This window comes from Cypionkella sp. (genome assembly GCF_034376685.1).
Lineage (GTDB): Bacteria > Pseudomonadota > Alphaproteobacteria > Rhodobacterales > Rhodobacteraceae > Cypionkella.
Genome location: NZ_JAXMJJ010000072.1, coordinates 1 through 112,823, shown reverse-complemented (window position 1 = coordinate 112,823; position 112,823 = coordinate 1). Strand labels below are relative to the sequence as shown.

The following is a 112,823-nucleotide window of genomic DNA, read 5'->3' as shown; positions in this document are numbered from 1 at the left end:
GGGCGAGGGCGACTTCGCCGATCATCGAAAAGCTGGCTGGGTCGGCTCCGGTCAGGAAGGCAATGAAATAGTTGAACAATCCGATTTGAGGTTGATACAGGAAGGTCCAGAAATTGCCGACCACGGCTGGGGACAGCATCATCGGCAGCACGATCAGCGTTGTCCACAGATCATTGCTGCGGAACTTTTTATTGATCAGATAAGCGAGGGTGAAGCCGATCAACACTTGCAGCGTGATGGTCCAGACGAGGAAATGGGCGGTGGCTTGCAAGGACGCCCAGGTGTCGGGGTTGGTGAGGATCTTGCGGTAATTCTCGATCCCGACCCATTCCACCGCGTTGTTCGGGCGGTTGGTGCGGAAGTTGGTGAGGGACAGGCGAATGGTCCAGATCAACGGGAAGATGTTGACGGCGAGCAGGAGGAAAATGGTGGGGGCGACGAACAGCCAGGCGATGGTGCGGTCTGACAAGCCGCGAATTTGGTGTGCAAGTTTCTGCGGCGTGGCGGCTGCGACGCGCTGGAAGGGATCGGGCATGGGATTGGCTTTCCTGAGGACCGCTTTAAGCATCATGCGCGAGGCTCTGTTGGCCCTCAAGAGCCTCGCGCGGACCCGCCTTTCGGCAGGTTTGGCTTAGTATTTGCCTTCTTCCTCGAAGGTCGCGTGCCAATCGGCAACCAGACCGTCAAGCGCCTCTTTCGCGGTGCCATTGCCTGCCACCACATAGTCGTGGAACCACTTCTGAGACGATTGCATCAGGGTGGCGTAACTGGGTTCGGCCCAGAAATCCTTCACGATTGCCATGCTATCCAGGAAGGTCTGCGCATAGGGTTGGCTAGTGGCGAAACCGGGATCTTCGACCACAGCGCGCAGGGCAGAATAGCCGCCGAGTTTCCACCATTTCGCCTGAACCTCGGGCTGGGCGAACCATTTGATATAGGTGAGGGCAGCGTCCTGCTTGTCGGAAGCGGCGACCACAGAGATGCCCTGACCACCAAGTTGGGCGAATTTATCGCCGTTCGGGCCTGCCGGATTGGCGAAATATCCGGTCTTGTCGCCGCCTACGTTGGCATCAGTGTTAAAGCCGGGCCATGTGAAGGCAAAGTTCATCTGCAACGCGACTTGGCCGGACTTATAGGCATCGACACCCTCGCCCATATAGCCGTTGGACGAGCCGGGCGGGACGCAGCAATCGTAGAGGGATTTGTAGAACTCCAGCCCTTTGACGGCGTTTTCCGAGTTCACAAAGCCTTCCATATCATAGGGTTTTTCCGGGTTGTCGTATTTGAAGCCGAAGGAATACAGCACATCCATCACGCCCATGGTGATGCCTTCCGAGCCGCGCTCGGTGTAGATCGAGGCACCGTAAACGGTCTTGCCGTCAATCTCGCGGTTCTGGAAGAATTCGGCGATTTGTTTCAACTCGTCAAAAGTCGCGGGCGGGGCGAGGTCGTGGCCATATTTCTCTTTGAATTCGGCTTGCAGTTCAGGACGCGCGAACCAATCCTTGCGGTAGGTCCAGCCGACCACGTCACCGAAAGCGGGCAGGGCCCAGTAGTTTTGCGTGCCTTTCGGCCATTCGGCATAGCCTGTGACGGTGGCGGGGATGAAATCATTCATCTTGATGCCGTTGGCATCGAAGAAATCGTTCAGCTTGATATATTGGCCGTTTTCGGCAGCGCCACCGATCCACTGGCTGTCGCCGATCATCAGATCGCAGAGTTTGCCGCCGGAATTCAGCTCATTCAGCATGCGGTCGGCAAAGCTGGTCCACGGCACGAATTCAAAGTGCATGGTGTTGCCGGATTGCGCCTCATATTCCTTGGAGAGCTCGATCAGGGCGTTGGCGGGGTCCCATGCGGCCCAGCACAGGGTCAGATCTTCGGCTTTGGCGGCACTCATCGCCATTACGGCGACGGACGCCGTGGAAAGCAGCAGCTTCGCGTTCATTTTATTCCTCCCGGTTGCAGGCCACGGCCTCCTCGCCACGACTCTTTGCTGAGGAAAGGCTAAATGAGGTGCGTGCCTCATGGCAAGCGATTTTTGAGGTGCGTGCCTCAAAAAGCTTGCAAGCTGCGGAGATTTCAGAGAAAACAGCTGTAAGGCAGGGTGGAACATCAGATGCGACCGACGACCAAGGATCTGGCGATTGCGGCGGGGGTAAGCCTTGCCACGGTGGATCGTGTGCTGAATGACCGCTCTGGCGTGCGGGAAGCCACCGTGAAGAAGGTCAATCAAGCCATTGAAAAGCTGGGGTTTATCCGCAACATGGTTGCGGCGAACCTTGCGCGCGGCAAGGATTATCGGTTTTTGTTTCTGCTGCCGCGCGGCGGCGATCAGTTTCTGGCCGGGGTTCTGGCGCGAATCGAAGAGGCCAATCTGGCCTTTGCCGCCGAGATGATGCGGGCCGAGGTGCGCCACATCCATGACAGCGATCCGCATCAGATTGCCAACCTGCTGGGCGGGCTGGATGCTGACCAAGTCGATGGCGTGGCGATCATGGCCCCCGAGTTTCCACAGGTGCGCGATGCGATGGCGCGGTTGGCCGAGCGCGGAATTGCCACGGTCAGTTTCATCTCGGGCCAGATCAGCTCTGCGCCGGAAGATTTCGTCGGCATCGACAACCGGGCTGCGGGGGCGACGGCGGGGCGGTTGATGGGGCGGTTTACGCCGCTATCCCCCGGCAAGGTTCTGGTGGTGGCCGAAACCATGCACGCCCGCGATAGTCTGGAACGGCGTTTGGGTTTTGATGAGGTGATCCACGCCGATTATCCACATCTGACGGTGCTGCCCTCGCTGGAAACCTATGGCGACCCCGAGCGGTCTGCGCGGATCATTCGCGCCAGTTTTGCCAGCCATGCCGGGATTGCCGGGGTTTATGTGCTGGGGCCGGAAGCGCGGGTGCCGTTGGAGATTGTCACCGCCCAGCCCGACCGCGCCACCATCATCGCGCATGAACGGACGCCGTTCACCGAGGCTGCGCTGATGTCGGGGCGGATTGATGCGTTGATCACTCAGGATCCGGGGCATCTGGTGCGATCGGCCATGCGGATATTGCGGGCAAGGTGTGACCGGCGCGAGATTTTGGCCTCGCAGGAAAAGATCAGGATCGAGATTTTTATTAAGGAGAATTTATAGGGGCTTGGGTGGTCCCAACTCGGGACCATTTTTTATTGATATTTATCAGTGTATTGATTTGTTCATTTTAAGGATTTGTTAAACATTTGACCGGTCGTGCGCTTGGTCTTAGCGCCAGATCATGCCGAGCCATTCGGTGAGCGCCTGCGCGCTGATGGCTTTTGTGGTGTCAACATCCATGCGCGGGGCGAGGCCGGTGGGTTTGGCGTTCTGCGCCAGCGTGATCAGTTCGGGGACATATTCCGCGCCGGGATGGCCTGCGGGGCGCTGGCCCAGGCGGGCGGCGTAGCGCGCGCCGACGGTTTCGGGCGGGGCGTGGCACCAGATTTCGGCAATATCGGTCAGGCCGGCAAGGCGAGCGCGGTGGATATGGTCTTCCAGCGTTTCAATCGGTTGGAAGCCGAACCATGCGTCGATGATCACGGTGGTATTGTCGGGGGCATCGGCGATCAGATCGAAGATCGCGGCGTATGAGGCGCGGCCAAGGGTGCGGTTGAACAGCCGATCACCGGGCGGCAGGATGGTCAGGAACGGGTTCTTGATGGTGTCGAGTGCCAGGATCGGCCAGCCTGTCGCGTCTGACAGCGCGCGGGCGACGCCGGATTTGCCCGAGGCCGGGACGCCGTTGACGAAGACCGCGCGTTTGGTTGGTTGGTTTTTCAGGGCTGTCGTTGCGGCACCGATGACGCCTGCATCGTCGCCTAAACTTGCGGCGAGGACGGGGGCTTTGAACCATGATGGGGCTGCCGGGAATTGGGCGAGGGCGGCGTGAGCGGCGGCTCCGGCACCGCCACCGATCAGCACGTAATCGGGGTTGAGGGTGGCGATGAGGCTGTCGATGGCGGCGCGCAGGGGTGCGGCCCAAGCGTGGATCACGGCGCGGGCGTTGGGGTCGGAGCGTTTGAGCAAGTCTTCGGCGCGTGTGTCGGGCGGCAAGCCCGCCTCGGCCAGATGCACGCCAAAGGCGGTGCCGGAGGAGGTGGTTTCCACACAGCCGATCTTGCCGCAGACGCAGGGGCGGCCTTGGGGGTCGATGCCGATATGGCCGAGTTGGCCAGCAGCACCCCGTCCGCGCAGGATTTGGCCTTGGTCGAGAATCGCACCGCCAATGCCGGTGCCGATGGTCAGCATGACGACGTTGTGCTTGCCTTTCGCGGCTCCGTAAGCTGCCTCACCCAGCAGGGCCATAGTGGCGTCGTTTTCCAGCGTGACGGGCAGGGCGGTGGCGGCTTCGATGGCGGCGGCGAAGTCGAAACCTGAAAGGTCGACATAGCCGCCGGACAGCACTTGCCGTGTGGTGGTGTGGACTTGGCCGGGGACGCCGATGCCGATGGCGGTGACGGCTGCGGTGCGGACTTTGGCGACGAGGTCCAACACGCGGGCGGTGACTGTGGCGGGGTTGCGGGCGCTTTCGGCGCTGGCGCGGGCTTCAATCACGCCGCCCGTGATGCGCGCGGCGCGCAGGCGGGTGCCGCCAATGTCGATGCCAATGGCGGTGCCCATAGTCATGCTTAGCCTTTGAAATGCTTGGAGATCACCGCCTGAATTTCGCGCAGGCGGGGGACGGCGATGGTTTCCAACCGGGTCTTGGTGACGGCGCGGTCCAGCGAGATGCAGTCTTTCCACAAAGAGCGGCCCGCGATGACGCCAGAGGCTCCGTTCGCCATTGAGATTTCCACTTGGCCGAGGAAGGTGGCGTGATCGACGCCTGCTGACAGCACCGCCCACGGCACGCTGCCGCACATCTTGGTGATGTTGGCGCAGGCCTCAGGCGTGCCCGGATAGGGGATTTTCAGCACTTTCGAGCCCGCATCAAGGCAAAGCTTTGATCCGCCTTCGATCAGTTCGGGGATCTTGGCGGCGTAAGCCTCGGGCTGCTCGCCGGGCAGGGCATAGGTCAGGAATTCGACCACCAGCAGCAGGTCTTCGGCGGCGAAATCGGCGATGGAGGCGCGCAGGGTTTCCATGTTGGCGGTGTTCGCCGCAGGGGTATCCGAGCGCAGGTAGATCATGATCTTGGCACCGGTGCCGCCAAATTCGCGCACCCGGCGGGCGTTGATGCCTTCGACCATGTTGGAAATCCGGTAGCCTTCAGGCGTCAGATCAAAGCCCGAAGCATCAAGGCCGATCAGCAAGCCGGTGGAGCGGTGGATCGCGCCATCGTCAACCATCGCAGGCACAGCACAGAGCGGATCGACCAGCACGCAGCCGGCCTGGCGGGCGAGGTAGGCGGTGATGTCCATCTTGGTTTCGCCCAAGGTGGCGTTGGAAATCGCCGCCTGTTCCTCGGCGGTTTTTGCCAGCAGGGTACGCATGCCGCCGCGTTGATCGCAGGCGATCACCATCATCGCGCCATCGTCGCCACAGATTTGTTGGTAGCCGCGGCGTTCGGCGGTTGTCATGCTAGACATCGGGGCAGCCATCGGAAATCTCCAGATATGTGGCGCGGGCGGGCTGCGGCGAAGATGCCAGTTGCCTGAACGCGGATATTGCGGGATAAGCTTGATCTGCGAAACGTGTAACACCTTGCAGAAAGGAATTGCAACCTGTCAATTTCCAGCGGAGCCGTCATCGGTGAAAACCGAGCCATGCTGCACACCGTCGCCAAGCTGCATTATGAGGGGGATCTGAGCCAAGTGCAGATCGCCAAACAGTTGGGGCTGTCGACGGCCACGATCTCGCGCCTGTTGCAACGGGCACGGGCCGAGGGAATCGTGCGCATCGAGGTGCGGGATATTTTCGCGCCGGATGCGTTGGGCGGGCTGCTTTCGGAACGCTTGGGGTTGAAGCAGGTTGTGGCGGTGGATGCGCCGGTGGCGGCGGGTGTGCAGGCACTGGCGGCACCGTTGTCGCGGATGGTGGGCGCGCAGGGGCTGGGGCAGGGATCTGTGCTGATGGTCGGCTGGGGGCGCACGGTGTCGGCAATTATTGACGGTGGTTTGCCGTCTTTGCCGGGGGTTTCGGTGGTGCCCTCAACCGGCGGGATGAGCCAGCACGCGCAGCATTTCCAGAGCAATGAGTTCTCGCGCCGCGCGGCCGAGGTCACCGGGGGTGTGCCGCATTTCATCCATGCGCCCTATCTGCCCGCCCCCGAAGCGTTAGATTTTTTCCTCGCCGAACCTGCGGTGCAGGCCTCGGTGGCGCTGTGGGACCGCATTGACGTGGCGGTGGTGGGGGTTGGTCTGCCTTACGGCTTGGATCGACCGACGCAAGGTGCCACCGATGTGGGCGACCCGGATCTGGCCGAGGCGGCGGGTGATGTGGTGCGGCATTATTTTGATGCTGACGGCAAGGTCATTCAGTGGCGTGGCGAGGGCGCGATGATCGCGGTGTCTTGTGCGCAGTTGCGCCGCGCGCCTTTGGTGATTGGGGTGGCGGTGGGCGAGGCGAAAGTGCCGTCGATCATTGGGGCGGCGCGGGCGGGGCTGATCTCGGGCCTGCTGACCGATACGCGGACGGCTGAGGCGGTTCTGGATGCTTTGGCGCGGTAGGGTCGGGGCTGCGATTCGTGGCCAAGCGGCCTGCTTCAAGTCGAAGAAAATACTTGCAGCAAAAAATTTCTCTTGACGAAGCCTGCGCGGCAACGTGTTATTGCCGCACTGGACGCACCCAAAACGGGTGACACAGCCATCCGCCTTGCGGCTTGAGGAGGCAGCAAGGACGGGTCTTCAGGGAGGAATAAAATGAAACGTCGTAGTTTTCTGGGCGCGGCTTCGGCACTGGCGCTGACATTTTCGATGGCCACCTCGGCCGTCGCACAAGAGAAGAAATATACCATCGCGCTGGTGCCCGGTCTGACCACCGATGCGTTCTACATCACGATGCAAAAGGGCGCGCAGGCGGCGGCGGATGCTTTGGGCGTGGAGCTGGTGTTTCAGGGCGCGCCTGATTTCAACCCGGTGACGCAGGTTCCGGTGCTGGACGCGGTGATTGCGCGTGGCCCCGATGCGATTCTGATCGCGCCGACCGACACCACCCAGTTGATCGAGCCGTTGCGCAAGGCGCATGACGCGGGCATCGCGGTGATCACCGTGGATACCTTCATCGGCACCGGGATTTACCAGACTGGCGCAGGCGACGCGGATTTCCCGCTGGCCTATATCGCGTCGGACAACGTGTTGGGCGGCCGGATGGCAGCACGCGCACTGGCCGCAGCGATTGGCGGCGAGGGCAAGGTGTTCGTGTCGAACGTCAAGCCGGGCATTTCCACCACCGACCAGCGCGAAGCGGGCTTCAAGGCTGAAATGGCTGAGAATTTCCCGAACGTCACCGTGCTGGAAACCCAGTTCAACGACAACGATGCCAACAAGGCCGCCTCGCAGTTGCAAGGCGTGTTCGCCCGCGATGCCGATCTGAAGGGCGTGTTCGGGGCCAACCTGTTCTCGGCTTTGGGCGCTGGCACCGGGGTGCAACAAGCGGGCCAGACCGGCAATATCAAGGTTGTGGCGTTTGACGCACCGGGGTCCATCGTGGACAACATCAGCACCGGTTTGGTGGACGTGGCGATTGCGCAGCATCCGGCAGAGATCGGCTATTACGGCGTGGTTTCGGCCTATGCCCATCTGACCGGAAACTCGATCCCGGTTTCGATCGGCACTGGCTTTACCATCATGGACAAGTCGAACATCGCGGACCCGGAAATCGCGAAATACATCTACGCTGAGTGAGCGATTTTGGGGGAGGGCGCTGTCCTCCCCCATCTTACATGCTTCAACTAAACCATGACGGCCGCAAGCTTGGCTGCTGGTTGTTGCGCAGGCTGCATATGCTTGCCCAAGTTTAGGAATTTCACATGACATCGCCCCCCGCTGCCCCCGCCCATGTGGCCCCGCAAGCCGACCATGCCGACAAGGCGCGCACGACGTTGCAGCGCGTGGCCGATCTGCGGGCCTGGCTGTTTCTGGCCTTTCTGATCCTTGGGTTCGAGATCTGGTCGCGGATCAGCTTTGGCGGCACCTTCCTGTTCAATCCGTTCAACATCCAGTCGATTGCGGTGTTTGCGGTGGCACCGTTGCTATTGGCGACCGGGCAGACATTCGTGATCATCTCGGGCGGAATTGATCTGTCGATGGGCTTCATCATGGGGCTGGCGGCGGTGGTCGCGGCCCATGTGATCAACTGGCTGACGCCGGGGTTGGGGTTTCTGCCTGCGGTGCTGCTGGGGTCTGTGGTGGCGGTGGCTGTCTCGGCAATTCCCGGGTTTATCAATGGCTTGCTGGTGGCGCTGCTGAAAGTGCCGCCGTTTATCGGCACCTTGGGGATGTTCGGTGTGGCGCGCGGCGTGGCGTTCTTGCTGGCGGGCGGCACCACGGTTCCGGTGAAAAATGAGGTGTTTGCCGCGCTGGGCAATGGCAAGATTTACGGCGTGCCGTATATCATCATCGTCACGGCGATCTTCGTTCTGATCATGCATTACCTGCTGGGTCAGACCAAATTCGGCCAGCACAATTATGCGATTGGTGCCAATGCCCAAGCCGCGCGGCGGGCGGGGATCAATATCAAATGGCATTTGCTGCGGCTGTATATCCTGTCGGGGATGTGCGCAGGGCTGGCCGGGGTGCTTTATGCTGCGCGGTTCAGCGCCGGGGCGGCGCAGGCCGGAGAGCCTTTGCTGCTGGACTCAGTGGCAGCTGTCGTGATCGGCGGGGCGAGCCTGTTTGGCGGATCGGGCACCATTCTGGGCACCGTGGCCGGGGCCTTTGTGATCGCGGTGATCCAATATGGGCTGGTGTTCATCAATGTAGCGCCCTTCTGGCAGTTTATTTCGGTGGGCGTGGTGATCATCATTTCGGTGCTGATTGACCAAGCGCAACGGCGGTTCTCGGGAGGGCGGCAAAGTGAGTGAGATGACCCCAATCGGCCAAACCAAAATTGGCGAGCCGCTCTTGGAAGTGCGCAACCTGTCGAAGAATTTCGGCCCGGTGCAGGCGCTGAATGACCTGACGATGATGGTGCGGGCGGGCGAAGTTGTGGCGCTTGCGGGCGACAATGGCGCGGGCAAAACTACGCTGATCAAGGCGATTTCGGGGGTGTATCAGCCCTCTTCTGGGGAGATTTTGCTGAAGGGCCAGAAGGTAAGCTTCAACTCGCCACAAGAGGCGCGCGACATCGGGATCGAGACGATTTATCAGGATCTGGCACTGGCCGATAACCTGACGATCGGTGCGAATATCTTTCTGGGCCGCGAGCCGATGCGTAAAGCCTTTGGCTTCTTGCCGGTGCTGGACCGCGCGAAAATGGCGGAAGCCGCGAAATCTACCATGGCTTTGCTGGATTTCCATGTCAGCCGTCTGGATGCGCCGGTGTCGAATTTCTCGGGCGGGCAACGGCAGGCGGTGGCGATTGGGCGGGCGGTCTATTGGAACGCGCAAATCCTGATCATGGATGAGCCGACGGCGGCTTTGGGCGTGCCCGAGCAGCGCAAGGTGATCCAGTTGATCCACCAGTTGAAGGCGCAGGGGCGCGGGGTGATTTTCATCTCGCACAACTTGCAGGACATCTTCGCGGTGGCGGATCGGATCGTGGTGTTGCGGCGCGGGGTGCAGGCCGGGGAGCGGAAGATTTCCGAGACCACGCATGATGAGGTGGTCAAGCTGATGGTTGGCGGCTGAGCTATGGCCGCCGTGCGACGGCCCGTGGTGATCGGGTCCATCGGCGAGTTGCTGGTGGAGTTTGTGTGTACGCAGAAGGACGGTCGCAACCTTGTGGCCGCGCCTTATGTTGGGCCATTTCCCTCTGGCGCGCCGGGAATTTTCATTGATCAGGCGGCGCGGGTGGCGGCGGCTTTCGGTGGGCGGGCGGTGTTTGCAGGGGCCGTGGGCGATGATGCGTTTGGCCGGGTGGTGTTGGATCGGCTGGTTGCAGATGGCGTTGATCCGGGCTTGATCCGGGTGGTGCCGGGGGTGCCGACGGGGTCTGCCTTTGTCAGCTATAACTCCGACGGCAGCCGGGATTTCGTGTTCAATATCGCGCATTCGGCGGCGTCACGGCTGCCCGCTCTGGAGGAAATTGAGGCAGGCTTTCTGGCGGCGGGGATCTCGGTGCTGCATATCTCGGGCTCCATGCTGGGTGATCCGGCGATGCGGACGGTGGGGCTGGCTTTGTGCGAAAGGCTTTGTTCTGAGGGGGTTGCGATCTCGATTGATCCGAATATCCGGGCGGAGTTGATTTCGGATGCGGGGTACATCGAGGCTTTGCAGCGGATCATGGCGATGGCAACCTATGTGCTGCCCTCGGATGCCGATGCAGAGGTTTTGTATCCGGGGCAGGCGTTTGCCGATTGGTCGGGGCGGTTGCTTTCGGGGGCCGCGCGCGTTGTGGTGTTGAAGCGCGGCGATCAGGGCTGCGTCGGGCGGGATGCGGGTGGAACGGTGGCGCTGCCCGCGCACCTTGTGACGGTGGTGGATCCGACGGGGGCGGGCGATTGTTTTTGCGCAACCTTGGTGACCTTGTTGGCCGCTGGAGAACCTTTGCCGGATGCCTTGGAGCGCGCCAATGCGGCGGGAGCGCTGGCGGTGCAAAAGCTGGGGCCGATGGAGGGGAATGCTTCTTTGGCCGAAATTGATGGCGTGAAAGGATAGGCGATGCCCGCGAAAGACAACAGATTGCTGCGGGTGGGCGTGCTGGGCTGTGGTCCGATTGCCCAAGCTGCGCACTTTGAAAGTTGCACCAAGGCGCGCAATGCCGAGCTTTATGCGATCTGCGATGTAGCGGATGATCTGCGCGACCGGATGGCCGCGACCCATGCGCCGCAGCGCAGTTATAATGACTACGCGAAGATGCTGGCCGATCCGGTGCTAGAGGCGGTGGTGATTGCCACTTCGGACGCCTTCCATGTGCCGGCGGCCATGATGGCGCTGCAGGCGGGCAAGCATGTGTTGTGCGAGAAACCTTTGGCGGTGAGTATCCAGGAGGCCGAGAGTTTGCGGTCTGCGGTGGCGGCTTCGGGGCTTACGCTGCAAGTTGGGCATATGAAGCGCTATGATGCCGGATTGCAGGCGGCGAAGGGCTTTATTGACGGTGAAATGGGGCAGATGGTGGCGCTGAAGGCGTGGTATTGCGACAACACGCACCGCTACGCGATGACCGATGCGGTGCAGCCGTTGATGGTGACCTCGAAGAATGCGAAGAAGCCCGCCGAGAACCCAAAGGCCGATCTGGACCGGTATTATATGCTGGCACATGGCAGCCATCTGGTTGATACGGCTCGGTATTTCGCTGGGGATATCGTCGCGGTGGACGCGCGATTGCTGAACCGGGCGGGCATCCGGTGCTGGTTTATCGATGTGGAATTTGCCAATGGCGTGCTGGGGCATCTGGATCTGACGGTAGCGGTGCGGATGGATTGGCACGAAGGGTTTCAGATTTACGGCGAACAAGGCTCGGTTTTGGGCAAGACCTATAACCCGTGGTATTACAAGTCGTCCGAGGTGGATATTTTCAAGGAATCCGATGGTGCGACGCACCGGGTACTGGGCGCGGATGGGCATTTCTATCGCCGCCAGCTGGAGGGGTTTGCGGATACGATCCTGAACGGGGTGCCGCAATCGGGGGCGGATATTGAGGATGGTATCGCCTCGGTCCGCGCGATGGTGGCGATTGCAGAGTCGGCGCGATCGCGGCGTCCGGTGAAGCTGGCGGATGTGTCGGGGGCGCTGTGATGCGGTTGGGGATTTTCGCCAAGACCTTTGCGGGCAGTGATCCGGGCACGGTTCTGGCGGCGTCGAAGGCGGCGGGGTTTGCCTGCGTGCAGTATAACATGGCCTGCTCGGGGATGGCGGCGATGCCGGATGCTTTGAGCGTGCAGGATGTGGCGGCGGTTTCTGCGGCGAGTAGGGCCTCGGGCGTGGCGATTGCTGCGGTGTCAGGCACTTATAACATGATCCATCCAGACCCTGCGGTGCGCGCTAAGGGTTTGGTGCGGCTGGAGGTTTTGCTGCGGAACGCGGCGGCGATGGGGACGGGGATGGTGACGCTGTGCACCGGCACAAGGGATGCAGACGATCAGTGGCGGCATCACCCGGACAATGGCTCGGCTGAGGCTTGGGCTGATTTGCTGGATGAGATGGGCAAGGCTTGTGCGCTGGCCGAGCCTTTGGGGATCAAATTGGGGATCGAGCCGGAACTGGCGAATGTCGTCGATACGGCGGCACGGGCGCGCGCTTTGATCGACACGCTGCAAAGTCCCGCGCTGGCGATTGTGCTGGACCCGGCGAATTTGTTTGAGGTGGCAACGCTCACGGATCAGCGCGATTTGCTGACACGTTCGGTGAATTTGTTGGCCGATCGGATTGCGATGGCGCATGCCAAGGACCGCGATGCGGCGGGCGGGTTTGCGACGACGGGCAAGGGCGTGGTGGATTTCCCGCATTTCCTTGGCGCGCTGAAGGCTGCGGGGTTTGACGGCGATCTGGTGACGCATGGCTTGGCGGCGGAGGAAGCGGCGGGCGTGGCGAATTACCTTGGCCGTGTGTTGGCGGATCTGTGATGCAGAGCTCGGCACTACTGCGCGATGGCCTGGAACTGGCGGTGTATCGGGATGGGGAGACTGGCCCCGCGCTGGTGTTTCAGCATGGCCTGTGCGGTGGGTCAGGGCAAATTGCCGAGGCGATGCAAGGGCTTGGCACGCAGCGCTGGCAGGGGTTGGAGTGTCGCGGGCATGGCATGTCGCCGCTAGGGGATGCGGTTTCCATCGCCTGTTTCGCAGATGATGTGGCGGCGATGATTGAGACCATACCCGGCCCGGTGGTGCTGGGCGGTATCTCGATGGGGGCGGCGATTGCCACGCGGTTGGCGGTGACGCGTCCCGATCTGGTGCGCGCGCTGATACTGGTGCGGCCTGCGTGGGTGGTAGAGGCGGCACCCGAAAATATGGCGCCGAATGCGGAAGTTGGCATGTTGCTGGAGATGTTGCCGCTGGATCAGGCGCGGGCGTTTTTCGCCGAGGGTGAGACGGCGCGGCGGCTGGCGGTGGAGGCACCGGATAACCTCGCCTCATTGAAAGGCTTTTTCAATCGTAGACCGCAGGCGGAAACCGCGCCGCTGTTGACCACGATTTCCGCCGATGGGCCGGGGATTACGGCGGAGGATTTGCGCAGCTTACGCATCCCGGCGCTGATTTGCGGCTGCGGCGAGGATGCCATTCACCCGATGGCCCATGCGCAGGCTTTGGCCGATATGATCCCGCAGGCGCGGCTGGTGGAACTGCCCGCGAAGGCGCGCGATAAGCTGGCCCATCTGGCGGCGCTTGCCGATGCGATGACAAAATTTCTGAAGGAGATAGACGATGCCCCGCCCACAACCTGACTGGATTTCGGCGCTGCCCCGCAGCCGATTGCTTGCTGAATATTCGATGTGGTCGGCCAATCTGGTGCGGCTGGCGGACGATCTGGAGCGGATCACGCCACATGCGGATATTCTGCATGTCGATGTGGCGGACGGCCATTTTGCCCCGGCTTTGCTGTTTTTCCCCGATCTGGTGGCGGGCTTGCGCGCGCTGACGGCGATCCCGATTCATGTGCATCTGATGGTGGATGATGCGGTGCTGCTGGCGCAGATTGATCAGTTTGCCGAAGCCGGGGCCGATCTGATTTCGGTGCATGTCGAGAACGCCAATGCGGGCGACGGTTTGCAGCGGATTGGCGCGCATGGGTTGAAGGCGGGGATGGTATTGCGGGTGGAAACTCCGGTGGGACGGGCGGCGGAGTGGGTCAGCCGCTTGGATATGCTGACGCTTTTGGGCACGGCGATCGGGGTGAAGGGGCAGGGGCTTGATCCAACGGCGGGCGCGCGGTTGGGCGAGGCGGCTGCATTGATCGCAGATGCCGGGCGGCGGGTGGTTTTGGCGGCGGATGGTGGGATCCGGGATACCACGGTGCCGCTGTTGCGCAATGCCGGGGCCGAGACGGTGGTGATGGGGTCGCTGGCGTTTGGCGCGCCCGATCTGGCGGAACGGATGCGCTGGCTGCACGGGTTGTAGGCGCTTTAGCTGAGGTGGAAATCACTCGGTTGCAGTGGCTTGGGCGCAGGCTCGCCCAAATGCGGGGCGAGGCTGATTTCGGCGGTGCGGCAGATCGCGTCCAACGGCAGGGCGTTCAATGTGGTGCCGAACGGGTGGCTGAGTTCCTCGGTCACCTCGGCCAGCCCGAGGAAAACGTAAGCCACGATGCCGACGAACAGGGGCGTCAGCCAGCCAGAGGTGCCGACCAGCGCCATCGGCAGCAGCAGGCAGAACAGGTAAGTCGTGCGGTAAATCAGCAGGGAATAGACGAAGGGCAACGGGGTTCCGGCGATGCGCTCGCATCCGGCTTGTTGCAACGCGATGCTGCCAAGCCGAGCGGTCAGGGTGCGTGCGCCGAAGCCGTCGATTTGCTTTGCCGCATAGGCTGCCGCGAGATCGGCGTTGATCAGATTCAGCGCCGAGCAAGGCGGATGCGGATCGGCCAGCAGTTCGGGCGAGCGGGATTGGGTTTCGGCGTCATGCGTCAGGCGGCGCAGTTGGCGACGGTGCAGGTGCAGAAAAGCCAAGGATTGCCGCAGGATACGGTGGCGCAGCGTTTGGTCGGGCAGGAAAACCTCCAACTCACGCGCGAGGCTGCGCAGATCGGCCAGCAGCCCCCCCCACAGCTTGCGGGCCTCCCACCAGCGATCATAAGCGGCGTTGTTGCGAAAGCTGAGGAACAGCGACAAAGCGATGCCGAAGACGGTGAAGGGAATGCCCTCAATATGCGGCAGGACGCCGAATTGGTGGTCGATCCAGACCATCAGCGCCGACAGCGCGACCACGCCCAGCAGCGGCAAGGCGATATGCGGCAGCACAGAGCCGCGCATCGCAAAAGCCAATTCCCAAGCGCGGGGTTTGTCGCGGATGATCATGCTGCGCCTTCCTGCCGGGTGCCGATATCTGTTTGGGCCGCGGCGACGGATTTCACAATCGCAAAGATTGCTTGACCGGGGGTAAGGCCAAGGGCGGTTGCCGAGCGGTGGGTGATACGGGCCAGCAGATGATCGGGGCCGATGGCGATCTGGATCAGCGCGCCATCGGGGCTGAGACGGATTTCGCTGACAGTGCCGTGCAGGATGTTGAGGGCGGAGAGACCCTCGGGGCGACTGCGCGACAGGATCACGTCTTGGGCGGCGATGCGGATTCTGAGGGCGGTTCCGGGGGCGGCGGTGATCTTGGGCAGCCAGAGCGGGCCACCGTGGGTGTGCAGTTGCGTCAGGCCATCAGGGTCTTGCGCGGTGACGGTCGCGGTCAGGATCGCGCCCGCATCGCGCAGGCCGAGGCTGGGGGCAAGGTCGGGGTCGGCCAGCAGATCGGCAGCGGGGCCAGCGCGCAGAATTTTGCCATGATCCAGCACGACGATGGTGGTGGCGAGGCGGGCGACTTCGGCAAGGGCGTGGCTGACGTAGAGGATGGGGATTTTGGTGTGGTCGCGCAGGGTTTCGATATAGGGCAGCAGCTCGGCTTTGCGGGCTTCATCCAAGGCGGCGAAGGGTTCGTCCATCAACAGCAGCGCGGGGTTGGAGAGCAGGGCGCGACCGATCGCCACGCGGGATTTCTCGCCGCCAGACAGGGCTCCGGGGCGGCGGTTGAGCAGGGCGTCCAGACCCAAGAGGGTGATGATATCGTCGAAAGCGGGGCCGTTGGTTCTCGGTGCAAACCAGCGGCCATAGGTCAGATTCTGCCGCACGCTCAGATGCGGGAACAGGCGGGCGTCTTGAAAGACATAGCCGAGGTGGCGGCGGTGGGTCGGCAGGTCGATGCTTTGGGCGGTGTCGAGCAGGGTGGTGCCCTCTGCGGTGATGCGACCTTGATGGGGATGCAGGATGCCCGCCACCGCGTTGATCACGCTGGTTTTTCCAGACCCTGACTTGCCGAACAGCGCGGTCAGGCCGGGAGGGGCCTCGAACGCCACATCCAGCGTGAAGCCGGGGAACTGGTGGGTGAGGGCGACGGAGAGGGTCATGATCCGGCAATCCGACGGGCTATGGCGCGGCTGAGGAACTCGGACAGGATCAGGGCGAGCATGGCGACGGCGATGGAGATGAGGACGAGGCGGAAGGCTTGGCTGTCGCCACCCGGCACTTGCAGGAAGGTGTAGATCGCCGAGGGCAGGGTTTGGGTCTGGCCTGGGATGTTCGACACAAAGGTGATGGTGGCGCCGAATTCGCCCATCGCTTTGGCGAAGGCGAGCACGGCTCCGGCGATGATGCCGGGCAGGATCAGCGGCAGGGTGACGGTAAGGAACACCCAGAGCGGCGATGCGCCCAATGTGCCTGCGGCTTGTTCCAGCTTGGGGTCGACGGCTTCAAACGCCAGACGGATGGCGCGCACCATCAGCGGGAAGGCCATGACGGCGGCGGCAAGCACAGCGCCTGTCCATTTGAAGGCGAGGGTGACGCCGAACCATTGGTCAAGGTATTGGCCGATAAAGCCTTTTCGCCCGAAGGCCAGCAGCAAGAGATATCCGGTGACGACGGGGGGCAGGATAAGGGGAAGATGCACAAGGCCGTTCAGCAGCTGTTTGCCCCAGAACTGACGCCGCGCCAGCAGGTGAGCGATGTAGATGCCCAAGGGCAGGCTGAGCGCCGTTGCCCACAGCGAGACACGCAGCGACAAGGCCACGGCGCGCCATTCATCGGGAGAAAGCCAGTCGGCGGGATTCTCGGGCATCGGGCCTTATTTCAGAACGGTGAAGCCTTGGGCTACGAATACGGCGGCAGAGCTATCAGAAGACAAAGCGTCGAGAAAGGCCTGTGCGGCGGGCTTGGTGCTAGAGGCGATAATGGCGGCAGGATAGACGATTGGGCTGTGGCTGTCGGCGGGGAAGGTGCCGAGGACTGTCACCTTATCACCGCTTTCGCCGTCGGCGATGGCATCCGAGGCGTAGACGATGCCGTAGGGGGCCTCACCTGCCGCGACCAAAGCGAGGGCGGCACGGACGTTATCGGATTGCGCGACATTGGCCTCGATGCTGGTCCAGAGGCCGAGATTTTCCAACGCTTCCTTGCCGTATTGGCCTGCGGGGACGGAGTCCACCGTGGCCATCGACAGCTTTCCGTCACCGAGAAGTGCTTTCAGATCAAGGTCTTTACTGATCTCAACTGGGGCGGCTTTGCCAGCGGCGATCAACACGAGGCTGTTGCCGAGGATGTCTTTGCGGCTGTCTTTCTGGATCAGGTTTTCATCAAATAGCGTATCCATCCACTTCTTTGAGGCGGAAATGAACAGATCGGCGGGCGCGCTTTGCTCGATTTGCTTCGCCAGCTTGGCGGTGCTTTCGTAGGAAATCACCACGCTATTGCCGGTTTCTTTCTGCCAATCGGCGGCGATGGTATCGAGGGCATTTTTCAAGCTGGCGGCGGCGAAGACGGTGATCTCTTCGGCCGATGCGCTGACGGGCAGGGCAAGGCTGACAAGCAGGGCGGCGATCAAACTGTGGCGACGGGTCAGCATGGGGTCTCCGGTGATATGTTTTTGTGAACATATCGGTGGCGCGGCGAGGCGCAAGCGTTATTTCCGCTCGGGAATATCGCGCAGGTAGGTTTGCAGCGTTTCGATATGGGGGCCGGTGGCCTGCGCGCTTGCCATTTCAGCCGCGCGATAGGCGGCGATGACGGCAAGGCCAATTGCGGTAACAGTGGCACCTCCGCCATTCGCGCCGCCGCGCGCGCTTTCCACCACGGGATCGATGAAGGCCGCGTTCATTTCCTCGACCAGCATCCAGGCGCGCTTGTAGCTCATCTGCATCGCGCGGCCTGCGGCGGAAATCGAGCCGGTGTCGCGGATATGCTCCAGCAGTTGCACCTTGCCGGGGCCGAGCTTCATCTCGCCGAAGTAGAAGCGCAGCAGAATGTGGGATTGGGGTTTCATGGCGTCAGGGTCTGGCGGTTGGTGTGAGCAAGTTGGGCGGTGAGTTGGGCGATTTCAGTGCTGCGGCGCTCGGGCGGCCAAGTATGCGCGTCGGCGAGGATGTCGGCGATTTGGTCGAGGTCAGCGGCGTTCAGCGCACCGGTGACGGCAAGCGTGGTACGGCGCAGCACGAGATCGGCAAGGTGCTCGACCTGCTCACTGCGGGCGATCCAGTCGATCTCCGCCGCGCTGTAGGCGGTGGCGTGGGGCAGGCGGTCGGCGTCGCTGTAGGGGGATTTATGCGCGACAAGGCTGCTCAGGCTGGTGCCGTAGCGGCTGAAAAGCTGCTGGGCGCGGGCGAGGTTGAGGCCTCCGGTGGCGGCGGCACTGGCGATCAGGCGGGATTTGGCTGCGTCTTCGGTGGGATAGCCTTTGCCGCCGCCAATGCCGAGATCGCGGGTGGAGATGCGGCGGGGGTGGTTTAGGCGCTTCAGGCAACTGTCGGCGACTTCCTCGGCAAAGCCGCGGAATGTGGTCCATTTGCCCCCCACCAGCGAGATGATCGGATACGGGCGCTGGGTAGTAGGCTCCAGCACGGGGGCGGAATGGTCGCGGCTGATCAGGCCGGGAGTGGCGGCGTCTGAAGCAGGCAGCGGGCGGATGCCGGAATAGGCATAGATGATATGCTCATGATCGAAGGGCAGACCGGGCAGCAGGGCGCGCAGACTGGTGAGGAAATAGGCGATTTCATCGTCCTCACAGCGCACGTTTTCAGGGTCGGCGGCTTTGATATCGGTGGAGCCGACGAGGGCTTTGCCGAGGTAGTCATAGACCAGCAGAATGCGGCCATCGTCGGCCTCAAAGTAGATCATCTGGCCGTTGAGCATTTTGAGCAGGTCAGGGTGATCCAGCAGGATATGCGAGCCTTTGGTGCCGCCGATCAGCTTGGTATCCGCGCCCAAAGCGGCGTTGACGCGGTCAATCCACGGGCCAGCGGCATTGATCACCAGTTTGGGTTTGGTGATGAAATTGGTGCCATCTTCGCGGGTGAAGCTGATCTCCGCGCCACTATGGGCGGCGATTTGCGTGTAGTTCAGGGCGAGGGCTTGCGGGTTGGCTTCCATGCCATCGGCGAGAAGTTCCCAGACCAGACGCTCGGGCCCGGCGATTTTGGCGTCATAGTAGAGGCCGGAGGCGACGATGCGCGGTGTCATTTGCGGAAACTCGGCCAGCGTATTGGCGCGGGATTTCATCTTGTGGCGCGGCATGACATTGGCGCGGCTGCCGTAGTAATCGTAGATCGTGAGGCCCACTTTCAGCAGCAAGGCCCCCCGGCTGCGCGCAGCGGTGGTGGAGCCGAAGAGCGTGCGCAAAGCCGCCCAAACCCCCTTGGTCCAAGAGAAAATCGGGATCACAGTGGCCAGCGGGGTGACGGCATGGGGGGCGTTTTTCAGCAGCAGGTTGCGTTCCAGCGTCGATTGCGCCACCAGACCAAACTCGCCGGTTTCCAGATATTTCAAGCCGCCGTGGATCATCCGTGAAGGTGCCGCCGAAGTGCCGCCGCCATAGTCGCCCTTCTCGACGATCAGCACGCGCAGGCCTTGTTCGGCAAGGTCGCGAAACAGGCCCGCGCCGTTGATGCCTGCGCCAAGGATCAGCACATCGATGCCATTGTCGCACAGGTCTTGCAGGCGGGGCTCAAGGTTCATGGGGTGTCCGTTTCGATCAGATGCAGCCGCACACCGGCGGCTTTCAGGGCGCTGGCTTCGGCGGCGGGCAAGGTGGCGCCCGTCAGCACAGCGTCAAAGGCGGTGAGCGGGCTCAGGGCGTGCAGGGCAGAGCGGCCGAATTTCTCGTGGTTCAGCAACAGGATACGCATGTTGGCGGCTGCCATCATCGCTTGCTTGACGCGGGTGACTTGGGCGTCCTGGATATAGGCCGTGCCGTTTTGCGCCGCAGAGGCCGAGCAGATCAGCACATTGGCGCGCAAATTGGGCAAAGCGGTTTCGCAGAGATGGCCGATGAAGGCGTTGTAGGTGGGGTGAAACTGGCCGCCAAGGCAGATCAGGGTGATATCGTCGGCCCCGGTCAGAGACTGGATGGAGGCGAGGCTGTTGGTGATCACGGTCAGCGGTGCGATCTGCGGCAGCAGCGGGGCGAGGGCATGGGTGGTGCTGGAGTCGTCGATCATCACGACTTGACCGGGTTCGATGAAGCGCAGGGCGGCGCGGGCGAGGGCGGATTTCTCAGCGGAGGCCACGGTTTGGCGGTAGCGGAACAGGCTTTCATAAACGCCAGAGGGCAGGGCGCTGACGGCCCCGTGCAGCTTGCGCAGCAGGCCCGCTTGCGCCAGTTGATCAATGTGGCGGTGGATGGTCATGCGTGAGACGCCAAAGCGCTGCACCAGATCATCAATCCGGGCTTCGCCTTGTTGCAGCACATAGGCGGCGATTTCTTCGCGGCGGGACTCGGGGGTCATTCGATCAGGGCTTCGATTTCTGGCCAAAGCGGGGCGACGGCGGCGGTGATTTTCTGATAAAGCTGAAAGCGTTTTTCGTAAGTTGCAGCACGGGCAGGATCCGGGGTGTAGGTTTGCCCCAACAGCGACATATCGCGCGGATCGGCGAGGGGAGAGGCATAAAGGCCCACGGCCGCCCCGGCACACAGCGCGGCCCCCCAGGCGGCGGCTTCCTCGGTTTGGCTGGTGGTGACGGGCATGCCGAGAATATCGGCAAACATCTGCGCGAAGGTGGGGTTGCGGGCGACGCCGCCGGTTAGCCGGGCCTCGCGCACCGGGAAGCCTGCGCGCAGGGCGTCAATATGGCTGCGGTGGTTGAACACGATGCCTTCCAGCACGGCGCGCAACATATCGCCGCGATTGTGCCAGCCACGCAGGCCCAGAAAGCTGGCACTCGCTTGCGGACCATGCGGCGAGCCATAGAGAAAGGGATGGAACATCAAGGTGGTGGGTTTGGCTAGTGCGGCATCAATCTCTAACGCGAGCATGGCGTGAATGGAGGTGCCCGACGTATCGGCTTCGGTCAGTTCAGCCTCGCATAGCGTCTCGATGAACCAATCGTAATTGGCGGCAGAGGCGGGCGACAGCGCCATGTTGTTCCACTGACCGGGCAGGATGGCGTTGCGGCAGAGCCAGCGCGGATCGGTGTTGGGCTGGGCGGAAACCACTTCGTTGATCGAATAGGTGCCCGCGACGATGGCGACGACGCCTTCGGCATGGCCACCAATGCCAAGCGCAGAAGCCGTCACATCATGTAGGCCAGCCGCAACCGGGGTGCCTGCGACAAGACCCGTAAGCGCTGCAGCCTCGGGGGTGATATGGCCGATGATCTCAGCGGAATCGGCGATGTCGGGCAGGGCGTGTGCGACGTTTTCCAGCCCGAAAAGTTGCAGCGCATCAAGGGTATAGTCTTGGGTCTGCACATCGGTGAAGGCGGTGGAAGCTTCGGTGCGGTCAGTGCCAAGGCTGCCTGTCAGACAGAAGCGCAGCCAGTCCTTGCAGGCCAGAAAGCTGCCGATTTGCGCGAAACGCTCGGGTTCATTGTCGCGCACCCATGCCAGCAATGCGGCGGGCGAACAGGCGGGGGGGATCTGGCCCGTCAGCTTCAAAGCAGCATCGGCGCGGTCGCGCCAGCTTTCGCAAATTGCCCCGGCGCGGCCATCCAGCGACAGGATGCCGTTGCCCAAGGGGCGGTTTTCATGGTCGAGCAGATAGAGGCCATCGCCATGCGCCGTAGCTGCGACGGCAACGATATCTGACGCGGGGCGGCCGGAAAGCTGGATCGCTTCGGCAATCGCCTCGGCCGTGGCGCGCCAGAGACCCTCCATATCGCGTTCGACATGATGCGGCTGCGGCAGAAGTTGCGGGATGCGGCGGCGGGCGACGGAAAGCTGGCGGCCGGTTTCGTCAAAAATCACCGCTTTGGTGACGGTAAGGCCGTTGTCGATGCCCAACAGACTGGTCATGTGCTTCCCTTTCGCAGCCCGAATGTAAGGGGCGAATCTGATAAAGCGAACATGACACGGTGGTATTATAACGGCAATATGCGTTACAAATTAGTCGACCTCTGCGTCGATCTCAACGCGTGCGGGCTGGGCGGCGGCGATGACGACGTTGATGCCCTTGGCGCGCATCCGGCTGATATGGCTGGGGTCGGTGGCCTGATCGACGATCACCACGTCAAACTCGGTCAGGTCGGCGAAGGCGTGCAAAGCGCGACGGCCAAACTTGGTGTGATCGGCCAGAAGGATGCGGCGCTGGGCGCTATCAAACATCGCGCGCTTGGTTTCCACCATCTCGGGCGATTGATGGAACACGATGTCGTCGGTGATCGCGGGCATCGACAAGAACAGCGTGTCGGCGCGCAAGCGTTTGATTTCGTTGGTAGTCATCCGGCCCATGAAGGCGTTGCACCAGTTATGCAACTGCCCGCCCAAGCCCAGAAGCGACAGATCGCGGATGCCGTTCAACTCGTTCATCAGGATCAGCGAATTGGTGATCGCGGTCAGCGGCACCTTGGCGGGCAGGTGCGGTGCCATTTGCAACACGGTGGTGGAATCGTCAAAGAAGATCGCCTGACCGGGCTCGACGAACTGCATCGCGGCGCTGGCGATGGCCTTTTTCTCAGCCGATTGGCGGGAAAACCGATAAACATCCGAGGATTCAATCAGGCTGGTCGGCGCAGCCGAGACAATACCGCGCGTCTTGCGCAACAGGCCGCGGGCAACCAGTTCATCCAGATCGCGGTGGGCGGTCATCAAGGAAATGCCAAACCGCTCGGTCAGATCCTCGATCCGCATCGAGCCTTCCGCCATCACCGCCTCGGAGATCAACTGGCGACGGGCGAGTTGGCGAGCGTGGCGGCTGTCAGAGGGCAGTTGGTCGGCCATCAGGCCAGAGGGCGGTTTCATATCGGTCATCTTGATCGCCTCCCCTGTCTGTATAGCGATGCCCGCAGGACTGCCGAAAAGCAAGGGAGCGCCGTTGCCAGCGCCCCCCAAGGTCAGATTATTCCGACAGGGTGAACGGGCCGGTGTATTTGTCCACATTGTCTTTGGTGATCAGCAGGCAATCGAACAGCTGCTTTTCAGTCGCGGCACCCGTGGCACCGGTTTTGATGAAGCTGTCGGCTTGCTTCACAGCCTCTGCCGAGAACACGGCGACCGGCTGCAACACGGTGTATTGCATCTCGCCTGCGGTGATCGCAGCGACCGCATCTGGTGATCCGTCAAAGCCGCCAACTTTCACGCCTTCCAGCTTGCCGGCTTCTTTCAAAGCCGCAATCGCACCCAAAGCCATCTCGTCATTGCCGGCGATCACGCCGATGATGTCGGGGTTGGCTTGCAGGATTGACTGCATCTTGTCGTGGCCCTTGGTGCGATCCCAATCAGCGACTTCCTGCGCGGCTTTCACCAGATCAGGGTATTGGGTCAGCACGGTTTCATAGCCGTTCGATCGGGTGGCGGCGTTGTTGTCGGCCGGGTTGCCGAAGAGTTCGGCATAGTTTCCGGCTTCACCCACCGACGCGACCCATTGCTGCGCGCCCATCGCGGCACCTTGCGCGTTGTTCGACACCAGCTGGGCTTTGGCGAGGCCTTCTTTGTTGATCTCGGCGTTCACCAGGAACACCGGGATACCTGCGTCAACAGCCTTCTGCACCGCCCCGATCGAGCCGTCAGCATTCGCCGGATCCAGAATGATCGCGACGGATTTGTTGGTGATCGCGGTGTCGATCATCGTCGATTCCGCATTGGTGTCGCCTTTGTGCGCCGACACGGCAGCGGTGTAGCCGAGGCTTTCGGCGGTGGCCGCCGCGACATCGCCTTCGGTTTTCCAGTAGGGGTTCGCCGGGTCGTTGACGATGATGGTGATCAGGCCTTCAGCGAAAGCGCTGCCTGCAAGCAGGGCATTGATGGCGACAGCGGCGAGCAACGCGCGCTTGGTCATGGTGAACATAGTCTCTCTCCCTTGGTTGGTGTCAGTCTTGCCACGGATGCGGCGGGTCTTTCCGCGATGAGCAGCCCATCGCGGCGAAGTGCGTGAAACCTCAGGCCGTTGCTTTGGCTTTAGGTTTGTATTGGATCGAGTTCAGCAGCACCGCTAGGACGATCACCGCCCCGGTGAACACGGTCTGCCAGTAGGACGACACGCCGATGATCACGAGGCCATCGGACAGAAAGCCGATCACGAAGGCCCCCAGCATGGTGCCGCGAATGGTGCCTCTGCCGCCGGTCAGCGCTGCCCCGCCAATCACCACAGCGGCAATCGCGGTCAATTCATAGGTGGTGCCTGCGGTGGGGCCTGCCGAAGTCAACTGCGACGACAGCACAAGGCCCGCGATGGCCGCACAGATGCCCGACAGCACATAGACGGTGATCTGCACGCGCTTGACCGGAACGCCGGAAAGTTCCGCCGCCCGCTCATTGCCGCCCGAAGCATAAAGCCAGCGGCCAAAGGCGGTGCGTGACAGCATCAGGCCTGCAAGGATGGCCAAAGTGGCCAGCACCACAACGCCGATTGGCACGCTCCACTCGCGGGTGAAGCCGAGGCGGTTGAAGCCCAGCCAGTTGAAGCCGGTGTTGCCGAGTTCGGGCTTTCCGCCGAGATTGTTGAAGGTCAGCCCGTTGGTCATCAACAGCGCTGCACCGCGGGCGACATACATCACCCCAAGCGAGGCCACGAAGGCAGGCACCTTGAACCACGCGATCAGCGCACCGTTGACAAAGCCGACAAACGCCCCCAGCGCGCAGGTCAGCACCACCACCGCCCAGACAGGCGGATACAGGATCACGCCCGCAGCCTGGATCTGCACACCTTGCATCAGGAACCCCGCAGCGCAACCTGCAAGGCCAAGGGTCGAGCCGACTGAAAGATCAATCCCGCCGTTCAGGATCACCAGCAGCATCCCGATGGCAAGGATACCGTAGATTGCGACATGGCTGGCCATGACCAGAAAGTTCGGCATCGAAAAATAATGCGGGCTCAGCAGCGAGAACACCACGATGATCGCAATCAGCGCGAAGAAGGCACGGCCCTCCAGCAGCAGGGCAATCGGGTCAAACCCTTGTTTCGCAGCAGGTTTTGGGGTCGATGACATCGGGTTCTCCTAGTGGGCCACGGCTTCGCCAGAGGCGGCCATGATCTTTTCTTTGGCTACAGTGTGGTCAAACTCGGCCGAAATCCGGCCACGGTGCATGACGATGATGCGGTGCGCGATGGACAGGCACTCGCCAACTTCCGAGGTGGAGTAAATCACCGCCAGCCCCTGCTTCGCGCCTTCCGACAACAGCCGGAACACCTCGGCTTTCGCGCCAATGTCGATGCCGCGTGACGGTTCATCCAGCACGATGACCTTCGGGTTAGTTGCCAGCATCTTGCCGATCACCACCTTTTGCTGATTGCCGCCCGACAGCGAGCCTATCGGCGCTGTGCCGCTCGCATCGGTTTTCACCGTGACCTTGCGGATGGCATCGCTGACCACCGCAGCCTCGGCTTTCCGAGAAGTGAACAGCCCCTTGGTAAACGCACCAATGCTGGCCAGCGACAGGTTCTGCCCCACCGACATGGTTTGCACCAGACCGTCGCGCTGCCGGTCCTCCGGCACCAGAACCAGCCCTCGTGCGATGCGCTGCGCGATGCTCAGGCCCGACACATCGCGGCCCTGCAGCATCACCCGCCCCCCAGAGGGGGCCAGACGACCGGCCACACATTCCAGCAATTCGGTGCGGCCCGCGCCCATAAGCCCATAGATACAGACGATTTCCCCGGCATTAACCGACAGGGAGAACCGATCCACCACCGAGAAACCCACCCCCGCCGCATCCGGCACCGAGATGTTTTCAATGCTCAAGGCCGTCTCGCCCATGGCATAGCCTGAGGGCGGCGATCCAAGGTCGAAATTCTCACCGACCATGTTGCGCACGATCCATTCCAGATCAATGGCGCTGCGCTCGGCATAGGCGGTCATCGCGCCATCGCGCAGAACCACCGCGTGATTGGTGATCTGCAACGCCTCTTCCAGATGGTGCGAGATATAGACAATCGACACCCCGCGCGCGGTCAGATCGCGGATCACCTTGAACAGCACTTCCACTTCCGTCGCTGACAAGGCGCTCGTTGGTTCATCCATGATCAGGATGCGCGAATTCACCGACAAAGCCCGTGCGATTTCAACGATCTGCTGCTGGCCCAGGCGCAGTTCTTCCACCGGGGTCAGCGGGTCAATGTCTTCCTCAAGCTCTGCCATCAAGGCGCGGGTCTGGCGTTCTTCTTCGGCGAAATCGACGCCAGAGCGGGTCATGATCTCACGGCCCATGAAGATATTGTCGCGCACATTCATGTTGGTGGCGAGGCTAAGCTCTTGGTGGATAATCGAAATCCCGCGATTGCGCGCCTCGGTTGAATTGGCGAAGGTCACCGGCTGACCGTCCAGCACAATCTCACCCGAGCTGGGCTTGACCACGCCCGACAGGATCTTCATCAGCGTCGACTTGCCCGCGCCGTTTTCGCCGAACAGCGTGGTGACCTGACCGGGATGGATGTCAAAATTCACCCCCTTCAAGGCGTGAATATTGCCGTAGGATTTTGCGATATTGCGCGCGGAAAGAACGGGCTGATCGCTCATTTCACCTCCAGCGAGACCGGGGTGATCAGCCAGTTTTTCGGGTTGACCAGCTTGAAGGCCCCGACCACGACAAGGGTTTTCCCGGTCAGAGCCACGTTATCAATCCCGTCCAACACCAGCTTTTTCATCTCTTTGTTCAGCGCAGAGCCCGCGTCCTGATATTCGATCTGGTTGGTGAACTGGCTGAAGGTGATCTCACCGCTGGCATCGCGCAACTCGGTGCCGTTGATCGCGGGGCCAGTCTGAACGCGCAGACGCAACGGCGCGGGAAGTCCTGCCACATCAACGTAATAGATGCCGGACTTACCTTCACCCACCACGCCTTCGAACTTCACCGGATAGACGCCCGCGACACTGTATTTCGCCTCTGCCGCCTTGGCATCCGCCGCAATGGCCGTCGCCAGTTCCACCACATCGACCGCGCGTTCGGTGACATTGGCCTGCACTTTCGGGAAGGCTTCCACGCCGAATGCCTCGGGTGAGAACTTCGCGGCGCGCACATCCTGTTCCGAACCAATGCGCACCACGGTGGTATCCAGCGCGATTGCGCCCAGCACCAGAACGGCAAAGGCTGCGCTCATCAGCAGGGTGCGGCGGGATTGTGGTGCGATGTCAGCGGGTTGGCTCATGGTAGGGTCACCTTGCATGCGATGGTCTCGGGGGCGGGGCCAGCTGCCCGAAGGCTGCCAGACGATGCGACACGCAGGCGGTGCGCCAAGCCGCAATGCGGCTGCCAGTTCAGCATGGCTCCCCCCGTTTCTGCCAAATCAGCACGAACGATTCCCTCCCGTTGTGCTGATATGGCCGTGTTACACCCCTATCCGTGATAGAGTTATGGTATCAACTCGAAAGATACTGTTATAAGTTCCGCGGTCTGTCAATCGAGTCTTTTGCAGGCATACCGCCCGAATTGTCAGCATTCAGGGCTGCCCTATCGCCGCTGAGCCCTGAGTCGGGGGAGGCTTCTGCAGCTGCGCAATGTGCTGCATTGCAGCATTCTTGGGTCGGCTGAAATCAAGATAACTAACTGATAATAAGATATAGTGTTGTCATACTGGATGGATTCATCTGCGTTGCTGCAGCTGGTTTTAAGCGGCAGATCGCGCCGGGCGCTGATCTTGCTGGCTTTGCCTTGGCTTTGGTTGACAGATCGCAGTTTATCTGAAAGAAATTACTATGTCAGAAAAATAATTCATCTTTCGTGTTATGACTATGTGATAATACGACGGGGCCAGCCGGAGGGGGCTGGGGTTTTGATGGCGTAGGCGTTTGAGGGGGGCAGAATGGCAGAGCTTTTGATCGGCATCGATTCGGGCACTTCGGTGGTCAAAGCGGTGGCGTTTACCCTTGCCGGTGCACAGCTTGCCGCCCATGCGGTGCCAAATGCCTATGCGACGGGCCCTGCGGGGGCTGCGACGCAAAATCTGGCGCAGACCTGGGCTGATTGCGCGGCCGCTCTGCGCGGTCTGGCGGAAAAGGTGCCCAATCTCGCCGCGCGCACGGCGGCGGTCTCGGTGACGGCGCAGGGCGATGGCACATGGCTGGCCGGGGCGGGCAACACTCCCGTTGGCGATGCCTGGCTTTGGCTGGATGCCCGCGCGGCCACCACGGTAGAGCGTCTGGCTGCCAGCCCAACCAATCGCGCCCGGTTTGAGGCGACGGGCACCGGGCTGAACACCTGCCAGCAGGGCAGCCAGATGGCGCATATGGATCGGTTTCATCCGGAACTTCTGGATGCAGCCGAAGTGGTATTGCATTGCAAAGACTGGCTTTATCTGAACCTGACCGGGGTGCGGGCCACCGATCCTTCCGAGGCCAGCTTTACCTTCGGCAACTTCCGTACGCGTGCATATGATGCCGAGGTGATCGACGCTTTGGGATTGTCCCATCGTCGCAATCTGCTACCAGAGATCATCGACGGCAGCCAAATCACCCATCCGTTGACGCTTGAAGCGGCGCGGCAGACTGGCCTGCGCGCGGGCACGCCCGTCAGTCTTGGCTTTGTCGATATGGTGATGACGGCGCTGGGGGCAGGGGTGCATACCGGGGCGGCAGGGGCGGCCTGTTCCACCGTAGGCTCGACGGGTGTGCATATGCGCGCCACCCCGGTCGATGGCGTGCACCTGAATGCCGAGGGCACCGGCTATGTGATCTGCCTTCCGGTGCCGGGGATGGTGACGCAGGTGCAGACCAATATGGCGGCCACCTTGAACATCGACTGGGTGCTGCGGATGGCGGCTGACCTGATGTCCGATTTCGGGCGGCCGACCACTCACGCTCATCTCGTGCCGCTGATTGAAAGCTGGCTTGCGGCCAGCAAGCCGGGGGCGTTGCTCTACCACCCCTATATCTCGGAGGCCGGAGAGCGCGGGCCTTTTGTCAATGCCGATGCCCGCGCCGGGTTTGTGGGCCTGAATTTCACCCACCGTTTCGCGGATCTTTTGCGTGCCGTGGTCGAAGGCTTGGGCATGGCGACCCGCGATTGTTATGCCGCAATGGGGGCTATGCCGTTGGAACTGCGACTAACGGGCGGGGCTGCGCGCTCGAAAGGCCTGCGCGGCGTATTGTCTGCTGCGACCGGGGCCCCCGTGCGGGTGTCTGGTCGTGAAGAGGCGGGTGCCGCCGCTGCCGCGATGATGTCGGCGGTGGCGATTGGCGCCTATCCGTCCATGGATGCCTGCATTGCCGAATGGGTCACCCCCTTGCTGGGCGCGGCGGAAGCACCCGATCCCGCCCTGACCGCCACCTACGCCCAAACCTATCCCGCCTATAAATCCGCCCGCGAGGGACTGACCACCGCATGGTCTGGCCTTGCGGACAGTCGCCAAGCCAAAGACAGGACAGCCGAATGAGCCTTAGTAATTCTGAGCCTAACATTTCTAAGCCTAGCGTTTCTGACCCTAGTTTGGTTGATCTGTTCGTCATTGGCGGTGGCATCAATGGTGCTGGCATTGCCCGCGATGCAGCGGGGCGGGGCTTGTCGGTGGTGCTGTGTGAAAAGGATGATCTGGCGCAAGGCACTTCGTCGCGCTCTGGCAAACTGGTGCATGGCGGGCTGCGTTATCTGGAGTATTATGAATTTCGCCTTGTCCGCGAAGCGCTTATCGAACGTGAAGTGCTGCTGAACGCCGCCCCGCATATCATCTGGCCGATGCGCTTTGTGCTGCCGCATTCGCCCACGGACCGGCCCGCGTGGCTGGTGCGGTTGGGGTTGTTTCTTTATGATCACCTTGGCGGGCGCAAAAAGCTTCCCGGCACCCGCACGCTGGATCTGCGGCGCGATCCGCAGGGCGCGCCGATTATGGATCAATACAAGCGCGGCTTTGAATATTCCGATTGCTGGGTGGATGACGCGCGGCTGGTGGTGTTGAACGCGCTGGATGCGGCGGAAAAGGGTGCATTGGTGCTGACCCGCACCGCCTGCACCTCGGCGCGGCGTGAAAACGACGCTTGGACCGTTGAGACCACCGATCAGAACGGTGAAACCCGCAGCTTCCGCGCGCGCTGTATCGTCAATGCGGCGGGGCCTTGGGTGACGGATATCGTGACGCGGGTGGCCGGGTCGAATTCCTCGCGCAACGTCCGGCTGGTCAAAGGCAGCCATATCATCGTGCCGAAATTCTGGGCCGGAGATCACGCGTACCTCGTGCAAAACCACGACAAGCGGGTGATCTTCATCAACCCTTACGAGGGCGACAAGGCGCTGATCGGCACCACCGATGTCGCCTATGAGGGCCGTGCGGAAGAGGTACAGGCGACGGAGGCCGAGATCGAATATCTCATCGCCGCCGTTAACCGGTATTTCAAGGAAAGGCTGCGCCGCAGCGATGTGGTGCATCATTTCTCGGGCGTGCGCCCGCTGTTTGACGATGGCAAAGGCAACCCCTCTGCCGTGACCCGCGACTATGTGTTTGATCTGGACGAGACCGGCGGTGTGCCACTTTTGAATGTGTTCGGCGGCAAGATCACCACGTTCCGCGAACTGGCCGAGCGTGGCTTACACCGCCTGAAAGCGATCTTTCCGCAGATGGGGCCGGATTGGACAGCCCATGCCACCTTGCCGGGTGGTGAGATGCCGAATGCCGATTATGAAAGCTTTGCCAATGACTTGCGTGTGGCCTATCCGTGGATGCCGCGCAGCCTGATTGCGCATTATGGCCGCCATTACGGCGCGCGCACCCGTGATCTGGTGGGCAGTGCGACAGGGTTGGATGGCTTGGGCCAACACTTTGGCCGCGATCTGTACGAGGCTGAAGCACGCTATCTGATCGCGCGTGAATGGGCGCAAACGCCGGAGGATATTCTGACACGCCGCACCAAGCACAACCTGCACCTGACGGCAGAGCAGCAAGCGGCTTTCACCGCTTGGATGGCGAAAGGGGCGTAAGATGTTAACGCTTTCACTGAACACCAACCCGCTGGTGAACCGCTTTGCCGACCCGGATGATCTGATCAATACCGTCGCGCGCGATCTGCGCATCCGCGATTTGCAACTGACGCATGAGTTCATCAACCCGTCTTGGCCCGCCCCGGTGATCCGTCGTCTGACCCGCCAGATGGACGCCGCCCTGCACCGCACCGGCGTGCGCGTCACCTCGGGCATGACCGGGCCTTATGGCCGTCTGAACCACTTCGGGCACCCCGACCGCGACGTGCGCCGCTACTATATTGATTGGTTCAAAACCTTCGCCGACATCACCGCCGATCTGGGCGGCACCAGCGTGGGGACGCAGTTTGCCATCTTCGCCTATCAGGATTTTGACGACCCAATCCGCCGCGAATCTCTGATCCAGACCGCAATCGACGCTTGGGCCGAAGTCGCCGAACACGCCAAATCCGCTGGCCTGACATATGTATTCTGGGAACCGATGAGCGTCGGGCGTGAGTTTGGCGAAACCATCGCCTCGGCCCTTGCCCTGCAAAAACGGCTGACCGCAGCCAATATGGCAGTGCCGATGTGGATGATGGCTGACATTGACCACGGCGATCTGACCAGCCCGAACCCGGATGATGTTGACCCCTACGCCTGGGCGCGTGCGGTGCCGAAAGTCTCCCCGATTATCCATATCAAGCAAAGCCTTATGGACAAAGGTGGCCACCGCCCCTTTACCGCGGCCTTCAACGCCAAGGGCCGGATTCACCCGGATCCCCTGCTGAAAGCCCTCGCCGAAGGCGGCGCAGAGCACAATGAAATCTGTCTGGAACTCTCGTTCAAAGAGCGTGACCCGAATGACCGCGAGGTGATCGCCCAAATCGCTGAAAGCATTGCGTTTTGGGCGCCGCACATTCACAGCGGTGTCGATGATCTGCACATCTGAGGAGGCTGCCATGTCTGCATTCGCATTCCTAACCGCCACGGAAATTCTGTTCGGACGGGGTACGGCGGCGCAGGCGGCAGCGCGCGCAAAGGCGCTTGGTGGCACGGTCTTCCTGCTGCACGGCAGCCCCGCCCGCGCCGATTGGCTGGGCGACGCGCTGGCAGGGCAGGGCTGCAAGGTGACACGCTTTGTCGTGCAGGGCGAGCCGGACATCGCGATGATCGAGGCCGCCACCGAAGCCGCCAAAGGCGCGCAGGTGGTGGTAAGCCTAGGCGGCGGGGCGGTGATTGACGCCGGAAAAGCCGTGGCGGCGATGGTGCCCGCCACGCGCCCCTTGATGGATCATCTTGAGGTCATTGGGAAATCTCTGCCGCTGGATCACGCGCCTTTGCCCTTCATCGCGATCCCAACCACGGCCGGGACCGGCGCGGAAGTCACCCGCAATGCGGTGATCGGCGCGCCTGGGCATCAGCGCAAAGTCTCTCTGCGTGACAAACGCATGCTGCCCGCGCTCGCGATCATCGACCCCGCGCTGACCGATCATACGCCGAAAAACATCACCCTTGCCTCGGGCCTCGACGCCATCACGCAAGTGATCGAGCCCTACATCTGCACCCGCGCCAACCGCCTGACCGACGCGCTTTGCCGTGATGCGATCCCGCAGGGCCTGCGCGCTTTGCGCCGTCTGATGCAGGGCGAAGATGCCGCCGCACGCGATGACATGGCTTGGGTCAGCCTGTGTGGCGGGCTGGCGCTGGCCAATGCCGGGCTGGGGGTGATCCACGGTCTTGCCGGGCCGTTGGGTGGGCTGATCGCCGCGCCGCATGGGGCGATCTGCGGCACGCTGTTGCCGAAAGGGCTAGCGATGAATGCCGAGCGTGCCGCAGACCCCAGCCGTATCAGGCAGGTAATTGGATGGATTGCAGAAGCCTTTGACGTCAAACCGGAAAAGGCGATTTGCACATTGACGCAGTGGTCGCGTCAGAACGGCCTGCCCAGCCTTGCGCAGATGGGCTTCACGCCGCAACATCTGCATCAGGCCGCCGAGGCCGCGGCAACATCCTCTTCGATGCAGGCCAATCCTGTGCGGCTGAGTGCAACCGATCTTGCCATCCTGATGGCCACCGCATGAGCCGTGCCCCGCTGGACCCCGAGCAATCGCTGGCGATCCGCGCGGCCTGGTTGCACTACGTCGGCGGTCTGACGCAAGCCGCCGTTGCCAAGCGGCTGGGCATTGCCTCGGTCAAAGCTCACCGCCTGATCGCCCGCGCGGTGGCCGAGGGGGCGGTCAAAGTTAGCATCGACGGCGATATTGTCGAATGTGTTGAGTTGGAAACCGAACTTGTCGCGCGTTATGGCCTGGATTTCTGCGATGTCGCCCCGGATCTCGATGAGATCGGCCTGCCGATCCGCAGCTTGGGCATGGCGGGGGCAGATTTTCTGCGCCGACAGATCGAGGCGGCGGCGACCCCGGTGATCGGGCTTGGCCATGGCCGCACCTTGGCCGCGATGGTCCAGTATTTGCCGCGTATCGAGGCGCCGGATCTGAAATTTGTCTCGCTGTTGGGCGGGCTTACCCGAAATTACTCGGCCAATCCGCATGACGTGATGCACCGCATTGCCGAGAAAACCGGCGCGCGCGCCTATGTCATGCCGGTGCCGTTTTTCGCCAATACCGCCGAAGACCGTGAGGTGCTGTTGGCGCAGCGCGGCGTGGCCGAAGTGTTCGCGATGGCGAATGCCGCAGGTCTGAAACTGGTTGGCATCGGCACGGTTGAGGTCGATGCGCAGCTGGTGGCCTCGGGCATGATCGAGCCGAAAGAGATCAAGGCGATACAGTCCGCGGGTGGGGTGGGGGAGTTGTTGGGGCATTTCTTTGATGCCGAAGGTCGCATCCTGCAAACCCAGCTGACGGCACGGACGTTGTCGGTCAGTTTTGCCGAAGCGGGCGACCCGATCGTTGCCGTCGCGGGTGGGCCGGACAAGATCGCTGCAATCCGCGCCGTGCTGTCCAGCCGCCGCCTGAAAGGCCTGATCACCGATGAGACCACTGCGCGCGCGCTGGTTTTGGCGAAATGAGGCCGGGCCGACCCACCACGGATAGCCCGGCCATCGCCAAACGGTTTGAGCTACAGGCTCAAACCGTCTTAAAGAATGGTTTGGCCGGTGGCCGCCCAGTCTTTGGCGAATTGCTCAAGCCCTTTATCGGTCAGCACATGATTGGCCAAGCCCTTGATAACACTCGGCGGAATCGTCGCGACATCGGCCCCCGCAAGTGCTGCTTCCTTGACGTGGTTGGCGCTGCGGATCGAGGCCGCAAGGATCTGCGTTTCAAAGCCGTAGTTGTCGTAAATCTCGCGGATGTCGCGGATCAGATCCATGCCGTCAATGTTGATATCGTCCAAACGGCCCAGAAACGGCGAGATATAGGTCGCGCCCGCTTTCGCCGCCAACAACGCCTGATTGGCGGTGAAGCACAACGTCACATTAGTTTTGATACCTTTTTGCGTGAAATAGCGGCAGGCTTTCAGCCCCGGCAGCGTCAGCGGCAGCTTGATCACGACGTTCTTCGCGATCTTCGCCAGATGCTCGCCCTCGGCCACCATGCCGTCATAGTCCATCGAAGCCACCTCAGCCGAGACCGGGCCATCAACCAGCGCGCAGATTTCTGCGATCACCTCTTTGAAATCACGTCCAGATTTCGCGATCAGGCTGGGGTTGGTGGTGACGCCATCCAGCAGGCCATAGTCGTTCAACTCGGCGATTTCACTGACAACGGCGGTGTCGACAAAGAATTTCATCACGTTCTCCTCTGCGGGAATCGATGGGATATGCTTGCGCTAACAGCTACAGGAATCCAACAATTATCACAAGTAAAAATCTCAAAATCACATAAATCACTTTTCATTCGTGATTTTGGATGTTAAAAAAATACCACAAACAGGGGGAATCTGGTGAAGCGCGAAGATCGCAAACAGGCGATTATGGATCTGCTGGTAGAGCAGCACGCGGTCGATCTGGATGATCTGGCCGAACGCTTTGCGGTGTCCAAAATGACCATCCACCGCGATCTGGATGATCTGGAATCCGAAGGTCTGCTGCGCAAAATGCGCGGTGGCGCGACGATTGAATCCGGCACCCAATTCGAATCCGACTTCCGCTTTCGCGCCCGCCAAGAGGGGGCCGCCAAGGCCCGGATGGCCCGCGCAGCACTGGAATTGATCGAGCCCGGCATGACGCTGATGATCAACGATGGCTCTATGGCAGCGGTCTTGGGCGCGATGCTGCCGGCAAAGCGCCCGCTGACGGTGATCACCAACAACGCCGCGATCATCGACGCGTTGCGTGCGGAACATGGCATCACGCTCATCGCTTTGGGCGGAGTTTACTCCTATAAATTCAATGGCTTCTTTGGTGTGGTGACCGAAGAAACCCTCACCCGCCTGCACGCCGATGTAGCCTTCATTTCTGCCCCCGCCGTGCAGGGCACCCGCGCGTTTCACATGGATGACAACGCGGTGCGCGCCAAACGGGCGATGATCGCCAGCGCCGCCAAGACCTGTCTTCTGGTCAACCACCAACGCTTTGGCCGCCAAGCCTTGCATGTGCTGGCCGATCTGTCTGAGTTCGACACCATCATCACCGATGCCCAGCCCGAACCCGAAGCCCGCGTCGCTTTGGACCGGGCAGGCATCGCGCTTCGCATCGCAGGAGACCGCGCATGAGCAAACACGTCTGGGTCGGCACCAGTTGGAAAATGAATAAAACTTTGGCCGAAGCACGCAGCTTTGCCGAGGGCCTACCGCGTGAAGGCGACCCAAACATCCAACGCTTTGTGATCCCACCCTTCACCGCCGTGCGTGAGGTGAAGGCCATGCTGGCCGACACATCGGTAAAGGTCGGCGCGCAGAACATGCATTGGGCAGAGGATGGCGCTTGGACGGGCGAAGTCTCAGCCCCGATGCTGAAGGATTGCGGGCTGGATATCGTCGAGTTGGGCCATTCCGAACGCCGCGAATTCTTTAATGAGACCGACGAAACCGTCGGCCTGAAGGTCGAAGCCGCCGTGCGGCATGGCCTTATCCCGTTGATATGCATTGGCGAAACCCTTGCTGAACGCGAAGCCGGTCGCGCCACTGAAACCCTCGCCGCCCAAGTCGCAGGCGCTTTGGGTAAGTTGTCGGAAAGCCAGAAATCCGAGCAAATCCTGCTCGCCTATGAACCTGTCTGGGCGATCGGCGCCAACGGCATCCCGGCCACATCCGACTATGCCGACGCCCGCCAAGCCGAGATCATCGCCACCGCCGAAACCATCCTGAACCGCCGCATCCCCTGCCTCTACGGCGGATCGGTCAACCCCGGCAACGCCGCCGAACTCATCGCCTGCCCGCATATCGACGGGCTGTTCATTGGCCGCTCGGCCTGGAATGTCGCAGGCTACCTCGACATCCTCGCCCGCGTCGCCGCAACTTTGTGAAGGAGAATCCAATGAAACTTGCAATCGCGGGCGACAGTGCAGGCGAAGGCCTGGCCAAAACCCTCGCTGAACACCTGAAAGCCACGCATGAAGTGTCCGAGATTTCGCGCACCGAGGCTGGCCCCGATGCCTTCTACGCCAATCTTTCGGATCGGGTGGCCAACGAAGTGCTGCAAGGCAAATACGACCGCGCTATTCTGGTCTGCGGCACCGGCATTGGCGTCTGCATTGCCGCCAACAAAGTGCCGGGCATCCGCGCCGCCCTGACGCATGACACCTATTCCGCCGAGCGTGCGGCTTTGTCGAACAACGCGCAAATCATCACCATGGGCGCGCGGGTGATCGGCTCGGAACTTGCCAAGGCGATTGCCGACGCCTTCCTGAAAGAAACCTTCGATCCCCAAGGCCGCTCGGCCAGCAATGTCGATGCGATCAACGCGTTGGACAAGAAATACTCCTAGCCTGTGGCGGCGTTTTAGCCGCAGGCGGGCAAGCCCGGCTTCCTCCTCAGCCGGGCTTGTCTCAATCCCCCAGAGCCGCCATTCTGGCGCAAACCGGAGGCGCAGATGGCACCCACACAAAAGCTGATCAACGATGGCAACCGCGCGGTGGATGAGATGCTGGTGGGGGTTCTGGCCGCCCATCCCAACCATCTGACCCTCGCCGCCCCGCGTGCGATTGTTGCCAAACACGGTCCGCGCCCCGGCAAGGTGGCGCTGGTGATCGGCGGCGGATCAGGGCATGAGCCGACGTTTTTGGGCTTTGTCGGCAAGGGCTTGGCCGATGCCGCAGCAGTGGGAAACGTCTTCGCCTCCCCGCCACCGCAGCCTGCCGTGGATGCGGCCTTGGCGACCCACGGCGGGGCAGGGGTGCTATTCATGTATGGCAACTACGCCGGTGACGTGATGAATTTCGACATGGCCAGCGAGCTGTTGGAGATGGAGGGCATCGAGGCCCGCACTGTGCTGACCACCGACGATATCGCGTCGTCGCCTGACCGAACGAAACGCCGTGGGGTCGCCGGAAATGTCTTCATCTTCAAAGCCGCAGGTGCCGCCGCCGATCAGATGTTGCCTTTGGATGAGGTGGAGCGCATTGCGCGCCACGCCAACGCCCGCACCTATACGATGGGCGTGGCGCTTTCTGCCTGCTCGCTGCCACAAACCCGCCGGCTGAACTTCGACCTTCCAGCGGGGGAGATGGAAATCGGCATGGGCATCCACGGCGAACCCGGTATCCGGCGCGGGTCGCTGAAGCCCGCCAATGACGTGGCCGATGAGATCATGGATGCTATACTCGCCGAAATGGCCGCCCCTGCGGGTGCAAAAGTTGCGGTTCTGGTGAACTCGCTCGGCTCGACCCCGCTGATGGAACTCTACATCCTTTACGCCCGCGTCGCCGAACGCCTTGCCGCCGCTGATCTCACCGTTCACTCCGCCCTCGTCGGCCCCTATTGCACCTCGATGGAAATGGCCGGAGCCTCAATCACCCTGATGCACCTTGACGACGAGTTGACCCAGATGCTCGACCACCCCTGCGACTGCGCCATGTTCCGGGTGGGCTAAGTAATGGATTTCACAACCGAAACCTGCACCCATCTGTTCCAAGCCCTCGCCACCCGTATGACCGCCGAGCGCGACGCCCTCTGTGCGCTGGACGGACTGATTGGAGATGCCGATCACGGCATTGCGATGGAGCAAGGCATGCAAGCCGCCGCAGCAGCCGTCCCCGGCTTACCTACCCTGCAAGACCAATTCAACGCCGCCGCAAAGGCCTTCCTGAACGCCGTCGGGGCCTCGTCTGGCCCGCTCTACGCCACCGCTTTGATGCGCGCCGCCAAGGCCGCAGGCCCGCGCGCCGCCATGCCGCGCAGCGAAACCCCGGCCCTGATCAGTGCGATGGCCGAAGGCATCGCCCATCGCGGCAAAGCCGAACCCGGTCAAAAGACTATGATCGACGCCTGGCATCCCGCTGCCGAAGCCGCAAAATCCGGCGCAACTTGGCCGGAAATCCTGCGAGCCGCCCAGACCGGGGCTGATGCCACCGCCGAGATGCAAGCCAGTTTAGGCCGCGCCGCACGGCTGGGCGAACGCAGCTTGGGCCACAAAGACCCCGGCGCCGTCAGCGCCTGCATGATCATCGAAGAATGCGCCAAGGCCCTCGGCTAGACCGCTAAAACTTGCCTAAAATTTTTCATTCTGGCGAAAATACTCCCGCCGGAGGCATCCGACATCGGCCAAGGAGCCTCCGGCGGGAGTATTTCCAAAAGAGCAATCCCCAAGCCCCGCACGATCTCAGCCGTGATGCCCGATCACATCTGCCGAGCGCGCGATATGCGCCTGCATCGCCGCCACCGCGCCAGCGCCATCCTGTGCCGCGATGCGCTCCAGAATGCGGGCATGTTCCAGCAACGTCACCTCTTCCTTGCCTGACCAGTGCAACAGCGCGGCGTGATAGTGGAACAGCCATTTCAGCATCGCCTCTGACACGGCCAACATGATCGGATTGCCGGTCATCGCCGCAATCCGGGTGTGAAACGCCATATCGGCGGCGATGAATGCGCGGGCATCGCCGCGGCAAGCGCGCTGATGGTCGAGGATCTCGGACAGATCGACGAGATCGGCCTCGACCACCTTTTCGGCGGCAATCCGCACCATGCCGGATTCAAACAATCGCCGCGCTTCTTTCAAATGCGCCAAAGCCCCCGGTTCCGCCGACAACAGCAGTTGCGCCACCGCATCCACCTGGCCCAGGACAGCGCCCGCGTTCAGCGGCTTGACCCGGCTGCGCTCGCCGTGGGCGATGCTGATCAGCCCCATCGTATGCATTTGCTGCAAGGCCTCGCGCACGGCAGGGCGGCCGACGCCAAAGCGCGCCATCAGCGCGCGTTCCGAGGGCACCACCGCGCCCGCTGCCAACTCGCCGGTCAGGATCATCGCCCGCAGCCGATCAAACACCTGATCCGAAAGCTTCCGCCGGGTGATCTTGTCTGAAACCATCACGCCCTCACTTCGCCCGACCCCTGCCTTGGCTTTGGCGCAAGGCTTGGGCTCAGGCAAGCTCTGTCCGCACATAACTCGCCAGATTCGTGGTGATCTTGGCATCTGCAAAGCTTAAACGCGCGAAAACATGCGGCACAACCTCGGCCTCCACTTCTGCGCCTGCCCGTGCGGTCAGTTCGGCCAGAATCCGCGCGATCGGGTAGCTCTGCCCCGTCCAATCCATCACACCGCGCGGCCCGTAAAGCCCTGCCGGAGTCCAGACCTGCACCCCAGATCCCACCAATGCAGCGGCCAGCCCCACGGTGTAGGCCGCGCCAAAATCACCCCGGTGGCGCGGATCGTCATCGGTCATGCACAGCCGCGCGCCCTCCGGGTTCGGAATGGTGCGCGCGCCGTAAGGGTTCTGCCGCATCGCAAGCGTGCTTGGCCCCAGCCGATACCGCCTTTCCCCGATGAACGCGCGCGCCGAGGCGGTGATATGCGGCACAGACTCCAGCGTCTGGATCACCGCATGGTCGCTGGCATCATGCACAATCGGGCAAAGGCCGTGGCTGACGAAATCCAAGCTCGCAACCGGGGGCCGCTTGCGGTTCAGTTCGGGAAAGAAACTGACCATGCCACCGCCCAAACTCACGTCAGGAAAGGCTTTGCGGGCGGCTTTGTACACATCGGTCAAAGGCGGGCAGGGCGGCCATGCCGATCCCGGCGGGGTCGATTGCCGATCCACCGAGGGGCAGACCATGATCGAAGCCACTCGCAGCCCCGATGCGGCCAAGTTCTTGGCATGGCCCGAGAATTCAGCATCCAGATCACCGTCGCAGCGCGCGATCAGTTCCAGATCATAGGCGGCATCATAGACCGCTTGCAGCACCGAGAACGCCCGCAATTCTGCCAACCCATGCCGGGTTGCATCGAAATGACACAGCAGCCGCTGCGGTTTCACCAGCTCCAGATCGCCCGGCCGCTCTACCGCCCGCCGTGCTTCTTCGGCGGTGATCACCAACGCAGTTTGCGGAAAAACCCCCGAGGCAGAGGTGCTGGGCAGGGGGGGCGCAACCGTCTCCGCCACCTGCCAGCTCAGCCGAACCGCTTGATCAAACCGCGCGCGATCCGCGATCTGATACGGCCAGGGCCGCGCCAAGGGCCGCACATAGGTCTTGTAGCTGGCATCGCCCCATTGCCGCTGATCCTCCATCTCAAAGGCGTCGCCCTCCATCCGGCAGGCGATTTGCCAGCCGCCCAGCCAATGCGTCAGCGCACGCAGGTCTTGAAACGGCTGCCAAGGCTCGATCAGCCGTGGAAACTCTGCGGTGCGGCTGCTGCCATCGCAATGTTCCACCGTGACCTTGGCCCCCGCCACCCCGGTGATCGGATGCAACACGGTAAAGCCCGCGCGATTGGTCTCAAACGCGCCCTCCGCCTGCGCCTTTGCGGTGAAACTCAGCCCGTCGGCAAAGTCGATCACCACGGCGACCACCAGCGCAGCGCCTTGGCTTTCAAACCGCGCTTGGTAGGAAATCTGTGTCGGTTCAATGCGTTCGCGGGTGATCTGCGGCACAAGTGTGCCCCAGTCGCGATCCCGCACCAGATAGGCGATGCCCCGGATCACCTCGGTCTCGCCCAAACAGATCTGCCGCAGCGCGCCATCCTCGTAGTCGAAACTCAGCGCGCCATGACTGATCTTCATAGCGCCGCCAGCTCCACCATCCGACCCTCTGCCGCAGAAAGATAGGCGGCCTCGACCAAGGCGAGGGTCTGCAAATTATCCTTGCCCGAGGTTTCCGGTTGGCTTCCCGCCGCAATACACGCCAGAAAATGCCGCTGGATGATCAGCACGCTTTCCTGAATATTGTGCCAAGGTCGGCTGGCCCAAGCCAACACCGGCGGCGACAGATCCTCCACCCGATCCGCCAACACCAGCCCATAGCCCGCATCCAACCGCAAGCTGCCCTTGGTGCCGTCGATTTCAATCAGGCTTTCCGGGAAAGTCTCGGGGCTGCGCTGGGTGGCATAAGAGCAATCGACCACGCTTGTGGCACCCGAGCCATGCGACAGCAGCATCGTCGCCACATCCTCGCCCTTGATCGCAGGATTGATCCGCCGTGTGGTGGCCGCCATCCGCACCACATCACCAAACAAAGCCCGTGCAATATCAAGGGTATGGATGCCCAGATCCTCAATGATAAAGCGCTTGCCCTCGGCCAGATAGGGCTGGCCCGAGAACACATCAAAGCCCGACCGAAAACTGACCCGGCCAAAGAATACCTCACCGAGCTCGCCCGCCCGCACAATCTCGATCACCCGCCGCACCGCCGATTGCCAGCGAAAATTCTCGTGCACCATTAGGGTCTTGCCCGCGGCCTCGACCGCAACCACCATCGCCCGCGCATCCGCCATGTTCGCGGCAAACGGCTTTTGGCAGATCACATGCACCCCCGCCCGCGCCGCCATCTCGACCAAGGGTCGATGTGAGGCGACCGTTGTGGCGATATCGACAAAATCCAAGCGTTCAGCGGCAAACATCGCCTCCGCATCGGCATAGGTCCGCGCAATGTCAAAGCGCGCGGCAGTTTCCGCCAGCCGCACCGCATCGCGGTCGCACAGCGCCACAATCCGCGCACCCGGCAAGTCCGCCCAGGCATGTAGCTGATTTTGCGCGAAAAATCCGCAGCCGATCACGGCACCGATCAGGGGTTGTGGCAAAACAAGGCTCCTTCCAAACTGCGCAAACCTTGCCACGCAGGACGCTTGAATTCAACAGGTATGATGAGTATGCAAGCTATACCTGAAGAGGAGGCCGCCGATGTCCGATGATCTGATCAAAGTCACCTATCGCCTTGAAACTCCGGGCGATATTGCGGCGTTGGCGGCGAAAATCGCTTCGGATCAATCGACCGGAACCTTCACCGATCTGCCGGGGGAAACCGCGGCGGTGAAAGCCCGCTGCGCCGCCCGTGTGCTGTCGATCACCGCTTTGCCCGACACGCAAACGCCGTCTTTCCCCACCGAAGGCCACAGCTTCCACCGCGCCGATGTGGTGATCGGCTACCCACTGGAAGCCGTCGGCACCGACATTGCTGCGCTGATGACGATCACTGTCGGCGGCGTCTATTCGGTGCGTGGCCTGTCGGGTGTGCGGGTGATGGATTTCGACCTGCCGCCTGCGTTTGCGCGCCATCCCGGCCCGCAATTCGGCATCGACGGCTCGCGCAAACTGACCAATGTTTACAACCGCCCGATCATTGGCTCGATCATCAAACCCGCCTTGGGCCTGACGCCTTCTGAAACCGCGCTGATGGTGAAAGAACTCTGCGAAGCAGGCGTTGATTTCATCAAAGACGATGAAAAACTGATGAGCCCCGGCTATTCCCCTTTAGCCGACCGCATCGCTGCCGTGATGCCGGTGATCGACGCCCACGAACAGCGCACCGGAAAGCGGGTGATGTATGCGTGGGGGATTTCCTCAGCCGACCCCGATCAAATGCTGGAAAATCATGATCTTGTGGTCAAAGCCGGTGGCAACGCGGCGGTGATTAACATCAACTCCGTCGGCTACGGTGGCATGACATTCCTGCGCAAACGCTCGCAACTCTGCCTGCACGCCCACCGCAACGGCTGGGATATTCTGACTCGCCATCCCGGTTTGGGCATGGAATTCGCCGCTTGGGCGAAAATTTGGCGCTTGCTGGGGGTAGATCAGTTTCAGATCAACGGCATAGCCGCAAAGTATTGGGAACCTGACGATAGTTTCGTACGTTCGTTCCACGATTGCATGACGCCAATTTTCACCCCCGCAGATCGCCCCTTGCCGGTGGTAGGATCTGGTCAGTGGGGCGGACAAGCCGTTGAAACCTATGCCAGAACCGGGCAAACCACGGATCTGATGTATCTCGGCGGCGGCGGCATCCACGGCCATCCGGGCGGAGCCGCCTCTGGCGTCGCGGCCATCCGCCAAGCGTGGGAGGCAGCCGTGCAGGGCGTGGCCTTGGCCGATTATGCCAAGGATCACAAGGAACTGGCACAGGCGCTGCAGAAATTCGGCCAGAAATGAAAAACGCCCCCAACCTTGCGGAAGGGGGCACTAATTTACATGAGCTACCTCAGGTAATCCGCTGAATAGACGCGGTAATCTCGTCCCATTCAAACACTTTCTTCCAGTCATCGCGCATCAGCATCGGCTTGCCGAACTCGATCGCCTTGTTGCACGCGTCCGAGAACACCCCCGGCTGTTCGTCAAAGATCACCGCCGCAAGGATGTTCATATGCCCCAACAGGAAATCACGCGCCGCGGCCTGCGGCACCCCGCGCGCCACACATTCATCCATCGCCTCGCGCATCACCACCAGAAGCGAGGCCACCACGGTTTCCGACAACCCCGGCTCCAGCATCGCCATCTGTTCCACCGTGACGCGATGCGAGCGCACAACCGGGGCGAAAATCGCCTTGGCCACCGCTTCGCCCACCGCATAATGCGCCTCTGGCCCCTGCATCAGCGCGTTCACCACACCTTGCTTCGCCGCCACCCCGCCAAAGAAATCGCGCTTGGCGTCCGGGTCGGTCTCGTCGTTGAAGATCGGCGGATGGCAGGGGTGGGTGACGAAATAGGTGATGTCCGCGCGCGGTGGCAGATGCCCGGCAAAAGGGGCCGCCGCATCCAGACAGATCACAATCGTCCCCGGTGCCACCAGCGGCACCACCATGCCCGCCACCTTGCCAATCGCGGTATCCGGCACCGCCAGCACCACCACATCGGCACCCTGAACCGCGACAGCCGGGGCCACGCAATCGGCACCAACCGCCTCTTTCAACCGCGCCTGACCCGCCTCCGATACCTCAACATGTGCCACCACATAATCGGTTTTCGCCAGATTGCGCGACAGCCGCACGCCCATCTTTCCGCCCGCCCCAAACAGCGCAATCTTCGTCATAGCTCTCTCCATTCGCCACTTGCTCAACTGGTATGATGAGATAATGTGATAGCGACAAGTCGAAGGAAGCACAATGCAAGAAGCCCTGCCGAACGGCCTGCTGATGACGTGGTATGGCGATGATTTCACCGGATCAGCGGCGGTGATGGAGGCGTTAACCTTCGCAGGCCTGCCTTCTGTGCTGTTCTTCGATACGCCGACCCCCGCGCAACTGGCCCGCTTTCCCGGCATGCGCGGTTTGGGCATCGCCTCCACCGCCCGCAGCCACAGCCCGGCTTGGATGGCCGCAAACATGCCCGCGCCGCTCGCCTTCTTGGCCGCGCTGAACGCGCCCTTTCTGCATTATAAAATCTGCTCCACCCTCGATTCCGCTGCCCATGCCGGCAATATCGGCACCGCCATCGACCTCGCCCTGCAAGCCTGCCCCTCCAAGGGCATCCCAGTTCTGACCGCCGCCCCCCGGATGCGCCGCTATCAGGCCTTTGGCCATTTGTTCGCGGGCTCCCCGCAGGGGGTGTTCAGGCTTGATCGTCATCCGGTGATGGCGCAGCACCCCGTCACGCCGATGGCCGAATCCGATGTGCTGCGCCATCTCGCCACACAAACCCCGCTGCCCTCGGCGCTGTTGGATCTGGAGGCTTTGGCAGATCCACAAACAGCCCAAACCGCCCTGGACAGCGCGCTGCAAACCGCCCGCCTGCTGAGCATTGATACAATGACAGCCGAGACAGATGCCGCCGCAGGTCGCCTGATCTGGCAGAATCGCGATAATCTGCGGCTTCTGATTGGTTCTCAAGGCATTGAATATGCACTTATCGAACATTGGCAGCGCGAAGGCCTGGTCCCTGCCGCATCCCCCACCCCCTCCGCAGGGGAGGTGGCCCAGATCATTGCCGTCTCTGGGTCGGTCTCGCCGACCACCGCCGCGCAGATCGAATGGTCCGCCGCAAACGGTTTCGGCCTTGTCCGCCTGAATGCAGCAACCCTGCTGAGCAACCCCAAAGCCGCCGAAGCCGAGGCCGCTCAAGCCGCCCTCGCCCTGATCGCGCAAGGCCAAAGCCCGCTGATCCTGACCGCCGCGGGCCCCACGGATCCCGCCGTCACCGCCTTCCGCACAACCCTCGCGCAAAGCGAAATTCCGCCCGAAGCGGCCAATCAACGCATCGGCGAAAGCCTTGGCCGCGTGCTTGACGCCACCCTGCGCGCCTCGAAAATCCGCCGCGCGGTGATCTCCGGCGGCGATACCTCTGGCCACGGCGTGCGGCAGTTGGGCCTGTTCGCCCTTAGCGCCTTGGCCCCGACCATCCCCGGCGCCGCGCTGTTCATGGCTCACGGCGACGGCGTGCATGATGGCCTGCAACTGGCACTCAAAGGTGGCCAGATGGGCAGCGCGGACTATTTCGGCTGGATTAGGGCAGGCGGCGGTGCGCGCTGAACTATCGACAGCGCCCGCGAAATCCAGCACTCTTGCAGTATCCAAAAGAAGGTGAAGGCCATGTCGCAAATCACAGACCTCATCCTCCCAACGGGCCTCTGGCTGGGCCGCGTCTGGCGTGCGGGGCTGGGCCCCAGCCTTGTCACCCTGCGCGATACGCGCGTCATCGACATCACCACGCGCGCAGTCCCCACAATGCGCGATGCGCTGGAACACCCTGATATCGCCGGGTTTATCGCTGGTATCCACGGTGAAGACATTGGGGCACTGTCCGAAATCGCCGCTGCCTCCATCGAACCTGATCAAAGCCAAACCCACCTTTTGGCCCCGAACGATCTGCAAGCCGTCAAAGCGTGCGGCGTCACCTTCGCCCGCTCGATGGTCGAACGGGTGATCGAAGAACGCGCCGCCGGAAACCCCGCCCGCGCCGCTGAAATCCGTGCCCGCGTGACGGATGTAATCGGCAACAGCCTGCGCGATCTGATCCCCGGCTCCGCGAAAGCCGCCGAAGTCAAAGCCCTGCTGCAAGCCGAAAATCTGTGGAGCCAATATCTCGAAGTCGGCATTGGCCCCGATGCCGAGGTGTTCACCAAGGCCCAACCGATGTCTGCCGTCGGCTACGGGGCCACGGTCGGCCTGCACCCGATCAGCCAATGGAACAACCCCGAGCCCGAGGTGGTGCTGGCGGTCAATTCCAAAGGCCAGATCGTTGGCGCAACCTTGGGCAATGACGTCAACCTGCGTGATGTCGAAGGCCGCTCGGCCCTGCTGCTTGGCAAGGCGAAAGACAACAACGCCGCCGCCAGCATTGGTCCGTTCATCCGCATCTTCGACGATGCGTTCACTCTGGATAGTGTCCGCACGCTTGAGTTGACCCTGATCGTCACCGGCGAGGATGGCTTTCAGCTTACAGGCGCCTCGTCGATGCGCCAGATCAGCCGCGACCCCGCCGATCTGGTCGCGCAAACCCGGGGCCGCCATCACCAATATCCCGATGGCTTCATGCTTTACTGCGGCACGATGTTCTCGCCGGTGCAAGACCGCGACGGGCCGGGGCAGGGCTTCACCCACCACATCGGCGACGTTGTGACCATTTCCACGCCCGAACTCGGCAGCTTGCGCAACACGGTGCGTCTGTCGACCGAAGCCCCGGAATGGAGCTTCGGCACCAGCGCCCTGATGCGCAATCTGGCAGAACGAGATCTGCTCTAACTCATTAGAATTTAACTAAAATTTTCTTTCATATTGGCTAAAATATTCCACGGGGGCTCCGGGGGTGTGAAACCCCCGGCGATCAATGCGGCAGACAACCCGTTGAAATCAGGCCAGATCTGCCGGAAACAACTCTGCGGGCAGGTTCTGGAACGCCACCGGGCGCAGCCAGCGCCGGATCGACAACGTGCCCACGCTCGTCGCGCCAAAATTGGTCGAGGCCGGATAAGGCCCGCCATGCACCTGCGCATCGACCACTTCCACCCCAGTCGGAAAGCCATTGGCGAGAACCCGACCCGCCTTGCGCTCCAGCACCGGCAAAAGCAGCCGCGCGGCTGGATAATCCGCCGGATCAATCTGCAACGTGCAGGTCAACTGCCCCTGCAACGCCTGTGCCACCGCCTGCATCTCGGCAAAATCGGCAACCCGCACGATCAGCCCCAACGGCCCGAACACTTCCTCGCCCAAAGCATGATTGGCCAGCCAATCCGCGCCAGAAACCTCGAACAGATAGGGCGTCGCCTGCCGCATGTCGCAAACCGAGGTCAGCACCGCCTGCACGCCCGCACTTGCCGCCACCCGGTCGCGGCCCGCGCGATAGGCCGAGGCGATACCATCGGTCAACATTGTCTGCGCGCCAACCTTCGCCAGCCCAGCTTTGGCGGCATCAATGAACGCCTGCGTCTCGGGCCCGTCGATCACCACCGCGATGCCGGGATTGGTGCAAAACTGACCAGCCCCCATCGTCAAAGATCCGGCCCAGCCTGCAGCCAAAGCCTCGCCCCGTGCCGCCACAGCAGCGGGCAGCAGGAACATCGGGTTCACCGAACCCAATTCACCAAAGAACGGGATCGGTTCCGGCCTGCGCGCGCAGAGGTCAAACAACGCCCGCCCGCCGCCCAAAGATCCGGTGAAGCCGACCGCCTTGATCAAGGGATGCTGCACCAAAGTCTCGCCGACATCGCGGTTACCGCCTTGCACCAAGGAAAACACGCCGGGATGCAAACCATGCGCTTTGATTGCCGCATCGATGGCTTGGGCGATAATCTCGCCGGTGCCCGGATGCGCCGAATGGCCTTTGACCACCACCGGGCAGCCTGCCGCCAATGCGCTCGCGGTATCGCCGCCCGCCGTGGAAAACGCCAACGGGAAGTTTGACGCGCCAAACACCGCAACCGGCCCCACGGGCACCTGCATCATGCGAATTTCGGGCCGGGGGGCAGGCGCGCGATCCGGTTGCGCCGCATCAAAGCGGCGATCCAGATATTCCCCCTTGCGGATGTGGTTGGCGAACAGCCGCAGCTGCCCGGTGGTGCGCCCGCGCTCCCCCTCCAGCCGCGCCGCTGGCAGCCCGGTTTCCGAAGTGCCAATCGCGGTGATCTCGGCCCCGCGCGCGTCAATTTCCTCGGCGATCTTGTCGAGGAAAGCCGCCCGCGCCTCACGGCTTAAGCCCGAATACGACGGATAAGCCGCTTCCGCGCCCTGCACCGCCGCATCGACATCCGCAGGCGTGCCGACGGCGAAGGCCAAAGCCTCGCCCGTCGCCGGAGTGGACAGGAAGGTCGTATCGCCCGCAACCCAGTTGCCCGCGATAAGGTGTTTGCCTGTTAGCATGATGGTCTCCTTGATCGAAGGCTGGGGGTTTCACACCCCCAGACCCCCGTGGAATATTTAAGCCAATGTGAAATTAGAAGTCGAAAGCCTCGGTTTCAATGCGGCGGCCCAAAGTCAGCGCGTCGGCGACATGCACCATCGGCGCGAGATCAACCTCGGATGCGCCCTGCGCCACCAATTCCGCCATCCGTTTGTACAGCGCGGGGTATTCGCCCATGATGGTATTCTCGCCGCCCGCGACTTTGCCGCCGATTTCCAGCACATTACCGCCCATCCGCAGGGCCATCGGGCCTTGGTCGGTGTCGACCTCGATATCCCAGGTTTGCGGCCCGGTTTGCCGCCAGTCGAAATCAGCGGTGACATGGCCCGAGAAGGTCAGTTTGGCCCCGATCGGGGTCTGGCGATTGGACGGAAACTCCAGGCTGGCAGCGGTCAGATGCACCGGAGCGGGCAGGATTTCGGTCAGGATCGAAAGCGCATTGATGCCGGGATCAAACACCCCCATGCCACCGGGCTCGAACACCCAATCCTGCCCCGGATGCCATTTCCGCACATCCTCGCGCCAGGTGATATGGGCTTTCAGGATGCGCTTGTCGGCCAACCAAGCCTTCGCCGCAGCCACCGCATGCGCCATCCGGCTGTGCCATGTGGTATAAAGCGTCAGCCCCTTGGAAGCCGCAAGGGCTTGCAACGCATGAACTTCCGCCAAGGTTGCCCCCGGCGGCTTCTCCAGCATCACATGGCGTCCAGCCAGCAGGGCCGCCTCGGCATACTCAAACCGCGGCACCGGCGGCAGGCACAGCGAAACCACCGGCACACCCGGCCGTGCCGCCAAAAACGCCGCGAAATCGTCAAACGCCTCGACGCCTTCAACCGCACCTTTGCGCGAGACCGTCGCGGTCAGTTCCCAATCCGGCGAGGCCGCAATCGCCGGAACATGCTGATCAATGGCGATTTTGCCGATGCCAACCAGTGCGATCTTCATCAATGCGAATCCTTGCCCACCGCATTGCCGCGCGCGCCTTTCAGGAAATCCAAATCGGCCCCGGTATCTGCGCCCTCGACATGGCGCTGATGCAGCCAGCCATAGCCGCTTTCATACAACGGATGGATCGGCACCCAAGCCGCCAACCGCGCCGCGAGTTCCTCATCCGAGATATCCAGATGCAGCCGACGGTTCGGCACGTCCAACTCGATGAAATCGCCGTTCTGCACCACAGCCAACGGCCCACCCGCTGCCGCTTCCGGCGAGGTGTGCAGCACCACGGTGCCATAGGCCGTCCCCGACATCCGCGCATCGGAAATCCGCACCATATCGGTGATGCCGCGGCGCAAGATCTTCGGCGGCAGGCCCATATTGCCGACCTCTGCCATACCCGGATAACCTTTCGGCCCGCAGTTTTTCAACACCATGATGCAGGTCTCGTCAATGTCGAGATCCTCGTCGTTGATCTTGGCTTTGTAGTCGTCGATATCCTCAAACACCACGGCGCGGCCCCGGTGGGTCAGCAAAGCCGCCGTTGCCGCTGAAGGTTTCAGAACAGCCCCCTTCGGCGCAAGATTGCCCTTCACCACCACCACGCCACCCGATTGCGCCAGCGCTTTATCGGCAGGCAGGATCACATCGTCGTTGTGGTTGACCACATCCTTGACCTGCTCCCACGCGGTTTCCCCCGACACCGTCAGCGCATCCTTGTGCAGCAGACCAGCCTCGCCGAGACGTTTGATCACCACGGGCAGACCGCCCGCGTAGAAGAATTCCTCCATCAGATATTTGCCCGACGGCATCAGGTTCACAATCGTCGGCACATCGCGGCCGCAGCGATCCCAATCTTCCAGCGTCAGATCAATGCCGACACGGCCCGCGATCGCCAGCAGGTGGATCACGGCGTTGGTCGATCCCCCAATCGCCGCATTGGTGCGAATGGCGTTCTCAAACGCTTCTTTCTTCAGAATATCCGACGGCTTCAAATCATCCTTCACCATCTGCACAATCCGCCGCCCGGTAATCTGCGCCATCACCCGACGCCGACTGTCCACCGCCGGAATAGCCGCATTGCCCGACAACGCCATGCCCAAGGCTTCCGCCATCGAGGCCATCGTCGACGCCGTCCCCATCGTGTTGCACGACCCCGGAGAGCGGCTCATCGAGGCTTCGGCGTCGACAAATTCCTCTTTGGTCATCGTCCCGGCCTTCACGGCTTCGGAGAACTTCCAAAGGTGAGTCCCCGATCCAACCCGCTCATTCTTGTAATAGCCGTTCAGCATCGGCCCGCCTGTCACCACGATTGACGGAATATCCGTAGACGCCGCCGCCATCAGCAAAGAAGGCGTGGTCTTGTCGCAGCCCACCATCAGCACGCAGCCATCCATCGGCTGGCCGCGCATGGCTTCTTCCACCGCCATCGCGGCGAGGTTGCGGAACATCATCGCGGTGGGGCGGAAGGCAGATTCCGACGCGCTGAAAACCGGAACTTCAACCGGAAAGCCCCCAGCTTCATAAATCCCATGCTTCACCCGCTCTGCCAGATCGCGCAGATGCGCGTTGCAAGGTGTCAATTCCGACCATGTGTTCAGGATGCCAATAACGGGCCGACCATCGAACAAATCCGGCGGGAAGCCTTGGTTCTTCATCCAGCCACGGTGGTAGATATTGTCCTTTGACGTGCCGCCAAACCAGGTTTGCGAGCGCAGTTTGCGGGGCCATGTGGCGGGTTTGAAGGTCATGTTATCCTCAGAGTTGCTTGACGCTCACCGCACCCGACAGGGCAGGGGCCACGGCCAAGGGGTTACGCAACGGCAGACCAAACGCATCGACCTGAATTTCAAACACATCGCCGGGCAGCACGTTCAGCCCTTCGGCAAAGCTCAGCGTGGCGGTGCCAAACATATGTACATGCAGATCGCCGGGCTGGCGGAACAGCGCATATTTGAAATGGTGATGTTCAAGGTTCGCAAAGGTATGCGACATGTTGGCCTCACCCGACAGGAACGGCTTGTCGAAAATCGCGCGGCCATCACGCCAGATCCGGCTTGCGCCGCGCACATCCGCTGGCAGATCACCCACCAGCAATTCCGGCCCGAACGAAGCTTCGCGCAGTTTCGAATGCGCCAGGAACAGATAGTTGATCCGTTCGGTGACATGGTCGGAAAACTCATTCGCCAAGGCCCAGCCGACCCGCGCCGGGGTGCCATCGGCGTCAATCAGATAAATCCCCGCCAGTTCCGGCTCTTCCCCGCCATCCAGCGCAAACCCCGGCGAGGTCAGCGCCGCACCCGGAGCCACCGCCGTATACCCGTTGCCCTTGTAAAACCACTCCGGCTGCACCCCGACTTGCCCCGGCGCAGGCCGCCCATCGGCCAGCCCCATCTGGAACATCTTCATGCTGTCGGTCAGCGTCTCGGCGCCGTCCAACTTGGCGTGCATCGCATCGCGCGTTGCCGCCGACCCCAGATGCGTCAGCCCGGTGCCGGTCAGGTGCATATGCGTCAGATCCGGGTGGGTGATCGGCAAAGCCAGCCGCCCCGCAGCAGCCAAAGCCACCAGATCCACCGCTTCTCCCAAGCCCCGCGCTGCGATCACCGCAGCCAAGGGTTTGCCCTGCGCCAAAGCCTCGGTCGCCAGCGCATAGGTGCTGACCGCGCCGCGCACAATCGCCGCTTCCGAGCCTTCCCGCGCCACCACGCTGATGGATCCGTCGGCGTTCTTAATCTGAGACAACAGCATGATATTTCTGCCTTATTTCGCTTTATTGTAAACGTCGAACACCACGGCTGCCAGCAGCACAAGGCCCTTGATCATCTGCTGATAATCAATGCCGATGCCCATGATCGACATGCCCATGTTCATCACACCCATGATCAGCGCCCCGATCACCACGCCGACGATCTTGCCCGACCCGCCGGTCATCGAAGCCCCACCGATGAACACCGACGCAATCGCATCCAGTTCAAACCCGGTACCGGCTTTAGGGGTGGCCGAGTTCAAGCGCGCCGTCACCATCATGCCCGCCAAAGACGCCAGCACGCCCATGTTGACAAAGCAGGCAAACACCAGACGATCCGAGCGGATACCCGACAGTTTCGCCGCCTTCTCATTGCCGCCCACCGCGTAGATCCGCCGCCCCATCGTGGTGTTTTCGGTGAAAAACGCATAGAGCACGGTCAGCACGATCAGCACCACCAGCACGTTCGGCAGACCTTTGAGATAGGCCAGCTGATAGCCGACAAACCCGGTCGCGGCTGCAATCAGCGCGGTGCGGCCGACGAAAAGCGCCATCGGCTCCGGCTCGATCCCGAATTCGACATCGCGCGCCCGCGCCCTGAACCCCAGCCAGAACTGCGCGCCAATCGCCAGCACCACAAGCAAGACGGTCAGGCCATGCGGCGAGTTGATCCCGGTCAGATCCGGCAGGAAACCGCTTGAAATCGCTTGGAATTCTTTCGGAAACGGCCCGATGTTCTGCCCGCCGAGCATCCACATCGTCGCACCGCGAAACACCATCATCCCCGCCAGCGTCACGATGAACGACGGGATCCGCCAATACGCCACCCAATAGCCCTGCACCGCACCAATACAGCCGCCAACCACCAGCGTGGCGGGAATGACGATGTAGAACGGCAGGCCAAGTTTCACCGTCAGATAGGCTGCAACCGCCCCGGTAAACGCCGCAACCGATCCCACCGACAGGTCAATGTGACCAGAGACGATCACCAGAAGCATCCCCAGCGCCAGAATGATCACATGGCCATTCTGCAAGAAGATGTTGGTGATGTTTTGCGGCTGCAAGAAGGTCTTGCCCTGATAGCCCAGCAAAATCGAGAACAGCGCCACAATGGCGACCAGCGCCAGCAGCATGCCGTTTTCGCGCAGCCGTTCGCCCAAAGCCGAGCTGGATTTGTTGTCTTGTGCCATTATGCAGCCTTCCCTTCGCCCTTCAGGATCATCGCCATGATCTTCTCTTGGCTGGCCTCTTCGCGGCCCAATTCCCCAACAATCCGCCCCTCGTTCATCACATAGATGCGGTCGCACATGCCCAACAGCTCGGGCATTTCCGAGCTGATCATCACGATAGAGCGGCCCTGTTCGGCCAATTCCTTCATGATGGTGTAAATCTCAAACTTCGCGCCGACGTCGATGCCGCGCGTCGGTTCATCCAGGATCAGCACTTCGGGGTTGGTGAACAGCCATTTCGACAGCACCACCTTTTGCTGATTGCCGCCCGACAGGTTCATCACCTTCTGCTGCACCCCCGGCGTGCGGATCGCCAGTTGCTTGCGATAGCCCTCGGCCACGCGGGTCTCACGCCGCTTGTCCAGCACGCCGCGCATCGCCACGCCCGCTAGATTGGCCAAAGTGATATTCTTTACAATGGGTTCTTCCAGGATCAGCCCCAGCCCCTTGCGGTCTTCGGTGACATAGGCAATCCCCGCCTTCACCGCTTTCGGCACGGTCGAGACATCGACGGGCCGCCCGTGCATCCTGATCTCACCCTTATGGCCCTGCCCATAAGACTTGCCGAAAATCGACATCGCCAGTTCGGTGCGCCCGGTGCCCATCAGCCCGGCAATGCCCACAATCTCGCCCTTCTTCACCGTGAAGGATGCGTCCTTGATGATCTGCCGATCCGCCTGCTCGGGGTGCCAGACGTTCCAGCCCTTCACCTCCATCAGCGTCTCACCCGCATTCAGCACCCGCTCAGGATAACGATGCGCCATATCGCGCCCCACCATGTCGCGGATGATGCGGTCTTCGGTGATCTCGTGCTTGTCCATCGTGGACACCGACGCGCCGTCCCGGATCACGGTGATCCGATCCGCCACTCGGGAAATCTCGTTCAACTTGTGGCTGATGATGATCTGCGTCACCCCCTGCGCCTTCAGCTCCAGCATCAGGTCCAGCAGCTTCTGGCTGTCATTTTCCTGTAAAGCCGCGGTCGGCTCATCCAGGATCAACAACCGCACATCCTTGGCCAAAGCCTTGGCGATCTCGATCAACTGTTGCTTGCCGACGCCGAGCTTTTCCACCTTGGTGGTCGGCAATTCCCGCAAGCCCACTTTCTTCAACAGCCCCTCAGTGCGATGATAGGCCTCCGGCCAGTTGATCACGCCATTCTTCGCCACCTCGTTGCCTAAGAATAGGTTCTCGGCAATCGACAACAGCGGCACCAGCGCAAGTTCCTGGTGAATAATGATAATCCCGCGCGCTTCACTGTCGCGGATGTTGCGGCAAGCCAAAGTCTCGCCGTCATAGATGATATCGCCCTCGTAAGAGCCAAACGGATAGACCCCCGACAGCACCTTCATCAGCGTCGATTTGCCCGCACCATTCTCGCCGCAGATCGCATGGATCTCACCCGGCTGAACGCTCAAAGACACATTGTCCAACGCTCGAACACCCGGAAAGACCTTGCTGATCCCCCGCATTTCCAACAGTGCTGTCATGGTTTCCTCCAAAAGCCCGTGCCCGCCCAGATGGACGGGCACGGGAAATAACTTACTTCAGCTCGTCAGCGGTGTAATAGCCCGACGTGACCAGCACAGCTTCGTAGTTGGCGGCAGTCACCGGCTGGCTTTCCAGCAGATACGACGGCACAACCTTGACGCCATTGTCATAGGTTTTCTCGTCGTTGATCTCTGGCGTGCCGCCCGAAAGCACCGCGTCCACCATCTTGACGGTGACTTTCGCCAGCTCGCGGGTGTCCTTGAAGATCGAGGAATACTGCTCGCCCGCGATGATCGACTTCACTGACGGCACTTCGCAATCCTGACCGGTGACGATCGGCATTTTCAGATCGCCCGAGCCATAGCCCACGCCTTTGACCGACGACAGGATACCGATCGACAGACCATCGTAAGGCGACAGCGCGCCATGCAAAGCCTTGTCGCCGTAGTTCGACGACAGCAGGTTATCCATGCGGGCCTGAGCCACAGCGCCATCCCAACGCAGGGTGCCGACAACTTCCATGCCCATCTGACCCGACGGAATCACGATCTCGCCCGAGTCGATCATCGGCTGCAACACCGACATCGCGCCATTGTAGAAGAAGAACGCGTTGTTATCGTCCGGGCTGCCGCCGAACAACTCGACATTCCACGGCTTCACATCGCCAAAGCGCTCTTTCAGGCCCTCAACCAACGTGGTCGCCTGCTGCACGCCAACCTTGAAGTTGTCGAACGTCGCATAATAGTCGACCGAGCCGGAATCACGGATCAGACGGTCATACGCGATGATCTTGATGCCAGCCTTGTTGGCGGCGTCCAATGCGTTCGACAAAGTGGTGCCGTCGATGGCCGCAATCACCAGCGCTTTCACGCCATTGGTGATCATGTTTTCGATCTGTGCCAGCTGGTTCGGAATGTCGTCTTCTGCATATTGCAGATCGGCGGTGTAGCCCGCTGCGGTGAACTGATCCACCATCGACTTGCCGTCCGAAATCCAGCGCGCCGAAGATTGCGTCGGCATGGCGATGCCGATGGTGCCCTTGTCTTGCGCGAAAGCTGGCAGACCGAACACGCCCGTTGCAGCCGCAGCGCCGCCCAGCGCCAAAAGCGCCCTTCTTGAAACTTGCATTCTATATCCTCCCAAGCGGCACGTTGGCCGCGATAACCCGACGGATCGACAGAGCAGGCCCTCCCGAGACCGTGCGGCACTCTTGCAACAGCTAAATATATCGGTCAAATGATGAAATAATATAGAAACATGGCTGAACTGATATGTCAAAACCCCTCAGTGCCGATCTTTTGGCGCAACGCGGCCTGAAACTCAGCCATTTGCGCCTGCTGGCGGCTTTGGCCGATACCGGTCAAATCAGCCTTGCCGCAGACCGTATCGGCACCACCCAGCCCGCCGCCTCACGTTTGCTGGCCGAGGTAGAGCGCATCGTCGGCTCCCCCGTCCACCACCGCACCGGGCGCGGCATGAGCCTGACAGCGGTAGGCCAAGCCCTCGCCGCCCGCGCGCAACGCATCCAGATGGAACTGCGCGACGCCGCCCGCGACATGACCGAAGTGGCCTCCGGCACCACCGGCCATGTGCGGATTGGCAGCGTGACCGGCCCCGCCATCGACCGCGTGCTGCCGACGTTGCGCAATGCCCGGCTGACCGCGCCGCAAGTCACCGTCGAGGTTGTGGTCTCGCCCTCGGACCTGCTGTGCGAACAGCTCCTCGCAGGCCGCCTCGATTTCGTCATCGGCCGCCTGCCTGAAGGCCCCAGCCGCGATCTGTTCACCCTGACCCCGATTGCGGCCGAGCCGGTCTCGCTTGTCGTGCGCAAAGGCCACCCGCTGGCAAACCACCCCACCCCAACGCCGCAACACCTGCTGGCCTATGACTGGGTGATGCCGCCGCCCGACTCGCTGCTGTCGCGCGCTGTGCATGCCAGCCTGCGCGCCCGTGGTATGCCCAGCCCGCCGCAGCGGCTGTCGACTGCGTCCTTCCTGCTGATCTTCGCGCTTTTGCAACAATCCAACGCCATTGCCCCCTTGGCGCGTGCCGTGGTCACCAGCTTTTCCGCCCATCCCGACGCTCCCTACACCGAACTCGCCATCGACCTTGGCATCGAGGTTGAACCCTTCGGCCTTGTGACCCGCGCAGGCAGCATCCTGCCCCCGGTCGCCGCCCGATTGGCGCGCGAGATTCAGAACATGGTGATCGTGTAATCGGCCGTGAAGCTCAGGATTTTCTTGGAGCTGCGCACCAAGCCGCCAACGCCGGGGGTTTCACACCCCCAAGCCAGATTGGCCGTTGGCCAAACTGGCCTGACCCCCGTGGGATATTTATGCCAATGTGAAAGTATCAAGAGGGGAGAACAGGGCGGACCAATGCTTGAGTTCCAACCAAATCTGTAAAATTTAACTCAAATTTGCTTTCACATTGGCCTAAATATCCTCGGGGTCTGGGGGCGAGCCGCCAGCCCCAAGCCCCGCAGCTTGCCGACGATCTCCGCCACCACAGCCGCCAACGGCTGATCAATATCCACCACCACCGCGCGCTCATCCGGCGCGGGCGCTTCCAAGGTCGCAAACTGGCTGTCGAGCAGGGCAGGCGGCATGAAATGCCCGGTCCGCCCGCGCATCCGGCCTTCAATCACCGCCCGCGATCCCGACAGATGCACAAACACCACCCCGCCGCCCGCCTCGCGGTCAATCAACTCCCGATACACCCGCTTCAAAGCCGAGCAGCCCACAATCCCCGGCCCGCGCAAAGCTTGGCCCACCAGTGCCAACCAAGGCCAGCGGTCCGAATCGCTCAAAGCCTCGCCCCGGCTCATCTTGGCGATATTCTCGGACGGATGCAGGTCATCGCCATCGCGGTAGGGCAGGCGCACTGCCTCTCCCAACGCCACCCCGACCGAGGATTTCCCGCACCCTGCCACGCCCATCAAGATGATTTTCATAGCGACGCCGTTATCCCGCCATCGACATACAAACACTGCCCATTCACAAAACTCGATGCCGCCGATGCCAGAAACACGCAAGCCCCGACCAATTCCTCTACCCGCCCCCAGCGCCCCGCAGGCGTGCGCTTTTCCAGCCATTCGCTAAACGCCGGGTCCGCAACCAGCGCCGCATTCAACGGCGTGTCAAAATACCCCGGCGCAATCGCATTGCATTGCAGCCCATGCCGCGCCCAATCCGCAGCCATCCCCTTGGTCAGATTGCCCACCGCCCCCTTGGTCGCGGTATAAGGCGCAATCCCCGGCCGCGCCAAAGCCGTCTGCACCGAGGCAATGTTGATGATCTTCCCCGCTCCACGCCCAATCATATGCCGCGCGCAAGCCTGTCCCACATTGAACACGCTGGCGACATTGCACTGCAACAAGCGCTGAAACGCGTCCTCCGGGAAGTCTTCCAGCGGTCCACGATGCTGCATCCCGGCATTGTTGACCAGAATATCAATCGCCCCGACCTCGGCCTCAAACCCATCCACCGCCGCCCGCACCGCGCCATGATCGGTCACATCAAACGCCAGCCCGCGCGCGCCCGGCACCTGCGCCACCGCCGCTTCCAGCCGCCCCGCATCCCGCCCGTTCAGCACCACCGCCGCGCCAGCCTCCGCCAGCCCCCGTGCCAGCGCCAGCCCAATCCCCTGCGACGCCCCCGTCACCAGCGCCCGCTTGCCGCTCAGATCAAACAGCCCCATCTTGCCCCCCCGAACCCCATGCGTTTATGTTACCGCTCACATACCCTGTCAACCGGAGGCCAGAATGCCCAAACCCCACATCCTCCAGGTCGCCAGCTACCCCGCATGGGACCAAACCGCCCTCGACGCTGCCTACACCACCCACCGGCTTGAGCAGAACCCCGACCTCACCCTGATCGAGGCCATCGCCACCAGCGGCGGGGCAGGGGTCGCCACCGAGGTGATCCAAGCCTGCCCCAACCTCAAACTCATCGCCATCTACGGCGTCGGCTACGATGGCATTGACCTCTCCCTCTGCGCCGGACGCAACATCCAAGTCACCAACACCCCCGACGTCCTCACCGGCGACTGCGCTGACCTCGCCGTCGGCATGATGCTCGCTATCGCCCGCCAGATCCCGCAAGCCGACTACCACGCCCGCTCCGGCGCATGGACCAAAGCCAGCTTCCCGCTACAACGCCGGGTCTGGGGTGCCAAAGCCGGCATCCTCGGCATGGGCCGCATCGGCCAGGACGTCGCCACCCGCCTCGCAGGCTTCGGCATGGACATCGCCTATTCCGCCCGCAGCGAAAAACCCGTGCCCTACACCTACATCCCCGATCCTACCGACCTCGCCGCCCACGCCGATTTCCTCATCGTCACCGCCGCCGCCACGCCCGAAACCCACCACATCATCAACGCCGCCACCCTCAAAGCCCTCGGCCCCGATGGCTTTCTCATCAACATCTCCCGCGCCGCCAATATCGACGAAAACGCCCTGCTGGACGCCCTCGAATCCAACCAGATCGCCGGAGCCGCTCTCGACGTCTTCGACGCCGAACCCCAGATCAACCCCCGCTTCGCCCCGCTCAAGAACGCCCTGCTGCAACCCCACCACGCCTCGGCCACCCTGCAAACCCGCCGCGCGATGGGCCAGTTGATGCGCGACAACCTCACCGCCTATTTCGCGGGCCAGCCCCTCATCACCCCGGTGATCTGAGCCGCGACCGCCCGCTCCGCCCATGCAATCTTAACCACAACACGCTCCAATCCCCCAAACCACTGGAGCACCCCATGACCCCCCACATCCTGATCCCCATCATTGAAATCGACGCCGAAGCCCTGCCGCGCGACCGCACCCAGCTCGACGAAGACGCTATGGCCGAGCTGACCACCTCCATCGCCACCACCGGCCTGCGCATGCCCATTGAGGTCTGGAAACTCTCGCAACCGACCGAGACCCACCGCTACGGCCTGATCTCCGGCCTGCGCCGCCTCACCGCCCACCAGCGCCTCGCAACCCTGCGCCAAAACGGCAGCTTCACCGAAATCGCCGCCTTCCTGCGCACCCCCGAAACCATCCCGGCAGCGATGGCCGACATGGTGGCCGAAAACGAAATCCGCGCGGAAACAAGTGCTTGGGAGAAAGGTGCAACCCTATTAGCCGCCACCCGCGCCGGTATCTTCGACACATTGGACGATGCCACCCAAACCCTGCACGCCAGCGCCTCCCGTCAAAAACGCGCCCGCCTGCGCGCCTTCGCCGAGGTGGTCGAAGACCTGCAAGACGCCATTGTCACCCCCGAACGCCTGACGGGCCGCCAAATGCACCGCCTGTCCGCCGCCCTGCGCGCCGGCCTGTCCGAGCTGATCCACCTCACCCTGCGCGACCACCGCCGCTCCGCCTTGCCCACCCAATGGCAAGCCCTGCTGCCGATCCTGTCCGAGTCGCTGGACCCCACCGAGGAAGCCACCGCCACCACCCCCGGCCGCCCCAGACGCCTGCTGCAGTTGAAGCAGGGGTTAACGATCAGGCGGGAAAAATCCGGCGACGGCTGGATCATGCGCTTCTGCGGCCCCGAAGCCCGCTCCGGCGCGCTGATCGACGATGTGATGGATCATATAGAGCGCTACTTCCAACCCCACTAACCCCTCACGCCGCCTACCTCTTGCCCGATTTGTTCGAAAACAAATCGGGCCGCGCCTGCCTGCCCCCGGCAGGCGCGAATTGCGTCCACCGAGGCAGCCGCGCCCCGATTTATCAAACCCCAGCCCGCTGCTCCACACCCCTTGTCCAACGGCTTTCAGCCTTATGGCCAACAAACCGAAAAACGCTCCGCAGGAGCGTTTTCAGATCGGTTTGGGAACGAAAAATTGTCCGTCGTTCCGGCGGTGTGATGGTTTCCATTAGTTCAAATTTTAGTTGTTTGTCTGACGACTGATCCCTCTTCCACTTGACCTCTAGCCTGCCAATCACTATGTATAACATGTTCCTGATGCTCGAATACGCAGGCTAGTTCTTGCCGTGCCTTATGGCTAGAGTATCGGGAGCATATTCATTTAAAATTCCAGACTGTTAGACGCCTCGCCTCGTTTGTAGTGTCGATGCTGAAGTCCTTGATTGGCGAAGAAGACAATATGTAGTCTCGCAGGTGAACCTTGTTTGGACCCAATTTGCGGTTTTCACGATGTGCTGCAATAGCACCAATAATTACATCTAACATTTGAAGAATGTTGTTGCTGGCGGATGGCTGCGGCTGGATCGCACGCAAACAGTTTGGCCGAGTTTTGTATTTCCGATAAGCTGCCGCACAAATCGCGCCACGAAAATTCACTATTTCAGATGAGTCATTTCCATGATCAGGTGTCATAATGATGCGCATCTGCTGACCATAAAACGCGCATACTCTATGCAACATAAGCTGATAATACAGCTTATTCACACTCTTTTCAGGGCTTCCTAGTCCATCCTTCTTGTGGTCAAAAGCCGTGAAATCACAGATAACACAATGAAAATGTAGTTTGTTCTCATGAAGCAGTTGAAAGAACAAATCTACGGCGGCTTCATAGGCCTGCCGCTTTCTTCCACCTTTGTATTCATTCCACTTGAATTCGCGATTTATCCCAGCGTCGTCTTTCAACGACTGTAGAAGGCCGTTAATTCTTTCAACGTGGTCTGGCCTTATCGCGATTCCGCCAACGACGACGAACTGATGGCCACGATGACTACTACTATCGCTGTAGAAGTGAATAAGGTCAGAACTCACGAAGGGCCACATCTTTCTTGAAACAATCTTTGCGATTGTTGCTAGGCCATTTTTATCTAAACAGGAAGCCTTGAACCTACCAGATTTTAGGCTTGTGAGTGCTCGGTTTCGCCGTAAGTGGGTGCATCTCCTTCGCGATGCTATCCAGACAATGATCAGTAAAACGTTAAAATTCCCTTAACAAGCCCCACCTAACCCCTTGAAATCCCTCACCCCACCCCTCTGTCCACACGTGGACACTACTCCGCAGCCGAGCCGGCCTCCCGGTTGATCAGCGCCCGGGCGGCCCGTTGGAAGGCCCCGAAAACCTGCCCCCTGACCGGCTCGGAAACCCCCACATCCTGCAAAGCCTGCCCCATACAGGTCAGCCAATCCTCGGCATCCTCGGGCCGGATCGGAACGTGGGCGTGCTGGTCCTTCAAACTCAGCGCCCCCACCCGTTCCATATAATCCCGCCGCCCGCCCAGAAAGCCGCACAGAAACTCAAACTGTGCGGCCCTGACGTGGGAAATCCCGTGCCCCCGGAAATGCAGGTGCAGGATCTGCCGCCCCTCGGGGACGGTTTCGATCAGATCATAGAACCGCTCCACCAGCGCCCGAACCGCCGCCTCGCCGCCGATCCGTTCGATCACCGAGGCCACGCCCGCCCCCTACGACTGCGGCCGGGTTTTCTTCGGATCATAGGCCGAGGTTCCCGTCACCACCGCAGGCAGCCGTTTCTGCTGGCCGTCGAGTTTCCCCACCTCCACCGCCGTCCCCGGCCCCGAATGCGCCAGATCCAGCCGGGCGAGGGCGATATTCTTGCCCAGAAGCGGCGACCGAACCGCCGAAGTCACCACCCCCACCTGAGCCCGCCCGACAAAGACCCCATCGCCATGCCCAACCTCGACCGCCGCATCAATCTCAAGGCCCACAAACTTGTCGCGCGGGTTTTCCTTGCGCCGGATCAGCGCGTCGCGCCCGATGAAATCGTCGGTCTTGGATTTGAGCGGCACGGTAAAGCCAATGCCAGCCTCGAACGGGTCGGTCTGATCCGAGAAATCATAGCCCGCAAAGATCAACCCGGCTTCAATCCGCACCATATCCAGCGCCGCAAGCCCCATCGGCCGCAGCCCCTGATCCGCGCCGTTCTCCCAAACCGCATCCCAAACCGCCGTCCCATGCTTTGGATGGCAGAACACCTCAAAGCCCAGCTCGCCGGTATAGCCCGTCCGCGACACCACCACCGGTGCGCCATCCGGCCCACCCAAACGGCCCACCGTGAAGCGGAACCAACCGAGTTCTTCGATCGTCGGCTGGTGCGGCGCGGTCCAGATCATCCGCTTCATAATCTCGCGCGAGTTCGGCCCCTGCACCGCCAAATTGTGCAGTTGATCGGTCGACGAGCGCACCATCACCTTCAGCCCCAGCTTCTCCGCCTGTTCGCGCAGCCAGATGCCAGAGTAATCATCGCCGCCAATCCAGCGGAACTGATCCTTGCCCAAGCGGAACAAGGTACCATCATCAATCATGCCGCCATGCTCGTAGCACATCGCAGAATAGACCACCTGACCCACCGACAGCTTCTTCACATCCCGCGTCAGGCAGTAGTGCAGCAAAGCCTCGGCGTCCGGGCCGGTCACTTCAAATTTGCGCAAAGGCGAGAGATCCAGTACCACGGCTTTCTCGCGGCAGGCCCAGTATTCTTCGATGGCCCCATTCGAGGCATAGGTCTGCGGCAGCCAATAGCCCTTATACTCCACCAGATTGCGGGTTTTTTCCACGATGCGCGAATGGAAGGCGGTTTCCTTGGTCATCACAGGCTCCGATGTGGGGGTGGGGCGGTAGGCGATGGACCGCTGGAAGGGCTCGGCACCGTCATAGGTGCGCACATGAATATCCGACAGATACCAGCCGTTTGCCGGTGAGGTATCATCGGGGCAGGCGGAGTTTACGCAGACCAGATCGGTCAGCGCGCGCAAGAGAACATAGTCACCGGGGCGCGACCACGGCTCGTCCGAGATCAGCACGCCATGGGCGTCAATCGCGGTGTTGAAGAACAGGTTCACCGCCATCCAGCCGGGGCGGGCGGTCACACCATGCGGGGCGAGGGCGGTGTTGAAATTGTCCGAGCAGTTGACATGGCCGGGATAGCCGATGTCGTCATAGTATTTCGCGGCACAGGCCATGGCGAAGGCATCGTGGCGACCGACGGTATCCTGGATGACCTCGACCAGCGGCAGCCAATCCTGATCGTAGTATTTCGCGTGCAGGCCGGGCATCGAATAGGCATGCCCCATCAGCGTGCGCGAGGTGGTCACGTCCAACGGATGCTCCAGCCCCTTGTCCAGCTTGCGGGCGGAAAAGCATTGAAAATCCGTGCATTGCCGACCATCGACGTCGATGATCTGAATGTAGTCGCCCGCCTTGACGAAATAGCTTTCTGCAGTCGCGGATTTGACCCGCAGGTCCAGCACTGGGGTCGCCAGCGGGTCGGGCAGGTCAAATTTCTTGAGGCCAAGCAGGGTAGACCGCTGCACCCGCACCCCGATCGGCGTCAAGGTATCCTGCGCCTCGGGTTGCATTGCGGCCCCCGGTGCCGCGATGATCAGCACACCGTCGCGGCTGGCGGTGAAGCTTTCCTCAGCCTCGGCGGGGGAGGCTTCGCCAAAGCAGGTGATGGCGCGCGCGCTGGCAAGATTGATGCCGCGCCGCTCGATCCCAAGCCGCAATCCTGCCAGACCCGGCGCTTTGCCTTCTGCCAGCAAGGCCATCAGACCCGAAGCATCGGAATTGCCGCTGGCCCCCAGGATTCCCGGATCAACCCGGCCCTGATCATCGGCGGCAATCAGTTCGGCGCGCTGGCCGCCCTCAAGGTTCACCACCGTCACCCGGTCGCCCACGCCCAAGGCGATCAGCCAAGCGCCACCGCCCGGCACTTCAAACTTCTCCAGCCCTGCGCGGGTGCCAAAGGGTTCTGGCGTCAGAATCTGGCTGGGGCGCGGCGGGCCGGGGCGAACAGTCGGGTATGAGTCGAGCATCAGAGCCTCACTTTTTGCATACACGGCAAATTTGTTTCTTTTGAAGAATATCGCGGATAAGGATTTGCGCAAGGGTTTTACACGCCTAGCCTGTAATAGATCGCAAATCGGAGGAAGCTTGTGCAATCGCTGATACTTGGCCTGCTGGCGGCGCTGCTTTGGGGGCTGCATGACTTCACCGTGCGCAAGATTGGGCCGAAAGCTGATGCGGCAGCGCTGTATCTGATCGTCTTGGCGGTGGGGGCGGCTTTGCTGTTGCCGCTGGCGGTTTTCGCGGGGGGATGGGTGACGCTGACCGCCCCGGTCTTGCTGCTGACCTTGGCCTCGGGGTTTGCTGCGGCTTTGGCGGGGTATGGCTTGTATCGCGCCTTTGCGATTGGTCCGGTGCGGCTGGTGGCCCCGATCTGCGGCGCGTTTCCGCTGCTGTCGGTGGCCTTTGCGGTGGCGCGCGGCGCGGAAGCCGGGCCGCTGGTCTGGTTGGGCGTGGCGGCGGTGGTCGGTGGCATTGCCATCGTGGCGCGCGGCGAAAGCGATGACACGGCGGGCAGCAAGCGCGCGGCAGTGGCGTGGTCTTTGCTCGCCTGTGTCAGCTTTGCCGCCACCTTTGGCCTGCTGCAATGGGCGGCAGAGCTGGGGGCGGATTTGCCGGTATCGCTGCTGTCGCGGCTGGCCGCCTGTGCGGCGATGCTGGCATGGGTGGCCGTGCAACGCGTTGATCTGAAACCGGCTTTCGTCTTTCTACCGCAGCTTGCGCTGATGGGCGCGCTGGATGTCACCGCTTTGACTGCCGTCACCATCGCAGGCGGCTTTGCGCGGCCCGAGTTCGCCTCGGTCGCCTCGTCAATCTTCGGCCTTGTCACCATTCTGCTGGCGTGGCGCTTTCTGGGCGAGGCGCTGAAGCCGCTGCAATGGGCTGGCGCGGTGGTGGTGTTTGCCGGCATCGCCGTGTTGGGGCTTGTCTGAAACGAAAGGTTGCTTGTCGGGAATGAAAGCACACCCTGCTGCGGTTCGCGCCATATTCAGGCCAATACGAATATAGGAACACCAGATGCGCTATTCGGGTTTTAGGGTGATTGCCGAGGCTTTGACCGGGCATAAAGGCTGGAAACCAGCGTGGCGCGATCCGGCTCCGCAAGCGTCCTATGACTACATCATCGTCGGCGGCGGCGGGCATGGCCTGGCGACGGCCTATTACCTTGCTAAAGAGTTCAAGCAGGCGCGGATTGCGGTGCTGGAAAAGGGCTGGATTGGCGGCGGCAATGTCGGGCGCAACACCACGATTGTGCGCTCGAACTACCTGCTCGATGGCAACGAGCCGTTCTACGAATTCTCGATGAAGCTGTGGGAGGGGTTGGAGCAAGATTTCAACTACAACGCCATGGTTTCTCAGCGCGGCATCATCAACCTGTTCCACACCGACGCGCAGCGCGATGCCGCCACACGGCGCGGCAATGCGATGATCATGCACGGCGCGGATGCGGAACTTCTGAATAAGGATCAGGTGCGGGCGATGTATCCGTTCCTGAATTTCGAGAACGCACGCTTCCCGATCAAGGGCGCGTTGATGCAGCGGCGTGGCGGCACGGTGCGGCATGATGCGGTGGCTTGGGGCTATGCGCGCGGCGCGGACAGTCGCGGCGTGGATATCATCCAGAACTGCGAGGTTCTGGGGATGAAGATCGAGAATGGCCGCGTGCTGGGGGTGGAAAGCTCACGCGGGTTCATTGGCGCGAAAAAGGTCGGTGTGGCGGTGGCGGGGTCTTCCTCCAAGGTGATGGCCGGGGCAGGGATGCGCCTGCCGATGGAAAGCCATGTGCTGCAAGCCTTTGTTTCCGAAGGGCTGAAGCCGTTGATCGACGGTGTGATGACCTATGGCGCCGGGCATTTCTACGTCAGCCAGTCCGACAAGGGCGGCTTAGTGTTTGGCGGCGATATCGACGGCTATAACTCTTACGCCCAACGCGGCAACCTGCCGGTGGTCGAGGATGTCGCCGAAGGGGGCATGTCGCTGATGCCGATGATCGGTCGCGCCCGCCTGCTGCGGATGTGGGGCGGCATTATGGATATGTCGATGGATGGCTCGCCGATCATCGACAAGACCCATATCGACGGGCTCTATTTCAACGGCGGCTGGTGCTATGGCGGCTTCAAGGCGACGCCCGCCAGCGGCTTTGTTTTCGCGCATCTGCTGGCCAAAGATACCCCGCACAGCACCGCCACCGCCTACCGTTTTGATCGTTTCGCCAAGGGCCTGATGATCGACGAAAAGGGCCAAGGCGCCCAACCGAACCTGCATTAAGAGGCCGATATGATCATCAATCATCCCCTGCTCGGCCCGCGCGATTCACAAGAGTTCGTCTATCTCGGCGATGCCGCCCTGATCCATCGACCCGATGGCATGGCTGAGGGTGCCTTGGATAAGTTCATTGATTACACCTACTTGCGGGACAACCCCGCCGGGACACACCGCGAGCTCTGGTATCACGAACAGGGCGATCGCAGCTGGCTGGTCGTCACCCGCAACACCGTCAGCCATGAAATTACCGCCGTAGAATTGGCCCGCGACGTGGCCCGTACAGAAGGCCGCAGCAAATGAGCCGTATTTCCGGCGGTCAGATCGACCGCAGCAAAACCCTGCGCTTCAGCTTTGATGGTGTGTCCTACAACGGCCATCCCGGCGACACTCTGGCCTCGGCGCTGCTTGCCAACAACGTCCGCCTGATGGGCCGCAGCTTCAAATATCACCGCCCGCGTGGGGTGATTTCGGCAGGCTCGGAAGAACCCAACGCGATTGTCGAACTGCGCACCGGCGCGCGGCAAGAACCCAACACCCGCGCCACGGTGATTGAGCTGTTCGATGGTCTCAGCGCGCAAAGCCAGAACCGCTGGCCAAGCCTGAAATTCGACGCGATGGCGATCAACGACCGCCTGTCGCCGTTCTTTGCTGCTGGTTTTTACTACAAAACCTTCATGTGGCCGGCTGCGTTCTGGGAAAAGATATACGAACCGATCATCCGCCGTGCCGCTGGTCTGGGTAGCTTGTCGAAACTGGACGACCCCGATGACTACGACAAAGGCTTCCTGCATTGCGACCTGCTGATCATCGGCGCGGGCCCCGCAGGCCTTTCCGCCGCCCTGACCGCAGGTCGGGCAGGCGCGCGGGTGATCTTGGCGGACGAAGATTTCCGCATGGGGGGCCGTCTGAACGCCGAAACGCTGGAAATCGCTGGAGCGGCAGGAGCCGACTGGGCAGCGAAAACCGTGCTTGAACTGGCCACCCTGCCTAACGTCCGCCTGATGACCCGCACCACCGTCATGGGCGCGTTCGATCACGGCATCTATGGTGCGGTGGAGCGTGTCTCCGACCACCTCGCAACGCCGCTTCCCGGCAAACCCCGCCAAATCCTGTGGCGCATCTACACCCAGCGCGCGATCCTCGCCGCCGGAGCCACCGAGCGCCCGATTGCCTTCGAGAACAACGACCGCCCCGGCATCATGCTCGCGGGTGCCTTGCGTGCCTATGCCAACCGCTGGGGCGTGGCTGTGGGCGAGAAAGTGGCGGTGTTCACCAACAACGACGACGGGTTGCGCACAGTGGGCGATCTGAAAGCCAAGGGGCTCGATGTCGCCGTGATTGACGCTCGCAAAGGCGATGAAGTCATTGATTCCGCTGGTCGCCTTGGCTTGAAATCTATCACCGTGCGTCGCGCCAATGGCCAAACCGAAACCCTGCAAGTCAGCGCCCTTGGCGTCTCGGGTGGCTGGAACCCGAACCTTAACATCGCCTCAAACCACCGGGGTCGCCCGATTTGGGATGATCAAATCGCGGCCTTCATTCCCGCGCCGGAAAGCATCGCGGGCCTCACCTGTGTGGGTGCTGCGGCCGGTGCGTTCTCGACCCATGCCGCCCTCACCACCGGGGCGACCCATGCGATTGCCGCCCTCGCCGATCTGGGCATCACGGCCACTGCCGATATCCCGCAAGCCGAAGACGCCCCCCTCAATCTGACCCCGGCATGGTATGTCCATTCCGGCAAAGGCCGCGCTTGGGTTGATCAGCAGAATGATGTGACGGTGAAGGATGTGAAGCTGGCGAAGCAAGAGGGCTTCATCTCGGTCGAACACCTGAAACGCTACACGACACTGGGCATGGCGACCGACCAAGGCAAGACCGGCAATGTGCTGGGCTTGGCCGTGATGGCCGAGCTGACCGGAAAAACCATCCCCGAAACCGGCACAACGATCTATCGCCCGCCCTACACGCCCGTGGCGATGGGCGCTTTGGGCGGCCGCGCGCGGGGCCATGATTTCAAACCTACCCGCCAAACCCCTAGCCACAAATGGGCCGCCGAGCAGGGGGCTATTTTCGTCGAAGTCGGCTACTGGCTGCGCACGCAATGGCTGCCGCGCCAAGGCGAGACCACTTGGCGGCAATCGGTCGACCGCGAAGTGCTGCAAACTCGCAAATCCGCCGGGATTTGCGACGTGACCACCTTGGGCAAGATCGACATTCAAGGCACCGATGCGGGCCTGTTCCTCGACCGGGTTTACGCCAACACCTTTGGCACTCTGGCCGTCGGCAAGGTCCGCTACGGGCTGATGCTGCGCGAAGATGGCATGGTGATGGACGATGGCACCACCGCGCGGATGGGGCAGAATGAATATGTGATGACAACCACCACCGCCAATGCGGTGCCAGTGTTCCGCCATCTGGAACACTGCCGCCAAGTGTTGTGGCCGGATCTGGATGTGCAACTGATCTCGACGACCGAGGCTTGGGCGCAGTATTCCGTCGCTGGCCCCAACGCACGGAAACTGCTGGAAAAACTGGTCGATCAGGATATCTCTGACGCCGCCTTCCCCTATATGGCTTGCGGGGCGATCACCGTGCAAGGCACCCGCGCGCGGCTGTTCCGTATCTCTTTCTCGGGCGAACTCGCCTATGAAATCGCGGTGCCGACCCGTTACGGCGACGCGATGATCCGGGCTTTGGTTGAGGCTGGGCGCGAGTTTGACGCAGTGGTCTATGGCACCGAAGCCCTCGGCGTGATGCGGGTGGAAAAGGGCCATGTCGCGGGGAATGAGCTGAACGGCCAATCCTCGGCGCTGAACATGGGCCTCGGCAAGATGGTGTCAAAAAAGAAAGACAGCATCGGCATGGTGCTGTCGCAGCGTGAGGGCATGAACATCCCGACCGGCTACCGTTTGGTCGGCGTAAAGCCCGTGAACCCCAGCGATGCCCTGACCGCAGGCGCGCATTTCCTGGCCAAAGGTGCGGAAGCGGTGGCCGCGAATGACGGCGGCTGGCTGACCTCGGTGGTCTATTCGCCGCATCTGGGCCATTCCATCGGCCTCGGCTACCTGAAATCCGGCGATACCCGCAAGGGCGAGCGGCTGCGCAGCGTCAACCTGCTGGCGAAAACCGATGTCGAGGTTGAGATCGTCAGCCCGCATTTCTTTGATCCTGAGGGAGAGCGTCTCCGTGGCTAATCCGTTGAAATCCCTCACGCCCTTGGGCCATGATGCACCCATCACCGAAACCATCGGCCCGGTGACGATCACCGAGAACACCGGCACGGCGCTGGCCTCGCTGGCGTCCCGCATGGGCTTTGAAGCCGAAGTTGCCTCCGCCGCGGCAGCCGCCAGCATCCCGCTGCCCGGCCCCGGTCGGAGCGACGCTGCCACCACCTATGCCACACTCTGGCTTGGCCCCGAGCAATGGATGATCGAGGCCCCCTTCGCCAGCCACGAGGACATTGTGGCGATCCTGAAACCGATCTTCGGCGAGTCGGCTTCGATCACCGAGCAAACCGACGCCTGGGTGCGCTTTGATCTGACAGCCCCCGATCTGCCCGCGCTGTTTGAACGGCTGTGCAACTACGATCTGCGTAAAGCCGGGGCAGGGGCCACCACCCGCACCATCATCGACCATCTGGGCTGCTACGTTATCCGTCGCGCCGACACCGAAGTCAGTATCCTCGGCCCGCGCTCCTCGGCGCACAGCCTGCACCATGCGCTGACCACAGCCGCCAAAGCCACCTTCTAGGCTTTCACATTGGCATAAATACTCCACGGGGTTTGCCATTGGTTCGAGAGACCAATGGCATAGGGGGTGTGAAACCCCCAACGGCTGGCGACAAGCCTAATCGTTCGGCGGCATTGCCCCTGCCAGCCCGCGCAACCCAACCAACCGCCGCCGCTCATCGTTCGGATTGACCCCAAACGCCTCGGCATAATGCTTGGTCATCGGGGTCGAACTGGCATAGCCCACCGACTGCGCAATCTCGCGGATGCTTTGCGTCGAATACAAAACCCGCTGCCGGGCTTTGCGCAGCCGCATAAGGCGGTAGTATTTCAGCGGGCTTTGCCCGGTCGCCTGCTTGAAACAACGCTCCAGATGCCGCTCTGACATCGCCAAAGCTTCCGCCACGTCAGCGATCTGCAACGGGTCTTCGATATGCTCGGCAAAGATCTGGATCGCCGCGCGCACGGTATCGGGCAGCAGATCATCGGTGCCGCCTTGTTTTTGCACCGGCACCTTCTGCGCCGCATCTTCGGTGCGCACGAACGGATGCTGGAACCAGCAGGCCACCTCGGTCATCGTATCGCGGCCCAAGCGTTCCTCGATCAGCCGCAGCATCAGATCAAACACCGCGCCTGCCCCCGAGGCGGTATAGCGCCGCCGATCCCGCAGGATCACCGCTTGCGACGCAATAGTGTCGGGAAACTCGGTCTTGAACGCCGCCTCATAGCACCAATGCACCGACACCGCATGCCGCTCCATCACCCCAGACCGCACCAACGGGAAAATCCCACCCGAAAACCCGCCCAGCACCACGCCCGATCGATCCAGCCAGCGCACCTGCGCATTGCCACGTTTGGGGTTTTGAAACTGCGAAGTCGGGGCCGACAGAAAGAACAAATAGTCCAACCCCACCGCATCGGCCAGCGTCACATCCGGGTCAAACCGCACCTCTGCGGAGGACCGGATCGGGCTTGCCGCCTCACCAATCAGCTTCCAGGCAAATTCTTTCCGCCCAGTGATCTCATTCGCGGCCCGCAAAGGCTCGATCGCCGAGGTCAGACAGGCCATAGGAAAGCCGGGGAACAGCAAAAACCCCAAAGTCGCGGCGGTATCTCGGTGGATATTCATCGTCGGGGATTTTCTGTTGAGTGGGATTGTGTTTCACGGTAGTAAACAAGGGCAACAGTGACCCCAGACAGAGCCGGTTTCATGGATATCGACACGGACGAACCCAACCTGCCACGCGCCAAACCGGCGTTTGACCAAGACCCGCACCGCGTGCGCGAGCTGTCCGAGCGCAATCTGGAAATGGCCATTGGCCGCTCTGTCCGCGCCTTCCGCCGCGCCCAAGGCATGACGGTGGCCGATTTGGCAGGCGTCACCGGGCTGTCCATCGGCATGCTCTCAAAAATCGAAAACGGCATCACATCGCCCTCGCTGACCACTTTGCAAATCCTGTCACACGCGTTTTCCACCCCGGTCACCTCGTTCTTTCGTGGCTTTGAAGAGCGGCGCGAAGTGCAGCACGTCAAGGCCGGCGATCACATTGAAATCGAGCGGCGCGGCACCCGTGCCGGTCACCAATACCACTTGCTCGGCCATATCGGATCGAACGATTCCGGCGTGCTGGTGGAACCCTACCTGATCACCCTGACCACCGAATCCGACACATTCCCCGCCTTCCAGCACGACGGTATCGAGCTTTTGTATATGCTGGAGGGGGAGGTCGAATACCGTCATGGTGATCAGCTTTTCCATCTGAAACCGGGGGATAGTCTGTTCTTTGACGCCGATGCCCAACACGGGCCAGAGGTTCTGGTGAAACTTCCGGCCCGCTATCTTTCGGTGATTTCCTACAAGCAGGCCTGAAGCGGGGCATGCCTAGTCGGGCTATTCTGCGCCAAACCCCGGTGAGGTCGGTGCCCCATCGTCAAACTGCGCCAGGTAGTCCAGCATCAAGGGCTTGTTGCGGATAAAGCCCTTATAGGTCGCCAACTCGTCCGGGATGTCCCGCACCACCCGATGCAAGCGGCGCGCCCATTTCGGCACCGTCACCAATTCCTCAAACCGGATCAGATAACAGCGGATCGGGAACACGATGGCGTTCGATCTTGGCAAGCGGTGCAAGGTCTGCAACTCCACCCGCAGATGCTGACGGTGGCCGATGGTGTCCGGCGTCATCGTGGTCTTCGACGGCCCCCATTTCGGATAATTCTCGGGCGAGGTGTCCAGCAGCGGATCCACCGTCATCGTCCAGTTGAATCGCCGCACCGGAGCGCCATGTTGCAGCTTCAGCAGAAACTTTAGCGCGCGGTCAAAGATATTCATCTGATGCGCCAAGGGCACCGGGGCGTGCCATTGCTTGAAGCTCATGCCGATATCGAAATCCAGTGACCAATCGGCCTGCGTCGTCACCATGCCCGCCTCAATCCACAGATCATCATCCCGCTGATCTTGCAGGGTAAAATCGCCCTGCGTTTGCCGGGTGATATACTCCATAGGGCCATAGGGCAGGGTAGAGGCATCCATGAAGGTAAAGCGCTGCTCGATCTGCAACGGCTTGTTGATCCAGTGCCACTGGTTGCCATCCTTGTGCAACTCGAACCAGTGCGGATAGTCCTGCGCCTTGCTCTCCATGATCAGTTCCAGCAAATCCCAACCCGCCAGTTCCATATGCGGCAGCGTCTGGCAGCGCAGCGGATCTTCCGCCAGCACCTGCGCACGATCCCGCATCTCGGCCACATAATGCTCGTCGACATCGAACATATGCTCAAACACCGAGCCCACCGGGCCCGGCACATGCGGCTCCATATTCACCGAATACATGTAACTGTCTTCGGGGAACGGAAACGGAAAGCGCTTGATCGCTTTCGCCGAGTTCTTGAACGTATAGTCGCCCCGAAAGGTTTCGTCGTTGAAATCCAGTGACATAGGCTCCCCCCTATCGGTCGAGGATCAGGGCAGCGCCCCGAAACCGCGATACGCATGGCATGATCTTGGTTTGGCTGGCCTTTTGCTCATCGGTGAGCCAGTGATCGTTGTGCTCGATGTGGCCGTCACAGCGCAAAACCTCGGTTTCGCATTGCCCGCAAGCACCACCGCGGCAAAGATAAGGCGCTTCCACCCCCGCCGCCTCAATCGCCTCCAGCAGCGACTGGTTCGGCTGCACGGTGATGCTTTTGCCCGAGGCCGCAAGCTGCACGTCAAAGGCAATGCCAACCGGCGGGGCGAGGAATTCTTCCGAATGCACCGCCAGTGCAGGCCAACCCATCGCCGCCGCCGTGGCCTTGACCCAGGCAATCATGCCCTTCGGTCCGCAAACATAGATATGCGTGCCAAGCGGTTGCGATTTCAGCAGGGTTTTCAGGTCAATCTGCTGTTTATGTTCATCATAATAGACATGCACGCGCGGGCCGTAGTGGTCCTGCAAATGCTCGACATAGGCCCCCAAGGCAGGTGAGCGCACCGAATAATGTAGCTCGAACCGCCCACCCATCGCCTCGACCTGCGCCATCTGTGCGACAAACGGCGTGATGCCAATGCCACCCGCGATCATCAGATGCTTTTTCGCACGGGCATCCAGCGGGAACAGGTTGACGGGCTGGCTCAGCACCATCTCCATCCCCGGCCGCACATGGCTGTGCATGTAAAGCGAACCACCGCGCCCGGCCTCGTCCCGGCGCACCGAGATTTCATAGCCCATCGTGTCGGCAGGATGGCTCATCAGCGAATAGGGGTTCATCCGGCGGGTGCCGTGATCGTCCATTTCCACGACCACATGCGAGCCACCCGAGAACACCGGCATCGCCGCCCCATCGCGGCGCACGAAGCGGAAGCGTTTGATCAGGTCGTTGACCTCAACCACCTCGGCCACAACAACCGGGATTTTCGGCGCGCCGACACTCATTTGAACTTCTCCACCGAAGCCGGAACGTCTCCGGGGTCTTCCGCATCTATATTCACGCCCTGAAACGCCGCGAGCCTGCGCGAGAAGTGGTCGCGCACGAACAGGCTTAACCCGCAATGACTACAGACAAACGGATCGAGCGTCACATTCTCGGTGACACCCTTGCAATGCACGCATTGCACCCGCCGCGCGAGGCTTCCGCGATGCTCTTGCTGCACCGCCTCATAAGGCAGCCCCGCCGCTTGCGCGAGCGCTGCCACCTGCGCCATCAGCCCTTCAGTGCCAGCAGTGTAGATCTGCAAACCCATATGCGCGTCGGCCAGAACCTTGGCCAACCGCGACTGCGCCGCCGCAAAACTTGGGGACCGATGAAACTGCGCCACGCCCAAGGCCTGCAAGGCGGTGGTCTTGTCGCAGCCATTCGCCCCCGGCATGTAGATGATGTGGCTGACGGGTTTCATCGCCGCCGCCTCAGGCTTGGCAAACAGATCGCAGATCGCCTCCGCGCCCTCACCATCGGCGACAAACAAATGCGCCGACCCGATAGCAGGGGTCAGCACGCCATAAACCGGGCGGCTGGTGATGGAAGGCTCGAACATCGTCTGCGTCATAGTTCCGTTATTCCTTGAACGATCTGCTCTGCACGATTTCATCTTGGTCTAAATATCCCCGCCGGAGGCTCCTGTCGCCACTGCGGGAAGCCTCCGGCGGGAATATTTAAGCCAGTCTGAAAGCCTTAGCCCTTCGCCGTCCGCCGCTTTTTATCAACGTCAAAGAACGGCATGGAATGCGTCGTGGCAGCGATCTCGCCATGCGTGCTGCAATTCACCACCAGCTTGGTGCCATTGTTGGCGCAATCGACGGGCAGGCGGGCGATGGCGATGGTCCAGTCGTTCAGCGGCGAATACATTGCCTGCGTCACCACGCCGACCTTGTCCTTGTCCTTGCCCTTGAACACCGGAGCATCATTGCCGGGCACGTTCTTGCCTTCCAGCTTCAGTCCCCAGATTTTGAAACGTTCCTTACCCTTCAGACGGTAATGCTCCTCCGCCCCCCGGAAGCCGACCTTGCCGGGCGAGACGGTGAAATCGAGGCCAAGCTCCCACAGAGTATCGCCGGGGCCTTCGTTCTCGAACGGATACATTTCCGAGTTATCGAACGGGAAGAACAGCAGATAGCTTTCGGTCCGCAGCATATCCAGGGTGGTAAACCGGCAGGGAATGATCCCCATGCTCGCGCCTTCCTCCAGAATGCGGTCCCAGATCATCGGTGCATCCTGCCCGCGGCAGAAAATCTCATAGCCGCGCTCGCCGGTATAGCCCGTGCGCGAGATCATCACCGGCTTGCCGAACAGGCTGGTCTGCATCTGTGAGAAATACGCGAGATCCCGGATCCCCGGCACATGCTGCGCCAGATAATCCACCGCCAGCGGCCCTTGCAGCGACAGATCATGCAGGTTGTCGTCAAACCGCACCGAGACATCGCGCCCCGCTGCCGCCATCGTCAACTGCTCAAAGCCCTGGCCCGATCCATGCACCACCATGAAGGCATTCGGCCCGGTGCGGTAAATCACGCAGTCATCGACGAACTTGCCAGCATCGTTCAGCATCGCGGCATAAACCGAGCGCCCCGGCATCAGCTTTTCCATGTTCCGCGTCGTGGCGCGTTCAATCACATGCGATGCACCGTGTCCGGTGATATGCACCTTCTTCAGCCCCGACACGTCCATCAACCCGGCCTTGGTGCGGATCGCCATATACTCGGCGTCCGGGTCGCCCTTCTCATAAGACCAAGCCGTGCCCATGCCGGACCAGTCTTCCAGATTGGACCCCAATGCGCGGTGACGGTCTGCGAGCGTGGAGAATCGCCAGGAATTTGTCATGTAGCCCCCCTAGAGCGGTTATATTTGCTGGCAACAGTCTGCGATTAGCCCAAGCCAAAATCAACCTTCTTGTGCAAAATTATTTCCTGACAGGGAATTTTTTCGACCTTTTCTTGCGTGCGAGGCCGGAAACACAAACGGGCGGCCCGAAGACCGCCCGTTTGCCTAAAACATCAGCAGTCTTACGCTGGCAGCACGAAGAACCAGTTCGACCACAGCACCACCGCCGCGCCTGCGACCAGCGCCAGATACGGCAGCATTCCGGCGCGTCTTGGCCCCAGATCGCCGTGATCGCTCAGACCCAGATCCTCCATCGCTTCCTTCGGGAAATGGCCCTTGTCCTGCACATAATGCCGGAACCAGAACACCGGCAGAATGAACGAGGCAAACACCAGCCCCGACCACAACGCGTTCTCATAACCCCAGACCTTCGCACCCGCGCCGAGGAACACCGCGTTCACGAACGCCAGCACGGTGTTGACGCCCAGCAGCCAGTTCGGCGCTTTCCAAGGACGGTTCAGATGCGGGCTGTCGATGCGGTGAATCCAGCCTGCGTTCAGGTTCAGGAAGTTGAACAGGATGTAGCCGACGTTGGAAATCGCCAACACATAGAAATAGCCACCGACATCCGAGGCCAGCGCCAGCAGGATCACGTTAAAGCCGAAGTCCGTCCACATCGCCCCAACAGGCGCGCCATGCGCGTTGGTTTTGACCAGATATTTCGGCAACCAGCCATCGCGCGACCCCTGATACAGCGTCCGCGAAGACCCAGCCATCGCCGTCATGATCGCCAGAAACAGTGCGAGGATCATCAAGATCACAAAGATCTGGATGAAGATCGGGTTGGAACCCACCATCGCGCCCAATGCGGCCGCAATCCCGGTGCCATCGACAATCCCGGTTTCCAGCATGCCGCCCAAGCCGTAAACGCCTTGGAACGAGAACGGGATCAAGAAGAAGAACACGATGCAGAGCAGGCCCGAGTAGAAGATCGCCCGGAACGTATCGCGCTTGGGGTCTTTCAACTCAGCCGTATAGCAGACTGCAGTTTCAAAGCCGTAGGTCGACCACGCCGCAATATACATACCGCCGAGAAACAGCGTCCAGCCGCCAACATTCCACTCACCATTGACGCCCGAATAGGCCGCCGTTGGTGGCACAATGCCAGTGACGTTCATCGTGTTGATGTCGCCGTTGATGATCGGGATCAGACCGACCAGCAGCAAAGGCACCAACACCACCACCGCCAGCACCTTTTGGGCGCTTGCCGTGGCCGCAATACCGCGATGCTGGATCGCCAGCATGATCAGCATCAGCACAACCCCGATCACGAAGGTCGAGTTGAAGTGCAAGGTGCCAAGGCCGGGGACGTTCAGCGCGTAAGCCTCCCACACCCGGAACGCCGGGGTCAGGGCTGCAACGCCGTCCGCCGAAGCCACAGCGGTGATCGCATCCGCAGGCGTGGTGCCCGCGTTGGCTGCGATATAGGCCACCACGCTTTCGGTGGTTTCGGTATAGTTGGCAATATTGGCTGCAATCCATTCCACCACTTGCGGCGCTGTTTCCAGCGGGATCGGGAACAGAGCGTTCAGGATATAGCCCGCCGCGATGGCGCAACCCAAGGACAGCACGGGCGACCATGCAAACCAGTTACACCACACCGACAACGGCGCGATCAGCTTGGAGTAGCGCAGCCACGCGGTCGCACCATACACGCTCGTGCCGCCGGATTTGTTGCCGAACATCCCGGCCATTTCGGCATAGGTGAAGCTTTGCGAAAAGCCCATGATCATCGACAGCATCCAGACGACGAAAGCGGCTTGTCCGGCCACCCCCGCGATACCGCCGATGGAAAACAGCACAAGGGGCGGCACCCCTGCGGCGACCCAGAAGGCGCCCTTCCAATTCAGCGTGCGATGCAGATCGCCCGCTTTGCTTTCTGTAGACATGAAGTGTTCCTTTGTCCCTGTTGCTGCCCGGCCTTGCTGTGGCCGGATCGTTTGGTTGTGCGGATCGGTCGCGTTAGATTGCGTCACATTGAAGCGGAGCAGGCCAAGCGCAAAGCGATTTTTCACCTACGAGGAATAATTTTTAACTTTTGATCCGATATGGATTTGATTTTCCGAGTCTCTCCCACAAATTTTGCCACAAAATCGGGCGATCAGCCCAGTTTGCTCAACTTGCCTTGCTATGCCGCCAAACCTCGAATCGGATACGGGCGGTCTTGTAGGCATCCATCATCGCCAGCGCCCAGACGAACAAACCGCCCGCCAGTTTGCCGACCAGTGACACCTCGGGGCTTGCGGTTTTCAGGGTGAACGCGCCCAAAAGCACGATGAAGAACACAAAGGTCAGCCCGCGGATCGGCTGGCGGTTCAGCACTTGGCCAGATCCCGGCAGGATCGTCGCGGCGGCCAGCACCAGATGCGGGTTTAGCGGTTTGCTCATGACAACTCCTTCAGATCATCGCGCAACGCCAGCAGGGCATTCAGCAGCGGTTCCAGCAGGGCAGGGGCCAGCGGTGCTTTGCCCATCTCCGAGTCGCGAAACGCCAGATAGCGGGTGCGGTCGGCTTCCTCGGCCAGCCAGACAAGGCGCAGACCTTTGGGCGAGATCACCAGCTCTTTCAGCAAATCCGCATCCAGCCCCTCCAGATGCTTCAGCACCAGTTCGGCAGGCGGCGCATTACCCGGCGCATCGCTGCGAATGGCGCAATCTTCGGGAAACCCCGCAGGCGTGGCAATCTGCACCGCCAAATCGCGAAAATTGCTGAACGGCTCCACTCCACGCGGGCGCAGCATAATGTCAAGGGTGGCGCGGGCAGGGGTGGGTTCCGCCAGCGTCACCAGCAGCCAAAGCGCGGGCAATTTGCGGTAGGTCAGCGTATCCGGCACCACTTGCAGATCAAACAGCGCGCCTTGATAGCGGCCCGACAGACGTGGAAATCCGGTTGGTGCGGTGGCCAAAATCGGCTCTGCAAACAGCGCTTCCACCTCTGCGAAATACCGCCCGCGCACCGCAAACCGCTTGGCGCTCTGCCCGCGCAACCGCGCAGCAATGCCAAACCCAATCGCAATCACCAAAGCCCAGATCAGAAATTTCATGCGTTGTCCCAAAAATGATCCGGCCCGCCGTTCAAGGCGGGCCGGAGCGTTTCAATATCCGCGCGGACGCGGCCACGGCATGGTGAACTGATCGGCACGTTTGACGAACCGATAGCGCCAGAAGTGGAACCACAGGCTTACCACGATATAAAACCCGATCATCGCAATCAGCTGCGTGCCATAGCCCAAGAACACCGCGAAATACGTCACCGAACACAAAGCCATCAGCGAGATCGCCGGCAGCGGGTGCAACGGATGCTCATAGCCGCGTTTGATCGTATCCAAAGGCCATTTCTTACGGAACATGATCATGTTGATCGGCATGAACGTATAGCCGAGCAGCCCCGACAGGATCGAGAAGGTGATTACCTGATCCAAAGGTGCGCCCAAAGCGAAGATCAGCGCAATCGGCACCAGAAAGATGATCGCGCGGTAGGGCGTCCGGTACACCGGATGCACCGCGCCAAACCATGCGGGCAGATAATGGTCGCGGCCCATCGAGAACCAAGCGCGCGACGCATCATTGATACAGCCATTGGCACTTGCCAAAGTCGCGAACAACGTCCCGATCCCCAGCAGCCAGACCAAAGCCGACGATCCAGAAATTTGCGCCGCCGAGAACAATGGCGCCACTGCCCCATTCACCCCGTCACCCAAGTATTCCCACGGCATCAGCCCCGAACAGACATACCACGTCAACGTCGCCGCAATCAGCAGCGTCATGATCCCCGCCAAGGTGCCAAACGGCAAGGACCGCGCGGGCGAGCGCACTTCCTCTGCCGCCTGCGTCGTCCCTTCGATCCCAAGATAATACCAAAGACCAAAGTGCATCGCCGCCAAGATCCCCAACCAGCCGTAAGGCAGACTTGCCTGACCGCTCATCAGATCCTTGTGCAGCATCTCTCCCGCCCCCAACAAAGGCGAGGTGGCGAGGAAAATCGTGATGATCGCCACAAACGCAATCGCGGTGATCACAAGGTTGAACGTCAGCGTCGCGAGCACGCCGCGGTAGTTCAGCCATGCCAGAAACATGATCGCCAGCACAATGAACGGCCGTTGATCGAGGCCACCCTCATGGCCCGTCATGCCCGCAACCGTATCCACCAGAAACCCAAGGGTGATCGCGTTGCCAGCCTCCAGCATCGTATAGGCGAACACCAGATACAGCCCGACGTTGAACGCCATCAGCGGCCCGATGATATGCTTGGCCTGAGTATACTGGCCCCCAGCCGCCGCCACCGTCGAGGTCACCTCGCTGTCAATCATCGCCACGCAGGAATACAGGATCCCCGCGAACCAGCAGGCGATCAGTGCGGCATAAGCCCCGCCCTTACCCACCGCAAAGTTCCAGCCCATATACTCGCCGACCAGAACGATGCCGACGCCAAGCGCCCAGACATGCGCTGGCCCCAGCACCCGCAAAAGCCCCATCGACTGGCCATGTGCGGTATGGTCCACGTCCATATCAGAATGTGCCATCCTCAGCCCTCCAGCCGATGTTTTTCGGTCATCGCTTCCAGCTCGCCTTCACGCGACGAGGTCAGCATCTCTTCCGAATAGGTGGTGTCGATCTTGATCCAGTCGATCACGATCAGCAGCCCGAATAGCGCCGACAGGCCCCAGGCGCCGTATTCGATGTAATTCCAGGTATCCATCATGCGCCCCTATTTCTCGCCAAATTTCTCAGCGATCACTTCGCGATATTCGATGTCGGAGAACCGGATCATCATCACGAAATAGCCGACGATCACCACGACCATCACCGCCAGCGAAACCCAGCTGAAACTGTAGTCATAGCGCGCGGTGATGATGTCATGCGCCGAGGCCGCATCGGGAAACCCCAGCTTGTTCCACTGTGCCACCATCACCGGGTTCTGCCCCAGACTTTCCCAAGTCGGGTTTTCCACCGGAACCGGCAGCTTGGCTGATCCCGCCAGCCCCAGCCACAACGGCACGAACAGCGCGCCAACCGACAGCACCACCAGCACGATCACGTCGATAATCTGGCCCAATTTGCTTTGAACGGGGGGGATATAGCGTGCCATCTATTTCCCCTTCGCAGCTTTGGCCGCATCCATGAACTGGATGTCCAAGCCATACATAAAGTCGCGGTCCTCGCGGTAATGCCGCAGCATCGCCATGATGGCCGCCGTGTTATAGATCAGCACCAAAGCACCGCCGATCAGCAGCATCACCCGTGCGCCACCCGAGGGCGCCAGATCCCAGGTGCCATAGGCCACAAAGCCAATCGCCAGCCAAAGGCCGATGACAAAGGACCACGCAATCCGCGTGTCACTTCGATGCATCGCCTCGATCCGTGTGTTCAGATCAGACAAGATTACCTCCCAAGGCCCCCTCCACCTGACCGCGCCTAGGGCCATAGCGCGGCAGTCGCAGCGGGTTATTGTCCCGCTTGATTTCCCAGATGATTTCTCTGCGTGAATTTTATTTTCTGACAGGAAACACCCCCTGCGACATTCTGTCAAAGGATTTGATGAGAAATTAGGCGAAATGAAAATCATTACCCACGGTGAAAAAAAGTTTCTTCACAGTTGACGGATTATTTTGCCGTGATAGCGTAACGCCATATCCACACGACAAGGAGTCGTCGCCATGTGCGGAATCGTCGGGCTTTTCCTGAAAGACCCCAAATTACAGCCTCAGTTGGGCGCAATGCTGACTGACATGCTGATCACCATGACCGACCGCGGCCCCGACAGCGCCGGAATCGCCATCTATTCTCAAGGCAAAGTTGGCCACGGCAAGTTGACCGTGCAGTCGGCGACCCCCGAGATTGATTTCAAAAACCTCGACGCCGATCTGAAAGATGCGCTGGGCACCCCGGTGCTGATGCTGGTGAAATCCACCCACGCGGTGCTGGAAGTCCCCGCAGGCCAGTTGGATGCGGCACGTTCGGCCTTGGCAAAAATCCGCCCCGGCATGAAGATCATGTCATCTGGCGAAGGCATTGAAATCTACAAAGAAGTCGGCCTGCCGAAAGACGTCGCTGCCCGTTTTGAGGTTGCCAAAATGCACGGCACCCACGGCATCGGCCACACCCGCATGGCCACCGAATCCGCGGTGACAACGATGGGCGCACACCCGTTTTCGACCGGCCCGGATCAGTGCTTGGTCCACAACGGCTCGCTTTCGAACCATAACGGTGTGCGGCGCGAGCTGAAACGCCTTGGCATGACGTTCGAGACCGAAAACGACACCGAAGTTGGTGCTGCCTTCGTCAGCCACAAGCTGCAACAGGGTGAAACCTTGGGCCAAGCTTTGGAAGCGACCCTCACCGATCTTGACGGTTTCTTCACCTTCGTCGTCGGCACCAAAGACGGCTTCGGCGTGGTGCGCGATCCGATCGCCTGCAAACCCGCCGTGATGGCCGAAACCGACCAATACGTCGCCTTCGGTTCCGAATACCGCGCCCTCGTCAACCTGCCGGGCATCGAATCCGCCCGCGTATGGGAGCCCGAGCCCGCCACCGTTTACTTCTGGGAACGCTGAACATGCAGACTTTCGACCTTGAAGCGCAGGGCCTGCGCGCGCTGAACCAGACCCTTCACAACCTGAAGGGCCAGACCAACGAAACCTCGTGGGAGGTGGTAAACCCGAAAGGCAGCCACGCCATCGCCGTCGGCGTTGATGCCCCGGTAGACATCACCGTGCGCGGCTCGACCGGCTACTACTGCGCCGGGATGAACAAGCAAGCGACGATCCGTGTGAAAGGCTCGGCTGGCCCCGGCGTGGCAGAGAATATGATGAGCGGCACCGTGATCATCGACGGCGACGCCAGCCAATACGCAGGCGCGACAGGTCGCGGTGGCCTGTTGGTGATCAAAGGCAACGCGGCGTCGCGCTGCGGCATCTCGATGAAAGGCATCGACATCGTTGTGCATGGCAACATCGGCCACATGTCGTGCTTCATGGCGCAATCCGGCAACATCCTTGTGCTGGGTGACGCAGGCGACGCGCTGGGCGACTCACTCTACGAGGCGCATCTGTTCGTGCGCGGCACCGTCAAATCCCTCGGCACCGACTGCATCGAGAAGGAAATGCGCCCGGAACACCTCGCGATCATTGCTGATCTCTTGAAGCGCGGCGAAGCCGAACATTTGGCAAAACCCAGCGATTTCAAACGCTACGGCTCCGCCCGCAAACTCTACACATTCAACATCGACAACGCGTCGTCGTACTGAGGCATATATGAGCGATTTTCCCCATACCCCGCCGAAGCAAAGCTGGACCTATTCCAACGACGTGAACGCCGAAATCCGCCGCGCCGCAGCCACCGGCATTTACGACATCCGTGGTGGCGGATCGAAACGCAAACTGCCGCATTTCGATGACCTGCTGTTCCTTGGCGCGTCTATCAGCCGCTACCCGCTCGAAGGCTACCGCGAGAAATGCGCCACCGACGTCTGGCTCGGCACCCGCTATGCCAAGAAACCGATCCACCTCGACATCCCTGTCACCATCGCAGGCATGTCGTTCGGCGCGCTCTCTGGCCCCGCCAAAGAAGCCCTGGGCCGTGGCGCATCCGCCGCTGGCACCTCCACCACCACCGGTGACGGTGGCATGACCGAAGAAGAACGCGGCCACTCCAACACTCTCGTTTACCAATACCTGCCAAGCCGCTACGGCATGAACCCCGACGATCTCCGCCGCGCCGATGCGATCGAAGTCGTCGTCGGCCAGGGCGCCAAACCCGGCGGCGGCGGTATGCTGCTGGGTCAGAAAATCTCGGACCGCGTCGCCATGATGCGCAACCTGCCCAAAGGCATCGACCAGCGCTCTGCCTGCCGCCACCCCGACTGGACCGGCCCCGATGATCTGGAAATCAAGATCATGGAGATCCGCGAGATCACCGATTGGGAAAAACCGATCTACGTCAAGATCGGCGGCGCGCGCCCCTACTATGACACCGCCCTCGCCGTCAAAGCTGGCGCGGATGTGGTGGTCTTGGACGGGATGCAAGGCGGCACCGCAGCCACGCAAGATGTGTTCATCGAAAACGTCGGTATGCCGATCCTCGCCTGTATCCCGCTGGCGGTGAAGGCGCTGCAAGACCTCGGCATGCACCGCAAAGTGCAACTGATCGTCTCGGGTGGCATCCGCACCGGCGCTGACGTCGCTAAAGCGATGGCCTTGGGCGCTGATGCCGTCGCCATCGGCACCGCCGCGCTGATCGCTTTGGGCGACAACGATCCCCGCTTTGAGGCCGAATACAACAAACTCGGCACCACCGCAGGCGCTTATGATGACTGGCACGAGGGTAAAGACCCCGCAGGCATCACCACGCAAGACCCCGAGCTTTTCAACCGTTTCGACCCCATCCTCGGTGGCCGCCGCCTGAAAAACTACCTCAAGGTGATGACGCTGGAAGCCCAGACCATCGCGCGGGCTTGCGGCAAGAACCATCTGCACAACCTGGAACCCGAAGACCTCTGCGCGCTGACCATCGAAGGCGCGGCTATGGCTGGCGTCCCCTTGGCAGGCACCAGCTGGATCCCCGGCAAGAACGGTTTCTAACCTATTGGCGGGTCTGACAAATCAGGCCCGCTTCAAACATAAAGACGACAGGGAGTGACCAGATGGTCCAAGATCTAGCCGCCTACGCCAAGGAAAAAGGCGTTAAATACTTCATGATCAGCTACACCGATCTGTTCGGTGCGCAGCGCGCCAAACTGGTGCCGGCGCAAGCGATCAACGATATGGCCGTCGATGGCGCAGGTTTCGCCGGTTTTGCCACTTGGCTCGATTTGACCGCCGCGCATCCCGATATGATGGCCGTGCCGGATGCCTCTTCCGTCATCCAACTGCCGTGGAAAAAAGAAGTCGCATGGCTCGCCTCGAACTGCGTGATGGAGGGCAAACCCGTCGCCCAAGCCCCGCGCAACGTGCTGCGCAAACTGGTGGACGAGGCCGCGAAAGAAGGCCTGCGCGTCAAAACCGGGGTGGAGCCGGAATTCTTCCTGCTGACCCCGGAAGGCGACAAGATCGCCGATCCCTATGATAATGCAGAGAAACCTTGCTACGACCAGCAAGCCATGATGCGCCAGTATGATGTGATCGCCGAAGTTTGCGATTATATGCTGGAACTCGGCTGGGAGGCCTACCAGAACGACCACGAAGACGCGACTGGCCAGTATGAGATGAACTGGAAGTATGACGACGTCTTGCAAACCGCCGACAAGCACAGCTTCTTCAAATTCATGATGAAATCGGTGGCCGAAAAACACGGCTTGCGTTGCACGTTCATGCCGAAACCGTTCAAGGGCCTGACGGGGTCTGGCTGCCACGCCCATATCTCGGTCTGGGATCTGGCAGGCAAAAAGAACGTGTTCTCCGATGACTCCAAGGAACTTGGCCTGTCGGACCGGGGCCGCAACTTCCTCGGCGGCATCATGAAACATGCCTCTGCCTTGGCTGCGATCTGCAACCCGACCGTCAACAGCTACAAACGCATCAACGCCCCGCGCACCTCGTCCGGTGCGACTTGGGCGCCGAACACGGTGACGTGGACAGGCAACAACCGCACCCACATGGTCCGCGTTCCCGGCCCCGGTCGCTTTGAATTGCGTCTGCCCGATGGCGCAGCGAACCCCTACCTGATGCAAGCCGTGATCCTCGCCGCAGGCCTCGACGGCGTGCGCACCAAAGCCGACCCCGGCCCGCGCTATGACATTGATATGTACACCCAAGGTCAAACGGTGACCGGTGCGCCGAAGCTGCCGCTGAACCTGCTCGATGCCCTGCGCGACTACGACAAAGACACCACGCTGAAGGCTGCAATGGGCGAAGAATTCTCCGCCGCCTATCTGAAACTCAAGGCCAAAGAGTGGGACAGCTACGTCAGCCATTTCTCGAAATGGGAACACGAAAACACGCTGGATATCTAACCAAACCAATGGGAGTGCCGGGCATCCACCCCGCCACTCCCTAAACAATTTCATCTTGGCCCAAATATCCCCGCCGGAGGCTCCCCCTGCGGCCCCTAGCGTCGGATTTCCATGAAAATCCTGATCTTCCAACACCTCGCCTGTGAAACCGCCGGGATCTTCACCGAACTCTGGATCAATGACGGCCACAGCCTCCACGTCATAGCCCTCGACGAAGGCGACCAAATCCCAGCCTTGGACACTTACGATCTACTGGCCGTCATGGGCGGCCCGATGGATGTCTGGCAAGAAGCCGAACACCCGTGGCTGATCCCGGAAAAAGCCGCGATCAAACATTGGGTCCAAACCCTCAACCGGCCCTATTTCGGTATCTGCCTCGGCCACCAACTGCTTGCCGTCGCCTTGGGCGGCGAAGCCTACCCAATGCAAACCCCTGAAGTCGACCTGACCCAGATCACCCAAACCGGGGCAGGGCGCTCTGATCCGATCTTCGCCCAGCTTCCCGCTAAGATGACCACCCTGCAATGGCACGGTGTCGAAGTGACAACCCTACCGCCCGACACCGTCGTGCTGGCCTCCAACCCCGCCTGCGCCGTGCAAGCCATGCGGGTGGGGCGTCATGCTTACGGCGTGCAATACCACTTGGAAATCCTGCCCTCCACCGTCGCCGATTGGCAGGCCATCCCCGCCTACCGCACCGCGCTACATGCAGCGATTGGGGCAGAAGCCGCCGAGGAACTAGAGTCAAAAGTGGCCCCGCACCTGCCCGAATTCCGCAGAATTGCCAAGCAGATCAATGCGGGATTGAAGACGCTGGTGGGCAGCGATGCAAACGCGAAACATGACCCGAAAGAGCGGATGCGTTAATTTTCTCTGAACGCCGCCTCGTAATCCCCTGAATACAAAAACAATTAAAAAGGTCCCGAGTTGGGACCAGCAAAAAAGGCCCCGGAAATTCCGAGGCCTTTTCCAAATTCAGTTACGCAGGTAAGCTTCCAGACTATCCTCCAAAGCATCCTTCCAAGGCGTGTGATGCACCGGAGCCATCGACCCCGTAATCACCGACCGATAAGCATGGTTGCGGAAGGTCATGATCCCTGCTTTCTTGTGGTCCTTCCACTCAAAGAACGCCTCGCAAGCCCCATCCACATCAAAGCTGGGATAATCAGTCTCGGCGATCAGTTCCTTCACATAATCGCCCTGATAGTGGATCGCATCATGCGCGTCCTCGCCCGCATCCTCCCGCGCCACCCGGTCCACCACGTCAGCCTGCAACACCGCCTTATCCGCCGGCACTGCAATCCGGTCCATGATCACATCGCGCACCCACCAAGCCTGCGCGTCAAACATGTTGAAGGTGAACCACTGGTCCTGCATGCCCACATAGAACAGCCTCGGATTGTTGACCCAAACCACCCCTTTATACAGATCCGCCGCTGCCAGCCGGTTGGCCGTTTTCAAGCGCAGATCATCGGGCAGGAACGGGAAGTGATGCTTATAGCCGGTGCACAGAATGATCGCATCGACCCGCTTGCTGGTGCCGTCCTTAAAGTAAGCGGTCGTCTCATCCACCCGCTCCAACGCCGGAACTTCGACGAAATTCTCCGGCCAATCATAGCCCAAAGGCGCATTCCGATAGGCCACGGTGATCGACTTCGCGCCGTATTTCCAGCATTGTGAGCCGATATCTTCCGCCGAATAGCTGGAGCCCAGCAGCAGGATATCCTTGCCGTTGAACTCCATCGCATCGCGGAAATCATGAGCGTGCAGCACCCGACCGCCGAATTTATCGAACCCCGGATATTCCGGAACGTTCGGGGTCGAGAAATGCCCCGACGCCACGATGACGTTGTCGAACTCCTCCTCATACATCCGGTCGGTTTTCATATCATGCGCGGTGACGGTGAAATTGCCCTTGGCTTCGTTGTATTTCACGAACCGCACCGGGGTCGAAAACCGGATCCAATCGCGCACACCCGCCTTCTTCACCCGGCCCTCGATATAGTCGAACAACACCGCGCGCGGGGGGTATGAGGCAATTTGCTTGCCGAAATGTTCTTCGAAGGAATAGTCGGCGAATTCAAGACCTTCCTTCGGACCGTTCGACCACAGATAGCGATACATCGAGCTGTGAACCGGCTCGCCATTCTCATCCAACCCGGTGCGCCACGTATAATTCCAAAGGCCCCCCCAGTTGGATTGCTTTTCAAAGCATACAATCTCGGGGATCTCGGCGCCCTTCATCTTGGCCGATTGAAAAGCCCGCAGTTGCGCCAGACCAGAAGGCCCCGCGCCGATCACTGCCACACGTTTTGCCATGTCTTCCTCCGAGTTGTTCGCGCCCGGTTCGGGCTGCATTCCTGTTGGAAAACAGGCTAGCGACACGGATGCGTCTATGTCAAATTATTTTCCTGCTGGGAAAAAGGTGATTGTAATGAATCTTTTGACTTGCCCGAAAAATCGGCACAGTTGCACCCGACAAAGGCCTTTTCACCGTTGACTGCTTGCGGCTAAGCTGGGGCGGACCCTTTGGAGAATGCTGGCAAATGTCCAAATTCAATCAACCGCTTGGCGGCAATGAGATGGCGCGTTTTGGCGGGCCGGCGACGATGATGCGGCTGCCGACGCAAGAGACGGCGGCCGGGTTGGATGTGGCCTTCATCGGCATCCCGATGGACATTGGCACCTCGAACCGCTCGGGCACACGGCACGGGCCGCGCCAAATCCGCGACGAGTCTCGGATGCTGCGGCCGTTCAATATGGCGACGGGGGCGGCGCCGTTTGATCATCTGCAAGTGGCCGATATTGGCGATGTGCCGATCAACACCTTTGATCTGAAAAAGTCGGTCGATATCATCACTGACTACTACAACGGCGTGCTGGCGCATGGTGCTTTGCCGCTGACTTTGGGCGGCGATCATACGCTGACCTGGCCGATTTTGCGTGCGATCAAAGCCAAACATGGCCCGGTTGCGCTGATCCATGTCGATGCCCATGCCGATGTCAACGACACGATGTTCGGCGAGAAAGTGGCGCATGGCTGCCCGTTCCGCCGCGCTTGGGAGGATGGCTGTTTGCAGAATGATAAGGTTTTTCAGATCGGCCTGCGCGGCACCGGATATAGCCTGGATGACTTCGATTGGGGCCGCAAGAATGGCTGGACCGTGGTGCAGGCCGAGGAATGCTGGCACAAATCGCTGAAGCCGTTGATGGCGGACATTCGGGCCAAGATTGGCGATGCGCCGGTCTATCTGAGTTATGACATCGACAGTCTGGATCCGGCCTTTGCGCCGGGCACAGGAACGGTCGAACCGGGTGGGTTGACGATCTGGCAAGGCCTTGAAATCGTGCGCGGATGTGCGGGACTGAATTTGGTCGGCGGCGATCTGGTAGAGGTCTCGCCGCCCTATGATCCATCGGGTAACACCGCGCTGATCGGGGCGAATTTGCTGTATGAAATGCTGTGTGTTTTGCCGGGGGTGCCGCAGGGGCGGCTGGTGGGCTAAAGCCCTTCAACCATTGTGATCATTACCTCAGCTGCCCCGTCGCGCTGCGCTTTGGCCGCTTGATATTCGGGGGACATGTAGCAGGCCCGCGCGGTTGCAAGGTCGGGGAATTCAATCACGACATGGCGGTCAAACTCTGCGCCTTCCGGGCAGTCGGAAGCGCCACCTCGGGCAAGAAATCTTGCGCCAAATCTGGCAAAAACCTCTGGCGCAAGCGACTGGTAGCCCTTGTAGCGGGCGGGATCGGTGGCGGTGACATGGGCGATCCAATAGGCGGGCATCACTTGGCCTCTTTCAACAGACGGTGGGCAATTTTCGCGGCTTCATCAAGGTGATTACAGACGGCTTGCGCGGCCCCATCGGGATCATTGGCAAGGATAGCCTCGCATATCCGCGCCATTCGCACCGGGCCAGAAACCCGGCGGTCGGTTGTTGCCAAAGTCATCGCGCGCAGACGGCTTATCCGGCCATTCAGCCGCTGCACGACCTCCCATGCGATATGATGACCTGCGGCCGTGAAGATCACTTCGTAGAAACGGGTGGTGGCGGCAATCAGGGCAGCGCTTTGATTGGCAGCGGATGCGGCTTCGATGGCGTGGGTGGCGGCTTGCAGATCGGCTTTCACCGTCGCGCTGGCTGTTTCTGCGCAGGCTGCGGCGGCGCTTTGCTCTAAAAGCTGTCTGATTTCATAGATTTGCTCGGCCTGCGCCCAATCCATCCGGGCCACCATCGGGCCTTTGTTCGGCATGATCTCGACCAAGCCTTCGGCCTCAAGATAGCGGATCGCTTCGCGCACGACGGAACGGCTGACGCCAAGCTGATCGCAAAGCGTGCGTTCGACCAGACGTTCGCCCGAGGCAAAGCGGCCTGACAGGATCGCACTGCGCATCCGCTCCAGCACGATTTCGCGCAGGGTTTGCGGCGGGTGGGTGATTTTCAGGTCATCAAGCTGGGTCATGGGCGGATTATAGCGAAAGGGACGCGTCATCGCAACTGGTTCTTGACATGTGGTCATATGGTATACCAACATACCATTAAAGAAATCCAGCGATTCTGAGGCCCCAATGCCAGCCGTTATCCGCAAGACCCTGTTGCACGTTGAAACCACACTGATCGAAGGTGGCAAGGCGGCCCCCGTGCCGTTGAAGCTGATTGCAGCGGCGGCGGTGGTGAAAAACCCGTGGGCCGGGATGGGGTTTGTCGAGAACCTGAAGCCTGCCATCCACGATGTTGCGCCTGATCTTGGTGCGTTGCTGACGGCGATGATTCTGGAGGCTGCCGGTTCGGGCGAGGTGATTGAGGCTTACGGCAAAGCGGCGATTGTCGGTCTGGATGGTGAGGTCGAACACGCCTCGGCGCTGATCCACACCTTGCGCTTCGGCAATCACTATCGCACCGCGGTCGGGGCGAAATCGTATCTGGCGTTTACCAACATCCGCGGCGGGGCCAATACCCCGGTGATGATCCCGCTGATGGATAAAAACGACGAAGGGCGGCGTTCGCATTACCTGACGATCCACTTTGCGATGCCGGATGCGCCTGCTGCTGATGAGATTGTGGTGGCGCTGGGGGCGTCTATTGGTGGCCGCCCACATCACCGGATTGGCGATCGCTATCAAGACCTTAAGGATCTGGGCCATGACGCTGCAAACCCTGCGGCTGTCTGACGGACAGCAGATCAGCTATCTGGAGGTTGGTCAGGGCGAGCCCTTGATCCTGCTGCACGGCGTTGGCATGTGTGCCGAGGCTTGGGGGCCGCAGATCGCGCATTTTGCCAAAACTAATCGGGTGATTGCGCTGGATATGCCGGGACACGGGCTCTCGGATCTGCTGCCGGGGCAGCCGGAATTAACCGATTATGTCGCTTGGGCAGCGAAAACTTTGCGGCAGTTGGGCTGTAGTTTTGTCAATGTCGCTGGCCATTCGATGGGGGCGCTGATTGCGGCGGGGCTGGCGGTGGATCATCCCGATCTGGTGCTGCGGCTGGCGGTTTTGAACGGAGTTTACCGCCGCACACCCGAGGCAAGGGCGGCGGTGCAGGCGCGGGCGGCCGCTTTGGCCAACGGCGCCAACGACATTGATGTGCCGCTGACGCGCTGGTTTTCCGATAGTGCCGCCGATCAGATCGTGCGGGCGCAAGTGGCGGGCTGGCTGAAAACCGTTAACCTGCAAGGCTATGCGGCGGCCTACCGCGCCTTTGCCAATGGCGACATGGCTTATGCCGAGGCTTGGCCGAAAATCCAGAGCCCTGCGCTGGTTCTGACGGCTTCGGGGGATGCGAACTCCACCCCGGCGATGGCAAAAGCCATGGCGAAGGCCGCGCCGATGGGGCAGGCTGTGGTGATTGAGGGCCACCGCCACATGGTCAATCTGACGGCTCCGGCGCAGGTGAATGCGGCGCTTGCCACATGGTTGGCGGTGCCGCTGCTCGCCGCGAAAAAGGGGATGCGTGCATGACACTGGAAAACCGCCGCCTACTGCGTGACGCTTTTGGCACCTTCATGACGGGTGTCACCGTTGTGACCACGCTGGATGAGGCGGGCGCGCCGATTGGCTTTACCGCGAATTCGTTTTCCTCGGTATCGCTCGACCCACCGTTGTTGCTGGTGTCCATCGCGAAAACTTCCAGCAATTATGCGCGGTTCATGGCCGCAAAAGGCTTTGCCATCAATATTTTGGCGGAAGGGCAAAAGGATGTCTCCAACACCTTCGCCAAGCCGGTCGAGGATCGGTTTTCTGCAGTGCAGTGGCAGGTTGGTCCACATGGCGCGCCCATTCTGCACGGCGTTTCGGCTTGGTTCGATTGCGCCACCTATCAAGTCGTTGATGCGGGCGACCACGCTATTCTGATCGGTCAGGTTGAGGCGTTTGAGGCTTCGGGCCAGTCGGGTTTGGGCTATTATCGTGGATCTTATTTTACCCCGGCGCAAGCGGGGGCGGCGCTGGCCAGCGGGCCTGCAGTGGTAGTCTCGGCCTTGATCGAACAAGAAGGCCGGGTGCTGTTGCAAGACGATGGGCGCGGCGGGCTGAGCCTTCCGACGGCGCGGGTTGGGACGAATGGCGCCACCGCCACCTTGCAGGCGCTGATCGAGGCTGCGGGCGTTCAGGCGGTGCCGGGTTTCATCTATTCAGTCTATGAAGATGTCGCCGCCGGTCAGCAGCACATTGCGTTTCTCTGCCCGAGCACCAGCGGCACGCCTGCGAAAGGCGGCTTTGTTGAGCTTGCGCCAAACGGCTTTGATGATGTGACCGATCCCGCCATGCGGATCATGCTGGAGCGTTTGGCCGATGAGGCCCGTGTCGGCGATTACGGCATTTATTTCGGAAATCAGAATGTGGGCCGGGTCGCTTCGGTCGCAAGTAAAACCTAAGGAAACATGCCATGAAATTCTCGTTGTTCGTGCATATGGAGCGGGTCAGCGCGGATGAACCGCAGCAGCGGCTGTATGAAGAAATGCTGGAACTGTGCCAGATTGCTGACGAAAACGGCATGCATGCGATCTGGACGGGCGAGCATCATGGCATGGATTTCACCATAGCACCGAACCCGTTTCTGAACCTTGTCGATCTGGCACGGCGCACCAAGAATGTGCGACTTGGCACTGGCAACGTGGTTGCCCCGTTCTGGCACCCGATCCGCTTGGCGGGCGAGGCTGCGATGGCGGATATCATCATGGATGGCCGGCTGGATTTGGGCGTCGCGCGCGGGGCCTACACGTTTGAATATGATCGTATGAGCCCCGGATTGGACGCCTGGACTGCGGGCCAGAAGATGCGTGAGCTGATCCCGGCGATCAAAGGCCTTTGGGCGGGCGACTATGAACACAACGGCGAGCACTGGCAGTTTCCGAAAACCACTTCGGCCCCGAAGCCGGTGCAGCAGCCGTTCCCGCCGATCTGGGTGGCGGCGCGTGACCCGAACTCGCATGATTTCGCCGTGGCCAATGGCTGCAATGTGCAGGTGACGCCGCTGCATCTGGGCGATGAAGAAGTGGTGAGCCTGATGGAGCGGTTTAACGCGGCTTGTGCTGCGCACCCGGAGGTGCCGCGTCCGAAGATCATGGTGCTGCGGCATACCTATGTGGCGGATAGTGAGGCGGATGCCGATCAGGGTGCGGAAGAATTGAACCTGTTTTACAACTACTTCGGCGCGTGGTTCCTGAACAAGCGTCCGATCTCGCAGGGCTTGATCCAGACTTTGACGCCCGAGGAAGTGGCTGCGCATCCGTTCTATTCGGCAGCGGCGATGCGGAAAAACAACATTGTTGGCCAGCCCGCCGAGGTGATCGCACGCATCAAAAGCTATCAGGATATGGGCTATGATGAATTCAGCCTGTGGATTGACAGCGGCATGAGTTTTGCGCGTAAAAAGGCGTCGCTGACGCGCTTTGTGCAGGACGTGATGCCGGCTTTCGCCTGATTGGCTTTCGACCGAGGAGATAAGATGCAGCGGTTCCAGCACTATATCGGCGGGGTTTTTGAAGATGGCGCGGTCAGCTTTGAAAGCCTTGATCCGGCGACGGGCCAGCCTTGGGCGGTGATGCCAGAGGCTTCGGCACAGGATGTTGGCCGTGCGGTCGATGCCGCTTGGGATGCGTTTTGCAGTCCTGCTTGGGCGGGGCTGACTGCCTCGGCACGCGGTAAGTTGTTGTATCGCTTGGCCGATCTGGTGCAGGCAGCCGCCCCTCGATTGGCGGCTTTGGAGACGCGGGATACCGGCAAGATCATCCGCGAAACCTCTGCCCAGATCGCCTATGTCGCGGAGTACTATCGCTATTATGCCGGGCTTGCTGACAAGATCGAGGGCGCGCATCTGCCGATCGACAAGCCGGATATGGAGGTCTGGCTGCGGCGCGAACCGATTGGCGTGGTGGCGGCGATTGTGCCGTGGAACAGCCAGTTGTTTCTGTCAGCGGTCAAGCTGGGGCCTGCACTGGCCGCAGGTTGCACGGTGGTTTTGAAGGCGTCCGAGGATGGCCCCGCGCCGATGTTGGAATTCGCGCGGCTGGTGCATGAAGCCGGTTTCCCGCCCGGCGTGGTGAATATTCTGACCGGAGGGCCAGCGGCAGGGGTGGCTTTGACGACGCATCTGAAAGTGGCGCATATCGCCTTTACCGGCGGGCCGGAAACCGCGCGGCATGTGGTGCGCGGTTCGGCCGAAAACCTCGCTTCGACCTCGTTGGAACTGGGCGGCAAGTCACCGTTCATCGTGTTTGAGGATGCCGATCTGGACTCAGCGGTGAATGCGCAGATCTCGGGGATTTTTGCCGCAACCGGGCAAAGCTGCGTGGCAGGTTCGCGGTTGATCATTCAGGCTTCGGTGAAAGAGGCTTTCCTTGCCAAGCTGAAGGCCAAAGCCGAGGCCATCCGCATCGCGGCACCCGACCTGATGACCACCGAAGTCGGCCCACTGTGCACCCAGCGCCAACGTGCGCGGATCGCTGATCTGGTGGCGCAAAGCTTGGGGCAGGGGGCCAAACTGGTGACGGGCGGCGTGGTGCCGGAGGGGCCGGGGTTTTACTACCCGCCGACGATCCTGGATTGCTCTGGCCTGCCAGATGCGGCGGGGTTACGGCAGGAATTCTTCGGCCCAGTATTGTCGGTGATCAGCTTTGAGACCGAGGCTGAAGCTTTGGCGCTGGCCAATGATACGGTTTACGGCCTTGCCTCGGGCGTGTTCACCCGCAGCCTGACGCGGGCGCATCGGATGATCCGGGGTATTCGGGCCGGGGTGGTTTGGGTGAACACCTATCGCGCGGTGTCGCCGATTGCGCCGTTTGGTGGCCACGGCATGTCGGGGCACGGCCGCGAGGGCGGCTTGGCGGCGGCGCTGGATTACACCACGGTCAAGACGGTGTGGCTGCGCACCTCGGATGATCCGATCCCCGATCCGTTTGTGATGCGTTAACGCGGGATCACCTTGGTGGGCCGCCCGGCGACATGCTCGGCGGCGGCGCGGGAAGCCGCAGCGCAGGCCTTTTTGAACGTCGTGCCCGCCACCATGCAGGCAGCGAGTGCGCCGATGAAGGCATCGCCTGCGCCGTGCGCACTAACGGCGGTGATCTTTTCGGCGGGGATGCTGAAATGCTCGTCCTCGGCACTCCAGGCCGCCAAGCCCAAGCTGCCTGCGGTGACGATCACACATTCAAACCGATCTGCGAGGGCTTTGGCCGCCTTCGCGGCGGCTTTCAGGCTGGTGACCGCGGCGGTGCCCATCATCTCGGCTTCCACGGCGTTGACCACCAGCACATCGACCAACCGCGCGAATTCCGCCGACAGCGGGCGGCTGGGGGCGGCGTTCAGCAAGGTGCGGATGCCCTGTGCGCGGGCGGTTTTGGCGGCGGCCAGATTGATCGCCTCTGGCACTTCGTTTTGCAGCACTAACAGGCCAACATCCTGCCAGAGCTCGGGGTTTTGCAGGGTATCTGTGGCGATCTGCAAATTCGCGCCTGACACAATCGTCGCAGCATAATCGCCGTTTGCGTCCACGATCGCCACGCTCATGCCTGATCCAACATCGTCGCAGGTGGCCACAAAGCGGTGATCTACGCCCGAAGTTTCCAGCCGTGCCCGCAGAAAGCGGCCGAAATCATCCGCCCCCACCGCCCCCAACAGCCGCGCAGCCGCTCCATGTGCCTGCGCCGAGACCGCCTGATTGCCACCCTTGCCGCCGAATTTCGGAAACCAGCGGCTGCCCACCGCGGTCTCGTCTTTGCGGGGCAAATGATCCGCCTCGACCATGATGTCATAGTGCAGGCTGCCGACAACAAGGACGGTGTTTCCGGTCAGGCGGGCGGGTTTGCGCATCTTGGCCTCACTGTCTGCGTTTCGATTGCACGGCTTGCATGGTGCGGTTCAGGTTTTGATCAGCGGTGGCGCGGTCTTTCTGGGCCGTGGCCACGAACAACGCATCCAGCAGGTTCAACTGTGCAATCCGCGCCGTGGCATTTTCCCCGAGCAGCGGCGAGTTCTGCGCCGTCGAGCACAGCACCACATCAACCATCCCGGCCAACGGGCTTTCGGCATAGTTGGTCACCGCAATAATCCGCGCGCCATTACGTCGTGCCAGGTCCACCGCATCCAGCACCGACGCCGTGGTGCCGGAATGCGAGAAAGCCACCACCACGTCCTGTGGGCCCAACAAGGCAGCCGACATCATCATCATATGGGCGTCATCGAACACACTCGCCCGGATGCCGATGCGCAGAAATTTATGCGCCACATCCCGCGCAATCTGGGCCGAGCCGCCAAGGCCGTAAAAATCGCGCTGCCCGGCGTGATGCAGGTAGTCAACGGCGCGCTCAAACGCGGCCAGATCGAGGATCGCGAAGGTTTCCTCCAGCGCCTGCATCGCGGTGCGAAAGACCTTTTGCACGATCTCGGAGGCGCTGTCTTGCGCGGAAATCTCAGAGTGCAGCGCGGCAGTGTCGGATTTGTAGTAATCGACAAGGCCCTGACGAAACGCGCGAAAACCCGCAAAACCCAGCTTTTTGGCAACCTTGACCACCATCGCATCTGACACAGCCGATTTCTCGGCCACTTCCCGCAGCGGGGTTGCGGCGTCAATATCCTTGCGTGCCAGAATATCGCCCGCGACCTTGGCTTCCAGCGGTGTCAGGCTGGGCAGTCTCATGCGAATTTGCGCGGCTACGGCTTTTGGGTCGTCCATATCTTCCCTTGCTTTTAACCTCACCCTCTTCACGCGTGGTGGGGAAGAGGGTATTTCGATGGTCGGTATTTTCAGCACAGAAATATACAATTTTGTGAAGTTTAACGCACCAGTGTTTGCCCGGCCAATGCAAGCCGTGCAATTTCCTGCGCGGCAATCGGGTCTTGCAGGCCCTGCGCATCGGTCAAGCGGTTGTCGCCCGCCATCACATCCACCGCTGCCAGCATCCGGCGCACGGTGCGGATGTTTGCGGCACATTCGGCCACCGGATCAAGGCCAGAGGCATCGGGGAAGGTGTCAAAATAGATCGCCCCATCAAAACCGCCACGCTTGACTTCGCGCAGCAGTTCCAGCGTTGCTTGCTCGTGCACCGCAGCCACCATCAGGCCATCGTCCCGCTTGGCGTAACCATCGTTCAGATGCAGGCCGAGCAAGCGGCTGTGGCGTTGGATCAACTGCGCCGCGAAGGCGGGTTGTTCGTCGGCATAAAGCGCATGGGCGAAGTCTATCGTGACACCAAGATTCGCAGCACCCACTTCCTTGATCGCAAGCAGTGTTGTCGCGGCATCAGGTAAAACACTGTAAGCCCTTGGTTCATTGGGCTTATACTCGATTGAAATCAGACAATCCGCATCATGCGCGGCCACTTCTGCAATGCCCGCGATCTCGTCTTGCCACAGCGCGGCATAGTCGCATTGGAAGGTGTAATCAAAGCCATCCTGCCCCAGCCACAGCGTCATCATCGGCGCGCCCATCGCGCGGGCCGCATCTATACCGCGCTTGGTCAGATCAATCGCCTCACGTCGCACCGCCCGGTCCGGGTTGGTGAAAGCGCCGCGCTTGAAGGCCGGGTTGGTGTAATAGCGCATCGCAAGCCCGCTGACCGAAAGGCCGCAATCTGCCACGACTTTGCCGATCTCTGACGGATCTGCCCCGACGTGATCGGGATAGTTCAGGTCAAGCTCGGTCAGGCCTGCAACCGTGGCGGCGCGCTGGATGATCTGCGTGAGCGAAGGCTTTTCCGCCAGATCCGGCCAGTATTCAGCCGCCCCTGATGCAAAGGAATTGATCCGTGTGGCGAAGCGGTTTCCAAGCATCTGATTCCTCCATGCTTTACAAATACTAAAAATATCATGAAGTGGCAAGCCAATCTGCGCGGCGTTGCAGGCTAAGCGAACGCCGTTCCCAGCGGATCCGCACCGCATCAGCGACTGTTGTGTTCAGGCAAGCGCGGGAAACTTGATGCGGATCAGCAGGCCGCGGCCTCCAGCCCCTGTCAGCAGTTGAATCTCGGCATCAAACAAAGCGGCGATTTCGGCGGTGATCGCCAGCCCCAGCCCAAAGCCGGTTTCCTGATCGTCCGACAACGCACGCGCAGGGGTGGGCGCACCCCGTTTGCGCAATATCGCGCGCTCGGTTTGCTCGGGTGACAGTCCGGGGCCATTGTCTTCAACCTCGACCACTACGGCTTGCTGGATGATCAGCACGCGCATCGTCACAACAGCGCCGCCGCCCGCATAGGCAATCGCGTTGGTCAGAAGGTTCTTCAGCAGTTCGGCCAACAGCACAGGCTCGGCCAGCGCTGTCGCTTCGGTCGCGCCTTCATAGCCAAGGTCGATGCGGTGGCTCAGCGCCAGCGGCACCATTTCGGCGGTCAGATCTTTGGCGACCGCGACGATGTTGACCCGTTGCAGCGTCGCGGCCCCGGTTGCGGCATCGACCCGCGCCAGCACCAAAAGCTGTGCCAACACCCGCTCGGCACGCTCCAGTGCGGTTTTCGCCTTGCCGGTCGCCACAGCGGTTTGCGCAGGCGTTGCACTGCGGTCAATCAGCGCCAGTTGCGTGCGCACGACGGCCAGCGGCGTGCGCAACTGATGGCTGGCATTGCCGGTGAAATGGCGCAGCGCTGCCAGCGCCGTATCCAGCCGCGTCATGAACGAGTTGATCGCCAGCACCAGCGCCTCGGCCTCTTGCGGCGTATCGGCTGTCACCGGGCGCAGATCGTCGGGCGAGCGTTCAGCGATGGCGGCGCCCAAGCGATCCAGCGGCCGCAACGCCAGCGTCACCGCGATCCAGACGATGCAGGCCACGCCAAGGATCAGCACCGCCAGCCGCAGGGCCGACCGCAGCAGGATTGCGCGAGCCAGTTCTGCCCGTGCCCGCGTCGATTCCGCCACCGTCACGCTGAACGGGATCGAGCTTGCGCCGGTCGAGACCTCGCGCATCAGCGTGGCGCTGCGGATGCCCACCGCACCATAAGCGCCGTCCGCAAAAGCCACCCCGCCCGGCGCAGCCGGGATCACCGCAAGATCCTCATATCCGGTCAGAAAGCTTCCGACCGGGCCATCAACCCGGTAAAACACCTGGTCCTGCGCGGTCGAGGTCAGCATCTCCAGCGAGGAATAGGGCACGTCGACCTCTAGTCCGCCGGATTCGTCCAGCGTCACCCGTTCGGCAATCGCCAGAGCCGAGCCGACCAGCACCCGGTCTGACACGCTTTGCGCCGTGCGCAGCGCTTCGCGCCAGGTGTCCATCAGCGCCACAAGGCCAAGCAGCGCCGTGGCCAGAAACAGCCAAAGCAGCAGACGGCGGCGCAGCGAATAGGGTTTCATCGGCTGTCCGGGGCTTTCTCGAGCAGATAGCCAATGCCGCGCACTGTCCGCAAACCCAAGCCATACGGCGCAATCCGGCGGCGCAGGCGTGAGATATACTGCTCAATCGCATTGTCCGACAGCATGTCATCCAGCGAAGTCAGCGACTGCACGATGGCTTCCTTTGTCACCACTTTGCCTGCACGGGTCAGCAGCAGTTCCAGCAAGGCACGCTCACGCGGCGGCAGGTCAAGCGGTTGATCTGCCGCTGAAAATTGCCGTGTTGTCAGATCCAGCGTCATGGCACCCAGCGTCACGGTGGCAGAGCGCAGCCCGGCCTGACGCCGCAAAAGCGAGCGCACGCGGGCTTCAAATTCGCGCACATCGAAGGGTTTGGCCATGTAATCATCCGCGCCCAGATCAAGGCCCCGCACCCGATCTTCGGCCGCCCCACGCGCGGTCAGGATCATCACCGCCGCCGCATTGGACCGCGCCCGCATTGCGCGCAGCAGCGACAACCCATCCATCTGCGGCAGGTTCAGATCAAGGATCACCAGATCAAACTGTTCCACCGCCACCAGCGCTTCGGCGGATGCGCCGTCGTGGACGCAATCCACCGCATAGCCCGACGAGGTCAAAAGCGTCACCAGCGCTTCTGCCAAGGGCAGATCATCTTCCACAACCAGCAAGCGCATCCCGAACCTCCTCCGGTGGCTCAAGCTAGGCTGAAACCCTGCAGTTGTGAACGCCAGTTGCATCGGGCAGACTGAAATGATGCGAATACTTCATGGTTTAGCCCTTGCGAGCGCTGTCATGACTGGCCCCGTCTGGGGCGAGGTGGTGGATTATCCGGCCCTGCACGGCGCTGCCGACTCGGAACTGGTGATTTACTCGACACTGGATAACCGGTTGGCGGTCTCGCTGATCGCAGCGTTTCAGGCCGGGCATCCGGGGGTGTCGGTGCGCTATGAAGACCTGCTTGCGGGTGAGATTTCCGCGCGGGTGATCGCCGAGACCCAAGCCGGTCAGCCGACCGCGGATTTTGTGTTCTCGTCTGCGATGGATATGCAGATCAAGCTGGCCAATGATGGCTATGCGCAGCCGGTGGCAGTGCCCGCCGCGGGCAACTGGCCGGATTGGGCGAATTGGCAGGACACCGCCTTTGCGATGACCTTCGAGCCCGGCGTTCTGGTCTATCACAAGCCAAGCTTTCCGAATGGCCCGCCAACGTCGCGGCTGGAGCTGATGCAATGGCTGCGTCACGCCCCACCGGACTTGCAGGGCAAAATCGGCACCTATGATATCGAGCGATCCGCCGTGGGTTATCTGTTTCTGGCCCGCGATGCCGAGCATTTCCCTGATATCTGGTCGCTGCTGCGGGTGATGGCGGCGTCTGGGTTGCAGACTTTCCCGACCAGTCAGGACATCATCGACCGGGTGGCAGATGGCCGTTTGGTGTTGGGCTACAACATCTTAGGCTCTTATGCCGCTGATCAGGCCCGCAATGCCCCCGATCTGGGGCTGGTGCTGTTGCGTGACTTTACCGTGGTGGTGTCCCGCGTGGCGCTCGTGCCGCGCGCGGCGGCCTCGCCAGAGCTGGGGGCAGAGTTTCTGGGTTTCCTGATGAGCAGAGAGGGCCAGACCCTGCTTTCCGAAAAACTGCGGATGCCTGCTGTCAGTCTTGAGGTTTCCGGCGCCAACAGTGGCCGAGCCATGCAGGTGGCTTTGGGCGAGCAACTGCGACCCGTCTCGGTCAGTCCCGGCGTTCTGGTTTATCTCGATCAAGCCAAACGGCAGCGGTTGTTCCGATTGTGGCGTGCGGCTCTGGATATGAAGTAAAATTGTCAGCGAGTTGACAGGTTTGTGTGATGGAGTTCAACTCTGGGATGGCACGAGGAGGTGCCGCCCTAAGAAATCGGCACAAAATCCGTGCCTTGGGAGGAGAATCAGAATGAAACACACGCTTTTGGGCGCGTTCTTTGCAGCTGCTCTGGCCGTTCCGGCAGTGGCGGGCGACTACATGATCATCGCGCCGGCAGCGCCGGGTGGTGGCTGGGACAGCACCGCGCGGTCAATGCAAGAGGTGCTGCAGGCCGAAGGCATTTCCAGCTCGGTTCAGGTTCAGAACGTTCCCGGCGCGGGTGGCACCGTGGGTCTGGCGCAGTTCGCGTCCAGCACGTCGGGCGATCCCAGCCAGTTGATCGTCGGCGGCTATGTGATGGTCGGCGCGATCCTGACCAATGAATCGCCGGTCTCTCTGGCAGATGTGACCCCGATTGCGCGCCTGACCGGCGAAGCCGTTGGCATTGCCGTTTCGGCCTCGTCGCCTATTCAAGACATCAATCAGCTGGTTGAGATGATGAAGGCAGATCCGGGTTCGGTGTCTTGGGCTGGCGGTTCGGCTGGCGGGGTGGATCACATCACCGTCGGTCTGCTGGCCAAAGCCGCAGGCGTCGATCCGACCAAGATCAACTATGTCGCCTTCGCCGGTGGTGGTGAGGCTCTGGCCGCTATTCTTGGCAATCAAGTCACCGTTGGTATTTCGGGTGTGGGCGAGTTCCTGCCGCAGGTTGAAGCTGGCACGATGCGGATGCTGGCGGTGTCGACCGCTGAGAAATGGGCAGGCACCGATGCGCCGACCCTGAAAGAAGCGGGCTACGATGTGAATGTGCAAAACTGGCGCATGGTTGCCGCGGCACCGGGTCTGTCGGATGAGCAAAAGGCAGCTGTTACGGCGGATATCGACAAGATGGTGAATTCGGCTGGCTGGAAAACCATGCTGGAAACCAAGGGCTGGGCTGACACTTACCTGTCGGGCGCTGAGTTCGACGCGCAACTCGCAGCCGACGTCGAGTCAACCACGATTGTCCTGAAGGACATCGGTCTGGTGAAATGACCAAGGTTTATACCACAACCAAACGTCGCCCCGATGGGGCGGCGTTTATCGTGGCCGTAGGGTTGGCGGCCTTGGGTGCGTTGCTGATTTGGCAAGGTGCCATCATCCCGGACAAAGGCGGCTACGCGGGCATTGGCTCTGGCGATACGCCGATGTTCGTTGGCTGGGCTCTCGTCGCCTTGGGGCTGGCCCATCTGGTCAAGGCCGTTCAAGGCCGCGGAACGGCTGTGCCGCGTCAACAGGTCGTGCCGATCGCTTTCATCGTGGGCGGGCTGCTGTTGCAGTTGGTACTTTTGAAGCCACTTGGCTTTTCAATTGCCTCGGGGATTCTCTTTGCCATGACCGCCGCTGCTTTCGGCAAGCGCAATCTCGCCCTGACCCTGCCTGTGGGCATCGTCTTTGCCTTCCTGGTCTATGGCATCTTTGACCGGGTTTTGCAGTTGAACCTTCCGGGCGGTTTCCTGGAACATCTGATCTACGGAGGCTGACATGACCACGCTGGATTTTCTGCTGCACGGTTTGTCGATTGCGATGGATCCGATGATCCTGATGTATGCGCTGATCGGTGTGACGCTTGGCACGGCCGTGGGTGTGTTGCCCGGCATCGGCCCGGCACTGACGGTGGCGCTGTTGCTGCCAGTTACCTATGGCCTTGATCCGGCAGGGTCTTTGATCATGTTCGCGGGTATTTACTATGGCGGCATGTATGGCGGCTCGACCACCTCGATCCTGCTCAACACGCCCGGAGAAAGCGCGTCGATTGTGACGGCGCTTGAGGGTAACAAGATGGCGCGGGCAGGGCGCGGCGGGCCTGCTTTGGCGACAGCCGCCATCGGATCCTTCGTGGCCGGCTTGCTGGCGACCTTGGCACTGGCGTTTCTGGCCCCCCATATCGTCAAGCTGGCACTGATCTTTGGTCCGCGTGAATATTTCGCCTTGATGATGCTGGCCTTTGTCACCGTCTCGGCGGCATTTGGCGACAGTGCGCTGAAAGGACTGACCTCGCTGTTCGTCGGCCTGGCGCTGGCACTTGTTGGCATTGACGGGTTGACCGGGCAGGCGCGCCTTTCTTTCAATGTGCCGCAGTTGCTTGACGGGATTGAGGTGACCACCCTTGCCGTTGCGATGTTTGCCGTGGGCGAGGCGCTGTTCGTCGCGGCTCAGATTGGCGGCGCGGATGACAAGGTGCATGCGATCAAAGGCGCTGTCGCCATGACCCGCGAAGACTGGCGCCGTTCGTGGAAGCCGTGGCTGCGCGGCACGGCGATCGGCTTTCCCATCGGGGCGATGCCTGCGGGTGGCGCCGATATTGCCAGCTTTCTGTCCTATGGCGCGGAAAAGCGGTTCTCGGGCCATGCGGAAGAGTTCGGTAACGGCGCGATTGAAGGCGTGGCTGGGCCAGAAGCCGCAAACAACGCTGCGGCGGCCGGAACGTTGGTGCCTTTGCTAACGCTGGGCCTGCCCACGACAGCCACGGCGGCCATCATGTTGGCAGGCTTTCAGCAATTCGGTCTGCAACCGGGGCCGCTGCTGTTTGCCACCTCGCCCGATCTGGTGTGGGGTCTGATCGCCAGCCTGTTGATTGCCAATGTCATGCTTTTGGTGCTGAACCTGCCCTTGATCAGGCTGTGGGTCAAGCTGCTGACCATCCCGCGCCATTGGCTTTACGCCGGTATCCTGCTGTTCGCCACACTCGGCACCATCGGCATGAACCCGTCTCCGGTCGAGCTGGGTATGCTGCTGATCTTCGGCATCATGGGCTATTTGATGCGGCTGCACGGCTATCCGATTGCGCCAGTGGTGGTGGGCCTGATCCTTGGCCCGATGGCCGAACAGCAACTCCGCCGGGCGCTGGCGATTTCGCAAGGCGATTGGACAACGCTGGTCTCGACCCCGGTTTCCGCCGGTATCCTGCTGGTGACCTTCCTGGCACTTGTGGTTCCGCTGATCATGCGACTGCGCGGCAAGGGCGAGGTGCTGTCGCAAATCGCGGGTGCCGAGGATTAAGACAGGCAAAACGGGGCCGTGCCAACGCGGCCCCGCAAGCAAAGATCACTGCCGACTCTCTATCAATGTAGCAATGTTGCGTATCGACAGTGTGTACTTGCACCTAGTTATTCGGTCCCGGCATCTGGTGGATCGGATCGAGGATGAATCGGTCCGGCTTTGATATCCAGATTTTGCAGATGTATTCGTAGGACGTGAGTCCGTTCAGCGTCTTGAGTCTTCGGGCTAAGTTGCAGGCCGCGAGGAAGTCGGCATGATGCGTGCGCAGTTGGTCGTGGCTGTCGTAGTGGAAGCGCTTAACAGTCGGGTCCTTGATCGTCCGCTTCGGTTGCCCTCTCAGGGTTTGTCCGCAAACCATGAGAGGGATCCGTTCGGTCTGGCCGTTGATCCAGGGATGGTTGGGCTTCGTGAGGCGATGTTCGATCCCATTGGCCGCGCACATCATGGCGAAGCGTATCGGGCGGGGATAGATGGTGTTGCGGTTCCGCGGCTGCTCTGCGAACTGAATCCCATTATCCGTCAGAACCGTGTGGATCTGGCAGGGCACTGCCTCAAGCATGTGCTGGGGGAACTCCTAGGCGGTCTTTCTGTAAGCAGTTGCAACGATCTGAACAACGGCGAACTTGAACGCCCTGTCGATTCCGACGAACAGAAAGAGCTTGCCTTGGGGGGCTGCACTTCGGCGATGTCCCCTCTCTCGGTTTGCGGGCAAACCACGAGAGGGCAACGGATGTGGATGACCCCGATGGGGTAGTGCTCGAACTTCTGGCGCTTGGGCCTGTCGCCCTCGACATCCGGCAGCCGCGAGTTGCCATGTCGTTGAAAACAGCGATGCAGGACTGACAGCGTCAGACGCTGGATAGACGACTGCAGGGCATAAAGGCAATCGTCCAGTGGCAGCAGCGTGTGGCGCCGGAACGTGACGATCATAGCCTCTTCGACCTCGGTCAAAACCGCCGAGTGAGGTTCCGTCGGCTCGGTCTTCATATCCTCGACCGTCGCCCGCATTCGCCACTTTGACACCGTCTTAGGATTGATGCGCAGCTCCTGGCCCAGCTGCACAATGGATCGCTGTATTGCTGCTCTGAAGGCGTGCGTGGCCGTGGCTCTCCTATTGCAAACTTGCCCCATAGTGCTTGCTTCCATTTTGAGAAAGGGTCACACCAGCAAACCATGGGATCAAAACCTCTTGGTGAGGCAAACTATTGGGCAATAAATCGTCGGATCTCTAGCTTTTTAGACAGGTAAATTAAACCAATAGTTGTTTTGATGGCTAATACTGCATGCCTTGCAGCCCGTAAACATCCTGCTGCGCCGAGACTGAGTATTGTCGTTGGCTGCTCTGGCAAGCGTAAACTGTCCCCCAAGTGTGAATTTGGAGGACAGTTCTAGAAGTGTCGCTAAAGCGTCAAGCATGCAAAAAATTCGGATCAGAGCAGAAAGTCAGAAGCACTCAAACTGGGCACACCATTCACCATGATTTCAAAATCTGCAATGGTGTCGCCCGTCACATCTGCTTTCACAATGGTGCTTGATCCGACCACGGTGTACCAAACCGAATTGGCCTGTGCTATTGTCCCGCTGAACAAGAACTGATTGTTCACCCCGGTAGTCGCAGCGTTGGCATCGATTACGCGCAAATCAATATCATCTGCCCCCCTAGTGAAATTGAAGATGACGTCGCGATTGGCCCCGACGGCAGTTTGCGTCCGCGCGGTGAACTCAAACACATCTCCTGCCGCATCTACACCGCCGTACAGCAGGTCACGCCCGGCCCCACCGTTGAGGGTGTCCGCACCCAGACCCGTGCCAATGGTGTCATTGCCCAGTCCACCCGAAAGCTTATTGTCGCCGGAATTTCCGGTGATCCGATTTGACAGGATATTGCCTGTGCCGTTGATGTCGGACGTCCCAGTGAGGACCAATACTTCAATATTTCCTGCCAACACGTTGGAAATCGAGGATTGGACGGTATCGGTGCCCTCACCGGTTAGTTCCACAACTACATCTCCGGCTCCGAAGATATAGACGTCGTTGCCGATCCCGCCGTGAAGATGGTCTGCTCCCAGCCCGCCGACAATGGTGTCATTGCCGGCACCGCCGTACAAATAGTCTACCCCACCGTTGCCGCGCAAACTGTCATCGCCTGCAAACCCAGCAAGCACGTCACCAAAAGCAGAGCCGACAATCGTATCTTTGCCGTCCAGAGCCAGGTCGTAAAGGTCTTCTGCATTACCGCTTTGCACCAAGGCCAAGACTTGGCTTGCATCCAAATCAAGTTCCGAAATTATATTCTGAAGAGTTCCGTTGAAACGCGTTTCAAAACTATCAAGATCCCCGGAAACGCTGCCGAAACCGCCATAAGTGAAATCCCCCCGATAAATCCCGGTATTCAACCCGTCTACAATTGTTATTTCCGTGCTTGTAAAGCCTTGAAGCGACCAGTCCAAGATAGGTGGATTGATCATATCGAAAGCCGTGTAGGCTGTTACCTTTGCCATAAAAATTCCCCCCTATTTCAAGATCGACGATTCGGAAGCACCGACGATACCATCAGTATACCAGAGAACTCGATCAAGGGCATGGAATCCCGCAGCTAAGCTTCCAATTGGTAAAGCTTTACGGGGACCAGATGATTCCGTCTTTCTGATGATACAGCAATTTGCGATCGCTATCGTGCGACTTCGATCTTGCCGTTTGCGTCGCCAGCATATGATCTGCGCAGTGCTCGAAACTTGTTGTTTTCTTTCGGGAAAAATCACCGTTGGCCTTTTTGAAAAAGGCTTTCTCAAATTCGTTTGCAGCCGCAATGGCTTCAACGCGTGACTCCTCCTTCGATGACTTCACAACGTATCGACCCTCCAAGGGATCGCGCAATCGGATGAACCAATATGGGCTTCGCCCAGTCTGAAAAATAGACAGCCCTTGGCGCAAATGTTTGATCGACGTCGTCTTGTTCTTGGATTCGACCGCCATCTTGTCCGCCTAAAAGTGTAGAGCTGTGTACAACATGCCAAACCACACAGCTTCAGACAGCGAGCGACCATTTAATCGCGATAAATCAAGGATTTAAGTGGTGCCCGGAGACGGAATTGAACCGCCGACACGCGGATTTTCAATACGTGTGTCGTTTCGTCTGAAGCGATGAGAAAAATCAACCTGCCAAGTTGAAAAACACGCTATATCGTGAATTATGCGTATAATTTCAATGAACTACAGGTGTTGACTCGACTGCGTCAAGTAGGTCATTTTTCACAATGTTGCAATTTTGGGGATAAGGTCCAGCGACTGTTTGTGTCCCCAGCGTGTCCCCGTTATGTTGCGATGGCAGGCTGCAAGGAAATGAGATGGCCAAGATTGAGCTTACAGATCACTACATCAAACGGCTGTCGGTCGATGTTCGGACGGACATCGCGGATGCGCGCGAGCCAGGCTTGACCCTGCGGATTACTCCAAGCGGGTCGAAAAGCTGGGCGGTTCGGTGCCGATCAGCGGATGGAACTTCGCAGCGCGTCACGCTCGGCCAGTATCCCGACATATCGCTGAAAGATGCCCGCTCCAGAGCTGCTTTGGCGAAGGCCGATATTCGCGCTACTGAAGGTAACTTGAATCAGGTTCGTCGCGAGGCCGCGCTGGCCGGCTCTGCTGATCCAACGTTAGCCAAGTTGATTGAAGAGTATGAGAACGGCCCCGGCATGTTGAGAGTCACTTGGAAAAGGTCGAAGCGGAACATGCACTCTGAGTCTAGAAACCGGATTGGGACGGTCTTTGCCGCTCTGCTTGAGCGACGCGTGTCTGAGATCACAGATGATAATTTTTCCGATACAATGACCAACTATGAGCCCCTGTCAGGCGCTGAGAAAGCCAACGGACAAGTCTCTCGCGCGCGCGCAAACCTGATGGCCGTCCTGGATTGGTCCGCAGGCCGGGGTCGCTTCAGAACGGCAGGGAAACGAAGAAAGCCGACTTTAAAGGTGGCAGATCTTCGCGATACGCACGACCCTGCAGCAGACGACGAAACAATCACGGGTAAGCGTGACAGGGTCTTATCTGTTGATGAACTGCAATTGGTGTTACCACTCCTCAAGTATCCGGCGCCGCCCTCGTTGAGAATGCGTATGAAGTCTGATGAGGACGTGCGCCCGATAGCGCTGCGCTTCATCTTGCTGACCTCCGCGCGACTCAACGAAGTTGTTGTCGCGAAGTGGCGACACGTCGATTTCGACGCGCGAACCTGGCACAAACCAGTCGTCAAGTCGGTGCGTGGTGGGACGCGATCTCAGACTTTGCCGATTCCAGATGCCGCCCTTGAGCTTTTGACGTCGCTCCCTGGATATGCCGCGCGCGCTGATGATCCAGATCGCTTGGTTTTCCCGTCGTCGCACGGAACGGAGCTGGAAAACTGGGAGCGCATCACCGGGGCAATCAAGCGCGAAAGCCAGACCGCAAGTTGGCATCGGCACGATTTGCGCAGAACAAGTGCAACGATTATGCGTGCGATCGGCATCGATCTAAGCACCATTGATCGGATTCTTGGTCATAAAACCGCTTATCGACGCGAAGAAACAAGTCCCGCGCTTGATGCTTATCTGTCAGATATCGCACTCGACGACATCGCAGAAGATCCTCAGCGGTCGGCGCTTGAAAAGCTGGCGGATGTTTATAAGCGGATCGAGCTGAGGCCAGAAACACCTGTTGGCTAGGGTCCATGTGATGTCACAGGCCTTTTCCAATCAATGCAAGCTCAGTTTATCAGCTTTTTCGGGCGTAGTGGTGCGGCTCGTGGAGTTCACTCCGAGCTTGGGCCATTTCTGGATTAACGCCAATAACTTGAATCAAATGCTGATCGCTTACCACTATCGGTGGTGGGGGCGCCAGAACGGTCATCACCTCCGGGTCTCCACAGGGTCCGGCTCTTGGAAACGCAGTCACGCTGGACATGGATGCGATCGGGAGCTTCAAGGCCAGCTCGGTCCGCTGGCCCTCTCGCAGCAACTCGAAGTGTGGCAACCCGTTGCCTTCACCAGATGCCAGTCGTGTGATCTTCGAGAAATGCAACGAAGGCGCTGACCTTCGCGGGGATGAAGCGTCCCGAAGGATATACGGCGTGGACCTCTAAGGGCGCATAGGCGAACGAGGACATCACGCGAACCAGTTGCCCTTTTTTCAGAGCGTCATTTATCAATGGAAGTTGAGCACCGCCAATGCCGATACCCGCCACGAGAGCCTTCGTCAGGGTGAAAGCGTTATTGGCCATGAACGCGGTTCTGACCGGCACTGTGATGGGTCCGGATGGCCCAATCAATGGCATGGCATCGCCTTCTGGCGCTGCGTTGAACCGCACTTGTGAATGGGTGCCCAACGATAACTCATCCTCCGGACTTCCGTGCGCCGCTACATATTTAGGGGATGCGACGACGATGCGGCGCAGGGTGCCCAAACGCCGCGCCACAAGGCTGGATGATGCAAGCTTACCAAACCTGATAGCCACATCAACGGCTTGCGCATTCAAATCGACAAACCGGTCGTCCAGAACGAGATCGATGATAACCTGCGGATGTTGTTGCTGAAACGCGACGACCACATCGGCGATGTAGCTTTGCCCGACGCCAATCGGTGCCTGAATACGCAGCGCACCAGTCAGGGTCGCGCTGTGACCTGCCGCAACTTCGCCCGCCTCTGCAACGGCTTCAATGATCGCCCGCGCCTTGCGATAATAAAGCGACCCGGCCTCTGTCAGCGCCATTTGCCGGGTCGTGCGGCTTATCAGGCGCACGCGCAGATGCTGCTCCAAAGCTGTGATCTGCTGACTGATCGCAGGCTGTGAGACGTTCAGATCGCGTGCTGCTGCCGATAAGCTTCCAGCCTCGACCACACGCACGAACGTCACCATCGCCCGGAATACATCCATCCATAAGTCTTTCTTATATGTGATAGCAGACGGACCCATCTTCTGGCGTCACATCTAATATGTGAAGGATTTCTCCAGATGTTTCAATTCTGTTGGGAAGACATATGACGATTTCTAAAAAAGTGGCCCTTGTGGTCGGTGCAAACGGTGTGATCGGCGGCAACCTCATCAATCACTTGTTGACCATGGATGACTGGCAGATCATCGGCCTCTCACGACGTGGTGGCGTCTCAACTGATCGCGTCCGCCATGTCGCGGTCGATCTGCTGGACGTAGCGGATACGCGGTTGAAGCTGACACCGCTGACAGAGGTCACCCACATCTTCTATGCAGCCTATCAGGACCGGCCGTCGTGGTCCGAACTTGTGGCTCCGAATCTGGCCATGCTGACCAATGTGGTGGATGCCATCGTGCCCGCAGCGCCCGGATTGGCGCATATCAATCTCATGCAAGGTTACAAGGTCTACGGCGCGCATCTTGGTCCGTTCAAGACACCCGCCCGTGAAACCGATGCCAACCACATGCCACCAGAGTTCAACATCGATCAGCAGGACTTTCTCGAGCGTCGTCAGGTTGGCCAGCGTTGGTCATGGTCGGCGCTGCGGCCGTCGGTGGTGGTTGGAGTCGGCTTGGGGAATCCAATGAATCTGGCGATTGCCATCGCAATCTATGCCTCAATGTCAAAAGCGCTTGGACTGCCGCTGCGGTTTCCCGGCAAGCCGGGGGCCTATGACAGGTTGATGGAGATGACCGATGCTGGCCTGCTTGCCCGCGCAATGGTCTGGGCGGCGACGACTCCAGCCTGCGCAAATCAGGCGTTCAATATCACGAACGGTGATCTGTTTCGCTGGTCAGAGATGTGGCCCAAGATTGCGACTTTTTTCAAGCTGGAAGTCGCCCCGCCGCTGCCAATGTCGCTTTCCACAATCATGGCGGACAAGGGCGAGCTATGGGCCAATTTGGTTGCTACGCACGGACTGGACGATAATTCTTACCAAAGCGTGTCATCCTGGCCGTTCGCTGATGCGGTGTTCAGCTGGAACTATGACTTCTTCGCTGACGGCTCCAAGGCGCGGCGCTACGGCTTTCACGAGCATGTAGATACGGAAGAGATGTTCATGGCGGTCTTCGATGAGCTTAGAAGTCGCAAGATAATTCCAGCCCTCGTTTAGCCCACGCGCGCTATGAGGACGGCCAGCTATGGCGATGACAGTTTGACTGTCTGAGCGGCAGTGCTTCATCTTCCAAACCTGATTGACAGAACCTGCTAAGCGGCCACCATGGCTGGGTTCTTGCTACGATGCCAGCCGAGCGGCGGCTTTTGGGAACGCCGCGAAGCAGCATCCTGACTGGGGTGAGCATCTGCAAAGGGCCGAGTTTTTAGACCGTATCAAAGTAGCCCGCAGTTTCACGGTCCGGCAGACAACTGTGCGAGCGATGCCGAGCTTGATACTTGCATTGGTCATTCATTTCACGCGCTCAACCGGGCCTCTCGCATATCTCTACCGGGTGGCGTGCCGAACAAGCGGGCATAGTCGCGGGTGAATTGCGGCACGCTCTCATATCCGACGGCATGGGCGGCATGGCTGATCGCCGCGCCCTGCGCCAGCAT

At 60.8% G+C, this 112,823-nt stretch carries 106 protein-coding genes and 1 pseudogene (1 of these 107 running past the window's edge); 49 read left to right on the top strand and 58 right to left on the bottom strand.

The features are described from left to right. On the bottom strand, positions 1-535 hold the 5' portion of the coding sequence (locus U1A24_RS13980) for a sugar ABC transporter permease (RefSeq protein WP_322322588.1). 410 nt of this gene lie to the left of the window's left edge; 535 of the gene's 945 nt are visible here — the first part of the coding sequence; the start codon lies at positions 533-535; its stop codon lies off the left edge, out of view. 96 nt (positions 536-631) lie between these two features. Next, the gene (locus U1A24_RS13975) at positions 632-1,948 is read right to left on the bottom strand and encodes an ABC transporter substrate-binding protein (protein WP_322322587.1); all 1,317 of its coding nucleotides are present in this window, start codon (positions 1,946-1,948) and stop codon (positions 632-634) included. Between the two features lie 171 nt (positions 1,949-2,119). Here U1A24_RS13975 and U1A24_RS13970 point away from each other — a divergent pair, with 171 nt between their 5' ends. Next, a complete protein-coding gene (locus tag U1A24_RS13970; protein ID WP_322322586.1) occupies positions 2,120-3,136 on the top strand; it encodes a LacI family DNA-binding transcriptional regulator in 1,017 nt (338 codons plus the stop codon). Positions 3,137-3,244: 108 nt separating this feature from the next. Here U1A24_RS13970 and U1A24_RS13965 read toward each other — a convergent pair whose 3' ends face one another. Next, positions 3,245-4,645: an ROK family protein gene (locus U1A24_RS13965; protein WP_322322585.1), complete on the bottom strand. Its 1,401-nt coding sequence runs from the start codon at positions 4,643-4,645 to the stop codon at positions 3,245-3,247. 2 nt (positions 4,646-4,647) lie between these two features. Continuing rightward, complete coding sequence (locus U1A24_RS13960) at positions 4,648-5,538, bottom strand: tagatose-bisphosphate aldolase (RefSeq protein WP_322322584.1); 891 nt, start codon at positions 5,536-5,538, stop codon at positions 4,648-4,650. 186 nt (positions 5,539-5,724) lie between these two features. On the opposite strand from U1A24_RS13960, the gene U1A24_RS13955 reads away from it, so the two are divergent. The 9 genes from U1A24_RS13955 (at position 5,725) to U1A24_RS13915 (ending at position 14,114) form a co-directional block, all read left to right on the top strand. Then, positions 5,725-6,627: a sugar-binding transcriptional regulator gene (locus U1A24_RS13955; protein ID WP_322322583.1), complete on the top strand. Its 903-nt coding sequence runs from the start codon at positions 5,725-5,727 to the stop codon at positions 6,625-6,627. A 192-nt stretch (positions 6,628-6,819) separates the two neighbouring features. Next, the gene (locus tag U1A24_RS13950) at positions 6,820-7,803 is read left to right on the top strand and encodes an ABC transporter substrate-binding protein (RefSeq protein WP_322322582.1); all 984 of its coding nucleotides are present in this window, start codon (positions 6,820-6,822) and stop codon (positions 7,801-7,803) included. Between the two features lie 125 nt (positions 7,804-7,928). Next, positions 7,929-8,981 (top strand): ABC transporter permease subunit, encoded by a 1,053-nt coding sequence (locus U1A24_RS13945; RefSeq protein WP_322322581.1) that lies wholly within the window; start codon positions 7,929-7,931, stop codon positions 8,979-8,981. A 1-nt stretch (position 8,982) separates the two neighbouring features. Next, positions 8,983-9,747, top strand: a complete 765-nt coding sequence (locus U1A24_RS13940; protein ID WP_322322580.1) for an ATP-binding cassette domain-containing protein — start codon at positions 8,983-8,985, stop codon at positions 9,745-9,747. A gap of 3 nt (positions 9,748-9,750) precedes the next feature. Then, a complete protein-coding gene (locus tag U1A24_RS13935; protein ID WP_322322579.1) occupies positions 9,751-10,716 on the top strand; it encodes a sugar kinase in 966 nt (321 codons plus the stop codon). A gap of 3 nt (positions 10,717-10,719) precedes the next feature. After that, the gene (locus tag U1A24_RS13930) at positions 10,720-11,796 is read left to right on the top strand and encodes a Gfo/Idh/MocA family oxidoreductase (RefSeq protein WP_322322578.1); all 1,077 of its coding nucleotides are present in this window, start codon (positions 10,720-10,722) and stop codon (positions 11,794-11,796) included. After that, positions 11,796-12,623, top strand: coding sequence for a sugar phosphate isomerase/epimerase (locus tag U1A24_RS13925; RefSeq protein WP_322322577.1), 828 nt, complete (start codon positions 11,796-11,798; stop codon positions 12,621-12,623). Before U1A24_RS13930 ends, U1A24_RS13925 begins: the two co-directional genes overlap by 1 nt. Next, entirely contained in the window at positions 12,623-13,441 is an 819-nt protein-coding gene (locus U1A24_RS13920; protein ID WP_322322576.1) for an alpha/beta hydrolase, read from the top strand. The genes U1A24_RS13925 and U1A24_RS13920 overlap by 1 nt, the downstream gene beginning before the upstream one ends. Beyond that, a complete protein-coding gene (locus tag U1A24_RS13915) occupies positions 13,422-14,114 on the top strand; it encodes a ribulose-phosphate 3-epimerase (RefSeq protein ID WP_322322575.1) in 693 nt (230 codons plus the stop codon). Before U1A24_RS13920 ends, U1A24_RS13915 begins: the two co-directional genes overlap by 20 nt. 5 nt (positions 14,115-14,119) lie before the next feature. On the opposite strand, the gene U1A24_RS13910 is transcribed toward U1A24_RS13915, so the two are convergent. The 13 genes from U1A24_RS13910 to U1A24_RS13850 all read right to left on the bottom strand — a co-directional run bounded on the left by U1A24_RS13910 (position 14,120) and on the right by U1A24_RS13850 (position 27,261). Continuing rightward, entirely contained in the window at positions 14,120-15,010 is an 891-nt protein-coding gene (locus tag U1A24_RS13910) for a bestrophin family protein (protein ID WP_322322574.1), read from the bottom strand. After that, on the bottom strand, positions 15,007-16,104 hold the full coding sequence (gene modC, locus U1A24_RS13905) for a molybdenum ABC transporter ATP-binding protein (RefSeq protein ID WP_322322573.1): 1,098 nt from the start codon (positions 16,102-16,104) through the stop codon (positions 15,007-15,009). The genes U1A24_RS13910 and modC overlap by 4 nt, the downstream gene beginning before the upstream one ends. Next, a complete protein-coding gene (modB, locus tag U1A24_RS13900) occupies positions 16,101-16,811 on the bottom strand; it encodes a molybdate ABC transporter permease subunit (protein ID WP_322322572.1) in 711 nt (236 codons plus the stop codon). Before modB ends, modC begins: the two co-directional genes overlap by 4 nt. Positions 16,812-16,817: 6 nt before the next feature. After that, entirely contained in the window at positions 16,818-17,594 is a 777-nt protein-coding gene (modA, locus tag U1A24_RS13895; protein ID WP_322322571.1) for a molybdate ABC transporter substrate-binding protein, read from the bottom strand. A 57-nt stretch (positions 17,595-17,651) separates the two neighbouring features. After that, positions 17,652-18,011, bottom strand: coding sequence for a LysR family transcriptional regulator (locus U1A24_RS13890; RefSeq protein WP_322322570.1), 360 nt, complete (start codon positions 18,009-18,011; stop codon positions 17,652-17,654). Continuing rightward, on the bottom strand, positions 18,008-19,699 hold the full coding sequence (locus tag U1A24_RS13885; protein ID WP_322322569.1) for a glycerol-3-phosphate dehydrogenase/oxidase: 1,692 nt from the start codon (positions 19,697-19,699) through the stop codon (positions 18,008-18,010). Before U1A24_RS13885 ends, U1A24_RS13890 begins: the two co-directional genes overlap by 4 nt. After that, the gene (locus tag U1A24_RS13880) at positions 19,696-20,469 is read right to left on the bottom strand and encodes a DeoR/GlpR family DNA-binding transcription regulator (protein WP_322322568.1); all 774 of its coding nucleotides are present in this window, start codon (positions 20,467-20,469) and stop codon (positions 19,696-19,698) included. The genes U1A24_RS13885 and U1A24_RS13880 overlap by 4 nt, the downstream gene beginning before the upstream one ends. Continuing rightward, positions 20,466-21,974, bottom strand: a complete 1,509-nt coding sequence (locus U1A24_RS13875) for an FGGY-family carbohydrate kinase (protein WP_322322567.1) — start codon at positions 21,972-21,974, stop codon at positions 20,466-20,468. Before U1A24_RS13875 ends, U1A24_RS13880 begins: the two co-directional genes overlap by 4 nt. A 90-nt stretch (positions 21,975-22,064) precedes the next feature. Continuing rightward, positions 22,065-22,928: a DeoR/GlpR family DNA-binding transcription regulator gene (locus U1A24_RS13870; protein ID WP_322322566.1), complete on the bottom strand. Its 864-nt coding sequence runs from the start codon at positions 22,926-22,928 to the stop codon at positions 22,065-22,067. An 88-nt stretch (positions 22,929-23,016) separates the two neighbouring features. Next, complete coding sequence (locus tag U1A24_RS13865; protein ID WP_322322565.1) at positions 23,017-23,964, bottom strand: D-ribose ABC transporter substrate-binding protein; 948 nt, start codon at positions 23,962-23,964, stop codon at positions 23,017-23,019. 91 nt (positions 23,965-24,055) lie between these two features. Beyond that, positions 24,056-25,105, bottom strand: a complete 1,050-nt coding sequence (locus U1A24_RS13860) for an ABC transporter permease (protein WP_322322564.1) — start codon at positions 25,103-25,105, stop codon at positions 24,056-24,058. Positions 25,106-25,114: 9 nt separating this feature from the next. Then, positions 25,115-26,632, bottom strand: a complete 1,518-nt coding sequence (locus U1A24_RS13855; protein WP_322322563.1) for a sugar ABC transporter ATP-binding protein — start codon at positions 26,630-26,632, stop codon at positions 25,115-25,117. Then, positions 26,629-27,261 (bottom strand): DUF2291 domain-containing protein, encoded by a 633-nt coding sequence (locus U1A24_RS13850; protein ID WP_322322562.1) that lies wholly within the window; start codon positions 27,259-27,261, stop codon positions 26,629-26,631. The genes U1A24_RS13855 and U1A24_RS13850 overlap by 4 nt, the downstream gene beginning before the upstream one ends. 654 nt (positions 27,262-27,915) lie before the next feature. On the opposite strand from U1A24_RS13850, the gene U1A24_RS13845 reads away from it, so the two are divergent. From U1A24_RS13845 to U1A24_RS13825, 5 genes are read left to right on the top strand one after another with little or no spacing between them, the layout of a single operon-like run. Next, a complete protein-coding gene (locus tag U1A24_RS13845; protein ID WP_322322561.1) occupies positions 27,916-29,484 on the top strand; it encodes an FGGY-family carbohydrate kinase in 1,569 nt (522 codons plus the stop codon). Continuing rightward, entirely contained in the window at positions 29,481-31,019 is a 1,539-nt protein-coding gene (locus U1A24_RS13840) for a glycerol-3-phosphate dehydrogenase (protein WP_322322560.1), read from the top strand. The genes U1A24_RS13845 and U1A24_RS13840 overlap by 4 nt, the downstream gene beginning before the upstream one ends. Before the next feature lies 1 nt (position 31,020). Next, the gene (locus U1A24_RS13835) at positions 31,021-31,950 is read left to right on the top strand and encodes a sugar phosphate isomerase/epimerase family protein (RefSeq protein WP_322322559.1); all 930 of its coding nucleotides are present in this window, start codon (positions 31,021-31,023) and stop codon (positions 31,948-31,950) included. Positions 31,951-31,960: 10 nt separating this feature from the next. After that, the gene (locus U1A24_RS13830; RefSeq protein WP_322322558.1) at positions 31,961-33,082 is read left to right on the top strand and encodes an iron-containing alcohol dehydrogenase; all 1,122 of its coding nucleotides are present in this window, start codon (positions 31,961-31,963) and stop codon (positions 33,080-33,082) included. Then, positions 33,079-34,029 carry a sugar-binding transcriptional regulator gene (locus U1A24_RS13825; RefSeq protein ID WP_322322557.1) on the top strand — a complete coding sequence of 317 codons (951 nt, stop codon included), beginning with the start codon at positions 33,079-33,081 and terminating at the stop codon, positions 34,027-34,029. The genes U1A24_RS13830 and U1A24_RS13825 overlap by 4 nt, the downstream gene beginning before the upstream one ends. Positions 34,030-34,097: 68 nt before the next feature. Here the strand turns inward: U1A24_RS13825 and fsa are convergent, their stop codons facing one another. Beyond that, positions 34,098-34,751 (bottom strand): fructose-6-phosphate aldolase, encoded by a 654-nt coding sequence (fsa, locus tag U1A24_RS13820; RefSeq protein WP_322322556.1) that lies wholly within the window; start codon positions 34,749-34,751, stop codon positions 34,098-34,100. Positions 34,752-34,904: 153 nt separating this feature from the next. On the opposite strand from fsa, the gene U1A24_RS13815 reads away from it, so the two are divergent. From U1A24_RS13815 to dhaL, 5 genes are all read left to right on the top strand, one after another. Beyond that, on the top strand, positions 34,905-35,675 hold the full coding sequence (locus tag U1A24_RS13815) for a DeoR/GlpR family DNA-binding transcription regulator (protein WP_322322555.1): 771 nt from the start codon (positions 34,905-34,907) through the stop codon (positions 35,673-35,675). Beyond that, entirely contained in the window at positions 35,672-36,427 is a 756-nt protein-coding gene (locus U1A24_RS13810) for a triose-phosphate isomerase (RefSeq protein ID WP_322322554.1), read from the top strand. The genes U1A24_RS13815 and U1A24_RS13810 overlap by 4 nt, the downstream gene beginning before the upstream one ends. Before the next feature lie 11 nt (positions 36,428-36,438). Beyond that, positions 36,439-36,888, top strand: coding sequence for an RpiB/LacA/LacB family sugar-phosphate isomerase (locus U1A24_RS13805; protein WP_322322553.1), 450 nt, complete (start codon positions 36,439-36,441; stop codon positions 36,886-36,888). Between the two features lie 105 nt (positions 36,889-36,993). Then, positions 36,994-37,992, top strand: a complete 999-nt coding sequence (locus U1A24_RS13800) for a dihydroxyacetone kinase subunit DhaK (RefSeq protein WP_322322552.1) — start codon at positions 36,994-36,996, stop codon at positions 37,990-37,992. Between the two features lie 3 nt (positions 37,993-37,995). Continuing rightward, a complete protein-coding gene (gene dhaL / locus U1A24_RS13795; RefSeq protein ID WP_322322551.1) occupies positions 37,996-38,595 on the top strand; it encodes a dihydroxyacetone kinase subunit DhaL in 600 nt (199 codons plus the stop codon). A 126-nt stretch (positions 38,596-38,721) separates the two neighbouring features. On the opposite strand, the gene nanR is transcribed toward dhaL, so the two are convergent. The 3 genes from nanR to U1A24_RS13780 are packed head-to-tail and all read right to left on the bottom strand — an operon-like array spanning position 38,722 to position 42,132. Next, complete coding sequence (gene nanR / locus U1A24_RS13790; protein ID WP_322322550.1) at positions 38,722-39,426, bottom strand: transcriptional regulator NanR; 705 nt, start codon at positions 39,424-39,426, stop codon at positions 38,722-38,724. A 52-nt stretch (positions 39,427-39,478) separates the two neighbouring features. Continuing rightward, on the bottom strand, positions 39,479-41,116 hold the full coding sequence (locus U1A24_RS13785) for a hypothetical protein (RefSeq protein WP_322322549.1): 1,638 nt from the start codon (positions 41,114-41,116) through the stop codon (positions 39,479-39,481). Further along, on the bottom strand, positions 41,113-42,132 hold the full coding sequence (locus U1A24_RS13780) for a Gfo/Idh/MocA family oxidoreductase (protein WP_322322548.1): 1,020 nt from the start codon (positions 42,130-42,132) through the stop codon (positions 41,113-41,115). The genes U1A24_RS13785 and U1A24_RS13780 overlap by 4 nt, the downstream gene beginning before the upstream one ends. 100 nt (positions 42,133-42,232) lie before the next feature. Here U1A24_RS13780 and oiaX point away from each other — a divergent pair, with 100 nt between their 5' ends. Then, the gene (gene oiaX / locus U1A24_RS13775) at positions 42,233-43,480 is read left to right on the top strand and encodes a 3-oxo-isoapionate-4-phosphate decarboxylase OiaX (RefSeq protein ID WP_322322547.1); all 1,248 of its coding nucleotides are present in this window, start codon (positions 42,233-42,235) and stop codon (positions 43,478-43,480) included. 49 nt (positions 43,481-43,529) lie between these two features. Here the strand turns inward: oiaX and U1A24_RS13770 are convergent, their stop codons facing one another. After that, a complete protein-coding gene (locus U1A24_RS13770; RefSeq protein ID WP_322322546.1) occupies positions 43,530-44,357 on the bottom strand; it encodes a phosphogluconate dehydrogenase C-terminal domain-containing protein in 828 nt (275 codons plus the stop codon). A gap of 73 nt (positions 44,358-44,430) precedes the next feature. Here U1A24_RS13770 and U1A24_RS13765 point away from each other — a divergent pair, with 73 nt between their 5' ends. Both U1A24_RS13765 and U1A24_RS13760 read left to right on the top strand, forming a co-directional pair. Beyond that, complete coding sequence (locus tag U1A24_RS13765) at positions 44,431-45,792, top strand: four-carbon acid sugar kinase family protein (protein WP_322322545.1); 1,362 nt, start codon at positions 44,431-44,433, stop codon at positions 45,790-45,792. A gap of 60 nt (positions 45,793-45,852) precedes the next feature. Then, the gene (locus U1A24_RS13760) at positions 45,853-47,004 is read left to right on the top strand and encodes a fumarylacetoacetate hydrolase family protein (protein ID WP_322322544.1); all 1,152 of its coding nucleotides are present in this window, start codon (positions 45,853-45,855) and stop codon (positions 47,002-47,004) included. A gap of 108 nt (positions 47,005-47,112) precedes the next feature. On the opposite strand, the gene U1A24_RS13755 is transcribed toward U1A24_RS13760, so the two are convergent. The 7 genes from U1A24_RS13755 to chvE form a co-directional block, all read right to left on the bottom strand. Beyond that, on the bottom strand, positions 47,113-48,618 hold the full coding sequence (locus tag U1A24_RS13755; protein WP_322322543.1) for an aldehyde dehydrogenase (NADP(+)): 1,506 nt from the start codon (positions 48,616-48,618) through the stop codon (positions 47,113-47,115). A gap of 73 nt (positions 48,619-48,691) precedes the next feature. Next, a complete protein-coding gene (locus tag U1A24_RS13750; RefSeq protein ID WP_322322542.1) occupies positions 48,692-49,603 on the bottom strand; it encodes a Gfo/Idh/MocA family oxidoreductase in 912 nt (303 codons plus the stop codon). Next, a complete protein-coding gene (gene araD / locus U1A24_RS13745) occupies positions 49,603-51,345 on the bottom strand; it encodes an L-arabinonate dehydratase (protein WP_322322541.1) in 1,743 nt (580 codons plus the stop codon). Before araD ends, U1A24_RS13750 begins: the two co-directional genes overlap by 1 nt. A gap of 7 nt (positions 51,346-51,352) precedes the next feature. Beyond that, positions 51,353-52,345 carry an AraD1 family protein gene (araD1, locus tag U1A24_RS13740; RefSeq protein ID WP_322322540.1) on the bottom strand — a complete coding sequence of 331 codons (993 nt, stop codon included), beginning with the start codon at positions 52,343-52,345 and terminating at the stop codon, positions 51,353-51,355. A 12-nt stretch (positions 52,346-52,357) separates the two neighbouring features. Further along, positions 52,358-53,533: a multiple monosaccharide ABC transporter permease gene (gene mmsB, locus U1A24_RS13735; protein ID WP_322322539.1), complete on the bottom strand. Its 1,176-nt coding sequence runs from the start codon at positions 53,531-53,533 to the stop codon at positions 52,358-52,360. Then, positions 53,533-55,062: a multiple monosaccharide ABC transporter ATP-binding protein gene (mmsA, locus tag U1A24_RS13730; protein ID WP_322322538.1), complete on the bottom strand. Its 1,530-nt coding sequence runs from the start codon at positions 55,060-55,062 to the stop codon at positions 53,533-53,535. Before mmsA ends, mmsB begins: the two co-directional genes overlap by 1 nt. Positions 55,063-55,114: 52 nt before the next feature. Continuing rightward, positions 55,115-56,191, bottom strand: coding sequence for a multiple monosaccharide ABC transporter substrate-binding protein (gene chvE / locus U1A24_RS13725; RefSeq protein WP_322322537.1), 1,077 nt, complete (start codon positions 56,189-56,191; stop codon positions 55,115-55,117). A gap of 143 nt (positions 56,192-56,334) precedes the next feature. On the opposite strand from chvE, the gene U1A24_RS13720 reads away from it, so the two are divergent. Next, complete coding sequence (locus U1A24_RS13720; RefSeq protein ID WP_322322536.1) at positions 56,335-57,279, top strand: LysR substrate-binding domain-containing protein; 945 nt, start codon at positions 56,335-56,337, stop codon at positions 57,277-57,279. Positions 57,280-57,488: 209 nt separating this feature from the next. Here the strand turns inward: U1A24_RS13720 and U1A24_RS13715 are convergent, their stop codons facing one another. Next, the gene (locus U1A24_RS13715; protein ID WP_322322535.1) at positions 57,489-58,016 is read right to left on the bottom strand and encodes a gluconokinase; all 528 of its coding nucleotides are present in this window, start codon (positions 58,014-58,016) and stop codon (positions 57,489-57,491) included. Continuing rightward, positions 58,013-58,762 (bottom strand): SDR family oxidoreductase, encoded by a 750-nt coding sequence (locus U1A24_RS13710; protein ID WP_322322534.1) that lies wholly within the window; start codon positions 58,760-58,762, stop codon positions 58,013-58,015. The genes U1A24_RS13715 and U1A24_RS13710 overlap by 4 nt, the downstream gene beginning before the upstream one ends. A 64-nt stretch (positions 58,763-58,826) precedes the next feature. Here U1A24_RS13710 and U1A24_RS13705 point away from each other — a divergent pair, with 64 nt between their 5' ends. Beyond that, complete coding sequence (locus U1A24_RS13705; protein ID WP_322322533.1) at positions 58,827-59,741, top strand: 2-hydroxyacid dehydrogenase; 915 nt, start codon at positions 58,827-58,829, stop codon at positions 59,739-59,741. A gap of 74 nt (positions 59,742-59,815) precedes the next feature. Further along, positions 59,816-60,670 (top strand): ParB/RepB/Spo0J family partition protein, encoded by an 855-nt coding sequence (locus U1A24_RS13700; protein WP_322322532.1) that lies wholly within the window; start codon positions 59,816-59,818, stop codon positions 60,668-60,670. Between the two features lie 407 nt (positions 60,671-61,077). On the opposite strand, the gene U1A24_RS13695 is transcribed toward U1A24_RS13700, so the two are convergent. The 3 genes from U1A24_RS13695 to U1A24_RS13685 form a co-directional block, all read right to left on the bottom strand. Next, positions 61,078-61,788, bottom strand: a complete 711-nt coding sequence (locus U1A24_RS13695) for a DUF3800 domain-containing protein (protein WP_322322531.1) — start codon at positions 61,786-61,788, stop codon at positions 61,078-61,080. 239 nt (positions 61,789-62,027) lie between these two features. Continuing rightward, entirely contained in the window at positions 62,028-62,429 is a 402-nt protein-coding gene (locus tag U1A24_RS13690; RefSeq protein WP_322322530.1) for a group II truncated hemoglobin, read from the bottom strand. Between the two features lie 9 nt (positions 62,430-62,438). After that, positions 62,439-64,808 (bottom strand): DUF1989 domain-containing protein, encoded by a 2,370-nt coding sequence (locus U1A24_RS13685; protein ID WP_322322529.1) that lies wholly within the window; start codon positions 64,806-64,808, stop codon positions 62,439-62,441. Between the two features lie 120 nt (positions 64,809-64,928). Between U1A24_RS13685 and U1A24_RS13680 the strand changes: the two genes are divergently transcribed. The 5 genes from U1A24_RS13680 to U1A24_RS13660 all read left to right on the top strand — a co-directional run bounded on the left by U1A24_RS13680 (position 64,929) and on the right by U1A24_RS13660 (position 70,854). Beyond that, positions 64,929-65,771 carry a DMT family transporter gene (locus U1A24_RS13680; RefSeq protein WP_322322528.1) on the top strand — a complete coding sequence of 281 codons (843 nt, stop codon included), beginning with the start codon at positions 64,929-64,931 and terminating at the stop codon, positions 65,769-65,771. Between the two features lie 85 nt (positions 65,772-65,856). Beyond that, positions 65,857-67,107, top strand: a complete 1,251-nt coding sequence (locus tag U1A24_RS13675; RefSeq protein WP_322322527.1) for a sarcosine oxidase subunit beta family protein — start codon at positions 65,857-65,859, stop codon at positions 67,105-67,107. Positions 67,108-67,116: 9 nt separating this feature from the next. Then, entirely contained in the window at positions 67,117-67,404 is a 288-nt protein-coding gene (locus tag U1A24_RS13670; RefSeq protein ID WP_322322526.1) for a sarcosine oxidase subunit delta, read from the top strand. Further along, a complete protein-coding gene (locus tag U1A24_RS13665; protein WP_322322525.1) occupies positions 67,401-70,298 on the top strand; it encodes a sarcosine oxidase subunit alpha family protein in 2,898 nt (965 codons plus the stop codon). Before U1A24_RS13670 ends, U1A24_RS13665 begins: the two co-directional genes overlap by 4 nt. Then, the gene (locus tag U1A24_RS13660; protein WP_322322524.1) at positions 70,291-70,854 is read left to right on the top strand and encodes a sarcosine oxidase subunit gamma; all 564 of its coding nucleotides are present in this window, start codon (positions 70,291-70,293) and stop codon (positions 70,852-70,854) included. Before U1A24_RS13665 ends, U1A24_RS13660 begins: the two co-directional genes overlap by 8 nt. A gap of 96 nt (positions 70,855-70,950) precedes the next feature. On the opposite strand, the gene U1A24_RS13655 is transcribed toward U1A24_RS13660, so the two are convergent. Further along, the gene (locus U1A24_RS13655) at positions 70,951-71,961 is read right to left on the bottom strand and encodes a GlxA family transcriptional regulator (RefSeq protein WP_322322523.1); all 1,011 of its coding nucleotides are present in this window, start codon (positions 71,959-71,961) and stop codon (positions 70,951-70,953) included. Positions 71,962-72,042: 81 nt separating this feature from the next. Here U1A24_RS13655 and U1A24_RS13650 point away from each other — a divergent pair, with 81 nt between their 5' ends. After that, positions 72,043-72,702, top strand: a complete 660-nt coding sequence (locus U1A24_RS13650; RefSeq protein ID WP_322322522.1) for a helix-turn-helix domain-containing protein — start codon at positions 72,043-72,045, stop codon at positions 72,700-72,702. 21 nt (positions 72,703-72,723) lie between these two features. Here the strand turns inward: U1A24_RS13650 and U1A24_RS13645 are convergent, their stop codons facing one another. From U1A24_RS13645 to U1A24_RS13595, 11 genes are all read right to left on the bottom strand, one after another. Next, complete coding sequence (locus tag U1A24_RS13645; RefSeq protein WP_322322521.1) at positions 72,724-73,764, bottom strand: DUF3445 domain-containing protein; 1,041 nt, start codon at positions 73,762-73,764, stop codon at positions 72,724-72,726. Between the two features lie 10 nt (positions 73,765-73,774). Beyond that, positions 73,775-74,740, bottom strand: a complete 966-nt coding sequence (locus tag U1A24_RS13640; protein ID WP_322322520.1) for a PDR/VanB family oxidoreductase — start codon at positions 74,738-74,740, stop codon at positions 73,775-73,777. Further along, a complete protein-coding gene (locus U1A24_RS13635) occupies positions 74,737-75,351 on the bottom strand; it encodes a dimethylamine monooxygenase subunit DmmA family protein (RefSeq protein ID WP_322322519.1) in 615 nt (204 codons plus the stop codon). Before U1A24_RS13635 ends, U1A24_RS13640 begins: the two co-directional genes overlap by 4 nt. A gap of 125 nt (positions 75,352-75,476) precedes the next feature. Then, complete coding sequence (locus tag U1A24_RS13630) at positions 75,477-76,622, bottom strand: aminomethyltransferase family protein (RefSeq protein ID WP_322322518.1); 1,146 nt, start codon at positions 76,620-76,622, stop codon at positions 75,477-75,479. A gap of 182 nt (positions 76,623-76,804) precedes the next feature. After that, entirely contained in the window at positions 76,805-78,571 is a 1,767-nt protein-coding gene (locus U1A24_RS13625) for an APC family permease (RefSeq protein ID WP_322322517.1), read from the bottom strand. Positions 78,572-78,797: 226 nt separating this feature from the next. Beyond that, positions 78,798-79,070, bottom strand: coding sequence for a hypothetical protein (locus tag U1A24_RS13620; RefSeq protein ID WP_322322516.1), 273 nt, complete (start codon positions 79,068-79,070; stop codon positions 78,798-78,800). After that, entirely contained in the window at positions 79,067-79,726 is a 660-nt protein-coding gene (locus tag U1A24_RS13615; RefSeq protein WP_322322515.1) for a hypothetical protein, read from the bottom strand. The genes U1A24_RS13620 and U1A24_RS13615 overlap by 4 nt, the downstream gene beginning before the upstream one ends. Positions 79,727-79,777: 51 nt before the next feature. Beyond that, positions 79,778-81,205, bottom strand: coding sequence for an APC family permease (locus tag U1A24_RS13610; RefSeq protein ID WP_322322514.1), 1,428 nt, complete (start codon positions 81,203-81,205; stop codon positions 79,778-79,780). A gap of 2 nt (positions 81,206-81,207) precedes the next feature. Continuing rightward, positions 81,208-81,384, bottom strand: a complete 177-nt coding sequence (locus tag U1A24_RS13605; RefSeq protein WP_322322513.1) for a hypothetical protein — start codon at positions 81,382-81,384, stop codon at positions 81,208-81,210. Positions 81,385-81,390: 6 nt separating this feature from the next. After that, entirely contained in the window at positions 81,391-81,771 is a 381-nt protein-coding gene (locus U1A24_RS13600) for a hypothetical protein (RefSeq protein WP_322322512.1), read from the bottom strand. Continuing rightward, positions 81,772-82,062, bottom strand: a complete 291-nt coding sequence (locus U1A24_RS13595; protein WP_322322511.1) for a hypothetical protein — start codon at positions 82,060-82,062, stop codon at positions 81,772-81,774. Positions 82,063-82,339: 277 nt separating this feature from the next. Here U1A24_RS13595 and U1A24_RS13590 point away from each other — a divergent pair, with 277 nt between their 5' ends. The 5 genes from U1A24_RS13590 to U1A24_RS13570 all read left to right on the top strand — a co-directional run bounded on the left by U1A24_RS13590 (position 82,340) and on the right by U1A24_RS13570 (position 87,498). Beyond that, positions 82,340-83,236, top strand: coding sequence for a glutamine amidotransferase family protein (locus U1A24_RS13590; protein ID WP_322322510.1), 897 nt, complete (start codon positions 82,340-82,342; stop codon positions 83,234-83,236). A 2-nt stretch (positions 83,237-83,238) separates the two neighbouring features. Continuing rightward, positions 83,239-83,928: a GXGXG domain-containing protein gene (locus U1A24_RS13585; protein ID WP_322322509.1), complete on the top strand. Its 690-nt coding sequence runs from the start codon at positions 83,239-83,241 to the stop codon at positions 83,926-83,928. A gap of 7 nt (positions 83,929-83,935) precedes the next feature. Then, positions 83,936-85,261, top strand: a complete 1,326-nt coding sequence (locus tag U1A24_RS13580) for an FMN-binding glutamate synthase family protein (protein ID WP_322322508.1) — start codon at positions 83,936-83,938, stop codon at positions 85,259-85,261. A gap of 62 nt (positions 85,262-85,323) precedes the next feature. Next, a complete protein-coding gene (gene glnT, locus U1A24_RS13575) occupies positions 85,324-86,631 on the top strand; it encodes a type III glutamate--ammonia ligase (protein ID WP_322322507.1) in 1,308 nt (435 codons plus the stop codon). A 111-nt stretch (positions 86,632-86,742) separates the two neighbouring features. Further along, the gene (locus U1A24_RS13570; protein WP_322322506.1) at positions 86,743-87,498 is read left to right on the top strand and encodes a type 1 glutamine amidotransferase; all 756 of its coding nucleotides are present in this window, start codon (positions 86,743-86,745) and stop codon (positions 87,496-87,498) included. 108 nt (positions 87,499-87,606) lie between these two features. Here U1A24_RS13570 and U1A24_RS13565 read toward each other — a convergent pair whose 3' ends face one another. Further along, positions 87,607-88,950, bottom strand: a complete 1,344-nt coding sequence (locus tag U1A24_RS13565; RefSeq protein ID WP_322322505.1) for an NAD(P)/FAD-dependent oxidoreductase — start codon at positions 88,948-88,950, stop codon at positions 87,607-87,609. Positions 88,951-89,177: 227 nt separating this feature from the next. Here U1A24_RS13565 and speB point away from each other — a divergent pair, with 227 nt between their 5' ends. Further along, on the top strand, positions 89,178-90,137 hold the full coding sequence (speB, locus tag U1A24_RS13560) for an agmatinase (RefSeq protein ID WP_322322504.1): 960 nt from the start codon (positions 89,178-89,180) through the stop codon (positions 90,135-90,137). On the opposite strand, the gene U1A24_RS13555 is transcribed toward speB, so the two are convergent. Beyond that, on the bottom strand, positions 90,134-90,418 hold the full coding sequence (locus U1A24_RS13555; protein ID WP_322322503.1) for a DUF1330 domain-containing protein: 285 nt from the start codon (positions 90,416-90,418) through the stop codon (positions 90,134-90,136). The two genes, speB and U1A24_RS13555, sit on opposite strands and share 4 nt — an antisense overlap. After that, on the bottom strand, positions 90,418-91,095 hold the full coding sequence (locus U1A24_RS13550) for a GntR family transcriptional regulator (RefSeq protein WP_322322502.1): 678 nt from the start codon (positions 91,093-91,095) through the stop codon (positions 90,418-90,420). Before U1A24_RS13550 ends, U1A24_RS13555 begins: the two co-directional genes overlap by 1 nt. 106 nt (positions 91,096-91,201) lie before the next feature. On the opposite strand from U1A24_RS13550, the gene U1A24_RS13545 reads away from it, so the two are divergent. The 5 genes from U1A24_RS13545 to U1A24_RS13525 are packed head-to-tail and all read left to right on the top strand — an operon-like array spanning position 91,202 to position 96,045. Continuing rightward, a complete protein-coding gene (locus U1A24_RS13545) occupies positions 91,202-91,804 on the top strand; it encodes an amino acid synthesis family protein (protein ID WP_322322501.1) in 603 nt (200 codons plus the stop codon). Next, a complete protein-coding gene (locus U1A24_RS13540; protein ID WP_322322500.1) occupies positions 91,776-92,594 on the top strand; it encodes an alpha/beta hydrolase in 819 nt (272 codons plus the stop codon). The genes U1A24_RS13545 and U1A24_RS13540 overlap by 29 nt, the downstream gene beginning before the upstream one ends. Next, a complete protein-coding gene (locus U1A24_RS13535) occupies positions 92,591-93,508 on the top strand; it encodes a flavin reductase family protein (RefSeq protein WP_322322499.1) in 918 nt (305 codons plus the stop codon). The genes U1A24_RS13540 and U1A24_RS13535 overlap by 4 nt, the downstream gene beginning before the upstream one ends. 11 nt (positions 93,509-93,519) lie before the next feature. Next, the gene (locus tag U1A24_RS13530; RefSeq protein WP_322322498.1) at positions 93,520-94,557 is read left to right on the top strand and encodes an LLM class flavin-dependent oxidoreductase; all 1,038 of its coding nucleotides are present in this window, start codon (positions 93,520-93,522) and stop codon (positions 94,555-94,557) included. 24 nt (positions 94,558-94,581) lie between these two features. Next, entirely contained in the window at positions 94,582-96,045 is a 1,464-nt protein-coding gene (locus U1A24_RS13525; RefSeq protein ID WP_322322497.1) for an aldehyde dehydrogenase, read from the top strand. Here the strand turns inward: U1A24_RS13525 and U1A24_RS13520 are convergent. The 5 genes from U1A24_RS13520 to U1A24_RS13500 all read right to left on the bottom strand — a co-directional run bounded on the left by U1A24_RS13520 (position 96,042) and on the right by U1A24_RS13500 (position 101,092). Next, positions 96,042-96,944: a PfkB family carbohydrate kinase gene (locus U1A24_RS13520; protein WP_322322496.1), complete on the bottom strand. Its 903-nt coding sequence runs from the start codon at positions 96,942-96,944 to the stop codon at positions 96,042-96,044. The genes U1A24_RS13525 and U1A24_RS13520 overlap by 4 nt on opposite strands. 7 nt (positions 96,945-96,951) lie before the next feature. After that, positions 96,952-97,806, bottom strand: coding sequence for a MurR/RpiR family transcriptional regulator (locus tag U1A24_RS13515; RefSeq protein ID WP_322322495.1), 855 nt, complete (start codon positions 97,804-97,806; stop codon positions 96,952-96,954). A gap of 101 nt (positions 97,807-97,907) precedes the next feature. Then, a complete protein-coding gene (locus U1A24_RS13510; RefSeq protein ID WP_322322494.1) occupies positions 97,908-98,903 on the bottom strand; it encodes a sugar phosphate isomerase/epimerase family protein in 996 nt (331 codons plus the stop codon). A 123-nt stretch (positions 98,904-99,026) separates the two neighbouring features. Next, entirely contained in the window at positions 99,027-100,418 is a 1,392-nt protein-coding gene (locus U1A24_RS13505; RefSeq protein ID WP_322322493.1) for a sensor histidine kinase, read from the bottom strand. Beyond that, positions 100,415-101,092: a response regulator gene (locus U1A24_RS13500; protein WP_322322492.1), complete on the bottom strand. Its 678-nt coding sequence runs from the start codon at positions 101,090-101,092 to the stop codon at positions 100,415-100,417. Before U1A24_RS13500 ends, U1A24_RS13505 begins: the two co-directional genes overlap by 4 nt. A 118-nt stretch (positions 101,093-101,210) precedes the next feature. On the opposite strand from U1A24_RS13500, the gene U1A24_RS13495 reads away from it, so the two are divergent. The 4 genes from U1A24_RS13495 (at position 101,211) to U1A24_RS13480 (ending at position 105,300) form a co-directional block, all read left to right on the top strand. Beyond that, positions 101,211-102,236 carry an ABC transporter substrate-binding protein gene (locus U1A24_RS13495; protein ID WP_322322491.1) on the top strand — a complete coding sequence of 342 codons (1,026 nt, stop codon included), beginning with the start codon at positions 101,211-101,213 and terminating at the stop codon, positions 102,234-102,236. A 112-nt stretch (positions 102,237-102,348) separates the two neighbouring features. Further along, positions 102,349-103,293 (top strand): Bug family tripartite tricarboxylate transporter substrate binding protein, encoded by a 945-nt coding sequence (locus U1A24_RS13490; RefSeq protein WP_322322490.1) that lies wholly within the window; start codon positions 102,349-102,351, stop codon positions 103,291-103,293. Continuing rightward, positions 103,290-103,781, top strand: a complete 492-nt coding sequence (locus U1A24_RS13485) for a tripartite tricarboxylate transporter TctB family protein (RefSeq protein ID WP_322322489.1) — start codon at positions 103,290-103,292, stop codon at positions 103,779-103,781. Before U1A24_RS13490 ends, U1A24_RS13485 begins: the two co-directional genes overlap by 4 nt. A gap of 1 nt (position 103,782) precedes the next feature. Further along, positions 103,783-105,300, top strand: a complete 1,518-nt coding sequence (locus U1A24_RS13480) for a tripartite tricarboxylate transporter permease (protein WP_322322488.1) — start codon at positions 103,783-103,785, stop codon at positions 105,298-105,300. A gap of 103 nt (positions 105,301-105,403) precedes the next feature. Here U1A24_RS13480 and U1A24_RS13475 read toward each other — a convergent pair. The 3 genes and pseudogenes from U1A24_RS13475 to U1A24_RS13465 form a co-directional block, all read right to left on the bottom strand. Further along, positions 105,404-106,431 (bottom strand): annotated as a pseudogene (locus U1A24_RS13475) (IS481 family transposase). 299 nt (positions 106,432-106,730) lie between these two features. Beyond that, on the bottom strand, positions 106,731-107,801 hold the full coding sequence (locus U1A24_RS13470) for a calcium-binding protein (protein WP_322322487.1): 1,071 nt from the start codon (positions 107,799-107,801) through the stop codon (positions 106,731-106,733). Positions 107,802-107,919: 118 nt separating this feature from the next. Then, a complete protein-coding gene (locus tag U1A24_RS13465) occupies positions 107,920-108,276 on the bottom strand; it encodes a hypothetical protein (RefSeq protein WP_322322486.1) in 357 nt (118 codons plus the stop codon). A gap of 371 nt (positions 108,277-108,647) precedes the next feature. Between U1A24_RS13465 and U1A24_RS13460 the strand changes: the two genes are divergently transcribed. Next, positions 108,648-110,003 (top strand): integrase family protein, encoded by a 1,356-nt coding sequence (locus tag U1A24_RS13460; protein ID WP_322322485.1) that lies wholly within the window; start codon positions 108,648-108,650, stop codon positions 110,001-110,003. A gap of 317 nt (positions 110,004-110,320) precedes the next feature. Here U1A24_RS13460 and U1A24_RS13455 read toward each other — a convergent pair whose 3' ends face one another. Beyond that, positions 110,321-111,211 (bottom strand): LysR family transcriptional regulator, encoded by an 891-nt coding sequence (locus U1A24_RS13455; RefSeq protein ID WP_322322484.1) that lies wholly within the window; start codon positions 111,209-111,211, stop codon positions 110,321-110,323. Between the two features lie 104 nt (positions 111,212-111,315). Between U1A24_RS13455 and U1A24_RS13450 the strand changes: the two genes are divergently transcribed. Beyond that, positions 111,316-112,383: an SDR family oxidoreductase gene (locus U1A24_RS13450; RefSeq protein ID WP_322322483.1), complete on the top strand. Its 1,068-nt coding sequence runs from the start codon at positions 111,316-111,318 to the stop codon at positions 112,381-112,383. Positions 112,384-112,823: the final 440 nt, after the last annotated feature.

Excerpts from the sequence above, each read along its gene's own strand:
- U1A24_RS13525 (WP_322322497.1), top strand. The coding sequence starts at position 94,582 with ATGCAGCGGTTCCAGCACTATATCGGCGGGGTTTTTGAAGATGGCGCG.
- U1A24_RS13925 (WP_322322577.1), top strand. The coding sequence starts at position 11,796 with ATGCGGTTGGGGATTTTCGCCAAGACCTTTGCGGGCAGTGATCCGGGC.
- U1A24_RS13805 (WP_322322553.1), top strand. The coding sequence starts at position 36,439 with ATGAAACTTGCAATCGCGGGCGACAGTGCAGGCGAAGGCCTGGCCAAA.
- U1A24_RS13935 (WP_322322579.1), top strand. The coding sequence starts at position 9,751 with ATGGCCGCCGTGCGACGGCCCGTGGTGATCGGGTCCATCGGCGAGTTG.
- U1A24_RS13645 (WP_322322521.1), bottom strand. The coding sequence starts at position 73,764 with ATGTCACTGGATTTCAACGACGAAACCTTTCGGGGCGACTATACGTTC.
- U1A24_RS13865 (WP_322322565.1), bottom strand. The coding sequence starts at position 23,964 with ATGTTCACCATGACCAAGCGCGCGTTGCTCGCCGCTGTCGCCATCAAT.
- modC (WP_322322573.1), bottom strand. The coding sequence starts at position 16,104 with ATGACCCTCTCCGTCGCCCTCACCCACCAGTTCCCCGGCTTCACGCTG.
- U1A24_RS13550 (WP_322322502.1), bottom strand. The coding sequence starts at position 91,095 with ATGACCCAGCTTGATGACCTGAAAATCACCCACCCGCCGCAAACCCTG.
- U1A24_RS13460 (WP_322322485.1), top strand. The coding sequence starts at position 108,648 with ATGGCCAAGATTGAGCTTACAGATCACTACATCAAACGGCTGTCGGTC.
- U1A24_RS13540 (WP_322322500.1), top strand. The coding sequence starts at position 91,776 with ATGACGCTGCAAACCCTGCGGCTGTCTGACGGACAGCAGATCAGCTAT.
- U1A24_RS13455 (WP_322322484.1), bottom strand. The coding sequence starts at position 111,211 with ATGGATGTATTCCGGGCGATGGTGACGTTCGTGCGTGTGGTCGAGGCT.
- U1A24_RS13710 (WP_322322534.1), bottom strand. The coding sequence starts at position 58,762 with ATGGGGCTGTTTGATCTGAGCGGCAAGCGGGCGCTGGTGACGGGGGCG.
- U1A24_RS13600 (WP_322322512.1), bottom strand. The coding sequence starts at position 81,771 with ATGGCACGCTATATCCCCCCCGTTCAAAGCAAATTGGGCCAGATTATC.
- U1A24_RS13465 (WP_322322486.1), bottom strand. The coding sequence starts at position 108,276 with ATGGCGGTCGAATCCAAGAACAAGACGACGTCGATCAAACATTTGCGC.
- U1A24_RS13810 (WP_322322554.1), top strand. The coding sequence starts at position 35,672 with ATGAGCAAACACGTCTGGGTCGGCACCAGTTGGAAAATGAATAAAACT.
- modB (WP_322322572.1), bottom strand. The coding sequence starts at position 16,811 with ATGCCCGAGAATCCCGCCGACTGGCTTTCTCCCGATGAATGGCGCGCC.
- U1A24_RS13650 (WP_322322522.1), top strand. The coding sequence starts at position 72,043 with ATGGATATCGACACGGACGAACCCAACCTGCCACGCGCCAAACCGGCG.
- U1A24_RS13580 (WP_322322508.1), top strand. The coding sequence starts at position 83,936 with ATGAGCGATTTTCCCCATACCCCGCCGAAGCAAAGCTGGACCTATTCC.
- U1A24_RS13685 (WP_322322529.1), bottom strand. The coding sequence starts at position 64,808 with ATGCTCGACTCATACCCGACTGTTCGCCCCGGCCCGCCGCGCCCCAGC.
- U1A24_RS13840 (WP_322322560.1), top strand. The coding sequence starts at position 29,481 with ATGAGCCTTAGTAATTCTGAGCCTAACATTTCTAAGCCTAGCGTTTCT.
- U1A24_RS13480 (WP_322322488.1), top strand. The coding sequence starts at position 103,783 with ATGACCACGCTGGATTTTCTGCTGCACGGTTTGTCGATTGCGATGGAT.
- U1A24_RS13535 (WP_322322499.1), top strand. The coding sequence starts at position 92,591 with ATGACACTGGAAAACCGCCGCCTACTGCGTGACGCTTTTGGCACCTTC.
- U1A24_RS13665 (WP_322322525.1), top strand. The coding sequence starts at position 67,401 with ATGAGCCGTATTTCCGGCGGTCAGATCGACCGCAGCAAAACCCTGCGC.
- U1A24_RS13490 (WP_322322490.1), top strand. The coding sequence starts at position 102,349 with ATGAAACACACGCTTTTGGGCGCGTTCTTTGCAGCTGCTCTGGCCGTT.
- U1A24_RS13755 (WP_322322543.1), bottom strand. The coding sequence starts at position 48,618 with ATGCTAACAGGCAAACACCTTATCGCGGGCAACTGGGTTGCGGGCGAT.
- U1A24_RS13500 (WP_322322492.1), bottom strand. The coding sequence starts at position 101,092 with ATGCGCTTGCTGGTTGTGGAAGATGATCTGCCCTTGGCAGAAGCGCTG.
- U1A24_RS13970 (WP_322322586.1), top strand. The coding sequence starts at position 2,120 with ATGCGACCGACGACCAAGGATCTGGCGATTGCGGCGGGGGTAAGCCTT.
- U1A24_RS13515 (WP_322322495.1), bottom strand. The coding sequence starts at position 97,806 with ATGGACGACCCAAAAGCCGTAGCCGCGCAAATTCGCATGAGACTGCCC.
- U1A24_RS13705 (WP_322322533.1), top strand. The coding sequence starts at position 58,827 with ATGCCCAAACCCCACATCCTCCAGGTCGCCAGCTACCCCGCATGGGAC.
- U1A24_RS13930 (WP_322322578.1), top strand. The coding sequence starts at position 10,720 with ATGCCCGCGAAAGACAACAGATTGCTGCGGGTGGGCGTGCTGGGCTGT.
- U1A24_RS13505 (WP_322322493.1), bottom strand. The coding sequence starts at position 100,418 with ATGAAACCCTATTCGCTGCGCCGCCGTCTGCTGCTTTGGCTGTTTCTG.
- U1A24_RS13950 (WP_322322582.1), top strand. The coding sequence starts at position 6,820 with ATGAAACGTCGTAGTTTTCTGGGCGCGGCTTCGGCACTGGCGCTGACA.
- U1A24_RS13565 (WP_322322505.1), bottom strand. The coding sequence starts at position 88,950 with ATGGCAAAACGTGTGGCAGTGATCGGCGCGGGGCCTTCTGGTCTGGCG.
- U1A24_RS13875 (WP_322322567.1), bottom strand. The coding sequence starts at position 21,974 with ATGACCAGTCTGTTGGGCATCGACAACGGCCTTACCGTCACCAAAGCG.
- nanR (WP_322322550.1), bottom strand. The coding sequence starts at position 39,426 with ATGGTTTCAGACAAGATCACCCGGCGGAAGCTTTCGGATCAGGTGTTT.
- U1A24_RS13965 (WP_322322585.1), bottom strand. The coding sequence starts at position 4,645 with ATGACTATGGGCACCGCCATTGGCATCGACATTGGCGGCACCCGCCTG.
- U1A24_RS13955 (WP_322322583.1), top strand. The coding sequence starts at position 5,725 with ATGCTGCACACCGTCGCCAAGCTGCATTATGAGGGGGATCTGAGCCAA.
- U1A24_RS13960 (WP_322322584.1), bottom strand. The coding sequence starts at position 5,538 with ATGACAACCGCCGAACGCCGCGGCTACCAACAAATCTGTGGCGACGAT.
- U1A24_RS13830 (WP_322322558.1), top strand. The coding sequence starts at position 31,961 with ATGTCTGCATTCGCATTCCTAACCGCCACGGAAATTCTGTTCGGACGG.
- U1A24_RS13570 (WP_322322506.1), top strand. The coding sequence starts at position 86,743 with ATGAAAATCCTGATCTTCCAACACCTCGCCTGTGAAACCGCCGGGATC.
- U1A24_RS13635 (WP_322322519.1), bottom strand. The coding sequence starts at position 75,351 with ATGACGCAGACGATGTTCGAGCCTTCCATCACCAGCCGCCCGGTTTAT.
- U1A24_RS13605 (WP_322322513.1), bottom strand. The coding sequence starts at position 81,384 with ATGATGGATACCTGGAATTACATCGAATACGGCGCCTGGGGCCTGTCG.
- araD1 (WP_322322540.1), bottom strand. The coding sequence starts at position 52,345 with ATGCTGTTGTCTCAGATTAAGAACGCCGACGGATCCATCAGCGTGGTG.
- U1A24_RS13590 (WP_322322510.1), top strand. The coding sequence starts at position 82,340 with ATGTGCGGAATCGTCGGGCTTTTCCTGAAAGACCCCAAATTACAGCCT.
- mmsB (WP_322322539.1), bottom strand. The coding sequence starts at position 53,533 with ATGGCACAAGACAACAAATCCAGCTCGGCTTTGGGCGAACGGCTGCGC.
- U1A24_RS13880 (WP_322322568.1), bottom strand. The coding sequence starts at position 20,469 with ATGACCCCCGAGTCCCGCCGCGAAGAAATCGCCGCCTATGTGCTGCAA.
- mmsA (WP_322322538.1), bottom strand. The coding sequence starts at position 55,062 with ATGACAGCACTGTTGGAAATGCGGGGGATCAGCAAGGTCTTTCCGGGT.
- U1A24_RS13860 (WP_322322564.1), bottom strand. The coding sequence starts at position 25,105 with ATGTCATCGACCCCAAAACCTGCTGCGAAACAAGGGTTTGACCCGATT.
- U1A24_RS13655 (WP_322322523.1), bottom strand. The coding sequence starts at position 71,961 with ATGAATATCCACCGAGATACCGCCGCGACTTTGGGGTTTTTGCTGTTC.
- U1A24_RS13920 (WP_322322576.1), top strand. The coding sequence starts at position 12,623 with ATGCAGAGCTCGGCACTACTGCGCGATGGCCTGGAACTGGCGGTGTAT.
- U1A24_RS13750 (WP_322322542.1), bottom strand. The coding sequence starts at position 49,603 with ATGAAGATCGCACTGGTTGGCATCGGCAAAATCGCCATTGATCAGCAT.
- U1A24_RS13945 (WP_322322581.1), top strand. The coding sequence starts at position 7,929 with ATGACATCGCCCCCCGCTGCCCCCGCCCATGTGGCCCCGCAAGCCGAC.
- U1A24_RS13845 (WP_322322561.1), top strand. The coding sequence starts at position 27,916 with ATGGCAGAGCTTTTGATCGGCATCGATTCGGGCACTTCGGTGGTCAAA.
- U1A24_RS13675 (WP_322322527.1), top strand. The coding sequence starts at position 65,857 with ATGCGCTATTCGGGTTTTAGGGTGATTGCCGAGGCTTTGACCGGGCAT.
- U1A24_RS13555 (WP_322322503.1), bottom strand. The coding sequence starts at position 90,418 with ATGCCCGCCTATTGGATCGCCCATGTCACCGCCACCGATCCCGCCCGC.
- U1A24_RS13940 (WP_322322580.1), top strand. The coding sequence starts at position 8,983 with ATGACCCCAATCGGCCAAACCAAAATTGGCGAGCCGCTCTTGGAAGTG.
- U1A24_RS13450 (WP_322322483.1), top strand. The coding sequence starts at position 111,316 with ATGACGATTTCTAAAAAAGTGGCCCTTGTGGTCGGTGCAAACGGTGTG.
- U1A24_RS13485 (WP_322322489.1), top strand. The coding sequence starts at position 103,290 with ATGACCAAGGTTTATACCACAACCAAACGTCGCCCCGATGGGGCGGCG.
- araD (WP_322322541.1), bottom strand. The coding sequence starts at position 51,345 with ATGACCTTCAAACCCGCCACATGGCCCCGCAAACTGCGCTCGCAAACC.
- U1A24_RS13890 (WP_322322570.1), bottom strand. The coding sequence starts at position 18,011 with ATGAAACCCCAATCCCACATTCTGCTGCGCTTCTACTTCGGCGAGATG.
- U1A24_RS13910 (WP_322322574.1), bottom strand. The coding sequence starts at position 15,010 with ATGATCATCCGCGACAAACCCCGCGCTTGGGAATTGGCTTTTGCGATG.
- U1A24_RS13495 (WP_322322491.1), top strand. The coding sequence starts at position 101,211 with ATGACTGGCCCCGTCTGGGGCGAGGTGGTGGATTATCCGGCCCTGCAC.
- U1A24_RS13640 (WP_322322520.1), bottom strand. The coding sequence starts at position 74,740 with ATGAGTGTCGGCGCGCCGAAAATCCCGGTTGTTGTGGCCGAGGTGGTT.
- chvE (WP_322322537.1), bottom strand. The coding sequence starts at position 56,191 with ATGCAAGTTTCAAGAAGGGCGCTTTTGGCGCTGGGCGGCGCTGCGGCT.
- U1A24_RS13800 (WP_322322552.1), top strand. The coding sequence starts at position 36,994 with ATGGCACCCACACAAAAGCTGATCAACGATGGCAACCGCGCGGTGGAT.
- U1A24_RS13585 (WP_322322509.1), top strand. The coding sequence starts at position 83,239 with ATGCAGACTTTCGACCTTGAAGCGCAGGGCCTGCGCGCGCTGAACCAG.
- U1A24_RS13545 (WP_322322501.1), top strand. The coding sequence starts at position 91,202 with ATGCCAGCCGTTATCCGCAAGACCCTGTTGCACGTTGAAACCACACTG.
- U1A24_RS13885 (WP_322322569.1), bottom strand. The coding sequence starts at position 19,699 with ATGAACCTTGAGCCCCGCCTGCAAGACCTGTGCGACAATGGCATCGAT.
- U1A24_RS13915 (WP_322322575.1), top strand. The coding sequence starts at position 13,422 with ATGCCCCGCCCACAACCTGACTGGATTTCGGCGCTGCCCCGCAGCCGA.
- U1A24_RS13715 (WP_322322535.1), bottom strand. The coding sequence starts at position 58,016 with ATGAAAATCATCTTGATGGGCGTGGCAGGGTGCGGGAAATCCTCGGTC.
- U1A24_RS13765 (WP_322322545.1), top strand. The coding sequence starts at position 44,431 with ATGCAAGAAGCCCTGCCGAACGGCCTGCTGATGACGTGGTATGGCGAT.
- U1A24_RS13670 (WP_322322526.1), top strand. The coding sequence starts at position 67,117 with ATGATCATCAATCATCCCCTGCTCGGCCCGCGCGATTCACAAGAGTTC.
- dhaL (WP_322322551.1), top strand. The coding sequence starts at position 37,996 with ATGGATTTCACAACCGAAACCTGCACCCATCTGTTCCAAGCCCTCGCC.
- U1A24_RS13520 (WP_322322496.1), bottom strand. The coding sequence starts at position 96,944 with ATGCGCAAACCCGCCCGCCTGACCGGAAACACCGTCCTTGTTGTCGGC.
- fsa (WP_322322556.1), bottom strand. The coding sequence starts at position 34,751 with ATGAAATTCTTTGTCGACACCGCCGTTGTCAGTGAAATCGCCGAGTTG.
- oiaX (WP_322322547.1), top strand. The coding sequence starts at position 42,233 with ATGTCCGATGATCTGATCAAAGTCACCTATCGCCTTGAAACTCCGGGC.
- U1A24_RS13785 (WP_322322549.1), bottom strand. The coding sequence starts at position 41,116 with ATGAAGATCAGTCATGGCGCGCTGAGTTTCGACTACGAGGATGGCGCG.
- U1A24_RS13975 (WP_322322587.1), bottom strand. The coding sequence starts at position 1,948 with ATGAACGCGAAGCTGCTGCTTTCCACGGCGTCCGTCGCCGTAATGGCG.
- U1A24_RS13610 (WP_322322514.1), bottom strand. The coding sequence starts at position 81,205 with ATGGCACATTCTGATATGGACGTGGACCATACCGCACATGGCCAGTCG.
- U1A24_RS13530 (WP_322322498.1), top strand. The coding sequence starts at position 93,520 with ATGAAATTCTCGTTGTTCGTGCATATGGAGCGGGTCAGCGCGGATGAA.
- speB (WP_322322504.1), top strand. The coding sequence starts at position 89,178 with ATGTCCAAATTCAATCAACCGCTTGGCGGCAATGAGATGGCGCGTTTT.
- U1A24_RS13770 (WP_322322546.1), bottom strand. The coding sequence starts at position 44,357 with ATGACGAAGATTGCGCTGTTTGGGGCGGGCGGAAAGATGGGCGTGCGG.
- U1A24_RS13510 (WP_322322494.1), bottom strand. The coding sequence starts at position 98,903 with ATGCTTGGAAACCGCTTCGCCACACGGATCAATTCCTTTGCATCAGGG.
- U1A24_RS13850 (WP_322322562.1), bottom strand. The coding sequence starts at position 27,261 with ATGAGCCAACCCGCTGACATCGCACCACAATCCCGCCGCACCCTGCTG.
- U1A24_RS13760 (WP_322322544.1), top strand. The coding sequence starts at position 45,853 with ATGTCGCAAATCACAGACCTCATCCTCCCAACGGGCCTCTGGCTGGGC.
- modA (WP_322322571.1), bottom strand. The coding sequence starts at position 17,594 with ATGCTGACCCGTCGCCACAGTTTGATCGCCGCCCTGCTTGTCAGCCTT.
- U1A24_RS13470 (WP_322322487.1), bottom strand. The coding sequence starts at position 107,801 with ATGGCAAAGGTAACAGCCTACACGGCTTTCGATATGATCAATCCACCT.
- U1A24_RS13835 (WP_322322559.1), top strand. The coding sequence starts at position 31,021 with ATGTTAACGCTTTCACTGAACACCAACCCGCTGGTGAACCGCTTTGCC.
- U1A24_RS13855 (WP_322322563.1), bottom strand. The coding sequence starts at position 26,632 with ATGAGCGATCAGCCCGTTCTTTCCGCGCGCAATATCGCAAAATCCTAC.
- U1A24_RS13825 (WP_322322557.1), top strand. The coding sequence starts at position 33,079 with ATGAGCCGTGCCCCGCTGGACCCCGAGCAATCGCTGGCGATCCGCGCG.
- U1A24_RS13700 (WP_322322532.1), top strand. The coding sequence starts at position 59,816 with ATGACCCCCCACATCCTGATCCCCATCATTGAAATCGACGCCGAAGCC.
- U1A24_RS13630 (WP_322322518.1), bottom strand. The coding sequence starts at position 76,622 with ATGACAAATTCCTGGCGATTCTCCACGCTCGCAGACCGTCACCGCGCA.
- U1A24_RS13615 (WP_322322515.1), bottom strand. The coding sequence starts at position 79,726 with ATGAAATTTCTGATCTGGGCTTTGGTGATTGCGATTGGGTTTGGCATT.
- U1A24_RS13720 (WP_322322536.1), top strand. The coding sequence starts at position 56,335 with ATGTCAAAACCCCTCAGTGCCGATCTTTTGGCGCAACGCGGCCTGAAA.
- U1A24_RS13620 (WP_322322516.1), bottom strand. The coding sequence starts at position 79,070 with ATGAGCAAACCGCTAAACCCGCATCTGGTGCTGGCCGCCGCGACGATC.
- U1A24_RS13870 (WP_322322566.1), bottom strand. The coding sequence starts at position 22,928 with ATGACCGATATGAAACCGCCCTCTGGCCTGATGGCCGACCAACTGCCC.
- U1A24_RS13625 (WP_322322517.1), bottom strand. The coding sequence starts at position 78,571 with ATGTCTACAGAAAGCAAAGCGGGCGATCTGCATCGCACGCTGAATTGG.
- glnT (WP_322322507.1), top strand. The coding sequence starts at position 85,324 with ATGGTCCAAGATCTAGCCGCCTACGCCAAGGAAAAAGGCGTTAAATAC.